Annotated in this window: 93 protein-coding genes and 1 pseudogene (2 of these 94 only partly in view); 55 read left to right on the top strand and 39 right to left on the bottom strand. The window is 61.3% G+C overall.

Going from position 1 to position 115,343, the window contains the following annotated elements; all coding sequences use genetic code 11:
- On the top strand, positions 1 to 953 hold the 3' portion of the coding sequence (locus I7X13_RS11585; protein ID WP_213019064.1) for a toxin-antitoxin system YwqK family antitoxin. 103 nt of this gene lie to the left of the window's left edge; 953 of the gene's 1,056 nt are visible here — the last part of the coding sequence; its start codon lies beyond the left edge, outside the window; its stop codon occupies positions 951 to 953.
- A 5-nt stretch (positions 954 to 958) separates the two neighbouring features.
- On the opposite strand, the gene I7X13_RS11580 is transcribed toward I7X13_RS11585, so the two are convergent.
- Complete coding sequence (locus tag I7X13_RS11580) at positions 959 to 1,318, bottom strand: YraN family protein (RefSeq protein WP_198075611.1); 360 nt, start codon at positions 1,316 to 1,318, stop codon at positions 959 to 961.
- Positions 1,319 to 1,469: 151 nt separating this feature from the next.
- Here I7X13_RS11580 and lipB point away from each other — a divergent pair, with 151 nt between their 5' ends.
- From lipB to porN, 10 genes are all read left to right on the top strand, one after another.
- Positions 1,470 to 2,294 (top strand): lipoyl(octanoyl) transferase LipB, encoded by an 825-nt coding sequence (lipB, locus tag I7X13_RS11575; RefSeq protein WP_198075610.1) that lies wholly within the window; start codon positions 1,470 to 1,472, stop codon positions 2,292 to 2,294.
- Positions 2,295 to 2,344: 50 nt separating this feature from the next.
- The gene (locus I7X13_RS11570) at positions 2,345 to 2,764 is read left to right on the top strand and encodes a hypothetical protein (RefSeq protein ID WP_198075609.1); all 420 of its coding nucleotides are present in this window, start codon (positions 2,345 to 2,347) and stop codon (positions 2,762 to 2,764) included.
- 57 nt (positions 2,765 to 2,821) lie between these two features.
- Entirely contained in the window at positions 2,822 to 3,904 is a 1,083-nt protein-coding gene (locus I7X13_RS11565; protein ID WP_211532048.1) for an MraY family glycosyltransferase, read from the top strand.
- Positions 3,905 to 3,917: 13 nt separating this feature from the next.
- Positions 3,918 to 5,111, top strand: coding sequence for a DUF4271 domain-containing protein (locus tag I7X13_RS11560; RefSeq protein ID WP_198075608.1), 1,194 nt, complete (start codon positions 3,918 to 3,920; stop codon positions 5,109 to 5,111).
- A gap of 75 nt (positions 5,112 to 5,186) precedes the next feature.
- Positions 5,187 to 6,005 (top strand): uroporphyrinogen-III synthase, encoded by an 819-nt coding sequence (locus tag I7X13_RS11555; RefSeq protein ID WP_198069401.1) that lies wholly within the window; start codon positions 5,187 to 5,189, stop codon positions 6,003 to 6,005.
- Positions 6,006 to 6,192: 187 nt separating this feature from the next.
- Entirely contained in the window at positions 6,193 to 7,191 is a 999-nt protein-coding gene (locus I7X13_RS11550) for a PorP/SprF family type IX secretion system membrane protein (protein WP_198075607.1), read from the top strand.
- A gap of 249 nt (positions 7,192 to 7,440) precedes the next feature.
- Positions 7,441 to 8,460 carry a T9SS ring complex lipoprotein PorK/GldK gene (porK, locus tag I7X13_RS11545; protein ID WP_198069399.1) on the top strand — a complete coding sequence of 340 codons (1,020 nt, stop codon included), beginning with the start codon at positions 7,441 to 7,443 and terminating at the stop codon, positions 8,458 to 8,460.
- Between the two features lie 71 nt (positions 8,461 to 8,531).
- Positions 8,532 to 9,338: a type IX secretion system motor protein PorL/GldL gene (gene porL, locus I7X13_RS11540; RefSeq protein WP_211532046.1), complete on the top strand. Its 807-nt coding sequence runs from the start codon at positions 8,532 to 8,534 to the stop codon at positions 9,336 to 9,338.
- A 54-nt stretch (positions 9,339 to 9,392) separates the two neighbouring features.
- Complete coding sequence (porM, locus tag I7X13_RS11535) at positions 9,393 to 10,994, top strand: type IX secretion system motor protein PorM/GldM (RefSeq protein WP_198069398.1); 1,602 nt, start codon at positions 9,393 to 9,395, stop codon at positions 10,992 to 10,994.
- A 58-nt stretch (positions 10,995 to 11,052) separates the two neighbouring features.
- Positions 11,053 to 12,024, top strand: coding sequence for a type IX secretion system ring subunit PorN/GldN (porN, locus tag I7X13_RS11530; RefSeq protein ID WP_198069397.1), 972 nt, complete (start codon positions 11,053 to 11,055; stop codon positions 12,022 to 12,024).
- Between the two features lie 67 nt (positions 12,025 to 12,091).
- On the opposite strand, the gene uvrC is transcribed toward porN, so the two are convergent.
- From uvrC to porW, 3 genes are all read right to left on the bottom strand, one after another.
- Entirely contained in the window at positions 12,092 to 13,927 is a 1,836-nt protein-coding gene (gene uvrC, locus I7X13_RS11525) for an excinuclease ABC subunit UvrC (protein ID WP_198075606.1), read from the bottom strand.
- Positions 13,928 to 14,068: 141 nt separating this feature from the next.
- Positions 14,069 to 16,408 (bottom strand): penicillin-binding protein 1A, encoded by a 2,340-nt coding sequence (locus tag I7X13_RS11520; RefSeq protein WP_317191564.1) that lies wholly within the window; start codon positions 16,406 to 16,408, stop codon positions 14,069 to 14,071.
- 85 nt (positions 16,409 to 16,493) lie between these two features.
- The gene (gene porW / locus I7X13_RS11515) at positions 16,494 to 19,943 is read right to left on the bottom strand and encodes a type IX secretion system periplasmic lipoprotein PorW/SprE (RefSeq protein WP_198075605.1); all 3,450 of its coding nucleotides are present in this window, start codon (positions 19,941 to 19,943) and stop codon (positions 16,494 to 16,496) included.
- Between the two features lie 172 nt (positions 19,944 to 20,115).
- Here porW and I7X13_RS11510 point away from each other — a divergent pair, with 172 nt between their 5' ends.
- The 11 genes from I7X13_RS11510 (at position 20,116) to I7X13_RS11460 (ending at position 31,551) form a co-directional block, all read left to right on the top strand.
- The gene (locus I7X13_RS11510) at positions 20,116 to 20,349 is read left to right on the top strand and encodes an AtpZ/AtpI family protein (protein WP_198075604.1); all 234 of its coding nucleotides are present in this window, start codon (positions 20,116 to 20,118) and stop codon (positions 20,347 to 20,349) included.
- Between the two features lie 27 nt (positions 20,350 to 20,376).
- The gene (locus tag I7X13_RS11505; RefSeq protein WP_198075603.1) at positions 20,377 to 20,781 is read left to right on the top strand and encodes a hypothetical protein; all 405 of its coding nucleotides are present in this window, start codon (positions 20,377 to 20,379) and stop codon (positions 20,779 to 20,781) included.
- A 144-nt stretch (positions 20,782 to 20,925) separates the two neighbouring features.
- Complete coding sequence (gene atpB, locus I7X13_RS11500; RefSeq protein WP_317191563.1) at positions 20,926 to 21,885, top strand: F0F1 ATP synthase subunit A; 960 nt, start codon at positions 20,926 to 20,928, stop codon at positions 21,883 to 21,885.
- A gap of 122 nt (positions 21,886 to 22,007) precedes the next feature.
- Positions 22,008 to 22,283 carry an ATP synthase F0 subunit C gene (gene atpE, locus I7X13_RS11495; protein ID WP_196287135.1) on the top strand — a complete coding sequence of 92 codons (276 nt, stop codon included), beginning with the start codon at positions 22,008 to 22,010 and terminating at the stop codon, positions 22,281 to 22,283.
- A 154-nt stretch (positions 22,284 to 22,437) separates the two neighbouring features.
- Positions 22,438 to 22,935, top strand: coding sequence for a F0F1 ATP synthase subunit B (atpF, locus tag I7X13_RS11490; protein WP_198075601.1), 498 nt, complete (start codon positions 22,438 to 22,440; stop codon positions 22,933 to 22,935).
- An 88-nt stretch (positions 22,936 to 23,023) separates the two neighbouring features.
- On the top strand, positions 23,024 to 23,584 hold the full coding sequence (atpH, locus tag I7X13_RS11485; protein ID WP_198075600.1) for an ATP synthase F1 subunit delta: 561 nt from the start codon (positions 23,024 to 23,026) through the stop codon (positions 23,582 to 23,584).
- Positions 23,585 to 23,700: 116 nt separating this feature from the next.
- The gene (atpA, locus tag I7X13_RS11480; protein WP_198069389.1) at positions 23,701 to 25,284 is read left to right on the top strand and encodes a F0F1 ATP synthase subunit alpha; all 1,584 of its coding nucleotides are present in this window, start codon (positions 23,701 to 23,703) and stop codon (positions 25,282 to 25,284) included.
- Between the two features lie 90 nt (positions 25,285 to 25,374).
- A complete protein-coding gene (gene atpG, locus I7X13_RS11475) occupies positions 25,375 to 26,259 on the top strand; it encodes an ATP synthase F1 subunit gamma (RefSeq protein WP_198075599.1) in 885 nt (294 codons plus the stop codon).
- A gap of 325 nt (positions 26,260 to 26,584) precedes the next feature.
- Positions 26,585 to 28,987, top strand: coding sequence for a hypothetical protein (locus I7X13_RS11470; protein WP_198075598.1), 2,403 nt, complete (start codon positions 26,585 to 26,587; stop codon positions 28,985 to 28,987).
- A gap of 336 nt (positions 28,988 to 29,323) precedes the next feature.
- Positions 29,324 to 29,677 carry a T9SS type A sorting domain-containing protein gene (locus I7X13_RS11465; RefSeq protein WP_198075597.1) on the top strand — a complete coding sequence of 118 codons (354 nt, stop codon included), beginning with the start codon at positions 29,324 to 29,326 and terminating at the stop codon, positions 29,675 to 29,677.
- Between the two features lie 158 nt (positions 29,678 to 29,835).
- On the top strand, positions 29,836 to 31,551 hold the full coding sequence (locus I7X13_RS11460) for an FG-GAP-like repeat-containing protein (protein WP_198075596.1): 1,716 nt from the start codon (positions 29,836 to 29,838) through the stop codon (positions 31,549 to 31,551).
- A 38-nt stretch (positions 31,552 to 31,589) separates the two neighbouring features.
- Here the strand turns inward: I7X13_RS11460 and I7X13_RS11455 are convergent, their stop codons facing one another.
- Positions 31,590 to 32,282 (bottom strand): HAD family hydrolase, encoded by a 693-nt coding sequence (locus tag I7X13_RS11455; protein WP_198075595.1) that lies wholly within the window; start codon positions 32,280 to 32,282, stop codon positions 31,590 to 31,592.
- Positions 32,283 to 32,393: 111 nt separating this feature from the next.
- On the opposite strand from I7X13_RS11455, the gene pafA reads away from it, so the two are divergent.
- From pafA to I7X13_RS11435, 4 genes are all read left to right on the top strand, one after another.
- Entirely contained in the window at positions 32,394 to 34,121 is a 1,728-nt protein-coding gene (gene pafA, locus I7X13_RS11450) for an alkaline phosphatase PafA (protein ID WP_211532044.1), read from the top strand.
- A gap of 81 nt (positions 34,122 to 34,202) precedes the next feature.
- On the top strand, positions 34,203 to 34,754 hold the full coding sequence (locus tag I7X13_RS11445; RefSeq protein ID WP_198069383.1) for an inorganic diphosphatase: 552 nt from the start codon (positions 34,203 to 34,205) through the stop codon (positions 34,752 to 34,754).
- 49 nt (positions 34,755 to 34,803) lie between these two features.
- Positions 34,804 to 35,487: a DUF6766 family protein gene (locus I7X13_RS11440; RefSeq protein ID WP_198075594.1), complete on the top strand. Its 684-nt coding sequence runs from the start codon at positions 34,804 to 34,806 to the stop codon at positions 35,485 to 35,487.
- A 92-nt stretch (positions 35,488 to 35,579) separates the two neighbouring features.
- The gene (locus I7X13_RS11435) at positions 35,580 to 36,461 is read left to right on the top strand and encodes a UbiA prenyltransferase family protein (RefSeq protein WP_198069381.1); all 882 of its coding nucleotides are present in this window, start codon (positions 35,580 to 35,582) and stop codon (positions 36,459 to 36,461) included.
- A 102-nt stretch (positions 36,462 to 36,563) separates the two neighbouring features.
- On the opposite strand, the gene I7X13_RS11430 is transcribed toward I7X13_RS11435, so the two are convergent.
- On the bottom strand, positions 36,564 to 38,090 hold the full coding sequence (locus I7X13_RS11430; RefSeq protein ID WP_198075593.1) for an NAD(P)H-hydrate dehydratase: 1,527 nt from the start codon (positions 38,088 to 38,090) through the stop codon (positions 36,564 to 36,566).
- A 38-nt stretch (positions 38,091 to 38,128) separates the two neighbouring features.
- On the opposite strand from I7X13_RS11430, the gene I7X13_RS11425 reads away from it, so the two are divergent.
- Positions 38,129 to 38,668, top strand: coding sequence for an RBBP9/YdeN family alpha/beta hydrolase (locus tag I7X13_RS11425; RefSeq protein WP_198075592.1), 540 nt, complete (start codon positions 38,129 to 38,131; stop codon positions 38,666 to 38,668).
- A 116-nt stretch (positions 38,669 to 38,784) separates the two neighbouring features.
- Here I7X13_RS11425 and I7X13_RS11420 read toward each other — a convergent pair whose 3' ends face one another.
- Together I7X13_RS11420 and I7X13_RS11415 are read right to left on the bottom strand one after the other, a co-directional pair.
- A complete protein-coding gene (locus tag I7X13_RS11420; protein WP_198075591.1) occupies positions 38,785 to 39,270 on the bottom strand; it encodes a hypothetical protein in 486 nt (161 codons plus the stop codon).
- On the bottom strand, positions 39,264 to 40,160 hold the full coding sequence (locus I7X13_RS11415; protein WP_198075590.1) for a hypothetical protein: 897 nt from the start codon (positions 40,158 to 40,160) through the stop codon (positions 39,264 to 39,266). Before I7X13_RS11415 ends, I7X13_RS11420 begins: the two co-directional genes overlap by 7 nt.
- A gap of 222 nt (positions 40,161 to 40,382) precedes the next feature.
- Here I7X13_RS11415 and I7X13_RS11410 point away from each other — a divergent pair, with 222 nt between their 5' ends.
- From I7X13_RS11410 to sdaAA, 6 genes are all read left to right on the top strand, one after another.
- Positions 40,383 to 41,609, top strand: a complete 1,227-nt coding sequence (locus I7X13_RS11410; protein WP_198075589.1) for a glycosyl hydrolase family 18 protein — start codon at positions 40,383 to 40,385, stop codon at positions 41,607 to 41,609.
- A 12-nt stretch (positions 41,610 to 41,621) separates the two neighbouring features.
- Positions 41,622 to 42,122 (top strand): polysaccharide deacetylase family protein, encoded by a 501-nt coding sequence (locus tag I7X13_RS11405; RefSeq protein ID WP_198075588.1) that lies wholly within the window; start codon positions 41,622 to 41,624, stop codon positions 42,120 to 42,122.
- The gene (locus I7X13_RS11400) at positions 42,119 to 43,852 is read left to right on the top strand and encodes a glycosyltransferase (protein ID WP_198075587.1); all 1,734 of its coding nucleotides are present in this window, start codon (positions 42,119 to 42,121) and stop codon (positions 43,850 to 43,852) included. The genes I7X13_RS11405 and I7X13_RS11400 overlap by 4 nt, the downstream gene beginning before the upstream one ends.
- A gap of 111 nt (positions 43,853 to 43,963) precedes the next feature.
- The gene (gene msrB, locus I7X13_RS11395; RefSeq protein ID WP_198069375.1) at positions 43,964 to 44,431 is read left to right on the top strand and encodes a peptide-methionine (R)-S-oxide reductase MsrB; all 468 of its coding nucleotides are present in this window, start codon (positions 43,964 to 43,966) and stop codon (positions 44,429 to 44,431) included.
- A gap of 107 nt (positions 44,432 to 44,538) precedes the next feature.
- A complete protein-coding gene (locus I7X13_RS11390; RefSeq protein WP_198075586.1) occupies positions 44,539 to 45,792 on the top strand; it encodes a T9SS type A sorting domain-containing protein in 1,254 nt (417 codons plus the stop codon).
- 246 nt (positions 45,793 to 46,038) lie between these two features.
- The gene (gene sdaAA, locus I7X13_RS11385; protein WP_198069373.1) at positions 46,039 to 46,944 is read left to right on the top strand and encodes an L-serine ammonia-lyase, iron-sulfur-dependent, subunit alpha; all 906 of its coding nucleotides are present in this window, start codon (positions 46,039 to 46,041) and stop codon (positions 46,942 to 46,944) included.
- A gap of 81 nt (positions 46,945 to 47,025) precedes the next feature.
- Here the strand turns inward: sdaAA and I7X13_RS11380 are convergent, their stop codons facing one another.
- The 6 genes from I7X13_RS11380 to ispF all read right to left on the bottom strand — a co-directional run bounded on the left by I7X13_RS11380 (position 47,026) and on the right by ispF (position 62,352).
- Positions 47,026 to 55,383 carry an Ig-like domain-containing protein gene (locus I7X13_RS11380; RefSeq protein ID WP_198075585.1) on the bottom strand — a complete coding sequence of 2,786 codons (8,358 nt, stop codon included), beginning with the start codon at positions 55,381 to 55,383 and terminating at the stop codon, positions 47,026 to 47,028.
- A gap of 309 nt (positions 55,384 to 55,692) precedes the next feature.
- Positions 55,693 to 56,751, bottom strand: coding sequence for a hypothetical protein (locus I7X13_RS11375; protein WP_198075584.1), 1,059 nt, complete (start codon positions 56,749 to 56,751; stop codon positions 55,693 to 55,695).
- Positions 56,752 to 56,817: 66 nt separating this feature from the next.
- Entirely contained in the window at positions 56,818 to 58,209 is a 1,392-nt protein-coding gene (locus I7X13_RS11370) for a LutB/LldF family L-lactate oxidation iron-sulfur protein (RefSeq protein WP_198075583.1), read from the bottom strand.
- Positions 58,210 to 58,215: 6 nt separating this feature from the next.
- Entirely contained in the window at positions 58,216 to 59,892 is a 1,677-nt protein-coding gene (locus I7X13_RS11365) for a M28 family peptidase (protein WP_198075582.1), read from the bottom strand.
- Between the two features lie 175 nt (positions 59,893 to 60,067).
- Positions 60,068 to 61,735, bottom strand: coding sequence for a M28 family peptidase (locus I7X13_RS11360; protein WP_198075581.1), 1,668 nt, complete (start codon positions 61,733 to 61,735; stop codon positions 60,068 to 60,070).
- Between the two features lie 134 nt (positions 61,736 to 61,869).
- Complete coding sequence (ispF, locus tag I7X13_RS11355) at positions 61,870 to 62,352, bottom strand: 2-C-methyl-D-erythritol 2,4-cyclodiphosphate synthase (protein WP_198069367.1); 483 nt, start codon at positions 62,350 to 62,352, stop codon at positions 61,870 to 61,872.
- 328 nt (positions 62,353 to 62,680) lie between these two features.
- On the opposite strand from ispF, the gene I7X13_RS11350 reads away from it, so the two are divergent.
- The 5 genes from I7X13_RS11350 to I7X13_RS11330 all read left to right on the top strand — a co-directional run bounded on the left by I7X13_RS11350 (position 62,681) and on the right by I7X13_RS11330 (position 70,252).
- Positions 62,681 to 63,295, top strand: coding sequence for a TetR/AcrR family transcriptional regulator (locus I7X13_RS11350; protein WP_198069366.1), 615 nt, complete (start codon positions 62,681 to 62,683; stop codon positions 63,293 to 63,295).
- A gap of 36 nt (positions 63,296 to 63,331) precedes the next feature.
- Positions 63,332 to 64,996, top strand: coding sequence for a TolC family protein (locus tag I7X13_RS11345; RefSeq protein ID WP_198069365.1), 1,665 nt, complete (start codon positions 63,332 to 63,334; stop codon positions 64,994 to 64,996).
- Between the two features lie 158 nt (positions 64,997 to 65,154).
- Positions 65,155 to 66,294: an efflux RND transporter periplasmic adaptor subunit gene (locus I7X13_RS11340; protein ID WP_198069364.1), complete on the top strand. Its 1,140-nt coding sequence runs from the start codon at positions 65,155 to 65,157 to the stop codon at positions 66,292 to 66,294.
- Positions 66,295 to 66,407: 113 nt separating this feature from the next.
- A complete protein-coding gene (locus tag I7X13_RS11335; protein ID WP_198069363.1) occupies positions 66,408 to 69,845 on the top strand; it encodes an efflux RND transporter permease subunit in 3,438 nt (1,145 codons plus the stop codon).
- A 137-nt stretch (positions 69,846 to 69,982) separates the two neighbouring features.
- Positions 69,983 to 70,252 (top strand): acyl carrier protein, encoded by a 270-nt coding sequence (locus I7X13_RS11330; RefSeq protein WP_198069362.1) that lies wholly within the window; start codon positions 69,983 to 69,985, stop codon positions 70,250 to 70,252.
- Between the two features lie 510 nt (positions 70,253 to 70,762).
- On the opposite strand, the pseudogene I7X13_RS22040 reads toward I7X13_RS11330, so the two are convergent.
- The 3 genes and pseudogenes from I7X13_RS22040 to I7X13_RS11315 all read right to left on the bottom strand — a co-directional run.
- Positions 70,763 to 70,924, bottom strand: a pseudogene (locus I7X13_RS22040) (YkvA family protein); the annotation flags it as partial.
- Positions 70,925 to 71,368: 444 nt separating this feature from the next.
- Positions 71,369 to 72,538 (bottom strand): S1 family peptidase, encoded by a 1,170-nt coding sequence (locus I7X13_RS11320; protein WP_198069361.1) that lies wholly within the window; start codon positions 72,536 to 72,538, stop codon positions 71,369 to 71,371.
- A 78-nt stretch (positions 72,539 to 72,616) separates the two neighbouring features.
- On the bottom strand, positions 72,617 to 73,225 hold the full coding sequence (locus tag I7X13_RS11315) for an RNA polymerase sigma factor (RefSeq protein WP_198069360.1): 609 nt from the start codon (positions 73,223 to 73,225) through the stop codon (positions 72,617 to 72,619).
- Between the two features lie 136 nt (positions 73,226 to 73,361).
- Here I7X13_RS11315 and I7X13_RS11310 point away from each other — a divergent pair, with 136 nt between their 5' ends.
- Positions 73,362 to 73,595, top strand: a complete 234-nt coding sequence (locus I7X13_RS11310; RefSeq protein WP_198069359.1) for a hypothetical protein — start codon at positions 73,362 to 73,364, stop codon at positions 73,593 to 73,595.
- Positions 73,596 to 73,700: 105 nt separating this feature from the next.
- Here the strand turns inward: I7X13_RS11310 and I7X13_RS11305 are convergent, their stop codons facing one another.
- The 4 genes from I7X13_RS11305 to I7X13_RS11290 form a co-directional block, all read right to left on the bottom strand.
- Positions 73,701 to 74,741 (bottom strand): 5-methylcytosine restriction system specificity protein McrC, encoded by a 1,041-nt coding sequence (locus I7X13_RS11305; RefSeq protein ID WP_198075580.1) that lies wholly within the window; start codon positions 74,739 to 74,741, stop codon positions 73,701 to 73,703.
- A gap of 78 nt (positions 74,742 to 74,819) precedes the next feature.
- On the bottom strand, positions 74,820 to 75,329 hold the full coding sequence (locus tag I7X13_RS11300) for an SMI1/KNR4 family protein (protein WP_198075579.1): 510 nt from the start codon (positions 75,327 to 75,329) through the stop codon (positions 74,820 to 74,822).
- 25 nt (positions 75,330 to 75,354) lie between these two features.
- Positions 75,355 to 76,635, bottom strand: coding sequence for an AAA family ATPase (locus tag I7X13_RS11295; RefSeq protein ID WP_198075578.1), 1,281 nt, complete (start codon positions 76,633 to 76,635; stop codon positions 75,355 to 75,357).
- A gap of 115 nt (positions 76,636 to 76,750) precedes the next feature.
- Entirely contained in the window at positions 76,751 to 77,599 is an 849-nt protein-coding gene (locus tag I7X13_RS11290; protein ID WP_198069355.1) for a hypothetical protein, read from the bottom strand.
- A 152-nt stretch (positions 77,600 to 77,751) separates the two neighbouring features.
- Between I7X13_RS11290 and I7X13_RS11285 the strand changes: the two genes are divergently transcribed.
- Together I7X13_RS11285 and chrA are read left to right on the top strand one after the other, a co-directional pair.
- Positions 77,752 to 78,726: an isopenicillin N synthase family dioxygenase gene (locus I7X13_RS11285; RefSeq protein ID WP_198075577.1), complete on the top strand. Its 975-nt coding sequence runs from the start codon at positions 77,752 to 77,754 to the stop codon at positions 78,724 to 78,726.
- Positions 78,727 to 78,851: 125 nt separating this feature from the next.
- Complete coding sequence (gene chrA / locus I7X13_RS11280; protein ID WP_198069353.1) at positions 78,852 to 80,150, top strand: chromate efflux transporter; 1,299 nt, start codon at positions 78,852 to 78,854, stop codon at positions 80,148 to 80,150.
- 7 nt (positions 80,151 to 80,157) lie between these two features.
- Here the strand turns inward: chrA and I7X13_RS11275 are convergent, their stop codons facing one another.
- Together I7X13_RS11275 and I7X13_RS11270 are read right to left on the bottom strand one after the other, a co-directional pair.
- Entirely contained in the window at positions 80,158 to 81,516 is a 1,359-nt protein-coding gene (locus I7X13_RS11275) for a lysophospholipid acyltransferase family protein (protein WP_198075576.1), read from the bottom strand.
- Positions 81,517 to 81,633: 117 nt separating this feature from the next.
- A complete protein-coding gene (locus tag I7X13_RS11270; protein WP_198069351.1) occupies positions 81,634 to 82,134 on the bottom strand; it encodes a DUF6799 domain-containing protein in 501 nt (166 codons plus the stop codon).
- Between the two features lie 390 nt (positions 82,135 to 82,524).
- Between I7X13_RS11270 and I7X13_RS11265 the strand changes: the two genes are divergently transcribed.
- Both I7X13_RS11265 and I7X13_RS11260 read left to right on the top strand, forming a co-directional pair.
- The gene (locus tag I7X13_RS11265; RefSeq protein ID WP_198069350.1) at positions 82,525 to 83,460 is read left to right on the top strand and encodes a DnaJ C-terminal domain-containing protein; all 936 of its coding nucleotides are present in this window, start codon (positions 82,525 to 82,527) and stop codon (positions 83,458 to 83,460) included.
- 18 nt (positions 83,461 to 83,478) lie between these two features.
- On the top strand, positions 83,479 to 83,805 hold the full coding sequence (locus I7X13_RS11260) for a hypothetical protein (protein WP_198075575.1): 327 nt from the start codon (positions 83,479 to 83,481) through the stop codon (positions 83,803 to 83,805).
- A 143-nt stretch (positions 83,806 to 83,948) separates the two neighbouring features.
- Here I7X13_RS11260 and I7X13_RS11255 read toward each other — a convergent pair whose 3' ends face one another.
- The 5 genes from I7X13_RS11255 to I7X13_RS11235 all read right to left on the bottom strand — a co-directional run bounded on the left by I7X13_RS11255 (position 83,949) and on the right by I7X13_RS11235 (position 87,393).
- Positions 83,949 to 84,704, bottom strand: coding sequence for a ZIP family metal transporter (locus I7X13_RS11255; protein ID WP_198069348.1), 756 nt, complete (start codon positions 84,702 to 84,704; stop codon positions 83,949 to 83,951).
- A 186-nt stretch (positions 84,705 to 84,890) separates the two neighbouring features.
- Positions 84,891 to 85,256 (bottom strand): hypothetical protein, encoded by a 366-nt coding sequence (locus I7X13_RS11250; protein WP_198069347.1) that lies wholly within the window; start codon positions 85,254 to 85,256, stop codon positions 84,891 to 84,893.
- Positions 85,257 to 85,284: 28 nt separating this feature from the next.
- Entirely contained in the window at positions 85,285 to 85,917 is a 633-nt protein-coding gene (locus tag I7X13_RS11245) for a hypothetical protein (RefSeq protein WP_198075574.1), read from the bottom strand.
- A 116-nt stretch (positions 85,918 to 86,033) separates the two neighbouring features.
- The gene (gene nadC, locus I7X13_RS11240) at positions 86,034 to 86,906 is read right to left on the bottom strand and encodes a carboxylating nicotinate-nucleotide diphosphorylase (protein ID WP_198075573.1); all 873 of its coding nucleotides are present in this window, start codon (positions 86,904 to 86,906) and stop codon (positions 86,034 to 86,036) included.
- 85 nt (positions 86,907 to 86,991) lie between these two features.
- On the bottom strand, positions 86,992 to 87,393 hold the full coding sequence (locus I7X13_RS11235; protein ID WP_198069344.1) for a DUF4783 domain-containing protein: 402 nt from the start codon (positions 87,391 to 87,393) through the stop codon (positions 86,992 to 86,994).
- Between the two features lie 171 nt (positions 87,394 to 87,564).
- On the opposite strand from I7X13_RS11235, the gene gpmI reads away from it, so the two are divergent.
- Both gpmI and I7X13_RS11225 read left to right on the top strand, forming a co-directional pair.
- Positions 87,565 to 89,109 (top strand): 2,3-bisphosphoglycerate-independent phosphoglycerate mutase, encoded by a 1,545-nt coding sequence (gpmI, locus tag I7X13_RS11230; protein ID WP_198069343.1) that lies wholly within the window; start codon positions 87,565 to 87,567, stop codon positions 89,107 to 89,109.
- Entirely contained in the window at positions 89,102 to 89,683 is a 582-nt protein-coding gene (locus I7X13_RS11225; protein WP_198075572.1) for a hypothetical protein, read from the top strand. Before gpmI ends, I7X13_RS11225 begins: the two co-directional genes overlap by 8 nt.
- Before the next feature lie 15 nt (positions 89,684 to 89,698).
- Here I7X13_RS11225 and I7X13_RS11220 read toward each other — a convergent pair whose 3' ends face one another.
- Together I7X13_RS11220 and prfA are read right to left on the bottom strand one after the other, a co-directional pair.
- The gene (locus I7X13_RS11220; protein ID WP_198075571.1) at positions 89,699 to 91,258 is read right to left on the bottom strand and encodes a hypothetical protein; all 1,560 of its coding nucleotides are present in this window, start codon (positions 91,256 to 91,258) and stop codon (positions 89,699 to 89,701) included.
- Positions 91,259 to 91,359: 101 nt separating this feature from the next.
- The gene (gene prfA / locus I7X13_RS11215) at positions 91,360 to 92,433 is read right to left on the bottom strand and encodes a peptide chain release factor 1 (RefSeq protein WP_198069340.1); all 1,074 of its coding nucleotides are present in this window, start codon (positions 92,431 to 92,433) and stop codon (positions 91,360 to 91,362) included.
- Between the two features lie 351 nt (positions 92,434 to 92,784).
- Between prfA and thrA the strand changes: the two genes are divergently transcribed.
- The 5 genes from thrA to I7X13_RS11190 all read left to right on the top strand — a co-directional run bounded on the left by thrA (position 92,785) and on the right by I7X13_RS11190 (position 99,940).
- Complete coding sequence (gene thrA / locus I7X13_RS11210) at positions 92,785 to 95,232, top strand: bifunctional aspartate kinase/homoserine dehydrogenase I (protein WP_198075570.1); 2,448 nt, start codon at positions 92,785 to 92,787, stop codon at positions 95,230 to 95,232.
- Between the two features lie 85 nt (positions 95,233 to 95,317).
- Positions 95,318 to 96,250, top strand: a complete 933-nt coding sequence (locus tag I7X13_RS11205) for a homoserine kinase (protein WP_198075569.1) — start codon at positions 95,318 to 95,320, stop codon at positions 96,248 to 96,250.
- 82 nt (positions 96,251 to 96,332) lie between these two features.
- Positions 96,333 to 97,628: a threonine synthase gene (thrC, locus tag I7X13_RS11200; protein WP_198069337.1), complete on the top strand. Its 1,296-nt coding sequence runs from the start codon at positions 96,333 to 96,335 to the stop codon at positions 97,626 to 97,628.
- A gap of 59 nt (positions 97,629 to 97,687) precedes the next feature.
- Positions 97,688 to 98,389, top strand: a complete 702-nt coding sequence (locus I7X13_RS11195; protein WP_198075568.1) for a c-type heme family protein — start codon at positions 97,688 to 97,690, stop codon at positions 98,387 to 98,389.
- A gap of 246 nt (positions 98,390 to 98,635) precedes the next feature.
- Positions 98,636 to 99,940, top strand: coding sequence for a protoporphyrinogen/coproporphyrinogen oxidase (locus tag I7X13_RS11190; RefSeq protein ID WP_198075567.1), 1,305 nt, complete (start codon positions 98,636 to 98,638; stop codon positions 99,938 to 99,940).
- A 76-nt stretch (positions 99,941 to 100,016) separates the two neighbouring features.
- On the opposite strand, the gene I7X13_RS11185 is transcribed toward I7X13_RS11190, so the two are convergent.
- The 5 genes from I7X13_RS11185 to I7X13_RS11165 form a co-directional block, all read right to left on the bottom strand.
- Positions 100,017 to 101,435: an MFS transporter gene (locus I7X13_RS11185; RefSeq protein WP_198075566.1), complete on the bottom strand. Its 1,419-nt coding sequence runs from the start codon at positions 101,433 to 101,435 to the stop codon at positions 100,017 to 100,019.
- A gap of 91 nt (positions 101,436 to 101,526) precedes the next feature.
- Positions 101,527 to 103,350 (bottom strand): alpha-amylase family protein, encoded by a 1,824-nt coding sequence (locus I7X13_RS11180; protein ID WP_198069333.1) that lies wholly within the window; start codon positions 103,348 to 103,350, stop codon positions 101,527 to 101,529.
- A 99-nt stretch (positions 103,351 to 103,449) separates the two neighbouring features.
- Complete coding sequence (locus tag I7X13_RS11175; RefSeq protein WP_198075565.1) at positions 103,450 to 104,157, bottom strand: SDR family oxidoreductase; 708 nt, start codon at positions 104,155 to 104,157, stop codon at positions 103,450 to 103,452.
- A gap of 75 nt (positions 104,158 to 104,232) precedes the next feature.
- Positions 104,233 to 106,125 (bottom strand): alpha-amylase family glycosyl hydrolase, encoded by a 1,893-nt coding sequence (locus tag I7X13_RS11170; protein ID WP_233454762.1) that lies wholly within the window; start codon positions 106,123 to 106,125, stop codon positions 104,233 to 104,235.
- A 173-nt stretch (positions 106,126 to 106,298) separates the two neighbouring features.
- Complete coding sequence (locus I7X13_RS11165) at positions 106,299 to 107,741, bottom strand: hydrolase (protein ID WP_233454761.1); 1,443 nt, start codon at positions 107,739 to 107,741, stop codon at positions 106,299 to 106,301.
- 521 nt (positions 107,742 to 108,262) lie between these two features.
- On the opposite strand from I7X13_RS11165, the gene glgP reads away from it, so the two are divergent.
- The 3 genes from glgP (at position 108,263) to I7X13_RS11150 (ending at position 111,224) form a co-directional block, all read left to right on the top strand.
- Positions 108,263 to 109,912: an alpha-glucan family phosphorylase gene (gene glgP, locus I7X13_RS11160; RefSeq protein WP_198075563.1), complete on the top strand. Its 1,650-nt coding sequence runs from the start codon at positions 108,263 to 108,265 to the stop codon at positions 109,910 to 109,912.
- A 138-nt stretch (positions 109,913 to 110,050) separates the two neighbouring features.
- On the top strand, positions 110,051 to 110,713 hold the full coding sequence (locus tag I7X13_RS11155) for an SOS response-associated peptidase (RefSeq protein WP_198075562.1): 663 nt from the start codon (positions 110,051 to 110,053) through the stop codon (positions 110,711 to 110,713).
- 133 nt (positions 110,714 to 110,846) lie between these two features.
- Positions 110,847 to 111,224, top strand: a complete 378-nt coding sequence (locus tag I7X13_RS11150; protein WP_198075561.1) for a hypothetical protein — start codon at positions 110,847 to 110,849, stop codon at positions 111,222 to 111,224.
- Between the two features lie 13 nt (positions 111,225 to 111,237).
- Here I7X13_RS11150 and I7X13_RS11145 read toward each other — a convergent pair whose 3' ends face one another.
- The 3 genes from I7X13_RS11145 to I7X13_RS11135 all read right to left on the bottom strand — a co-directional run bounded on the left by I7X13_RS11145 (position 111,238) and on the right by I7X13_RS11135 (position 113,805).
- The gene (locus I7X13_RS11145; protein ID WP_198075560.1) at positions 111,238 to 112,773 is read right to left on the bottom strand and encodes a serine aminopeptidase domain-containing protein; all 1,536 of its coding nucleotides are present in this window, start codon (positions 112,771 to 112,773) and stop codon (positions 111,238 to 111,240) included.
- 341 nt (positions 112,774 to 113,114) lie between these two features.
- Positions 113,115 to 113,312, bottom strand: a complete 198-nt coding sequence (locus I7X13_RS11140; RefSeq protein WP_198075559.1) for a hypothetical protein — start codon at positions 113,310 to 113,312, stop codon at positions 113,115 to 113,117.
- A gap of 55 nt (positions 113,313 to 113,367) precedes the next feature.
- The gene (locus I7X13_RS11135) at positions 113,368 to 113,805 is read right to left on the bottom strand and encodes a septal ring lytic transglycosylase RlpA family protein (RefSeq protein ID WP_198075558.1); all 438 of its coding nucleotides are present in this window, start codon (positions 113,803 to 113,805) and stop codon (positions 113,368 to 113,370) included.
- 73 nt (positions 113,806 to 113,878) lie between these two features.
- Here I7X13_RS11135 and I7X13_RS11130 point away from each other — a divergent pair, with 73 nt between their 5' ends.
- Positions 113,879 to 114,097, top strand: coding sequence for a hypothetical protein (locus I7X13_RS11130; RefSeq protein ID WP_198075557.1), 219 nt, complete (start codon positions 113,879 to 113,881; stop codon positions 114,095 to 114,097).
- Positions 114,098 to 114,183: 86 nt separating this feature from the next.
- Here the strand turns inward: I7X13_RS11130 and I7X13_RS11125 are convergent, their stop codons facing one another.
- Positions 114,184 to 115,032: a glycoside hydrolase family 25 protein gene (locus tag I7X13_RS11125; RefSeq protein ID WP_198075556.1), complete on the bottom strand. Its 849-nt coding sequence runs from the start codon at positions 115,030 to 115,032 to the stop codon at positions 114,184 to 114,186.
- 97 nt (positions 115,033 to 115,129) lie between these two features.
- Between I7X13_RS11125 and I7X13_RS11120 the strand changes: the two genes are divergently transcribed.
- A protein-coding gene (locus tag I7X13_RS11120) for a VF530 family protein (protein ID WP_198069322.1) crosses the window boundary here: on the top strand, positions 115,130 to 115,343 show its 5' portion. Its footprint extends 62 nt past the window's final position; the window shows 214 of its 276 coding nt (coding positions 1–214); it begins with the start codon at positions 115,130 to 115,132; the stop codon falls past the right edge of the window.

Raw genomic sequence — 115,343 nt, 5'->3', positions numbered from 1 at the left:
TCAACAGCAACCCCGAGCAGCCCGCGCTGGCCGCGCTTGTTTCCGACACGCTCACCCACACCAGCGACTCGCTCAAGGGCAAGCCCTCGCTCAGCACGGCCCGCAAGGTGGTGCTCACCAAGGAGCAGGAAAAAGCTGCCAAGGATGCCGAAAAGGACACCCAGCGCAAGTCGAAAAAGAAGAAGAAAAACGTCTTTCTGGGCGAGAAGATAAAGCGGGCTTTCGTGAAGCGGGGCCCTAAAGGACGAAATCAGGAAATTGCCATTTTCTACTTCCTGAAGTACCCCCGGCCGCTGAGCGCCTACGCCCCGGCCTATTATTACTACGACACCAAGAAGCACAAAATCCTGAAGCTGGCCGAGATTCCGGAGGATGCCTCGAACCTGAAAATCCTGCACGGCCCCTACAAGGTGATGCAGAACAACAAGGTGCTCGAAACCGGTTACTACGCCCTTGGTACCCGCCACTTGCGCTGGGAAAAGTTTGACAAAAACGGCGTGTTGCTGAGCAAAACCCACTACGAAATGGGCTTCCCGCGCGATGCCAACGTGAGCTACTACGGCGAAGACCGCAGCCTCATCAACGAAGTAGTGCCTTACGTAAACGGCAAGTTGGAAGGCGATTACGCTAAGTTCCTCATCAACGGCCAGCCCGACTGGCGCGGCCAGTTCGAAAACGGCAAGCGCATCGGTACCTGGACCAAGTACTGGGGCTTCCGGGGCCGACGTCGCTACGAGTACCAGTACGCCGAAACCGGCTACGACCCCGAAGTAACCGAGCCCGAGCTGGTGCGCGAGTACAACCGCAACGCCGTCCTCATCTACGACAAGGAAAAGAACATCGACAAGCGCGGCCAGCCCGACGTGGAAGACCGCCCCGGCCAGCACCGGCCTACCGTAGCCCCGCGCACTGTGCCCCGCGCGCCGGCCAAGGTGCAGCCCAAGCGCCGGTAAGGGCGTTAGTAGAACGCGTCCTCGAAATGCTCGATGCGGAAGCCTTGGCTGAGCAGGGTTAGCGCCAGAATATCGAAGCGGATATCGCCGCGCCAATCCAGTTCTTCCTGCAAGTGCGTGGCCGCGAGGCGGAACAACTCCTTTTTGCGGGCCGACACAAACGTCTCGGGCGGACCGAACTGGCCGGACGAACGAGTTTTTACTTCCGCAAATACCAACAGCTCTGTGCCACGCCGCAGCACCAAATCCACCTCGGCCCGGCCGTGGCGGTAGCCACGCGCCAGCACTTCGTAGCCCTGAGCCAGGAAGTAATCAGCGGCGGCCGTTTCGCCGGCTTGGCCTAGTTCGTGAGGGGCGTGGGCCATGAGTTGAACGGTGGTAATAGCAAGAGCAGGGGAGGGGCAAGCGCTGTGCAAGCTAGCGGTTTGGTCGGTGCCCGCCAACAACTATGCAGCAGGTCAGGCTAAAGCTTACCGCGCTTAGTACCTTTGTGTCCCGTTTCATCAACCCCAACCCATGGCCTCCTTCGTAGAACAGTTCCCCCCGCAACTGCTCGACGCCGCCGCTCCCGACGACGCCCGCCCCGCTCCCAACCGCTCGGTACAGGTGCAGCGCTTGGGCCTGGTCGACTATGTGCCCACCTGGCAACTCCAAGAGCAGCTCATGGACGCCACCTTGGCCATCAAGGTCCGGAACCGCGCCGCCGAAACCACCGGCGAAGCCCTACAGCCCACCCCCAATCACCTGCTGCTCTGCGAGCACCCGCACACCTACACCTTAGGTAAAAGCGGCAAGCCCGAGCACCTGCTCCTCGACGAAGCTGCCCTCACGGCGCACGAAGCTAGCTTCCACCGCATTAATCGCGGCGGCGATATCACCTACCACGGACCCGGCCAGCTGGTGGGCTACCCCATCCTCGACCTCGACAACTTCCGGCCCGATATCCACTGGTACCTGCGCGTGCTGGAAGAAGCCGTCATCCGCACCTTGGCGGAGTATGGCCTGAATGCCGGCCGCATTGCCGGCCTCACCGGCGTGTGGCTCGACTGGGAATCAGGCGCGCCCAACCCGCGCAAAATCTGCGCCCTCGGCGTGAAGTGCAGTCGCTGGGTCACGCTTCACGGCTTCGCCCTCAACGTCAACCCCGACCTCTCGTACTTCGGTCACATCGTGCCCTGCGGCATCACCGACAAAGCCGTGACTTCTTTGGCCCAGGAATTGGGAGGCGCTGCCTCCGTGTCCGTCGCCGAAGTGCAGGAGCGCCTGCTGCCCCTTCTGCTGTCCCTGCTCGGTGCACCGCCCGCTGCGTTTTCCTCCACCGATTCCAATTCTGCCAAATAGCGAAGGCAAGGCTCAAGACCCCAGCCGCTCCTATATCTGCCTGACTCCTCATGAAGCAAGACATTTCTTTTGACCCCGTAGAAGGTGTTTCGGTGGCCATAGTGCCCGCCGAGGACAATGCCCTCACGCCCGAAGGTCTACCCATCTGGCAAGTCTACCTGCTCAATCACAATGCCTTTCCCCTGGAAAACGTCATTGTCAACGCCAACGGCTACAGCCAGCCCGAGGACGGTGAGAAAGTACGAACTTCCACACTGCGCTACCTCTTCGAAGTGGTGCCGCCTCACTCCGCCATGCCCGTTGAGCCGCTCGATTCGGCCCTGCTGCACCTCAACAATCAATACTGGGTGAGCTACTACCACGGCCCCAAAATCTTCGACAAGAAATTCATCTTCGTGCCCGATTCCATCGTGCCCGACAACTTCACCCACATTTCCCTGCTCGACCGCGTGGGTGTGTTACACAGCTAAACGCGTGGCCCTGGCCGCCAACCAGGGCTTCTCTCCGTTCTCTTACTGTATTATCATATGAGTCATTTCGATATTCCACTAGGGCTGTCCTGGATGTGGGCGCTGTTGGTGTCCCTGTTCGCGGTGCCGTCCATCATCTACATCGCCCACCTCAAAAACATGCTCGATACGCCCAATGGGCGCACCGTGCACCAGTCGCTCACACCACGCCTGGGCGGGGTGGCCGTGTTCGCAGGCTTTATGTCGGCCCTCACCATATTCGCGCCCCTCGAAAACGGCGTGAAGGAACTGCTGGCCGGCTGCATCATCCTGTTTTTCGTGGGTCTCAAAGATGACCTGGTGGGCATGTCCGTCTCCAAAAAATTCGTGGGCCAGCTCCTGGCCACCGGCATTGTGATGATAATGGCCGATGTGCGCCTCACCAGTTTCCAGGGCATCCTCGGCATCGGCACGCTGCCCGTGGGCATCAGCTATGCCTTCACCTTCTTCGTGATTGTGGGCGTCACCAACGCCATCAACCTCATCGACGGCCTCGATGGCTTGGCTGGCACTATCGTGCTGATTATCTGTAGCACATTCGGCTATTATTTCTACCAATACGGTGGCGCCAGCTACAGCAACTATGCCTACGTGGCCGTTTGCCTCATTGGCGGCCTGCTGGGTTTCCTACGCTACAATTTTCACCGCGCGCCCATTTTCATGGGCGACACCGGTTCACTCGTCTGCGGCTTCATTGTGTCGGTGTTGGCCATCCAATTCATCGAAATGGGCCTGCGAGTCGGCCAGCCGTTCGGCTCCTCTTCGCCGTCGGTGGCCGTGGGCATCCTGTTCGTGCCGCTGTTTGATACGCTGCGCGTGTTCTCGCTGCGCATGGCCGCCGGCAAGTCGCCCTTCTCACCCGACAAAAACCACATTCACCACCGCATCCTGGCCATGGGCTTCCAGCAAATCAGCACTGTGCTGCTACTCGGCTTGCTCAATATTCTGGTCACGCTCTCCGTTATCCAGTTTGCCTACCTCGGCAACACGGTGCTTATCAGTGCTCTGGCCATTTTCTCCGCCCTGCTGAGCATTTTCTTCGGAGTGTACCAAAGCCGCATTTCCCGCCGCCAGTTGCTGGCTGCCGAAAGTAATAATTAGCAATTCGCCATAAATGAACGCCCCGGGCTTGTGGCGCATGAGGTGGCTGCTGGCCATCGGTCTATGGCTGGCTTTTGCAGCCAGTCCGAGCTCCGTGCGCGCCAGCGAGTATCGCCAGCTACCCCCGGCTTCCCCCACGTCCCTTTCTAGCGACTGGCTCATCCACGATGCCGGCCGCAACCGCCTCATTTTCTATCTGCCCGGCTACCACCAGCCGGCTCATGCCTATTATCAGTGGGTGCGCGTCAGCCACACGCAGTCCTTCCCGCTGTCTTTTGCCGCTCAGCGCGGTCTTAGCCTATTTGTTGACAATCAGTTGATTTTTACGGCCCGCACAGCTGGCAACTATTCGCTCGACCTGGGCCGGCTGCTGCCTCCCAATCTCCCTTCTGGCAAACATCTGCTCGCCGTATGGCAGCCGGATGGCTATCCTGCTCTGGCCTCATTCTCGGGCATGAGCACTACCCCCATCGGGGCCAGCCAGTCCGCCAAAGCCAGCACCGGCCAGGCCCAGCCCCGCTTGCCCGGCCCCCAGGGCCAGAACGTTTATTTGGGTTTTCTTCTCGTGCTGGGCCTGTCTTACGGGGCCGTGCGCACCACCTACCAGCCCGGTATGGCGCGCATCTTTCAGCTCGATGAGTTATTCGGCCGCAACAGCGACCAGCAGGCCTTCCTGACCAAGCCCGCCTTTTCGTTGCTCAACCTGTTACTGGTCCTGCTCTTTGCCTTGTCGTTTGCGCTGCTCCTCACCGCCATCCACACCGACCTGCAAAACCTGCCCTTGCTCCGCCGCTTCTTCGACGTGCCCGAAACCGCCATCGTCGCCCGGGTGCTGCTATACACGGCCGTTATTACCTCCTTTGTTTTTGGCAAGTACCTCTATGTCAAAATAATGGGATACATTTTTGGCTTGGAGCCATTGGCCGACATTCAGTACCGCGAATTTCTGCGCACCACCTTGTTGGCCGGGCTATTTCTGCCGTTGGTGCTGTTACTCTACCTCAGCCTCAACGGCAACTGGCCCCACACTGTGGCTTGGGCGGCCAGCGCTGCTATTGGCGTTTTGCTGGTCGGCGCAGTACTGCGGGTAGCGCGCACTTTGCACCACTACGCCTCCCTCCTGAATCTACATTTGTTTGCTTATCTTTGTGCTACTGAAGTACTGCCTTTACTGGTTTTACTTAAACTTATTGTTTTTACGTATTGATTGTCTTCACTCGGCAGTTTCGTTCAGCTCCTTTCGTCTCTCTTATTGTCCTAAGCATTACCCTTTCCTACCTGTATGGCCGATAGTGCAGATAAGCCGGGCACAGGCCGGCATGCCAAGCGCATAAGCAGCATTCTGGTTACCCAGCCCAAGCCCACCACCGACGTTTCCCCCTACTTTTCCATTGCCGAGAAATACGGTATTAAAGTAGATTTTCGGGAGTTTATTGATGTGCAGCCCGTGTCCTACAAGGATTTTCGGAAGGACAAAATCAATATTCTGGAATACACAGCCGTAATCTTTACGAGCCGAAATGCTGTCGACCACTTCTTCCGGATTTGTCAGGAAGCCAAGCTGGAAATGCCGGCAGAAATGAAATATTTCTGTATTTCCGAGCAGACGGCTAATTACCTTCAGAAGTACATTGTTCTGCGCAAGCGCAAGCTGTTCGTGGGCGAGCGCACGGCCGCCGATTTGTTCGACGTCATCAAAAAGCATAAAGGCGAGAAATTCCTGTACCCCTGCTCCGACATCCGCAAGGATGACCTGCCGGTGTTCATGCGGGCCAACAACCTCAAGTTTTCCGAGGCCGTCATTTACCGTACTGTGGCCAGCGACCTATCCGACCTCTCGGACGTGAAATACGACTGCATTGCGTTCTTTAGCCCTTCTGGCATCAGTTCGCTCTTCATCAACTTCCCCGATTTTGTGCAGGATGGCACCCGCATTGCCGCCTTTGGCCCCACTACGGCCAAAGCTGTCATCGACGCCGGCCTTATCCTCGACATCGAAGCGCCCCACCCCAACGCGCCTTCCATGACCGGTGCCATCGAAGCCTACATTCGGCGGCACGCCCAAACCGATGTCGGAAAGCCGAATGCCAAAAACGCTTAGCCCAACGTAGCGTTTTCGTAAGCAACTGAGAACCGGCGCAACCCACCATTGCGCCGGTTTTTTTTGCCCGAGTTTTTTAGAGCCGGTTTTTCCCTTACATTTGGAAGCTGTTCTTCTACACTGTGCCCACCCCCGCACTTTTTCGCACACCCACCTCCCTCTTCTCTCACCATCACCACCCCGCCTTATGAAAGGAACGTTACTCGTTACTCTGCTGCTCACGGCTGCGGCTGGCTCGGCGCTTGCCCAACAGCAGCCCCAGTTCACGCATTACGGCTTGAATGGCATGTATCTAAACCCGGCTTATGCCGGTATTAAAGGTCAAGGAGAGGTAAACCTCATCGGCCGCTACCAGTACTACAACTACAACGGTACTTTCGACGGCAACAACGGTTCGCCGCGGACGGGCATGATTACCGTTTCGCTGCCCATCCTGGCGCTCAACGGCGGCGTTGGCCTGTCCGTGTACTACGACCAGGTCGGCCAGTCGAAAATGACTAATACCGCGCTTTCCTACTCGCAGCACGTCAAGCTGGGTTCAGGCAAGTTGGGCTTTGGCATTCAGGGTATCTATACCTACCTGAGCAAGGGTACCTATATCGCCATTGACGCGAACGACGTGAACGTACCCAGCGGTGCTTCCGACAGCAAGTTCGATGCCGGTGCGGGCGTTTGGTATGAGTCGCCAAAGTTCTACGCCGGTCTCAGTGTCAACAACCTGCTGCGTTCGGAGTACTCCTTCAAAAGCGCTGGCACTGCTGGCACCCCCAGCAAATACATCGCGGAAAATCACGCCTATTTCACGGCCGGATACAATATCGAAGCCTCGTCTTCCGTTGTAGTGACTCCGATGGTGCTCGCGAAAGCAGTATTGCCGGGCGATTTCTCCAGCTCAAGCAAATTCAACAACTCTAAGAACTACTCTTTCGAAGGTGGCGTTCGTGCCACCATTGATGACAAGTACTGGATTGGCGCTAACTATCGCACCGAGGAATCCGTTTCAGGACTTCTTGGCTTAAGCTTTGCAAAGGATAACGCGGTGCGTCTGGGCTATGCGTTCGACTTCATTGCCTTCAATCAGGATGCCCGCGCCTTCAGCTCGCACGAAATTATGCTCTCCTACCGCTTGCCCAAAGCGACGATTAATACCCGGCCAGCCATTCGCACGCCTCGTTATAGCTTCTAATTCTCCTATTTTCTTATCTTGTACTCAGGATGAGCATTGTCCTATTCAGTTAGGATAAAATTTAGTCGGCCTCGCAAGGAATAAAACGGATTAACCGAGTTATTTACGCTATTCAGCGTGTTTACCCTCAATTTGGTCGCCTTTTGCGAAAGGCAGGTATTGCACCGCGACCTAAAAAAGTGTAGATTTGCCAGCCCATCCAAATGTACTTTAGCGGTATCGGCAATTAAAACAGAATTTCTAACTCTCATGAACAAGCTTCTAGCACTATCCCTTTTCGCTATTTCCGGGGCATTATTAGGCGGGTGTGGATTTGGCAAAGGCCCTACGGGGGACCTCGTTGGTTCCGAAGACCGTCCGTTCTTTAATCCTCAGGAAGTGCCATTTGGAATGGTACCCTGCCCAGGAGGCACGTTTCACATGGGCCAGACCGACCAGGACATTTCCGCGTCGATGGTGAACATGAACAAGCAGGTAACCATCGCCGGCTTCTACATGGACGAAACGGAGATTACCAACAACGAATACCGCCAGTTTGTCGATGCTATCAAGCAGGACTCGCTGGATGTGCTGGGCGAAGAGTATGTGATGACCGAACTCTACCCCGACACTACGGTGTGGGTACGTGATTTCACTTACCACATGGGCGACCCGCTGCTGGAGTACTACTACACGCACCCCGCTTTCGATGACTACCCGGTGGTCGGCGTCGATTGGTTTGCTGCAAAGTATTTCTGCAACTGGCGCACCAAGTTCCGCAACGCCGCCCGCGAAGAAACGGGTTCGGCTGCTGACCCAAACTTCCGTTTGCCCTCCGAGGCTGAGTGGGAATATGCTGCTCGCGGTGGTCGTGACCTAGCTACGTATCCTTGGGGTGGTCCGTACCTGCGCAACAGCAAGGGCTGCATGCTGGCTAACTTCAAGCCCGGCCGTGGTGACTACGCTTCCGACGGTTTTGCTTACACTTCAGAAGTGGGTTCGTTCTTCCCCAACGATTTTGGCCTGTATGACATGGCCGGCAACGTCTCGGAGTGGTGTGACGATGCCTATATGGAGGCTTCGGTACCCGTTGTTTGGGACTTGAACCCGACCAACCCTGACGACAATGAGCCCCGCAAAGTAGTGCGTGGCGGTTCGTGGAAAGACATTGCGTACTTCCTCGAAACCGGTACCCGCAATTTCGAATACCAAGATTCGGCTCGTTCCTACATCGGCTTCCGTTGCTCGATGATTCAAATCGGCATGGGCACGAACAGCTCTCTCAACTAAGATTTCAAACGGCTGACGCCACCTTTTAACCACCCTCCCCACACCTTCTTCAACCTCTTTCGTTAATCCTCATGGCAGCTAAAAGTTTTCTCTATGATTCGCTGATGCCCAAAATCTATGGCATCGGTGCAGCCGTTGTAATTGTTGGTGCATTGTTCAAAATCGAACACTGGCAGGGTGCCGACATCATGCTGATTGTGGGTCTGGGAACGGAAGCCGTTATCTTCTTCCTCAGCGCATTCCAGCCCCAGGCGCATGAGCCCGATTGGGGTCTGGTGTACCCGGAGTTGAACGACGGCTATGACCCCTCGACCAGCAGCCGCCAGGTAGGTGGTGCCAATGATGCCAAAGGCCTGACGATGAAACTGGACGACATGCTGAAAAATGCTAACGTAACCCCTGAGGCTCTCAGCAGCCTGGGCCAGGGCCTGAACCGCCTCAGCACCACTACTTCGCAGATGTCGCAACTGGGCGAGGCTGCCAACGTGACCGACGAATACACTAAGAAAGTACGTTCGGCTGCCGATTCGCTTGACAAAATCAACGTGGCTTACGGTAACACGGTAGAAGCTATTTCGGCCATGTCGAATGCTACTTCGGATGCCAAAGAGTACCACATGCAGGTACAGAACGTGACCAAGAACCTGGGCGCGCTGAACGCAGTGTACGAAATGGAATTGCAGGATGCCAACACGCACCTGAAGTCCATGAACCAGTTCTACGGTACGCTGAGCAAGGCTATGGACAACATGACCCAGGCTGGCAAAGACACCGAGCAATTCCAGAAGCAAGTATCTGACCTGACGGGCAACCTGACTTCGTTGAACCGGGTGTACGGCAACATGCTGAACGCCATGCGTGCCCCGGCCCAGGCCTAAGCACCAACTCAGCGCATCAGTATAGTTCTCATCCAATTTTAGCGGAAACAGATAATGGCAGGCGGAAAAGAAACCCCGCGGCAGAAGATGATTGGCATGATGTACCTCGTGCTAACCGCTCTTCTGGCGCTCCAAGTGAACTCAGCGATTCTGCTGAAGTTCAAGTTCATCGACGACAGCTTGATTGACGTCAATGGCAAAACGAACATGGCGGCTGATAATACGGTAAAAAATATTCAGGCTGCTGTGGATAAAAACCACAACATGGCCAGTGATGTAGCTGTGTTGAAGCAAAGCGAAGAAATCCGGGCAAAAACGAAGGCAATGATTGCCTACCTGCAGGACGTTCGGGACAAACTCATCGCCGGCACGGGCAACGTGAAGGGCTCGCCCGACTTTAAAGACCCGGATGCCAACAACAAAGTGATGCCCATCATGCTGGGCGGCAAAAAGAATGGTCTGGCTTACCCGCTGAAGGCCGAGCTGAACAACTACTCGACCTTCATCAAAACCTACGTGCCGAATGCGACCCCGTTGGCACTGGACGGCCGCGAAGACGCTCGTATTATTAACTCCAAGGAGCACACGACCATGGAGCAGAAAAACAAAGACTTCGCTGAGCTGAACTTTGAGAACACGCCGCTGGTAGCTGCTTTGGCAGTGCTGTCGCAAAAGGAAACCGCCGTGCTGAAGCTGGAAGCTGATGCGCTGTCGGAGCAGTCTAAGAAAGTCGGTGCCAAAATCGTTTCGTTCGACAAAATTGGTGCTTTTGCTAGCGCAGAGTCGAACACGGTGGCTGCTGGCACGAAATACAAAGCCGAACTTTTCCTGACTGCCTCGGCCACCGGCCTGCAGCAGAAAATGACGCTGAACGGCAGCCCGCTGACGGTGGGTCCTGATGGCCATGGTAAAGTGGAGTTCACGGCTCGTCCGGGTAACTTCGATGCTTCCGGTAATGCCAAGGCATCTTGGGAAGGCCGGATTCGATTCAACCAGAATGGCCGTGATACTACGTTCGTAGTGAAGGTGCCTTACACCATTACCAAGCCGGTGATGCAAATTCAGTCGGCTTCGGTGCAGGCACTGTACTTCAAGTGCGGCAACAAGCTGAACGTTTCGGTACCCGCTTTGGGTGCTCAGTACAAGCCTAGCTTCTCGGCTTCGGGTGCTTCGGCTATCCAGGGTGCGAAGGTTGGCGATGTAACGCTGATTCCGAACTCGAAAGAAGTTACCCTGAACGTCAGCAGCGGCGGCAATGCCATTGGTTCGCAGACTTTCCAGGTTCGTCCCATCCCCAAGCCTACCATTGAGTGCTGGGTGGGTGGCCGTCAAGCCAACGAGAAGCAGGGTACCCCCGGTACGGCTGTACGCTCGTTGACCCTGCGTGCTATTCCGGATGCGGGCTTCGCGACCTTCCTGCCCGATGACGCGAAGTTCCGTGTGTCGCGCTACGAGGTAACGCTGGTACGCGGCCGTCGTCCGGCTATGCAAACGAAAACCATCAGCGGCCCGCAGGCTGACCTGAGCGATGTGGTGAATGCCTACCGCGACGGTGACCGTTTGTATATTGAAGTAAAAGACGTGCAGCGTCAGACCTTCCAGGGCAACGTGGAGCCGGTGAGCGTTTCGAAACAGTTCAACATCCCGCTGCTATAATATTTACGCTGTAGTCACGTTAGCGAACTATCTTAAAATCAATTTGCTTTTGCCCGTTATGAAATCCATTCACACCTTGGCCGCCATTGCGGCGGGCCTGTCGCTTTCCCTGTCGGTTTCGGCCCAGGAGCAAGCTACTACGGCGAGCAGCACCGGCTCGCACCGGCCGATTCCGCCGTCGGACCAAATGTTCCGTAAGAGCATCTGGCGGCAGGTAGACCTGCGCGAGAAGCAGAACAAGCCTATGTTCTCCGAAGGCAAGGAAATCAGCCGGGTGATTCTGGAGGCCGTGAAGCGTGGTGAATTGCAGGCATACAAGAATGATTCGCTGACATCCACGTTTAACCCTCAGGAAATCTCGTCCAACATGTCATATGCCGATGAAGCGGTGAAGTTGAGCGACGAGGAAAAGGCGGCTGGTTTCAGCCAGTCTGACCTGGGTGGCGGCGGTGATGATTGGGGTGCTCCTAAAAAGAAAACCACTGGTGCTAAAACGGTTCGTCAGCCCAAGATTGGTGCTAACGGCAAGCCGATGAAGGATAAGAAAGGCAAAACCATTTATGAAACCGTAGCTGTGGCTCCGGTGGCCCCGCCTCCTCCTCCCGCCAACCTGTACCGTTACAAGGACCTGTATGAGATGGAGTTGAAGGAAGATATGATTTTCGACAAGAAACGGTCGCGGATGTATCACGACATTAAGTCCATCGGTCTTTTTGTTCCTTCGACGTTGCCTGCCAACACTTCGGGTATTGAGAAGCCGATTGGCTACTTCAAGTACAGCGACCTGGTGAAGGTGTTCCGCAACAATCCGCAGAATGCCATCTGGTTCAACGCCGAGAACGATGCGCAGCACAAAAACCTCGCTGATGCATTTGAACTGTGGTTGTTCAACTCCTACATCACCAAAGTGTCGAACGCCGGCGACAGCCGTCTGGATGACATCTACGGTGGTGCTCAGCAAGGCATTCTGGCTGCTCAGCAGACCGCTGCTGACTTGGTAGAATATGAGTACAACCTGTGGAGCTTCTAATCTCACTCAGTTAATCAAACAAAAAGGCCACCGCAGCAATGCGGTGGCCTTTTTGTTTGATACTTGCCTAAGCCGGGAGCTGCCGAGGGGGCATGGGGTGGACGGGGGCCTCGTTCTCGGCGAAGTAGGTTTGGAGGATTTTGGCTTTGGCTTTGCCTACTTCGGCGATTAGCTCGGACTCGCTGAGTTCGCGGATTTTCTTGACAGACTTGAATTTATTGAGGAGCTTGTCGGCGGTGACGGGGCCGAGGCCTTTCACGTCGGTGAGCTCGGTTTTGAGGGTGCTGGCGTCGCGGCGGGAGCGGTGGAAGGTGATGCCGAAGCGGTGCACTTCGTCGCGCATGCGCTGGAAGAGGCGCAGGGACTCGCTACGTTTGTCGATGTAGATGGGGAGCGGGTCGTTGGGGACGTAGATTTCTTCGAGCCGCTTGGCGATGCCGATGACGGGAATCTGGCCCCAGAGGTTGAGGTCTTTCAGGGCCTTAACGGCCATGCCGAGCTGGCCTTTGCCGCCGTCGATGATGACAAGCTGGGGGAGGCTGGCGCCTTCATCGACGAGGCGGCGGTAGCGACGGGTAACAACTTCGTACATGGTATCGAAGTCGTTGGCGCCAACCACGGTTTTGACGTGGTAGTGGCGGTAGTCTTTCTTGCTGGGCTTGGCGTTGCGGAAGCAGACCATGGCCGAGACGGGGTTATCGCCCTGGAAGTTGGAATTGTCGAAGCATTCGATGTGCTTGGGTAGCTCGGTGAGGCGCAGGTCTTTTTTGATGGTTTCCATGATGCGCACCTCGTTCACGTCTTTGCTCTTCTCGTTCATGCTTTCCTTCTCCTTGCGGGCGTAGAGCACGTTTTTTATGGCTAGTTCGAGCAGCTTGCGCTTGTCGCCGATTTGGGGCACGGTGAGGGTGGTACCGGGCAGCGGGAGCGACACGGCCACGTTGGTGAGTATTTCCTTCGACTCGCTCTCAAATTCCTGGCGGAGCTGCATAATGAGCGGGGCGAGGATTTCGGCATCGTCCTCGTCGAGCTTTTTGGTGACTTCGAGGGACTGGGTGAGGATGATGCTACCGTTCATCACTTTTAAATAGGTGATAAAGCCCGATTTCTCGTTGCTGGCGATGGCGAATACGTCGATGTTGGTGAGCGTATCCGAAACGATGGTGGACTTAGCCTGGAAGGCTTCGAGCTTATCGAGCTTGACCTTGAAGGCGTGGGCCAGTTCGTATTGCATTTCCTGGGCAGCGGCACTCATGCGCTCGCGGAAATACTGTTTGGGGATGCGCAGGTCGCCGTTGAGGATGTTGCGGATTTGCTGGATGTAGGCGTTGTAGGTGGCTTCATCCTCCTTGGCGATGCAAGGAGCATTGCAGTTGCCGATTTGCAGTTCCAGACAGGGCTTGAACTTGCCGGCTTCAACGTTGGCAACGCTCAGATTGTAGTTGCAAGTGCGCAGGGGGTAGAGGGTGCGGATGAGCTCGAGCAGCACGTTGAGGGCGGTGCCGTTGGCGTAGGGGCCGTAGTAGCGGGAGCCGTCGTTAATCTTGTTGCGGGTGGGAATGAGGCGGGGGAACCGCTCGTTGGTGAGGCAGAGGAAGGGGTAGGTTTTGCCGTCCTTGAGCAGGATGTTGTACTTGGGCTGATGCTGCTTGATGAGGTTGTTTTCGAGTAGGAAGGCGTCGGATTCGCTATCGACAATGGTGAATTCCAGGCGCTTGATGTTGCGGACAAGCTGCTGGGTTTTCTTGTTGTGGTCCTGCTTGGTGAAGTAGCTGCTTACGCGTTTGCGCAGGTCGATGGCCTTGCCCACGTAGATGATGCCCTCGTCGTCGAAATACTTATACACGCCGGGCTTGTGGGGCAGGGCGTTGATTTGGGCTTGCAGTTCGGGTTTGGCGGCCATAGCGCAGAATAAAGCAGACAGATGTAACGAAGCCCCGACACAGAAAAGCCAGGAGTTTAGCGTACGGAAATAACAAAAAATGACCGGCAAAAGTCGCCGGTCATTTTTGAAAAAAGTAAGTTCAACAGGTCATGAGGACGTTTAAATGTCCTTGTCATCTAAATCCCCCGCGTCGGGTACCTGCATTTTCTGGTCGGCAGGGATGGTGTCGCGCTGGCCGCCGTAGTACTTCGAGCAGTCGATTTCGATGCTGAGCGGAGCGGCGGGGGCGGGGAAGGGGCCGGTATTAATGCCGATGCTTTTATCTTTATACACCTTCTGCATGAAGAGGCCGTAGAGTGGGAGTGCCTCGCGGGCGCCCTGGCCGTAGGTGCCGGTGCGGAAGTGGATGCTGCGGTCTTCGCCGCCCACCCACATGCCGCACACTAGGTCGGGGGTAATGCCCATAAACCAGGCGTCGGAGTAGTTGCTGGTGGTGCCGGTTTTGGCCCCGATTTCATAAGGAAACTTGAAGCCGGTGTGCAGGATGGTGCTGGTGCCGCCGGGCTCGGTGGTGCTGGCCTGCAGCATGTTGGTCATGATGAAGGCGGTTTCCTCGCTGAGCACTTCTTTGGTCTGGGGCACGAATTCGCGCAGCACGTTGCCGTTCTTGTCCTCGATGCGGGTGACCATGATGGGCTCGGTGTGCACGCCCTTGTTCACAAAGGTGGAATACACGCCGCACAGCTCATAAATGCTGCAATCAGAGGTGCCAAAGCCCATAGACGGCACGGCATCGACGGGGGACGTGATGCCGAGACGCTTGGCGTAGGTGGCAATGGTTTCGGGGCCGAGCTTCATCACCAGCCAAGCCGTGATGGAGTTCATGGAGCGGGCCAGGGCCTGCCGCAACGTGAAGGTGCGGCCCGAAAAGCCGCCCTCGAAGTTGTGGGGCGTGTAGGCCGCGCGGCCGGCCACGGCGGGGAAGGTGGTGGCCACGTCGGGGCGCGGGTAACAGGGCGAGTAGCCTTGGTCAATGGCGGCGGCGTACACGATGGGCTTGAACGTGGAGCCGGGCTGGCGCTTTCCCTGGCGCACGTGGTCGAACTTGAAGAACTTGTAGTTGGGGCCGCCCACCCAGGCCTTCACCTGACCGTTTAGCGGGTTCATGGCCATGAAGCCGGCCTGGAGGTAGCGCTTGTAGTACTCCAGCGAGTCGTAGGGCGACATGAGCATCTCCTTCTCGCCCTGCCAAGTAAATACCGGCATCTTGTATTTCTTGTGCAGGTAATAGTTCACCGAGTCACGGTTGCCGTCGTACTGAGCCATGAGCGACTTGTAGCGCTGGGTACGGCGCATGGAATTCACCAGGAAATTGGGGATGACCTTGCCGTTTTCATCGCGCCAGGGCAGCTGGCCCTTCCAGTGAGCCGAAAACCATTTCTGCTGCAAGGTCATGTGCTCAGCCATCGACTTCTCGGCGTAAGCCTGCATGCGTGAGTCGATGGTGGTGTAGATTTTCAGACCGTCGGCGTACAGGTCGTGGTCGGTTTCCTTAGCCCAGCTCAGCAAGGATTTCACCACCTCGGCTCGGAAATAGGGGGCCAGGCCCTTGCTGGGGTTCTCCACGGAGTAGTGCAGCACGATGCGCTTGGCGGTATCCTGGGCCAACTCGGCATCGGTGATGTAGTTGGATTTGGCCATCTGGCGCAGCACCCAGTTGCGGCGCTTGCGCGAGCGGTCGGGGTGCAGCACGGGGCTGAAGCGGCCCGGCGCGTTCACGATGCCTACTAAGGTGGCGGCTTCGGGCGTGCTCAGGTTTTTAGGGGCTTTGTTGAAGAATGTCTTGGCGGCCGTGTTGATGCCGAAGGCGTTGGAACCGTACTCCACGGTATTGAAGTACATGCGGATGATTTCGCGCTTTGTGTAGTTGCGCTCGAGCCGAATAGCCAGAATCCATTCCTTGGTCTTCGTGATGAGCAGGCCCAGCTTGCCGGTGCCGTTGAGGGTACCATCGTTCAGGTCGCCGCGGGTGCGGAACAGCACTTTGGCCACCTGCTGGGTGAGCGTGGAGCCGCCCCCGTTGTGCGAGAACGTAAGCACGCCCGTCACGGCCCGCATCACGCTCTTGGCGTCGATGCCCGAGTGCTGCTCGAAGCGCACGTCCTCGGTGGCGATAAGGGCGTCAATCAGGTTCTGGGGCAGGTCCTTGAAATCGACGGGCGTACGGTTTTCGCGAAAATATTTGCCTAGTAGTACCCCATCGGCCGAATAAATCTCCGAAGCCAGTTCCGAGCGCGGGTTTTCGAGGCTTTTGAGGTTGGGCATCCGCCCGAACAGGTTCAGGAAGTTGCCGCTCACGGCCAGCACAAATAGGCCCAGGCCCACCACGCCCACGCCGAACAGCAGCCACATGGTGCGCACAAACGCCGTGAATCGGCCGACCCGGGCCGGTTTAAGCGGTTGGGGCTTGGGACGACGGGCGGGGGAGGAGGTGGGCATAGGAATCAAAAACGGAATTATTCAGCAAAAATAAAGCCTCCGGCCGCGCCGGAGGCTTTGAAATACTATTCAGGTCAGCAACCGGTTACTTGTAAACACGCTGATAGAAGGTCAAATACCCCGCCAAATCGCCGCTGCTCTGGAGTAAGGCCAGGTTTTCGGGGGTTATGACGAGCGTTTGGTAACCGGCCCCGCGTAGCTTTGCCAGCGGCGACTGCGGCCCGCGCAGCTTGGTAGCGTAGCTCTGGGCCACTTTGGCCCACGGCAGCGTTTTCACCACAACCAGCTCCTGGTCAGTTCCCAGCGGTACCGATTCCACCGTCAGGTTATTCGCCTTGAAGAAACGGGTGTTATACGTAGTCAGCTGTGCTGCCAAGCCCGCGATAGCAGGCGAGTCTTTCGGAAACGCCAGCACTACAAGGTGCGGGCTGTTCAGCTGTGTGGTATAAGCAGTAGTCGGGGCCGAAGAGGCCGTGCTGGCGCCAGCCATGGGGGCAGGAGCCGGCGCAGAAGTTGTCGGGGTGGGGTTGGCTGGTGCAGGAGGCGTAGTGCCGGGGGCGGCACCCGTTGCTGCTGCAGTTTTGGCAGCGGCTGCTTTTGCTGCGGCCTCATCGGCCAACTGTTTGCGCGTGGGGCGGCCTTTGCGAACAGGAGCCGTCGTTGCGGGTATTGTTGCACCCGGTGCCCCGTTCGGTGCAGCGGCAGCAGTCGGTAGGGGCGCTGGTGCAGATACGGTAGTAGTCGGGCTGCTACCTGGAGTAGCTGTTGGCAAAGCGCCCGTAGCAGAAGTTGCTGCTGCGGAGGTTGCCGCTTTTTTCGCTGCCGCTTCGTCGGCCAATTGTTTGCGGGTAGGCCGACCTTTCCGAACCGGAGCGGCAGCTACTGGTACCGAGCCCGGCGTGAGCGCGGGGGACGCGTTTTTGCCTGGAGTAGTAGTTAAAGCTTCGCCTGCAGCAGTAGTGGACAAACCCACCGCGTTGGCCGAATTCTCCGTTTCCGGCTTGGCTTCAACAGGAGCCGAGGACTTGGAGCGAGGCCGCATCGCATCCGGCGTCGGCGCTGTAGACGCTGGCGTTACGAGAGGCGTTGCCGGCATGCTTGTCGGGCCCAAGGCTTTGGCCGGACTGTCGCCCTCCCGATACACAATGCGCATGCGGTTGTCAATTTCACCCGGGCGAAAAATGGAGACCACGGGCTTTTCGGTCGAAGCCAGCGCGCCGGCAATCTGGCCATCGTCCTTCTTCTGATAAGTCGCGGCCAGTGCCTGGGCCTGGGGCACTAGCGGGCTTTCCGGGTAGTCCTTGTAAAACTTTTCCACCGAGGAGCGAGCCGTGAGCGGTGGCTGCGTCCGAATTACGAGCAGCGTTTTCAGGTAGGCCACCCGGTCGCTGAGGTCGCTCTTGGGGTACTGCTGCTCGGTGCGCGTCAGTACTGCGGTGGCCTTACGGAATTCCTGGTTTTTGTAGTAGGTGAAAGCCGAATCGACGCGGCTGGCTACGGCGTTGTGCAGCGCCAGCTGGTGCTCGCGGTACAGTGGGTCGGCAATCAGCTTAGCGTAGAGCGACTGCGGAAATTCGCGTTGCAGCGCCGCCGCGTACTGCGCGGTTTTGGCCGCGTCGTTCAGGTCCTTGTAGTACAGGTACAGCAGATAGTAGGCATCGGGCGCGTGTTCGCCGCGCGCGTAGCGAGTCACCTGCTTTTCGTAAGTCTCGAAGCCCTTTTCGCGCTCCTTCAGCTGCTCTTTGTAGATGCCGCCCAACTCATACAGCGCGCCCTCCACCTGCTTGTCGGAAGCAGCCAATTGAGCCGGCGTTGTGGGAATATCTTTGCGGTACTGCGCTACCAAGGCATCTTTGGCTGCATTGGGGTTGGCAGCAGCGGCTGTGGCCGCCGAGTCGGGCCGGCCGCCATTCACCCGCGTATTGTCGTTGCCGGTCATCGACAACGGCACCCCCCCATTGGTCGTCGCATTGGGTGAGCTGCTGGTCTGCCGGCTGGTGCGCCAATTGTCCTGCAACTGCCGGTCGCCCCATTTCCGGATAAAGTCGGCGCGTGCTGTGCCCAGCGTCGCCGGGTTGTCAAAATACCACTGAGCCCCCACCGCCACCGCCGTAGGGTCAAAGGCCATCGGGTCGGGACTGTTGGCCCCCCCCGGCAGGTTGCTGCCCAGGCCGCTGCTGCTGGAGGTGGTACGGCTGGCAAACTCGGCTGCTGCTGCCTGCTTCTTTTGCTGCGCAGCCAGCCGGTCGGCAGCAGCTTTTTTGGCTGCTAATTCAGCTTCGGCGTAGGTGTTGAGTTGCTGGCTTAGCGCATCGGGTGCCAGTTTGGCCAGCGCCTGCAGGCTGTCCTGCGTTTCGATGATGGTGTATTGCTTGGCAAAGTCCTTCAGAATGCCGCTACGCTCCTTAATGGCAGCATAGGTTTTGGCCTCCTTGTTCAGGTTCTGCACCGTGCTGTCGTAGTAAGCCGCCGCGAGGCGGTACTTCTGCAGGTTCTCGTAGTAGATGCGGCCGGCCAGCAGGTAGGTATAGCTTTTCTGGAGGCGGTTGGTGGTCGTGGCTTTGACGGACTGCCGCAGCAGCTTCAGCGCCTCGGGGTAGTTCTTTTCGCGATAGTTCAGCCGCGCCATCTCGTAGTAGATTTTGTCGCGGTAGTCCTTGTTCTTCGGGTCTTTCAGCAGGTCGGCGAAGTTCTTATTGAGCTTCACGCGGTCGGCCGGGCTCAGGTCCGATACCTGCGGCAGCATTAGCTTGGCCTGAAAGTCCAGCTCATACGGCGGGTTGCGGGCAATAATCTGCTCCAGTTGCTCGTAGGCCTTCTTGTTCTCGCCTGCATCCTGGTACAGCTGCGCCAGAATGTAGCGCGTACGCGACCGCTCGTTCTTGAACTCTATTAACGGAATGGCCTTCTCCAGCTGCGGAATGGCCTTGGCCGGCTCCTCCGTGCGGATATAGTAGTCGGCCCGCGTCAGAAACAGCTGGCGCGCATCCTGCGGCAGACCTTCTTCTTTGTCCAGCAAATCAGATACGGCCTTCGCGCTTTCCATCTCGCCCTGCGCCACAAACGTGCGCATCAGCCCAATCAGCGCTTCGTGCTTGGCATTGGCATCCTTGCTGGTCGAATTTACATACTTAAAGGTTTGTCCCGCGTCGTCAAACTGCATCTGATAAAACCGCGCCCAGCCCACCAGGATATAGGCATCATCCGTCCAGTCCGAGCCCGGCCGGTTCTGAATCGGCATCGACGCCTTCTTGATAATGTCGTTCAAATCGGCCCGGTTGGCCTTCACACTGGCGCTGTCCAGCGTGGGGAACAGCGGCAGCGTCTGGTTGTAATCGTTCACGCGGGCCGCGTACATCTTGTCCTCGGCCGCGTGCAATTTCTCGCGGGCCAGGAAATAGGCGTTGTCGCGGGCGGCCACGTTGTTGAAGGCGTGCGCCACCAGGTTTTTGTCCGATGCGCAGCCCGCCGCTCCCACTCCGAGCAGGAAGGTGAGCAGCGCAGCCCAGCGATATGTCAGCGAATAATGTGTCAAAATCAAAGCAAGGGAAAGGACGGTCCGGAGCAGCCGGAACGCCCAAAGCAGCCGGAAATGTTCGACGGCTCTGTCAGATAACGAAGCCGCACGGGTAAAATTACGTTTTTCCCCGGGCAAACGTAGCCCGGCCCGCGCCGTAACTTTGTCAACCGTCTTTTCCATCCCGCCCATGCCCACTCCCGCCGACCCCCAGCCCACGGGCAACAACCGCCTGCAGGCCGTCATGAAGTATTCCGGCCTGGCCTTTCAGATGCTGGCCATCATTGGGGGCTGCGCCTGGCTGGGCACCTGGCTCGACGGCCGTTTCCATACCCAACCCTGGCTTACCATTGGGTTGCTGCTGCTGGGCGTGTTCGCCGCCGTGTTCCAGGTTATTCGCAGCCTTACAAAAGAGTCGCTGTAAGGGCCGCAGGTTCTTTCCCGAGAGTTTATGCCCAAATTCCTGCGCCAGTTCCTTGTCTTCACCGCCGCGCTGGCCTTGCCCATCTACACGTTGCACCGCGTGTATGGAACGGCCGTGGTGCACCCGCGCACGGGGCTCATTTTTGTGGTGATGGCGGCGCTCACCTACTTCGCCTATAGCCTCACGGCGCGCCTCGTGGCGCGCGACCCGAACAGCCTCGCCATGGGTTATTTGATAGGAATGACGGCCCGTTTGCTGGTCTCATTGGGCCTCGTGACGTGGCTACTGGCGGGCGGAATTGCCAGGGAACCGCGGGGTGTTTGGACCTTCCTCGGTGCCTTCTTCATCCTGTACTTTTCGTGGGCTGGGTTTGAAATCTGGGCTACTTTGAGTAACTTGCGGCCGATTTCAGAAAAGCAAGTCACGCAATGATAATGCGTTAGCCTGAAATTTGCCATTAATTAACTTTGGATGAAGCGTTTACTGTCGATTCTTCTTTGTTTCGTTTCCCTCTCCGTTTTCGCTAATGAGCCCGCGGGTGAGGGCGCCAAGGCCGAAGGCTTCAATCCCGGCGAAATGATTTTGCACCACATCGGCGATTCGCACGAGTGGCATTGGCTGGCTACCGACAACGGCAACTTTACCACCTACCTGCCCATCATCGCCTACCGTCCCGGCAAAGGTTTGTCGGTGTTCTCTTCGAAGCATATTTCGAACGGTGAATCGGAAGGTCCCGCTAAAGAATACGACGGTCTGAAGCTCGACCACGAGAAGCTCGTGAGCACCGATGGCAGCAAAGTCTACGACTTCTCCATCACCAAAAACATTGCCGCCCTCATCGGCAGCGCCGTGTTGATGCTGGTCATCTTCACTGCTGTGGCTAGCGGCTACCGCAAGAACCACGGCCGCGCTCCCAAAGGCATTCAGTCGTTCTTTGAGCCCATCATCGTTTTCATCCGCGACGAAGTAGCCAAGAAAAACATCGGTCCTAAGTACGAGCGTTACATGCCGTACCTGCTCACGGTGTTCTTTTTCATCTGGTTCAACAACCTGCTGGGTCTCACGCCCGGTGCGGCCAACCTCAGCGGCAACATCGCCGTGACCATGGTGCTGGCTGTGCTGACACTCATTATCACGCTGGCTTCGAGCAACAAGTATTACTGGGCTCACATCTTCGCCACTCCCGGCGTGCCCAAGCCCCTGTTGCCCATCATGATTATCGTAGAGGTAATTGGCATCTTCACCAAGCCCTTCTCGCTCATGATTCGTCTGTTCGCCAACATCACGGCGGGCCACATCGTGGTGCTGAGCTTCATCAGCCTGGTGTTCATCTTTAAATCGTGGGCCGTAGCGCCGGTGACTTTGGCTTTCGGCTTGTTCATCAACGTGCTCGAATTGCTGGTGGCCCTGCTGCAGGCCTTCATCTTCACCCTGCTCACCTCGATGTACATCGGTGGCGCGGTGGAAGAACACCACGACGCCGACCTGCAAATCGGCTACAACGAGGACGGCACCGCTCCCCACGCCGCCCACTAATCTAACTTAACCGGACGGGCGCCCGCCGCCTGCCAACTGGCTGTTTCGGCCAGACCGTGGCAATCCCCCCCCCCCGCTGCGGGACTGACGAACTTTTTCTTTTTCCCCTTTTTCCAATTTTTATGTTGCTCTCTTTGTTGTTGCAAGTGGCTGCTATGGCCGCTAACTACGGTCCTGGTTTGGCTGTAATGGGTGCCGGTATCGGTGCAGGTCTGGTGGCTCTGGGCGTAGGCCTGGGCATTGGCCGCATCGGTGGCAGCGCCATGGATGCTATCGGCCGTCAGCCGGAAGCTTCGGGCAAAATCCAGACGGCTATGATTATCGCCGCCGCTCTGATTGAAGGTCTGGGCCTGTTCGCAGTCGTAGTCTGCGTACTCATCTGGACCAAGCTCGTTTAAGGCAGTCGGCCGGGCCTGTGAGGGCTCGGAAGTAGTAAGGAAGCCCGCCGCCCGCTGCTGCACATGCAGGTGGCGCGGCGGGCTTACCTGCTCCTACTATCAGTAATTGTTGAGGCCGGTTTTCACAGGCCAGCTTCCCATTCCAATACTCATTATGCCAGCTTTCTTATCCCCCGAACTCGGCCTGATTTTCTGGCAACTGGTTATCTTCCTGCTGGTACTGTTCCTGCTGGCGAAGTTTGCCTGGAAGCCGATTCTGCTCGCCCTCAAAGAGCGCGAAGACAGCATCGAAGGCGCCCTGCGCATGGCCGACCAGGCCAAGCTTGAAATGCAGCAGCTGAAAGCCGGCAACGAAAAGTTGCTGACCGATGCCCGCCTCGAGCGCGACCGCATGATGCAGGAAGCCACCCAAATGGCCAACCAGCACCGCGAAGCCGAAAAGGCCCGCGCTACCGCCGAAGCCAACACCATCATCCAGCAAGCCCGCGAAGCCATCCAGCAGGAGAAAAACGCAGCCCTGGCCGAAGTAAAAAATACCGCCGCCAAGCTGTCACTCGACATCGCCGAGCGCATCCTGCGCCGCGAACTCGCCGACCCCGCCGCCCAAACGCAGCTGGTCGATTCTTACCTGAAAGACGTTAAACTTAATTAAGGGTAGAAGGGAAAAGGAATAGGGTATAGGGCTGCAATAGGCCTGATTCGCTTATTCCCTATCCCATATTCCTTATACCCCCAATAATATGGCTGACCAACGAGTAGCGGCCCGCTACGCCAAGTCGCTCCTCGACTTGGGCAAGGAGATAGGCACCCTGAGCGCAGTGAAAGAGGACATGGACCTGCTGAGCAAGACCATGGCCGAAAGCCGCGAGCTGCGTCTGCTGCTGCGCAACCCGATTGTGAAGCACGACAAGAAGCTGGCCATCCTGAAGGCCATCTTCGGCGGCAAGGTGTCGGACATGACGCTGCGCTTCTTCACCATCCTGACCGAGAAAAACCGTGAGTCGGCCATCGAAGGCATCGGGCCCGAGTTTCTGGCGCAGTACAACGCCATGCAGGGCATTCAGTCGGCCGAAGTAACGTCGGCTACGCCGCTCACGGCCGTTGCCCGTCTCGAAATCCGCAAGCTGGTAACCCAGCAAACCGGTCTTACCGAGGTGCAGCTCACCGAGAAGGTGGACCCCGAACTCATCGGCGGCTTCGTGCTGCGGGTGGGCGACAATCAGATTGACGATTCTGTGCGCACCAGCCTCCGCCGGATGCGCACTTCGCTGCAAGAAAATTCATATCAAAGCAAACTGTAGGGTTTTAAGTATTAAGTATCAGGTAATAAGTAGTTAGCTAACGCTACGCTTTCCTCTGGATACCAACTACTTGCTACTAGCTACTTACTACTAACTACTACTTAATTCCCCATACAATGGCAGAAGTACGTCCGGATGAAGTCTCCGCAATCCTGCGGCAGCAACTGTCCAATTTCAAGTCGGAAGCCGAGCTGGAAGAAGTCGGCACCGTGTTGCAGGTCGGCGACGGCGTGGCCCGCATCTACGGTCTGAGCAAAGCCCAGGCCGGCGAACTGATTGAATTCGAGAACGGCCTGCAAGGCCTCGTGCTCAACCTGGAAGAAGACAACGTGGGTGCCGTAATGCTCGGCGACTACTCGGAAATCCGGGAAGGCGCTACGGTGAAGCGCACCAACAAAATCGCCTCCATCAAAGTGGGCGAGGGCATCGTTGGCCGCGTGGTGAACACGCTGGGCCAGCCCATCGACGGCCGCGGCCCCATCTCGGGCGAGCTGTACGACATGCCGCTGGAGCGCAAAGCCCCCGGCGTAATCTTCCGTCAGCCCGTGACGGAACCCATGCAAACCGGCATCAAGTCGATTGACGCGATGATTCCGATTGGCCGGGGCCAGCGCGAGCTGATTATCGGTGACCGCCAAACCGGCAAATCGGCCGTGGCCATCGATACCATCATCAACCAGCGCGAGTTCTTCGAGCGCGGCGAGCCCGTGTTCTGCATCTACGTAGCCGTGGGCCAGAAGGCCTCGACCGTGGCCCAGGTGGTAAACGCTCTGACCAAGGGTGGTGCTATGGACTACACGGTGGTGGTGTCGGCTTCGGCTTCGGACCCCGCTCCGCTGCAGTTCTACGCTCCCTTCACCGGTGCCGCTATCGGCGAGTACTTCCGCGACACGGGCCGTCCAGCCCTCGTGGTGTACGATGACTTGTCGAAGCAAGCTGTGGCTTACCGCGAGGTGTCGCTGCTGCTCCGTCGTCCTCCGGGCCGCGAGGCTTACCCCGGCGACGTATTCTACCTGCACAGCCGCCTGTTGGAGCGCGCCGCTAAAATCAATGCCTCGGACGAAATCGCCCGCGACATGAACGACCTGCCCGACAGCATCAAGCACCTCGTGAAAGGTGGTGGCTCGCTGACGGCTCTTCCTTTGATTGAGACGCAGGCTGGTGACGTATCGGCTTACATTCCGACCAACGTGATTTCGATTACGGACGGCCAGATTTTCCTCGAGACCAACCTGTTCAATTCGGGTGTTCGCCCGGCTATCAACGTGGGTATCTCGGTATCGCGTGTGGGTGGTAACGCTCAGATTAAGTCGATGAAGAAAGTGGCCGGTACGCTGAAGCTCGACCAGGCCCAGTTCCGCGAGCTGGAAGCCTTCGCCAAGTTCGGCTCCGACCTCGACGCCTCGACCAAGCTCACCATCGAGCGCGGCCGTCGCAACCTCGAAATCCTGAAGCAGCCCCAGTACTCGCCCGTGAAGGTGGAGGACCAGGTGGCCATCATCTACGCCGCCACCAACGGCCTCCTCGACAACGTGCCCGTGAACCGCGTGCGTGAGTTCGAAAAGGAGTTCGGTCAGACGATGAACTCGCGTTATCCCGACGTGCTGAAGGCCCTGAAAGCCGGCAAGCTGGAGGACGCTGGCACCAAGGCCATCCGCGAGGTAGCCAAGGACGTTTCGGCGAACTACGCCGGCAAGTAAGTTGTCCATTAAGGGTTGTCAGCTGTTAGCCCTGGCTAATGGCTGACAACCCTCTGACAACTGACAACCAACAACCGATATCAAGTTTAAATGGCAAGCTTAAAAGAAGTCCGCAACCGCATTCAGTCGGTGACCAGCACGCAGCAGATTACCAAAGCCATGAAAATGGTGGCGGCGGCCAAGCTGCGCCGGGCCCAGGACAACATCGTGCGGATGCGGCCCTACGCCCAGCGTCTGAATGCCATCCTGAGCAACCTGACCCGCAACGCCGACTCCGACATCGTGAGCGACTACGGCGTGGCCCGCGAGGTGCGCCGGGTGTTGGTCATTGCCATCACTTCGGACCGTGGTCTGGCGGGTGCCTTCAACACCAACGTGTTTAAGGGCGTGAACGCAGCCATTGCTTCGCGCTACAGCAACCTGCCGGCGGCCAACATCTCGGTGATGGCCATTGGCAAGAAAGCGCACGACTACTACGGCCGCCGCGGCCAGACCGTGGGCGACTACACCCACGTCTTCGCCAAGCTGTCGTTCGAGACGGTGCGGGCCGCTGCCGAGGTAGCCATGCAAGGCTTCCGCGACGGGCAGTACGACGAGGTGGTGATGGTGTACAACGAGTTCCGTAACGTGGCCACGCAGATTATCCGCACTCAGCAGTTGTTGCCGCTGGTGCAGGAAGAAGCGCCCGCTACGGCTACGCCGGAGTCGAACGTAGACTACCTGTTCGAGCCCTCGAAGGAGGACATCGTGCAGACGCTGATTCCGCAGTCCATCAAGATTCAGCTCTACAAGGCAGTGTTGGAAAGCAACGCCTCGGAGCACGGCGCCCGCATGACGGCCATGGACAAAGCCACCGACAACGCCGGTGAGCTCCTGAAGTCGCTCAAACTGACCTACAACCGGACGCGTCAGGCGGCCATCACGACCGAGATTCTCGAAATCGTGGGTGGTGCCGAGGCACTGGCGGCGGGGTAACCTAACGCTGATTTTCTGTAAAGGCCCGTCTTCTCTCGAAGACGGGCCTTTTTTGTTCGTCGTGGGATATAATTTCATATAGAAAAACGACAAATAACATTTACTTCATTGCCTCATCTTCCACATTTCTTCTTGTATGAAAAACGTGTTACACAACTGGCAGGGACTACTACTTTGGGCTATCCTGTTGCTGATGGTGCAGACTGCGCCAGCGTGGGGCTCCAGCCTCGGGGCATCGCCAAATTTGAGCACGGTACTGAATTCCGACGGTACAGTGCGTGCCGGAACGCATGGCTCCTTTAATGCCCAAGGGTACAGATTGGACATGAACTCAGAGGGCCACCCGGTTTTCCGGTCGGCAGCTACTAGCCGGGCCCTGGGCATTCAGGGTAGCGGTGATGCAAACTGGTCGAATGCGTTCGGCATTAGCAGCGGTATCGACGACTTTGTGCTGGCCCTGGCAATCGATGGCAACACGATATACGCGGGCGGGCAGTTTACGACCGCGGGCGGGATAGCCGCCAGTAACGTAGCCAAATGGAACGGTACAGCTTGGAGTGCACTGGCCGCCGGAACAAACGGCATTGTCCGGGCACTGGCGGTGGATGCCAGTGGCAATGTGTATGCTGGAGGACAATTTTCTCAAGCTGGCAGCATAGCGGCCAGCAACATTGCCAAGTGGAACGGTACTACTTGGGCTCCTCTAGCCACAGGAATCAACAGCTTGGTATCGGCCTTGGCGGTGGATGTTAGCGGTAACGTGTATGCCGGGGGGCAATTTTCCCAGGCTGGCAGCACAGCGGCTAGCAACATCGCCAAGTGGAACGGCTCGGCGTGGTCGGCACTAGGGGCTGGAACGAATAGCGGTGTATTGCAACTGGTACTTACCAGCAGTGGAATCCTTTATGCCAGTGGTGACTTCAGCATGGCTGGCAGCGCTGCCGCCAGCCATATAGCCCGCTGGAATGGCACTACTTGGAGCGCGCTGGGCCAAGGCGTGGGTGCTGCCGCGTATGCGCTGGCCGTCGATGCTAGCGGCAGTGTGTATGCCGGCGGCCAGTTCACTATGGCTGGCGGACAGCCGGTCAGCAGCATTGCTAAGTGGAACGGTGCATTCTGGAGCAGCATGGGCACAAGTCCTGCCGCCGATATCGTGCGTGCTATTGCGGTAGATGGCAGCGGCAATGTGTATGCGGGAGGATATTTCAGCACAATTGGCGGTGTAGCGGCCAGCCACATCGCCAAATGGAACGGCTCGGCTTGGGCTCCTATGGGTCAGGGCATCATCAGCAATCAACTTAGTGTCTCTGCTTTAGCCGTGGATACCAATGGGAATGTATGTGTAGGAGGAAGCTTTGGCACTGCGGGCGGGACCGTGGTTAACAACATTGCCAAATGGACTCCGGGCACCGCTACATGGTCGCGGTTTGGGCCGGTAGCGGCGGCAGCGGCGGGGGTTAATGCCAGCGTTTACGCGGTGGCCGTGGATAGGACCGGCGCTATGTACGCAGCCGGTGCATTTGGGGCTGCTGGCACCACGGCGGCCAACAGCGTGGCCAAATGGAATGGCACGAGTTGGACGACGCTGGGCACTGGGCCCGATGGCAACCTGGGGTGCCTGGCAGTAGACGGTAGTGGCAACGTGTACGCGGGTGGAGCCTTCACCACAATAGGCGGAATAGCCGCTAATAGCGTGGCCAAATGGAATGGCACGAGTTGGACGACGCTGGGCGCTGGAGCCAATGCTACCGTGAGTGCCCTAGCCGTCGATGGTGTCGGTAATGTGTACGCGAGTGGTAATTTCACTTCGGCCGGTGGCGTGGCGGCGAACCGCGTTGCCAAGTGGGACGGCACCAGCTGGAGTGCTTTGGGTACTGGGATGAACAGCTCGGTAACGGAGCTGGCGGTAGACCGGGTCGGCAATTTATACGCAGCGGGCGCTTTCACCTCGGCCGGGGGGATAGCAGCTAATTATGTGGCCAAGTGGGACGGCACGGCTTGGATGGCCCTGGGACCCGGCGTGGGCAATGCCGTGAGCGCGCTGGCCCTGGACGGCAACGGCAACGTATACGTGAGCGGCTACTTCACCACGGCCGGAGGCAGTGCGGCTAATGGCATCGCTAAGTGGGACGGAACGGCCTGGACCGCGCTAGGCGCAGGCCTGGGCCAGCTGCCGGGCCGGGGGCTGACCAGCGCGGCCTTAGCCTTGGTCACCGATGGCAACGGCAATGTGTACGCTGGCGGCAATTTTACCACGGCCGGAGGCGTAGCGGCCAGTTACGCGGCCCAGTGGAACGGCACAGCTTGGCTACCCATGGGCTCCGGTGTAAATGGCTATGCTTACGCCATGGCGGCGACGGGTGGGGGCATCTACGTGGGCGGCGCCTTTACGGCGGTAGGCGACGGCAGTAAGTTCATGGCCCATATTGGCTACTACTCGCTCACGCCGCTGGCCACAGCAGCGGCCTGGCCCGGCCTGCACATCGGCCTATTTCCCAACCCAGCACACGCACTGGCCTTGGTGCAGGTGCCGGGCGTGGCGGGGGCTACGTCGGCCACGCTCCGGCTGGTGGACGCCTTGGGCCGCACTGTGCAGACCCAGCGGCTGGCTCTGCCGGCTACCGGAGCCACGGCCCAGGTATCGTTGGTGGGCGTGGCCCCCGGTCTCTATCGCCTGCAGGTGGAAGCTGGGAGCCAGCAGGCCAGCCGCCCGTTGACCGTAGAGTAGTGGCCCATCGGTAGGCTGCTCGGGCTGAATCATGGCCGGCAGCCTGTGGCCCAATTGCCCACCCATTGAGCTGTAGTCAGGACCGGGGCAGAGAACAAATTGCCCAGGCTCGACAAAATAAACGAGGCCCGCTACCGTTAGGAGCGGGCCTCGTTTATTTTGTCGAGCCTGGGCAAATTACGGAGGCTGCTTTGGAGTAGGGGAGTGGGCAACAATGATTGACAGAGGAGGGAAGCCGATGACCCAACTCACAACCCCGGAACGGAACGTATGATGGGTGCCGACCACGGCACGCCGGGCCATCTCAGGCAACTTTTTACTTATTCTATTTCCGCTATGAGAAGCATCGTGTTATCGCCACGCATGGGGCTGCTAGCCATCCCGGTATTGCTAGAACTGTTGGGGCCGGCAGCCTGTGCGCAGGACCTGGTGCCGCTGGGCGAGGTGGATGTGTATCCCAACCCCGCCCACATCCGGGCCACGGTGCAAGTGCCGGCGGTGCGGGGGGCCGACACGGCCACCGTCACGCTCACCGATGCCCAGGGCGCCGTGGTATTTGAGCAGCCCGTGAGCCTTACCGGAGCCGGCGGCGCGGCGGAAGTGCCGCTGCTGGGCCGTGCCCCCGGCCTCTACCGGGTGCAGGTGCAGGCCGGTACCCAGCGCGTGGCCCGCACCCTGAAGGTGGAGTAGGGGAGAGGAACTGTTGTCCCTGCGGTGCTGCTGGTTGGGTGCCCGGGCCCGGCGGAAGGTGGCGGCACGGTTCCGGGCCCGGCGTAGCTTTGTAGCCCGGCGGCGCAACCTGGGGTTGTGGGCCGGCTTTCTGCGTCTTCTTGCTACCTGTTATTGTGTTGAATAACTCTTCTCTGCCCGCCAGTGCCGGGGCGGCCTTGATGCTGCTGACATCACTGGCCTCTGCCCAGGCCCAAGCGCCAGTCATTGTTAATGTTACGCCCGTTGCCAACGCCAGCGCGGCGCCTCGCAACGGGGGCGTAGTAGCCAGCTTCAGCCAGCCGCTCACGGCCGCCTCAGCCACGGCGCTTAAGGTGTTCAGCAGCCAGCGGGGCGGGTTGCGGGGCGGCGGGGCGGCCACCGTAATAGGTGCCAACCTGGGCTTCTTCCCCACAGCCTACGACTTCCGGCCGGGCGAAACCGTGCAGTACACCGTGACCCGCACCGCCGCCACTGCGGTTGGGGCACTGGCCACACCCCGGGTGCAGCAGTTCACCACGGCGGTGGGCGGCACGGGCACGGGCAGTTTTGCGCCGGGCACGGAAGTGCCCGTTGGAGTGCGGCCCACAAGTGTGGCAGTGGGCGACGTGGACAACGACGGCGACCTCGACCTGCTGACCGGCAACTCGGGCGAACCCACCGTGAGCGTGCGCCTGAACAACGGCCACGGCACCTACGGCGGCAACCAGAACGTACCCGTAGCGAGCTATTCGCTGGGCCTAACCCTGGGTGACGTGGACGGCGACGGCGACCTGGACTTGCTCTCGGCCAACTTTACGGGCAATACCGTGAGCGTGCGCTTCAACAACGGCAGCGGCCTGTTTGGTCCCGGCGCGGACGTGCCCGCTGGCTACGGCCCCCAGGGGCTGGCCCTGGGCGACGTGGACGGCGACGGCGACCTGGATTTTGTGGCCACCAACCGCGACGTGGATTCGGTAAGCGTGCGCTTTAACAACGGCAGCGGCACCTTTGGCGGCAGCTGGGGTGTGCATGTAGGCGATGGCCCCGAGGGTTTGACACTGAGTGATGTAGATAACGACGGCGACCTCGACCTATTGGCCACTAACCTTCTGGCCAGTACCGTGAGCGTGCGCCTAAATAACGGCAGCGGCACCTTTGGCAGCGGGCAGGAGGTGCCCACCGGTGGGCAGCCGTTCGGCATCGTGACGGGCGACGTAGATAACGACGGCGACGCCGACCTGCTGGCTGTGAGTTACCTCTACAACGGCATCGTGAGCGTGCGCCTCAACAATGGCAGCGGCACGTTCAGCGGCGCCCAAAACGTGGCCGTGCGCAGCTACCCGCCCACGGTGGTGCTGGGCGATGTGGACCACGACGGCGACCTGGACCTGCTCACGGCCAACTCGGGCAACAGCACGGCCAGCGTGCGCCTCAACGATGGCAGCGGCACCTTTGGCGGCGGGGCCGATGTGTCGGTGGGCGATGTCAGCATTGCCCCAAGCACCCCCAATGCCGTGGCCCTGGGCGACGTGGACGGCGACGGCGACCTCGACCTGCTCTCGGCGAATACCACCACGGCCGGTACCGTGAGCGTGCGCCTGAACAGCGGCACCGGCCCCCTGGCCACGGCCGTGGCGTCCCCTGCCGCCCTGGCGGCCTACCCTAACCCTGCCGGGCATGGCCCCGCCACCGGCCGGGTACAGCTTAGCCTGCCGCCCGCCGCCACCCACGCTGAGCTATTCGACCCGCTGGGCCGGGCCATGCGCACGGTTCCCGCTCAGGCCGGAACCGCCACGCTGGACGTGGCCGGCTTGCCCCCCGGCCTCTACCTGATGCGCGCCGCCGGGCAGGTAGCCCGCCTGGTGGTGGAGTAGCAAAAGGGCCGCTGCGCCCCAAGAATATAAACCTTACGTCAGCCGCGCCGCTTCTGTGGCTTGGGCGCTTTGGGCTGCTGCGCCAGCAGCTCCAGCAGCCGGGTTGGGGTGAGGCCGACGAAGTCCTTGATGACCGTGAGCGGAGCCTGGAAGTTGGCTGCTTTGAGGGTGGTGGCTACAGCCACGCAGCGCATGCCGGCGCGGTAGGCAGCCTGCTCGCCCAGCAGGGCATCTTCGAACACGATGCAGTCCAGCGGCTGCACGCCCAGCTTAGCGGCGGTGAGAGAGTAAGTATCGGGATGAGGCTTGCCCTTGGGCACGTCGTCCTTGCCGATGACGACATCGAAGTAGCGGCGCAGGTCGAGGTGGTCGAGGATGTAGCTGAGTGTGGGGCCGCCCGAGCCGGTGCCCAGGCCGATGGGGAAGCCCTCGGCCCGGGCGGCCTCTAGGAAAGCCGTGAGACCCGGCAGCGGCCGCCGCTTGCTCCAGTACAGCGTGCGGTAGAGGAACTCGCGCTGCTCGGCGTAGATGTCGAGCTGCTTTTGGGGGATGGGATGGCGGAAAACGCTTTGGATAATCTCTCCGGCGGGCATGCCGTTGAGGCGCTTGAGGAGCTGGCGGGCATTGGTGGTCAGGCCGAGGTCGCGAAAGAGGAGTTGGAAGGCGCGTGCCTGCACGGGTGTGTTGTCGACGAGGACGCCGTCCATGTCGAAGATGAGGGCGGGCTTCAATGGGCGAATGGGTGAATGGACGAATGGACGAATGCTTGACCGCAACGGCGGCATAACCAACGAAGGTGGAAGGCGCGGGTATCTTTGCGTTTGTTCTCCTACTGAAACTTCATGAAAAAGATGCTTTGGGCCGCATTGGTCGCCGCAGCCGCCGTGCATTCACCCATTCACTCATTCGCTCATTCACCGGAGCCGCCCGTGCCGCGTCCCAAGCTGGTGGTGGGCATCGTGGTGGACCAGATGCGCTACGACTACATCTACCGCTACTGGAGCAAATATCCGTCCGGCGGCTTCCGGCGGCTACTGGGCGAGGGCTTCAGCTACGAAAGCTGCCACTACAACTACGTGCCCACCTACACCGGCCCCGGCCACGCCAGCGTGTACACCGGCACCACGCCGGCCGTGCACGGCATCATCGGCAACAACTGGTGGGTGCGCGAGGAAGGCCGCGAAACTTACGTGACCGAGGACAAGACCGTGAAAGCGGTGGGCGGCACCGAAGCCGCCGGCCAGATGTCGCCGCGCCACATGCTCAGCACCACCATCACCGACGAGCTGCGCCTGGCCACCAACTTCCAGGCCAAGACCATTGGGGTGAGCATGAAGGACCGGGGCAGCATCCTGCCGGCCGGCCACTCGGCCACCGCCGCCTACTGGTACGACGGTACCAACGGGGCCTTCATCAGCAGCACCTTCTACCAGCCGGCCCTGCCCGCGTGGGTGGCCGGCTTCAACGCCGCCCACCACGCCGCCGACTACCTAGCCAAGCCCTGGAACACGCTGCTGCCCATTGCCGACTACACCGAAAGCTCGCCCGATGACGTGCCGTGGGAAGGGGCCTTCAAGGGCGAGAGCAAGCCCGTGTTTCCGCACGACCTGCCCGTACTCTCGGCCGGTGCGCCCGCCTCGGTGCAGCCCGCGCTCAAAAACTCGGGCGAGAGCAAGGCCGTGCCGGCCCCTACTCAAAACCTGGACCTCATCCGCAGCACGCCCTTCGGCAACAGCCTGACCACGGACTTCGCCCTCGAAACCCTGCGCCAGGAGCAGATGGGCCAGCGCGGCATCACCGATTTCCTGGCCATCAGCTACAGCAGCACCGACTACGTGGGCCACCAGTTCGGCCCCAACTCCATCGAAGCCGAAGACACCTACCTCCGCTTGGACCGCGAGCTGGCCCGCCTGTTTGAGGCGCTGGATAAGCAGGTGGGCAAGGGCCAGACCCTCGTCTTCCTCACCGCCGACCACGCCGCGGCCCACGCCGTGGGCTTCTCGCAGGCCCACCGCCTGCCCGGTGGCGGCGTAGGCCCGGCCGTGATGCGCGACTCGGTGCAGCGCGCCCTCACCCGCCAGTACGGCCCCGGCCAGTGGGTGCTCAGTTACGAAAACCAGCAGGTGTACCTCAACCGCCCCCTGCTTCAGAAAAAGAACATTGACCTCGGCAAGGCCCAGCAGGCCGTGGCCGCGGCCCTGCTCACACTGCCCGGCGTCACGCAAGCCCTCACCGCCCTCGACCTGCAGCGCGCCCACTGGAGCGAGGGCCTGGGCATGTACCAGGAAAACGGCTTCTACGCCCCGCGCTCGGGCGATGTGCTCACCGTGCTGGCCCCGGGCTGGCTCGAAGCCTACGCCTTTCCCGTAGTGAAGGGCACCACCCACGGCTCGGCCGGCGCGTATGACACGCACGTGCCGCTGCTGTTCTGGGGCTGGGGCGTGAAGCATGGCGAGTCGTCGGCTTCGGTGCACACCGTGGACATTGCGCCCACCGTGGCGCAGTTTCTGCACATCCAAGAGCCCAGCGGCTGCTCGGGGGTGCCGCTGCGCGAGGTGCTGGGCCGGTAGCAACACTTTTATTAAGAAACTCCCTCATCCGCTTGTAATTTTGTCCCTGGCCGTCAAGATAGGCGGCTGCTTTCCCTGAATATGACCCACTTCAACCCCTGGCACGACGTGTCGCGCGGCGACGAAACCCCTACCGTCGTCCAGTCCATCATCGAAATCCCCAAAGGCAGCAAAGGCAAATACGAGCTTGACAAAGAGAGCGGCCTGCTGAAACTCGACCGCGTGCTGTTCTCGGCCGTGCACTACCCGGCCGCCTACGGCTTCATCCCCCAAACCTACTGCGACGACAAGGACCCGCTGGACATCCTGGTGCTTTGCTCGGTCGACATCGTGCCCATGTGCTTGGTAGAGGCCAAGGTCATCGGCGTGATGCAGATGGTAGACCAAGACGAGGAGGACGACAAAATCATCGCCGTGGCTGCCCACGATATCTCGGTGAACCACTACAACGACATCTCGGACCTGCCCCCGCACACGCTGCTCGAAATGCAGCGCTTCTTCGAGGACTACAAAGCCCTGGAACACAACAAGCACGTCACCGTAGAGCGCTTCATGGGCAAGGAAGATGCCTACCGCATCATCAACGACAGCATCAAGCTCTACGAAGAAACCTTCGGCGGCCGCAAGGCTTAATAAGCTACGGTCGAGCTACGTTTTTCTGGAATGCCCGTAAAGGCGAAGCATGGCAATAACGCGTCCTGCTTCGCCTTTTTGGCGTTTCCTGTATGAGAACAGTCTTATCATCGTCATCCTGCTGCTCACGCTGGGCACCCTGGGCGGCCAGTTCCTGACGGGCTGGCACGACTACAACGACGAGCTCCAGGACATGGGCCTGGCCCAACTCACGGCCGGGCAATATTTCCACTCCGGCCATTTCCTCGAAGCCACGTTCGAGAACTGGGAAAGCGAGTTTTTGCAAATGGCGCTCTACGTGCTGCTGACGGTGTGGCTGCGGCAGCGAGGTTCCTCCGAGTCGAAAAAGCTCTATGAGGAAGAAGAGGTAGACGCCGAGCCAGACCAATCGAAAAAGGACGCCCCCTGGCCCGTTCGGCAGGGCGGCCTTATGCTGGCACTGTATAAAAACTCGCTCAGCCTGGCGTTTTTCGCGCTGTTTGTCATGTCGTTTTTCCTGCACGCCCGCGGTGGAGCCGAGGTCTACAGCATCGAGCAGGTGCACGACGGCAAAGCGGCCGTGAGCACCTGGGAATACATGAGCACCTCACGGTTCTGGTTCGAGTCGCTGCAGAATTGGCAGAGCGAATTTCTCAGCATTCTGAGCATCGTGGGCCTCAGCATCTTCCTACGCCAGCACGGCTCGCCCGAAAGCAAGCCGGTAGACGCCGCCCACGGCGAAACGGGGAAGTAGGAGCCACCTAATTTGGCTGTCATCCTGAGCGCAGCGAAGGATGACAGTAGATTTTGGGTTGCCCGGCGCGGACCCCGTTTTACCTTCGCTCCGTGGATTCTCCTGCTTCCGTTGCTACTCCCCGGTCCGCCCGCAGCCTCGTGCGGCGGGCGCTTGATGCCGTGCTGTTTAGCAGCGTGTGGCTGTCGGGCGCGGCGGCAGTGCAAACGGCGGCCTCGTTTCACCGTTGGCCCGCGGCGGGCGGTGTCAACGGCCGGGTGGTAGCGCTGGTGTTCGCCGCCACGCTGCTGGTTTACAATCTGGATGCCGCGCTGCCCTTTAAGCACCGGCAGCCCGCCGCGGGCTCGGGGCGCAAGGCCTGGCAACAACGGCATCGACGCAGCTTAGCGGCGCTGGCGGCGGGTGCGGCGCTGGCGGCCGGTTATTTCTTTCTGGCCGATGGCTGGTGGCACTACTTGCCGGCCCTGTTGCCGCTGGCGGGGCTGGCGCTGCTGTACTCGTGGCCGCTGGTGCGCTGGCAGGGACAGCGCCGGGCCGTGCGCGAAGTGCCGCTGCTCAAAGGCTTTCTGATTGCGGGCGTGTGGTCGGCCATTACGGTGGGCCTGCCCGCGCTGGCCCTGCACCGCCCACTGGCCGAAGCGCTGGGCCTGCTGGCGCAACGCTTTTGCCTGGTGCTTGCCCTCACCATCGTATTCGATATTCGGGACCTGACCCGCGACCGGGCCGCCGGCACCCGCACCTTCCCGCTGGTGCTGGGCGTGGCCGGGGCCAAAGCCGCCGCCCTGGCCTTCCTGGCCGCCGCCATGACCTTGGGGTACGAGCGCGGCGTGCCGCCGCTGGGCCTGGGCCTTACGGCGCTGGCGGCGGCGGCCGTTATCCTGCTGGCCGAGGAGCGGCGGAGCGACTACTTCTTTGCTCTACTGGCCGATGGCGTGCTGCTGGTGCCGGCCGTGCTATACCTGGTAGGAAAGTAGGGCAGAATCACCTGGCACTCTGAAATTTTATTTCGGCCCGCGTAAACATCACCAGGCAACTTGTCCTTGCGGCCCGCAATAACATTTCAGGGTATCCGAACCTTATAGCTCGGCCAGCGCCGGACCAATGTGCCGCACAATATCCCCGGCCACCAGCCCAGCCTGACCGGTGAGCGCGGCGGCCATATCGCCGGCCCGGCCGTGGGCGTACACGCCCAGCCGCACGGCCTCTACGGGCGGTAGCTGCGCGTGGGCGCGCAAGGCCAGCAGCAGGCCCGTGAGCACGTCGCCGCTGCCGCCAGTGGCCATGCCGGCGTTGCCGGTGCTGTTGAAGTGCAGCTCGCCGGTAGGCGTGGCCAGGCAGGTATAGGCCCCTTTTAGCACCATCAGGCACTTGTGCTGCTGGGCGAAGTCGCGCAACAATTCCAGGCGGTGGTAGTCGTCGCGGGCGGGTTCGGTAAGGCGCTCAAACTCCTTGGGATGCGGCGTCAGGACGGCGTTTTCGGGTAGCTGCTTCAGCAGCGCGCGATGGCTGCCCAGCAGGTTCAGCGCGTCAGCATCGATGACGAGGGGCAGGGGCTGGCCGGTTTTTTCGAGGGGCTGGGCGGCGGCTTGCAGCAGCTTCCGCAGCACAGCGAGGCTGGCGGCTTCCTGCCCCAGTCCGGGGCCGATGCCCACGGCCTGGTAGGGTTTCAGGTCCGGCAATTCGCTGATGAAATCGGCCTGCTTATCGGTCAGGCACATGGCCTCGGGCTGGCTGATTTGGAAGATGTCGTAGCCGCAGCCGGGAATGTGGGCCGTGAGCAGCCCCACGCCGCCGCGCAGGCAGGCCCCCGCCGATAGCACGGCCGCACCCATCTTGCCCCGGCTGCCGGCCAGCAGCAGCGTGTGCCCAAACGTGCCCTTGTGGCTGAATTTGGGGCGCGGCGGCAGCTGGCCAGCCACAGCGGCGGCATCGGTGTAGTGCCAGGGCGTGGCCGCTTCGGCAATGAAACCGGTGCTCAGCCCGATGTTCTCCACGTGCCATTCGCCCACAAATTCGGCATTCTGCGGCAGCAGGAAAGCCAGCTTGGGCAGGCCAAAACCGACGGTGTGCTGCGCCCGCACCACGGGGCTATCATCCGGTTGGGGCGCATCGGCAAAGAGGCCGCTGGGAATATCCACCGCCACGACGTGGGCCCCGGCATCGTTCAGGTGCTGCACCACGGCGGCGGCCAGCCCATCCAACGGGCGCGAAAGGCCGGTGCCAAACAAGGCATCAATAACGAGGGCGCCTTCGGCAATGGCGGGCAGGTGCTGCGGTGATAAGTTGGCCACGGGCACAGCAGCGGGCAGGTGCTTGCGGTTGTGCTGCCAATCGGACGACTGCTTTTCGGCTGGCAGCAGGGACACGCGCACGGCGTAGCCGCGCTGAAGCAGCAGCCGGGCGATGGCCAGGCCGTCGCCGCCGTTGTTGCCAGGGCCGCAGATAATCAGGGTTTCACCCGCTTCGGCCGGTGTGAAGTAGCTGCTAAACCACTGGATGAAAGCAGCGGCAGCCCGCTCCATCAGCTCCACCGAAAGCAGGTGCTGCTCCCGGATAGTGGCTTGGTCGAGCTGGCGGGTTTGGGCGGCGGTCAGGATTTTCATAGTAGTTGGGAGAGGAGGTGGGGCGACTACTTTTGAGCATGCAAGAAACCACCCGCGTCTTCATCGTGCCCGGCCTCGGCAGCTCGGGACCCGACCATTGGCAAACGTATTTTGAGCGCACGCAGTCGGATTTTATCCGCGTTGAGCAGCGCGAGTGGGACGTGCCCGACCGCGCCGAGTGGGTTGCCCGCCTCGAAGATGCCCTCGACGGCTACGACCTGAGCCAGGTAGTGCTGGTGGCCCACAGCCTGGGCTGTGCCACCATTGCGCACTGGGCCGGGCAGTACGGCCACCGCATCAAAGGCGCGCTGCTGGTGGCGCCCAGCGACGTGGAAACTGCGCATTACGCGGCCTTCCCCACCACCGGCTTCGCGCCCATGCCGCTGGCCCGGCTGCCGTTTCCCAGCAAAGTCGTGTTCAGCCAGGACGATGCGTGGGTGACGCCCGCCCGCGCCCGGCAGTTCGCCGAGGCTTGGGGCAGCGAATTAGTCGATATTGGTGAGGCCGGCCACATCAACGCGGCTAGCGGCTACGGGCCTTGGCCGGCCGGGCTGGCGTTGCTGGCCGGAATGATGTAGAAACGCAATATTTTGCGTCTCGTCGTTGAACGAAAACGCCTGAACGAAATCCCAACGGCCCCCAACGGTGCAGACGACGAGACGCAAAATATTGCGTTTCTACTGCGGCAGACCAATTACCGCGGCAGGCCAATCAAACAGGCATGAGCTGCGGCTTCGTCGGCGCAGTGGTGGTAGCGGGTGCCATCGGGGGCCAGCGCTTGCATCTGCGATGCGGCCAGCCGGGCGAATACCTCGGCCGGCTGTAGCACCACCGTGTGCAACTGCTGGGGGCGCAGGCGGCTGGTGCCCATCCAGTTCTCGGTAATCCAGGCTTTGGCTTCGGGCGAGAGCGAGGGCAGGAGGCGGGCATCGGCCAGCAGACGCTGCCAGCGGTTGCCGAGCAGCAGCGCGCCCGTGCTGGTGAGCAGCCGTGCCAGCTCGGCCACGCCCCATTTGCCGGCCCGGTAGCGCAGCACCGCATAGCCGGCCGGGTGCGTGAATAGCTCGCCGGCGGCGTTGGTGAACACAAGCGTGAGCGAAGCAGTGCGCATCGAACCAAAGGAATGAGTGGTGACGCCGGGCGGCATGGCCGGCAAAGCCGCATTGGGGCGCGTTACCATAACCTTCGGGTGAATTCGACCGACACGTAAAAAAACTTCTCGTCATTGCCCCACTCCGGCACGTGCAGCGGTACCAGGTAGGCCGGAATGAGGGCCAGGCTGCTGCGCCGCATGTCGAGCGAGAGGGGCAATGACAGCGTGTAGCCGGTGGTGGCAAAGCCCGGCGTATCGGGCGTTTCGAGCACGTTGGCGGTTTTGGTTTTGGTCTGGCCGTTCTTTTTGGTGCTCACGACCTGCTGCCGCACGTTGCGGGCCAGGCCGGCTGCGTAGAAGCGCTGGGTGCCCGTGCCCAGCTCGACGGTAGGCGTGAAGTTGAGCGTGTCGTGGGCGAAAACCGGCAGCGGGAAGGCGTGCGACACATTCCAAGTAAGCACGAGGTCGCGGGAGCTGCCAAAGAAGGCGTCGGCGGTAAGGCTGGCGTACACAAAGTCGAAGTCGTGGGCCAGGCTGCCTTCTACGTTGTCGGTGATGGTGGCGCGGAGGAGCTTGCTGCTGCCGGGCACGAAAAGGTGGGTGTATTGCAGGCTCCACTCGGTGGGGCCGTGGCCGGTGCGGGCATAGCCCAGGGTGGCCTCATAGTCGTCGAAAAGGGGATTATCGGGACCGTAGGAGCTGTTGAGGTAGGTGCCGACGTAGAGGCCCCAGCGGGTTTGGTAGGTGAGCTGGGTGCCGAGGTAGCCGTGGTCGTCGGCTGCTTCGGGGGCGCGCATCAGGTAGGCGTTGCGGTTGCTGGTGGTCAGGTCCACGGTGAGGCGCGGCGGGGCGGCGGGCTGGCCGGCAGCCGGGCGCGGGTCCGTCAGGACTTCGGCGGCAGGGGAGTGGGTTTGCGCGACGGCGGGCCGCCACCCCGGCAGCCCCAGCAATAACAGCAACACGAGCAGCACACGCATAAGAAGCAGCAGCAATAAACCAGGAAAAATCGTGGCCCGGCGGCTGGCTGTCGGCCAGTTTTGGGCGCCTTTGGTATGGCATTGACCGATAAAGTCGGTTCAAGATTAACGGGCGCATAATGAATGTTTTATGAGGAAAATGCGGCGCTTTTTTATTCATTTTTCCTACATCTGAAGCGTGGAATTTTACTTCTTTCAACGCTCACACTTTCTGCCCTGGCCATGTCCGCCGCCGATGCTTCCCCGCAGGTTTTTCAGAGTTTTTCGCCCCAACGCTGGCAGCGCTTCAAGTGGGGCGCGCGCCTGGCCGTGGCGCTGCTGCTGGTAGCCGGCGCAGGGGTGGCCTGGGCCTTGTTTCAGCAGTCGGCCACGCTGCTGCCCCGCGCCTTCGGGCCGAATGAAACCTACAAGCGCATCCTTAACCCCAGCCACCTCGGCACGCTGGCCAACCGCCACAACCGCGCCTACCAGGCCCTGCGGAAGCAGCTGCCCCGCCACGCCCACGGCTACCGCGACCCGCGCGACTTGCCCGCGAAAGCCACGTCGCCGGCCCCGCTGCAGCGCCGGCCGGCCCCGGCCTTCCGCGACGGGCTGCCCATTCGGGCGGGCTTCTACGTGAACTGGGACGCGCAGTCGCTGAGCACCTTGCGGCGGCAGGTGGACAAGATGAACATGGTGCTGCCCGAGTGGCTGTTCGTGCCCGACCAAGCCGGGCAACTCAGCACCGACATCGACACGGCGGCCCTGGCGTTGCTGCGCCGCCACCCCGGCGTGGCCGTGGTGCCCATGATTTCGAACTACTACCACGAGCAGTGGAACGGCGCCAACGTGCGCCGCATGCTGGCCACCGAACGCACCCGCCAGCTGTTCATCGCCAACGTGTTGCAGGTGCTGCGTCGCTATGGCTTTCAGGGTGTGAACATCGACTTCGAGAACCTGAACCTCGACGACCGCGCCCCGCTCGAAGCCTTCCAGCGCGAGCTATACGCCGCCCTGCACGCCGGCCACTACCTCGTGACGCAGGACATCGCGCCCCTCAACGACGACTACGACCCCGCCGCCCTGGCCCGCTCGAACGACTATCTCATCCTGATGGCCTACGACCAGCACGAAACCGGTAGCGCCCCCGGCCCCGTGGCCGCCCACAAGTGGGTGGAGGACATTCTGACCAAGATGGAAGCGCAAGTCGACCCGCAAAAGCTTGTGCTCGGTCTGGCCGCCTACGGCTACGACTGGCAGACCGACGGCGGCCCGAAGCACATCGAAGGCACCGACCTCACCTACCAAGAAGCCCTGACCACGGCCAAGGAATCGGAGGGCCAGATTCACTTCGACAACGATACCTACAACCTCGATTTCAGCTACGCCGACGAGCACGACCACCCGCACCAGGTGTTTTTCACCGACGCGGCCACCAACTTCAACGCCATGCGCGCCGCCGACGACTAGGGCTTGGCGGGCGTGGCTGTGTGGCGCCTGGGCTCCGAAGACCCACGTTTGTGGGGCTTCTTCAACCGCAACCTGCGGGCCGATAGCCTGGACCGCAGCGGCCCCGGGCTGCTGCAGCGCCTGCGCCGCCCGGTGGGCGCTACCGATGTAGACTACATCGGCGAGGGTGAGGTGCTGGACATTCTCAGCGGCCCGCAGAGCGGGCGCATCGACCTGACGCTGGACCACCCCGACCAGCTCATCAGCGAGGAAAATTACGCCGTGCTGCCCACCAGCTATGTGGTGCGCAAGCTGGGCGTGGCCCCCAAAACCGTGGTGCTCACCTTCGACGACGGGCCCGATGAAACTTACACGCCTCAGGTTATTAATATCCTGAAGCGTGAAAACGTGCCGGCCGCCTTCTTTGTGGTGGGCGAGAACGCCGAGAACAACGTGCCCCTGCTGCGCCAGCTCTACGACGACGGCTATGAAATTGGTAACCACACGTTTTCGCACTCAACATTGCCGGTGTGAGCCCGGCCCGCGCCGAACTGGAGCTCAACGCCACGCGCCGCCTCATCGAGTGCGTGACCGGACACAGCACCATTCTGTTTCGGGCGCCTTATAATGCCGACTCCGAACCGCAGAGCTTGCAGGAAATCGAGCCCATCATGCTGGCCAAGCACGAAAACTACCTGACCGTGGGCGAGAGCATCGACCCGCAGGACTGGCGCAAGGGCGTCACGGCCGACGAGATTTTCAATCAGGTGGTGAAGGAGCAGGCCAACGGCAGCGTGATTCTGCTGCACGACGCTGGCGGCGACCGCAGCGCCACGGTGGCCGCGCTGCCGCGCATCATCCACTATTTCAGGCAGAAGGGCTACCGCTTCATCAGCGTATCGGAGCTCATGCACAAGCCCAAAGCCGAGCTGATGCCCGCCCTGCCCGCCGGCCCCGACCGCGACCTGGCCCAGGCCAATTGGCTGACCGTGCAGGGCTTGTATTTCCTGGAGCACGGCCTCTACACGCTCATGCTACTTGGCATCATCCTCACGCTGGGGCGGCAACTGGCGGTGGCCGCGCTGGCCTGGGTGCCGCACCGCCGCACCCGCGCCCGCGAGGCTGCCGCGCCCGCCCCGCCGGCCGAAACCGGCGGCGCTTGGCCGCGACTGAGCATCATCGTACCGGCTTATAATGAGGAAGTAAACGCCGTGCGCAGCCTCGAAAGCCTGCTGCGGCTCGACTACCCCGATTTTGAAGTGGTGTTCGTGGATGACGGCTCGAAGGATGCCACCCACGCGCTGGTGGCCGCCGCCTTCGCTGATAACCCGCAGGTGCGCGTACTCACCAAGCCCAACGGCGGCAAAGCCTCGGCCCTGAACTATGGCATCGCCCGCGCCGCCAGCGACTTCGTGGTGTGCATCGACGCCGATACGCAGCTCGACCCGGCCGCCCTGCGCCAGCTCATCAGCCACTTCGACTCGCCGCAGGTGGGCGCCGTGGCCGGCAACGTGAAGGTGGGCAACGAGCGCAACTTGCTCACCCGCTGGCAGGCCATCGAGTACATCACCAGTCAGAATTTCGACCGCCGCGCCTTCGAGCTGCTGGGCTGCATCACGGTGGTGCCGGGGGCCATCGGGGCGTTTCGAACGGCGGCGTTGCGGGCCGTAGGCGCCTTCACCACCGACACGCTGGCCGAGGACTGCGACCTCACTATTAGGCTGCAACGGGCTGGCTACGCCGTGACTTACGCCCCCCGCGCCCTGGCCGTGACCGAGGCGCCCGAAACCGTGAGCATGTTCCTCAAGCAGCGCTTCCGCTGGTCGTTCGGCATCATGCAGTCGTTCTGGAAGCACCGCGCCGTGTGCCTCAACCCGCGCTACGGGGCGCTGGGGCTGGTGGCCTTCCCCAATCTGCTGGTGTTTCAGCTTATCCTGCCCTTCCTCAACCCGCTGGCCGACTTACTGATGCTCTACTCGCTCTGCACCGGGCAGGCCGGGCCGGTACTGGGCTACTACCTGGCGTTTCTGTTGGTGGATGCGGCGGCGGCAGCACTAGCCTTTGGCTTCGAGGGCGAGCGCCGGAGCCGGCTTTGGGGCCTGCTGCCCCAGCGCTTCGCCTACCGCCAGCTGATGTATGTGGTACTGGTGCGCTCGGTGCTGCGCGCCATCAAGGGCGAGCTGCAAAGCTGGGGCGTGCTGCAGCGGACGGGCAATGTGGTGGCGCCGGTGGGGGCCGAACTGACGGCGGGCCGGAGCGTGTAAGGAATCGGGCAGCGGGGCGTCTACCTACCGCGGCCGGAAACCTCCCGGGGCCGGCCGCGTTCTAGCCACTGACTTTCACTAAATCCGGCGGGCTGAAGCCCGCGCCACTTTATGCAAACCTGGAACGACGTTATTCGCCTCGCTAACCACCCCATTCCCTCGCCCCGCCGCGTGGAGAAAACGCCCGCCGAGTGGCGCGCCCAGCTCACGCCCGAGCAATACCACGTCACCCGCGAGCACGGCACCGAGCGCGCCTTCACCGGCGAATACTGCGAGGCCCACGAGGCCGGCCTCTACGCCTGCGTGTGCTGCGGCACCCCGCTCTACGACTCGCGCACCAAGTTCGAGAGCGGCACCGGCTGGCCGTCGTTCACGCAGCCCGTCGATGAAAGCGCCATCCGCTACAAGAAAGACACCAGCTACGGCATGGTGCGCGTGGAGGTGCTTTGCAACGTGTGCGACGCCCACCAGGGGCACGTTTTCCCCGACGGCCCGGCGCCCAGCGGCCTGCGTCTGTGCATCAACTCGGCCAGTATCAAGCTGGTGACGGAGGGCCAGGACGCGGCCGTAGCGAAGTAGCAGTTGGCTGAGTTATAATTTGGTATAGTGTAATTTTGAGCCGAGCTTCCGCTGCGTGTGCAGTGGGGGCTCGGCTTTCTTATTCCCACCCATTTTCACTCTTTTAAATGAAGAAAGAATTACTCACCGCGTTGTTGTTCGTGAGCGTGTTGGCCCAGCCGGCAGTTGCGCAGCTGCGTTTGCACCGCGAGCCACAGGCCGCCACTCAGCCGGCCACGGCCCAGCGCCTCGCGTCCAATACGGGCTTCCGCCAGCTCACGGCCCTCAAGCAGCAATACCGCGGCGGCGCCTGGCTCGATACCCTGCGCTACACTTACTCCCGCTTCACGGCCCTGAACAAGCCCCTGCGTGAGCTGCGCGAAAATGCGCCCACCCGCGGGGCCGCCCTGCGCGCCCTGCGCCAGGAAAACTACCAGTACAACGCCGCTGGCAAGCTTACGTCCGACTCGACTTTCGTTTACACCAACGGCACCCTCAACACCACGGCCACCCTGGCCATGACCTACACTTACGACACCCAGGGCAACCTGCTGCAGGAGCTGCAAAGCGTACGCGTGAGCGGCAGCTGGCGCCCCTACGGCCGCACCACCTACACCTACAACGCCCAAGGCCAGAACACGCGCATCCTCGACGAATCGTACTTCGGCTCGTCGTACCTGGCCGACGACCAGGAGCTGTTTACCTACAACGCTCAGGGGCAGGTGACGGTAGACGATTTTCAACTGGCGGATGTTTCGGGCACCACGTTCAGCCCCTTCCAGCGTGACTTGTTCACCTACAATGCGGCCGGCCAGCGCCTCACCGACACGCAGCAGGGCTACTCCAATGGGGCGTACGTCAACGCCTACCGCGTTACCAACACCTACACGGCCACGCCCATTGGTGTGCCCGCCACCCCGCAGCTAGCCAGCTATGTGGTAGAGCGCGCTAGCGGAGCCACGGCCTGGGTGCCCTACTCGCAGGGTATCGAGACCTACGACACCGACGGCAACCTGACCACCGACCTGTACCAAGTGTACACCAACGGCGCTTACGCAAACGACTACCGCTACGTGTACACTTACCAGCGCTTGCTGGCCACCACCCCGGCCAAGGCGCTGCAAGTCGGTCTCGCGCTGGTGCCCAACCCCAGCCGCTCCGGCCAGGCCACGGAAATGCACTACACGCTGCCGGCTGCGGCATCCGTCGCGGTGACCGTATTTGATGGCCTGGGCCGCGTAGTGTTTAGCCGGCCGGCTGCCGCGCAGGCCGCGGGCGAGCACATGTTGCCGCTGGCGCAGCTGCCCCCGGCCCCCGGCCTTTACACCGTGCGCCTCATGGCCGGAACTCAAAGCCAGGCTGTGAAGCTGGTAGTAGAATAGCAAACGACTCCCGTTAGAAAGCCGCCCCTGCTTTTCAGGGGCGGCTTTTTGGTGCCCAAACAGTAAAAAAAGAGCTAGCCAAACCCAGCCAATGCCGCGCCCTGCCGTTTTAGCGGCCAGAAACGTACACCTTTGCACCCCGCCGGCTGGCAGCGGGTCGTAATCTCCGAAACGAACCCGCGTCCACTTGTTGTTGCAGGTGTTCAGCCGGGGCCAATTCATTCGCCTCCCTCAATCCCACCCACTATGTCTTTGCTCTTCACCGATTTTGCTTCCTGGCAAGCCCACTGCGCCGAAACCGGCGAACCGCTTTATCAACCCGTCCTCGCCTACGAAATCGAGCAGAAGGGCCGCACCGAAGACGAAATCTGGGCCGGCCTGCAGCGGGCCTACGACGTGATGCGCGACGCCGTGCACGAGGGCCTCACCGGCAACATGACTTCCCGCTCAGGCATGATAAACAACGGGGCCAAGAAAATTGCCGCCTCGCCCGTTACCGTCCTGTCGCCCGAGTTCAAGCAGCTTGTTACCCGCGCTTTAGGCGCTAAGGAAGTGAATTCCTGCATGGGCCGGGTGGTGGCCGCGCCCACGGCCGGGGCCTCGGGCATTTTGCCCGGCGTGCTCGTCACGTTGCAGGATTTACACAAGCTCGACGACCGGAAAATTCTGGAAGGCCTGCTGGTGGCGGCCGGCATTGCCCTCATCATTGAGCAAAATGCTTCGCTGGCTGGGGCCGTGGGCGGCTGCCAGGCCGAAACCGGTTCGGCCGCCGCCATGGGCAGCGGGGCCATTGTGTACTGCCTGGGCGGGCCCGTGGAGCAGGTATTTGCGGCAGTGGCCGTCACCATCCAGTGCATGCTCGGGCTGGTGTGCGACCCCGTGGCCGGCCTCGTGGAAGTGCCCTGCGTGGTGCGCAACGCCTCGGCCTCGGCTATTGCCTTCTCCTCGGCCCAGATTGCCATTGCCGGCATCGACCCGGTGATTCCCGTTGACCAGTGCGTGGCAGCCCTAGGCGAGGTGGGCCAGGCCATGGAAACCCGCTACAAGGAAACCGCCCTCGGCGGCCTGGCCGCCACCAAGCGTGGCAAGGAAATCGAGAAAATGGTGTTGGTGCAGGACGTGAATATTCTGCCCGACGAAGCCGACGAATAAGCCGGTAAAGCTTTCCAATAACGCACAAAAAAGCCCCGCCGGCAATGCCAGCGGGGCTTTTCAATGGGGGCCTAACGGCGACTACTCGCGCACCAGGCGGCGGGTTTCCACGCCGTCAGCATTGCGCAGACGCAGCAGGTACACGCCCGTGGCCACATCCTTCAGGTTGAGGGTGTGGGTGGCGGTACCGGCGTTGGCCGGCAGTAGCTCGCTGATGATAACCCGGCCCAATGCGTCAAGCACAGTGAGCTGGGTGGCGAGGCGGTAACCGGTCAGCTCCAGGGTCATCTGGCCCGTGGGCGTGGGGTTGGGGTACACCTGCAGGCTGGCGCCGGCAATGCCGCTCTTCGCCGACGTGATAACCAGCGGAGCCGACGGCAGCGAAGTGCAGCCGTTGGCATTGGTCACCACCACCGTGTAGGAGCCGTACTGCGCGGGCAAGCCGTTCACCACGTAGGTCTGGCCCGTGGCGCCGGTGATGAGGTTGCCGTTGAGGTACCACTGGTTGCCGGTCGTGGCGCTGGAAGTCAGCGTCGTCGTGGTGCCGTTGTACACCACGCTGATGGTTGGCGTGGCCGGACGCGGGTTCACCGTGAAGGTGGCCGTGGCCGTGGCGGCGGCGCAACCGCCGGCAGCGGCTACCGTGTTGGTCACGGTGTAGGTACCAGCCGTGGAGGTAGCCAGGTTAATAGCACCCGTGGTGGCGTTAATCACCAGGCCCGTGGTCGAGGAGAACGTGCCGGCCGTAGCGCCAGTGCCCAGCGTGGGCGTCACAGCGGTGGTCGAACCTGCGCAGCCCGCCGTGGTGGCGTAGCTGAACGAAGCCGTCGGAGCCGCCGTGATGGTCACCGTGGTGGTAGCCGTGGCAGCGGCGCACCCGCCGCTGGCGGCGATGGTATTGGTCACGGTGTAGGTGCCGGGCGTTGAGGAGCTGAGCGTAATCACGCCCGTGGTGGCGTTAATGGTCAGGCCCGTAGTCGAGCTGAACACGCCACCGCTGGCACCCGTGCCAAAGCTGGGCGTAGGATTGGTCGTGCCGCTCACGCAGTAGGTAGCAGGGGTACCGTAGCTGAACGTTGCCAACGAAGCGGTGGTAATCGTCACCGACTGGGTGCTGCTGCTGCCGCAGGCGCCGGCCACCGTGTAGGTCACGGTGTAGGTGCCGGGCGTCGAGGCGCTCAGGTTAATGGCACCGGTCGTGGCGTTGAGGCTCAGGCCCGTGGTCGAACTGAACGTGCCGCCAGCCGTGCCCGTCACCGTGGGCGTGGGGTTGGTACCGCTGGCGCAGAACGTGCCCGTGCTGTAAGCAAACGTGGCCGAAGTAGCCGGCGTGATGGTTACCGTGGTCGTCGCCGAAACAGCGGCGCAGGCACCACTGGCGGCCACCGTGTTGGTCACGGTGTAGGTGCCGGCCGTAGACGAAGCCAGGGTGATAACGCCGGTGGTGGCGTTAATGGTCAGGCCCGAAGTCGAAGAGAACGTACCGGCCGTGGCGCCGCTGCCCAGCGTGGGCGAAACGGTGCTGGTCGAACCAGCGCAGTACGTGGTAGCTGCCGGGTAGCTGAAGCTGGCCACCGGAGCCCGGCTGATGCTCAGTGCGAAGGTAGCCGTAGCAGCGGGGCAGGGCGTCGAGCCGGCCGAAGTCAGCGTGATGGTTACCGAACCAGCCGTTACATCAGCGGCCGAAGGCGTGTAAGTGGCAGTCAGCGTAGTGGCATTGGGCGAGAACGTGCCCGTGCCGCTGCTGGTGTAGGTGCCGCCCGTGGCCGAGCCGCCCACCGAGCCCGCCAGTGCCACCGCCGAGGTGCCGCAGCTGCTGCCTGTAGCCGCCGCGAAGCTGGCCGTAGCCGGCTGCGTCACGTTCACCTGAATGGCCGTGCGGGTTGCACCGGCGCACTCGCTGGTAAAGGTCAGGTTGAAGAAGCTGTTGTAGGTCGTGTTCGAGAAGCTGGTCGAAGTAGCCGCAGTGTAAGAGCCCCGCACCGTGAGCGGCCCCGATGTGAGCGGGTAGGTGCCGGTGTAGGTGCTGAAGCGGCCCAGCGTGCCCGAAGAATTCGAAATGCGGTATTCACCGGCGGCCAGGGCGTAGTTCAGCGGCACCGTAACGCGGGTGCCCACCTGGGCGGCCGTTACGTTAATGGTCACATCCGAACCGGCCACGGCCGTTGTCGTACCGGCCGGCTGGCTACCGGTGGTGCGATAGAGGGTAATGGTCAGAGAGCCGGCGGCGCTTGGGTACACATCAACCGAAGCCAGCGTGCCGGCCTGCGATACCGCGAAGCCCAGCGGATAATCCGTGAGCGTGGACTGCACGAACGTGCCGTTGCTGGCCGAGTTGTCGGCCAGGCCCGCTACGCTGCTGCTGCTGATGTAGGCTTCTGCGTAGTACGTGGTGCTGGCGGTGAGGGCCGGCGTGGTGTAGCTGCCGGGCGTAGTGGTGGTCAGAGCCGTGCCGCCGGTGGCCACGTCGAAGAAACGCACCTGGTTGCCGGCCGTAGCCGTAGCCGTGAGCGTGGCCGTGCTGCCCGAGCAGATAGCTACGGGCGTATTGGTCGAAGCCACCAGCGGGTTGGTTACCGTGATGGTGCTCACGTTGGAAGTGGCTACGGCCGTGCCGCAACGCACCTGGGCGCGGTAGTAGGTGGTGCTGGTAAGCACCGGCGTGGTATAGGCCGCGCTGGTGGCACCGGTCACGTCGGTGAAGGTCACGTTATCCGAGCTGCTCTGGTACTGGATGTTACCGTTGGCAGCACCGGTCAGGCTCAGGGCGGCCGTGCCGCTCACGCAGAGGCTGCTGCTGGCCGGGCTCAGCGTACCGGCCACCGGGGCCACTACCGTGCGGGTCGGGGCCGGGGCCAGGGCGTCGTTGGCGGTGTTGCCGTCGCCCGTCACCGTGGCCGAAATGGCGAAGGTGTAGGTGCCTACGGCTGCCATGTTCAGCGTCGGGGTCAGGGTCACGTTCTGGGTAGCGCCGACGGCCAAGGTGCCCGTCGTGATGCTGCCGTTCAGGGTTTGCGGGCCCGTGGGCGTGGTTACGGTAGCCGTTACGGTGGCCGGGTTCACGCTGAAGTCAAGGGCTTGGGCGCCCAGGTTGCTCACTGCTACCGTCACGGTTTCGGTGCTGCTGTAGCAGCCCTGCGTGGCGGTTGGGGCAACCAGGGCCGTGGCGGCCAGGTCGACGTTGGGCAGCACGCGCACCTGCACGTTGTCGAGCCCGATGTCGTAGCTGCCGAAGTCGCCAGTGGCCCGGAAACGGATAACACTGGTGGCCGAGGTGGCCGTCAGGTCCACGGTTTTCGTGCTGAAGGTACTCGAAGTTGCCACGCTTAGCAGCGGAGTGCTGGTGAAGGTGGTGCCGCCATCGGTCGAGAGCAGCACTTCCAGCTTGCTGCCGGCGGTCGACACGTTCACGTAGTCGAACGTCAGGCGCTTGGTGCCGGTGGCGCTCAGGTCCACGTAGTAGTCAAGCGTACCCATCACGCCCGATGCGGTGTAGTAGCTATGGAAGCGGGCCGCGTGGGCGCTGCCCTGGCTGCCGGCGGGGCTGAAGCTCCCCGAAGTGGCCGAGGTCCAGTTAGCGCTGGCGCCGTCGTCGTCGCGCCGCCACGAGTTGTTGCCCGTGGTAGGCGTGTTCAGCCAGCTCGCGGAGGGCACCTCGCGGGTGTCGCAGCGGCTCAGCCAGGTGTTCTCGAAGCCCTCGGTGGCGGGCAGCGTAGCGTAAGTAGGCGGCGCGCATGCCGTGCGGAAGGTGCCCGTAGCGCTGGGCGAAGTAGCGCCCGTGCAGTTGGTCGTCACCGTTACGGTATAGGTCGTGCTGGCCGTGAGGCCGGTCAGTGCCACCGGCGAGCCGGTGGGGTTGGGCGTCACGGTGGTGGCGGTGCCGCCAGCCGGCGTGTAGGTTACCGTGTAGCTGTTGGCACCCGTGGGGGCAGTGAAGGTGATGCTGGCCGTGGTGGGCGTGATGCCAGTAAAGGCCAGATTGCTTACAGCCTGACAGGCCGGGGGCGTAAATTCATAGGCTCCGATGTCGGGCGTGGTGCCGCGCGTAGCGCCCGTGTAGTCCACGGTCACGCCCGTAATCGGGGTAGCCGCCCCATTCAGGAAGGCAGAGGTAGGCGTCAGGTTGTAGGGCACGGTGGCCGTTTGCGTAAACTGCGGGTCTGCGCTCACCGAGTTGGCTTCCTGGCCGGTGGCGGTTTGCCAGGCGGCCAGGGTGGCGTAGTCCGTCGAGTTCAGGCGGCCAATCTGCGCCGAGCCGGTAGCGCCCACGGTTACGTACAGGTCGTTGTAGTTCAGGGTGCTGCCCGTCACGCTGCTGCCGTATTCGTAGTGCGCGTACAGCGGCGTGGTGCTGGTGCCGCCCGTGCCGCCGATGATGGCGAAGATGTTGTTGCGCACATCGATGTTGGTCGATACCGACGTCACGCTGGGGTTGCCGTTGGCAAACGCGGCCGAACCGGCCGTGCCGCTGGCAGCGCTCAGGGCCCCGCTCAGGTACACGGTGTTGTACACAATCTGGTCGCTGTAGCCGCCGCTCAGGTTGATGCCCACCGTGTTCCAGGTAGCACTGGTCGTCGTCGAGGTGATGGCGTACACCAGGTTGTTGACGATACGAACGGCGCTGGGGTTAGCCGCCGTCGACAGGTTGGTATTCTGCGAATTGATGGCCCACACCTTATAGGTGCTCGTGCCGGTGTAGGAGATGTTGTGCACCGCGTTGCGGCTCAACACGGCATTCTTGCTGTCGACCAGGTAGATGCCGTAGATGTTGTTGGCGTTGGCACTGCTTACGTTCTGTACCTCGTTGCCGGTGATGGACGGGGCTATGGCGTTCGAAATCAGCATGCCCCAGGTGCCGATGTTGGCCGTGGCCGAAGCCGTGGCTGGCCCCACCACGTTGTTGCTCACTACCAAATTGTCCATGCCGCCCGCCGAAGTTGTAGCCGAGCCGAAGGCATAGATGCCGTAGTAGCTGCCCTGCACCGTGTTATTGGTCACGGTGATGTTGTCGTTGTCGGGGCCGTTACCTACGTAAATGCCGAAGGTGGCCGCCGTATTGCTGCCGCCCACCACGTTGGTATTGCGCAGCGTGATAAACTGGTTGCCCGGCCCAGTGGTGGCCGTGCTGATGAGGCCAATGCCATAAGCGCCCGCCGTGGTGCTGGTGCTGGTCACGGTGAGGTTGCGGGTGGTGCCGCCGGCCACGTTCGAGCCATCTACGGTGATGTAGCGGGCGTTGAGGAAAGCCAGGACCGAACTGGCGGCGGTAATGGCCGACGTTACGCCGGTGCCAGGCCGGATGGTGAGCGTGTTGGTGGCGCTGGCCTCGAGGTTGTTGCCGAACACAATGGGGAACGTTTCACCTGTCGAGTACGTGGCATCGAGCAGCACAAAATTGACCGCGCCGCTCAAGCCGCTGTTGTTGTAAGCCGTGGCAGCCGCCGTCAGGGTGGCAAACTCTTTGGCCGGATTTAGCGACGAGCCCACCGTGGCCGTCACGTAGTACGTGCCGCTCAGGATGCTCAGAATCTGGTACGAAGCGGGCGTGGCCGGAGCCGCGGTGAAGGTGCCGCCCGCCGGGTTCGACGACACGTTGCCCGGTACGTCCTGCGCCACCACGTAGTACTGCACTACGTCGCCGGCGGCTAGGCCGCCCAACGCCGTCGCGCTGATGGTGAAGGTGTAGCTGCTGCCGCTGCTGCTCGTGGCCAGCGCCGAGGTGAAGGCTCCGCTCGTGCCCTTGCGGTAAAAAATGCGCGGCGGCGCGCTGGTCGAAATCCCGCTGGGGTCGGTGATGGTGGCCGTCAGCGTGCGGTCGCCGGTGCTGCTGGTGTTGCCCAGCGCCGTAAAGGTGATGCTCGGGCCCGTCAGGTCCTGCGGAGTGAATGCGCCTTCGTCGGCCCCAATGTCGGGCGTGCTGGCGTTGCGTGTGTCGCCGTCGAAGTCGGTCGTGATGCCGCTGACGGGGGTGCCCCCGCCCTCTACTTGCGTTGCCACGGCCGGGTTGACGTGTAGGAACGTAGCAGCCGTGCCCGTCGTGCTCAGGAAGGGCACGTCCTCGGTCACGGCCTGCTGGTCGCGATTGCCCATAAACGCTTTGTAGGCGGCCAGGGTCTGCTGGGCATTGGTGGCCGTGGTGGTGCCCTCCACGTAAATCAGGTTCGTAGCCGAAGGCGTGCCGGCATATAAGGCGTTGTTGTTCGAGGTGGTGGCGTAGTTAGCCGGTGCCGTGCCCGCCGTGCCGCTCACCCGGCGCAGGGCCGCGGTGTAGCCGCCCGTGCCCACCGCCGTGCTCTTGTTCACCACAATGTTGTTGCGGGCATCCAGCGTGGTCGAGGTTGAGCCCAGGTAAATGCCCGAGGTGCCGAACGTGGCCCCTGTGCTGCTGGCCGCCAGGTAGAAGGTGTTGTAATAGGTATTGGCCGTGGTGCCGCTGTTGATGAACAGGCCCACCACCGCGTTCAGGTTGGTCGAAGCAGTGGCACGCAGGTCGCCCACTAGGTTATTGTACAGCGTAGTGGTCGTGCCGCCCGTTTCGTACACGCCGTACACCACGCCGGCCGCGTCGCTGTTGGCCAGGTTGTAGATTTTGTTGGTGTAGATGTTGGGGCTCACCGCCGCCGTATACAGGCCGTACACGGTGCTGCTCGCGCCCGAGGCCGTGAGGGCACTGATGGTGTTGCCGTAGGTGTTGCCGCCCTGCAGCGAGCTGCCCAGGTACAGGCCATATACCGAAGCCGCCGCGCTCAGGCCCGTCACCACGTTGGTGTTGACGGTGGAAGTGGCGGTGCCGTAGGCGATATACAGGCCGTACACGGCGCTGGTGCCGCCGGTGATGTTGCTCACCGTGTTGCCGGTCAGGATGCTGGTTTGTGACGACGACGTGTTCACGAACGTGCCGTAGAAGTTGGTGGCTCCGCTCAGCGTAATGTTCGACATCGTATTGCCCGAAATCGTCTGCGTGGCCGTGGGCGAGCTGTTGTTGTAGTAGCCGTACACGGTACCGCCCGCGCCCGATTTCGTGAAGCTGCCGAACGTGTTGTTCTGCATGGCTACGGTGCCCGTGTTGCTGATGCTGTTTTGCAGGAAATACACCGAACCCGTGGTGGCCAGCGCCGCCGTGCTGCTGAACTGATTGCCGTTCACGGCCATCGCCGTGCTGGTGGTGCCGCTGTTATACACCGCGTCATACTCGCCCGAGCCAGTCAGGGTGTTGTTGGTGATGACGTTGTTGTTGATGTTCAGCGTGGGAGCCGAAGCCGTGTTGCGCAGCGCCATGAACGTGCCCGACGTAGAGGTCGATGCGTTGCCGCTGATGGTGTTGCCGTTCAGGTTCACTACGGCCGCCGTGGCCGTGTTCTGAATGCCGTAGAACGCGCCAGTGGTGGAAGTGGCATAAGTGCTGTTCTGAATGGTGTTGCCGGTGATATTCACCGTATTGCTGGCCGCCGTGCTGCCAATACTGTTGTCGATGCCAATAACACTGCTGGTGGTAGCGCCCCCGGCCAGGGTCACGGTGTTGTTGGTGATGTCGATGTTCGACGACGTGCCCGTGTTGCCGTAAATGCCCCGCAGGGTAGACGTACCGGCCGTGCCGCCGTTGCTATTCACCGTGTTGTTGGCGATTTTGGCGCCGTTCTGGATATTGACGCCAATGCCCCAGCCCGAAGTAGCCACCCCGCCGAAATTGGTCACGGTGTTGCCCGCCGTCACCCCAATCTCGTTGCCGAGGTCGTAGTTGGCGGCGGCGGTCGAGGTGCTGCCCGTCAGGTACATGCCGCTCACGGCATTGCTCACGGTGTTGCCGTTAATCTTGTTGTAGGAGTTGGCCCCGCTGGGAGCCGTGGCCGCTACCGAAGTCGCCAAAGCCGCTGTGGAAGCCGCACCGTAGATGCCGAAGGTGCCAGTGTTGGCCTTGTTCAGCGTGATTACGCAGTTGCGAATGACGTTGTACTGGCAGCCATCAGTGGCCGAAGGCCGGAACAGCGCAATGCCAAACTCCATCTGCGTAGTGGCTGTGGTGTTGGCGGCGCTCTCGGCCAGGCTGATGCCGTCAAACGTCACGTAGTCGGAGCCCGACAGGCTGATGATGGCATCGAGGTTGGTGGTGGTGCCCACGCCGGCCGTGATGAGCGGGTTGGCCCCGCTGCCCGACTTCAGGAAGGCAATGGGGTTGGCCGCCGTGCCCGTGGCCGTGATGGCGCCGGCCGTGGGGCTGGCAAACGTTTCGGTGTAGCCCGCCGCGATGTTGAACGTGACGCCGCCCGCGCCCACGCCGCCGGCGTTCAGGGCCGAGATGGCGGCCGCCACCGTGGCGTAGTCGCCCGGAATGGCCTTAGTGCCGGTGAGCTGGGCGCGCGCCGAGGTAGCGCTTAGCAGCGCCAATACCGCCACCGTCAGCCACCGGCTCAGCCGGTTAGCGAGAAAAGGTTTGTGCATAAAAGTTGGGAAATAGATGGGGGAAAAAGAGGTTGGAGATGGTAAAAAAGGGGGAGTAATAGCAGAAAATGAAACTTGTTATATTTCATTTTCGAACAAGTGCGTAAATTAAGAACAATTTTGGGATGCTTCAATAAGCGGCTTGTGGTATTCGACGGACGAGCTTCGTTAAATACCAAAAAAGCCTTGCAGCATGTGCTGCAAGGCTTTTGGCAAAGGTGAAAAATCGGTGAACGGCGTTTGCGGTTTCCGCCCGCTACGCCCGGCCGGCAACGTCGGCACACCGCGCCACGAGCCGCCGAAACGCATTTAGCCAGCGCTTTTTACCCCCGGGGCCATGGTGAGCCGGGCCAGGAAATTAAGGGCTGTGGTGTAGCGGCTGCGCAGCTCGCAGTAGCGCCGCCAAGCATCGGCCCGGTCTTCGCAAACCTTCAGGCCGTGTTCGGCCAGCTCCTGGCAGGCCTGGTCAAAACCGACCCGGCCGGGAGCCGATTCCCCCTCGTCGGCCAGCAGGGTGGTTGGCTCGGCTCCGGCTTTGGTGTCAAAAAACCGGTACACCCGGTTCAAAGCCAGGCAGCCGGCCTTGAAGGTAATCTGGGCCTGGCGCGGCTGAGGGCCGTCTACGGCGGCAAAGAGCAGCGCGGCCGTGTCCAGAATCAGCCCGCCCGCCGTCACCCAGGAGCGCCCCGGCTGCGGCGAGCGGAAGAACGAGAGGATAGGCAGCGAGGTGTGGCTTTCCTCAATCTCAACAAACCATTGCTCCCAGGCGGCCCATTGCTGGTCGTCGTTCTGCACCGAGCCGTCGTGGTTGAGCCACCGGAGCAGGCAGGCGGCGGTGGGCGGCGTGCCGGCCCGCAGCTCCAGCAGCGCCACCGTGGCCTCGCGCCGCGAAAACGCTTGGTAGATGGTGGGCAGGTAGGAGAGCAGCAGCGTGAGCAGCAGCAGCCCCAGCGTGGCTTCGGAGTAGGTCAGGATGCCTCCCACCACGCTAAAGTCGTCGATGGTGCCCAGGGTGAGCAACGAGCTGCCGCTCAGCTGGTAGCAGTGTAGCCAGCTGCCTTCGCTCACGGCCCAGTACATGGCTGTGTAGCCCACACTCACCAGCGCCTCCCAGCACACGGGCAGGGCCACCAGCGCCACCGGCGCGTAGTGCGCCATGATTTTGTCGCGCCGCTCGTAGGAATTGGCCAGCTTGGCGGCCAGGTCAAAAAGGACCCGGATGCCCATGAACACCCATACATTCAGGCGCACTACTTCGTTGCGGGGCAGTACAAACGACCGAATTGCTGCCGACAAAGTGCTAATAACTAACACCATGCCGCCCAGGCCGGTGATGATGCGTAAGGCCAGCAGCAGGTACGGGTGCATAGTCAGCGAAAAGCCCTGATACGGGCAATCGCGCCGAAAAGCTGAACGGCCAGCGTTTTGCTTGGTCTAATGTTGAGCCGCCCGCTCCCGCCACAACTCCCGGAACGACGGCCCGGCGATGTGCAGGCTCTCGCGGCGCTTGCTCCAGCCCACCTGGCCCAGCAGGCGGCCCAGGCTCCAGTCCTTCAGCTTCACGGGCAGCAAATCGAGCGCCCAGCGGTGCTGCATGCTCCACTTCCACAGGCCAATGGCGGCGCGCTCCTCGGTGGGTGTGTAGCCTTCCCGCACGCTTTGCTGGCGGTTGAGCAGCAGCAGGTTGTGCAACGGAATGCGTACCGGGCACACCGAGGTGCAGGCGCCGCACAGGCTGCTGGCGTAGCTCAGGTGCTTGTGCTCGGGCAGGCCGCTCAGGTGCGGGCTGATGACCGAGCCAATGGGGCCGGAATAAGTGGTTTCGTAGGTGTGACCGCCGATGTTCTTGTACACCGGGCACACGTTCAGGCAGGCCCCGCAGCGGATGCAGCGCAGGGCCGCGCGCTTGTCGGGCTGGGCCAGCAGGTTGGTGCGGCCGTTGTCGAGCAGAATCACCACCATTTCTTCCGGCCCATCTGCCTCGCCAGGCTGGCGCGGGCCGAAATACACCGTGTTGTACACCGTGACCTGCTGCCCGGTGCCGCTGGTGCTGAGCAAAGGCCAGAACAGGTCCAAATCCGTGAGCTGCGGAATGACTTTCTCGATGCCGACCACCGCAATGTGCAGCTTGGGGAAGGTGGCCGAGAGGCGGGCGTTGCCCTCGTTCTCGGTCACAGCTACAGCGCCTTCTTTGGCAATGAGGAAGTTGCCACCGGTCACGCCCACTTCAGCGGCGGTGTACTTGTTGCGCAGCAGGCGGCGGGCCGTAAGCACCAGCTCCTGCGCGTCGTCGGTGGGTTCAATGCCGAGGTGCTTCACGAAAATACTGGCGATGTCGGCCTTGCTCAGGTGCATGGCCGGCGTCACAATGTGGTAGGGCCGCTCGCCGTTCAGCTGCACGATGTACTCGCCCAGGTCCGTCTCCACCGATTCGATGCCCTGCGTGGCGAGGTACTTGTTGAGGTGAATTTCCTCGGTGGTCATGCTCTTGGCCTTCACCACGGTTTTGGTCTGGCGGGCCTTGGTCAGCTTCCCGATTTCGGCCAGCGCCTCGGCTGCGTCGCGCGCCCAAATCACGCGCCCGCCCCGCGCCGTGAAGGCGGCCTCGAATTGCAGCAGGTACTCGTCCAGCTTTTCCAGCACAGTGGCTTTCAGGTAGGCGCCGCGGTCGCGGGCCAACTCGTGCTGCTCGTAAAGCTTCATGCCGTTGCTCACGGCCGCGTCGTACTTGCCGATGTTGAAGCGAATTTTGCGGCGGTGTTCGCGGTCGAAGGCTTTGCGCTCGGCGTCGAGCTGAAACTGGCTGGCTTTGGTGGCGGTGGTCATGGCAAATCAGGGCTTGTTGGAGTCAACCACGATGCGCAGCTCGCGGTTGGCCAGCGCCCAGGCGGTGTGAAACACCAGCTGCGCGCGCTCCGCCAATTTATCGAATTCTATCTTTTCCACATCGTCTGTGGCCTTGTGGTAGTCGGCGTGCTCGCCGGTGGTGTAGAAGATTACCGGGATTTTGCGGCGCGCAAAGTTGTAGTGGTCCGAGCGGTAGTAAATGTGTTCCGGCTCGCCGGGAATGTTGAAATGGTAGTCCAACTCTAGGTGCGTATAGTCGCGGTTGGCCGCCTCGTTAATGGCGTGCAGCTCCGACGACAGCTTATCCGAACCCACGATGCACACAAAATGCCGCTTGGGGCTGTGCTTGCGGTCGGTGCGGCCCACCATGTCAATGTTGAGGTCGGCAATGGTGCTGGCCAGCGGGAAAACGGGGTGCGCCGTGTAGTATTCGGAACCGAAAAGCCCTTCTTCCTCCGCCGTCATCAGCACAAACAGAATGCTGCGGCGTGGGCCGTGCCCATCCTTCTTGGCCTGGGCAAATGCCTTCGCCAGCGCCAGTACTGCTACTGTGCCCGAGCCATCGTCATCGGCTCCGTTATAAATCGTGTCGTGCTTCACGCCCAAATGGTCGTAGTGGGCCGAAACCACCAGCACCTCGTCCTTCTTGTCCGAGCCTTCCAGAAAGCCTAACACATTCTCGGTGGTGAGCGGCTGCTGGTTTTGGGGCAAATAAATGGTAGCCATTGGTGGCTGAAACCCTGCCGGCACCGGCCGCCCGGCCCGGCCCAGCGCCCGCACATAGTCAATCAGCCCGTTCATGGAAGTGCCGGCCAGGGCCAGCCCCAGGTCCTGCGAGGTGAAATACACGCCGATGCCCGGCGGGATGTTCTCGGCCACCGTATCAATGATTTCCGGGCCGGGGTCGGGCAGCGAAAACGCTGGCTCGCGCAGCGATTCACCTAATTCAGAAGTCTGCTTCTGAAAAACCGTCGCCGGGGCAAACGTCATCAGGAAAATGCTGCGGGCGCCGTGGGCTTTGGCCAGCGCGGCCTTGCGCAGGCCAGAATCCCAGTAGTCGGCCTTGCGGCCCAGCGGCTTCAGCAGCTTGCGGCCGCGCTCGTCCTGCGGCTCGCCCATGAGGACTACCACGTCCTTGCCCTTCACATCGAGCCCCGCGTAGTCCGAATACGCGCCCTGCTCCACCCCAAACCCCGCAAACACCGGCTGCGACACCGTTTCGGTTGGAAACGGCGTCGGCATCGGCCCGTAGCTGAACCACTCGCTCAGGTAGTCGTAGCGTTGCGCACCGATTTTCAGAAAGCCGCCCGGCGCATACAGGCTGTGCGTCAGCTGGAAGTGCTGCAAATACGGGTTGTCGCTGCCCGCCACCGGCCCCTGCAGGCCCAGTTCCGCAAACTGTTTTTGCAAATATTCCGCCGCCAGCTTCTGGCCTGGCTGGCCCGCTTCGCGTCCCTGCATTGCATCTGATGCCACCACCATGAGGTGGGCCCGCAGGTCGGCGGGCTGAATGAGGGCGGCATAGGTCTGCGACAGGTCCGGTGCGGCCGGGGTAGCGGGTGCGCCCTTTGTTTTTACCTTGATTTTGGTGGGCGCGGTCTGGGCGGCAGCGGGTAGGGCGCCGGCCAGTAGCAGGGCTGCCAGCGCGTAAGTTTTCAGCATGAAGGAAGGGAGGACTGAGGAGGGGATGCAATAAAAAACGTCTGTCATCCCGAGCAAAGCGAAGGACCTTATCACGGCTGAACGACTAGCAGCAATTGACGCTTGCAAATTGCTCAAACGTAATAAGGTCCTTCGCTTTGCTCGGGATGACAGACGGATTGAACGACGACTAAGATTACGGCTTGTTCGAGTCAACGACAATGCGGCCGTCGCGGTTGGCCAGCTCCCACGCGGTGTGGAACACCAGCCGCGCACGCTTCTCCATTTTATCGAACTGAATTTTGTCGATTTCGTCGCTCTGCTGGTGGTAGTCGGCGTGCACGCCGTTGAAGAAAAACGCCACCGGCACCTTGTTCACCGCGAAGTTGTAGTGGTCGGAGCGGTAGTAGAAGCGGTTCGGGTCGTTGGGGTCGTCGAAGCGGTAGTCCAGGTCAATGGGGCCGTACTGCTTGTTTTCGGCTTCCAGAATCACGCGCAGCTCCGAGGCCAGCTTGTCCGAGCCGATGACGTACACGTAGTCGGGCTTGCCCTCGTGCTCCACATCGGTCCGGCCAATCATGTCCACGTTCAAATCGGCCTCGGTGCTGGCCAGCGGGAAGATGGGGTGCTTGGAATAATACTCCGAGCCAAACAGGCCCTTTTCCTCGCCCGTCACGCTCAGAAACAGCAGGCTGCGGCGCGGGCCGTGCCCTTCCTTTTTGGCCTTGGCAAACGCCTCCGCCATCGTAATAATGGCCGTGGTGCCCGAGCCATCATCATCGGCCCCGTTGAACACCTGGCCCTCGTGCTTGCCGAGGTGGTCGTGGTGGGCCGAAATCACAATAACATCTTCCTTCTTGTCGCTGCCCTCAATGAAGCCCAGCACGTTCTGCGTATCCAGCTTTTCGCGCTTGCGCTCGGCCTTAATCTGCATCGGCACCACCTTGAAGGTGGCCGCCACCGGCTGCTTGGTGCTATTGATTTTAGCCAGATATGTCTGCATTGCCGCATCCGTCGTGCCCAGCACGGCAAGCCCCACAGCCGGCGAGATGAAGAACGACGGCACGCGGCTCGGCTTGTCGTTGCCCACCATCACCATTGACGGACGGGAGATGAACGGGGCCATGCGCGCCGTTTGCTTGGCAAAGTTGCTGGTGGGGTTGAAGCTCACGAAAAACACCGTGCGGGCACCCTTCTGGGCGGCCAATTGGGCTTTGCCGCGGTAGTCGGTGCCCCACTTGGTGGGCGAGCCGTCGGCGCTGAGCAGGGCTTTGCCGCCGTCGCCGGTGGGCTCGCCCATCAGCACCAGAATGTCCTTGCCCTTCACGTCCACGTTGGCGTAGTCGGAGTAGCCGGGCTGCTCGATGCCGTAGCCCACAAAAACCGGCTTCACGCTAGTTTCCTGGCCGAAAGGCGAGTCGCCGATGCCATAGAAATCCGTCAGCCAGGCGTAGCTGGTGCTGCCTACTTTCAGGGTGTTGCCCTCGGCCCAAGTCACTTGCTCCACGTCGAAGTGCTGTTGGTAAGGGTCGGTGCCGGTGGTGACGGGGCCCGTCAGGCCGGCGTCTTTGAACTGCTTTTCGATGTAGTCGGCGGCCATGTGCTGGCCCTTCTGGCCGGTTTCGCGGCCCTCGTACTCGTCCGACGCCAGCACGGCCAGGTGGGTGCGCAGGCGCTCGGCGGTTACCTGGTCGGCGTATTTCACGCTCCAGTCTTTTCCGTCGGTTTTGCCATCGGTGGTTTTTATTTTGGTCGCAGCTGCACCCGAGGCGGGCTTGGTTTTCACTTTAACCTTGCCCTGGGCATGGGCCGGGACAGTGCTGGCCAGCGCAAGAAAGGCCAGCAGGAGAGGGGTTTGCTTCATATGTATTGTCTGGTGGGAAATTTTTGAAAACAATCTAAACGGTGTAGAGACGCAATATTTTGCGTCTCGTCGTTCGCGCCGCGTGGGTGTCGTTCAAACATCACCGTTCAACGACGAGACGCAATTATGCGTCTCTAAAGCCCTTTCTGAATCAGCACGCTGGCGTAGGCGGCCACGCCTTCCTGCCGGCCCACAAAACCCAGTTTTTCGGTGGTGGTTGCTTTGATGGAAATGTCTTCTTCGGCAATGCCCATCACGGCGGCCAGCACGCGCTGCATTTCCGGAATGTGCGGATTCACCTTGGGGCGCTCCAGGCAAATGGTCGAGTCGATATTGCTCACCTCGTAGCCGCGCTCGCGCAGCAGGCGCATCACGCCGGAGAGCAGCTTTTTCGAGTCGATGCCCTTGTACTGCGGGTCGGTGTCGGGGAAGTGGAAGCCGATATCGCGCAGGTTGGCCGCGCCCAGCAGCGCGTCGCAGATGACGTGGATGAGCACGTCGGCATCGGAGTGGCCGAGGGCGCCGTGCGTGTGCGGCACCTCAATGCCGCCGAGCCAGAAGGGCAGCCCGGGCTGCAATTGGTGAACGTCGTAGCCGAAGCCGGTCCGGATTTTCATAAGCGCAAATGCAAGCGGGCCACCGCGGCCCGGCGCAAAAGTACCCGCGTCCGGCACTTCTGCCGCGCAGAGGCTTGGAGCGAGGTTCACAAATAAATAATCTGATTTCGGAATACTATCAAACTAAATTTATTAGCTTTGTATTACCAATTAAATTAGTTAGTCATGCGGCAAGCTGAATACTTTTTTTTGCATTGGGATAAAGTAAACGGGAGCCGTGCACGTCTGACTACGCGCAAAAAGGCCTTGCACTGGTTGCAGACCGTAAAAATGCGTTGGAAACTTTGGGCACGTTAAAAGTTTCCGTTGTATCTTTGCGGCGTTACTTATGGAAATCAAAGACCGAATCCTGAACCGCGCCCAGCAGCTTTTTATGCGCAACGGCATCAAAAGCGTGAGCATGGATGACATTGCCGCCGACATGGGCATGTCGAAAAAAACCCTGTACAAGTGGTTTGAGAACAAAGACCAGATTGTGCTGGCTGGCATCACCCGGCACTTGGATGGCGTGCAGGGCGACTGTGCCTGCGTGGCCAGCAAAGCAGCCAACGCCGTGGAGGAAATGCTGCTGCTGTCAAAATGGGCCGATGAGCAGTTTGCCGACGTGCACCCCAGCATTTTCAACGACATGAAGAAGTACCACCCCACGGCCTGGGACTTGTTTAAATCGCACAAAAATACCTTCATCCTGGCGCAAATCACCCAGAACCTGCGCCGGGGCATGGCCGAGGGTCTGTTCCGGGCCGACCTCGACGTGGAGGTGCTGGCCCGCCTCAACCTGGCCCAGATTGAGCTGGCCTTCGACTCCGAGCTATACCCCACCGCGCAGTTTGGCCCGATGCGCGTGAACCGCGTGTTCGACGAGCATTTTCTGCTGGGCGTGGCCACCCTCAAGGGCCACAAGCTCATCAACCAGTACCGGCACATCACCGAGGCCGAATAAGTTTTTCCCGCTTACCCGTTTCTTTTTTAGCTGTTTATGAACACGCTGTTTCGAACCAGATTCCTGCTGGCGGCTGCCCTGAGCGCGGCCGTGCCCCAGGCGCTGCTCGCCCAAAGCCAGCCGGCTGCCCTGCCGCAGGCGCCGCCCACCACGGGCACCATGCCCCTGAGCCTGCAACAGGCCATCAGCTACGCCGTGCAGAACAAATCGACGCTGCTGGCCACCCGCCTGGGCGAGGCCACGGCCACGGCCAAAGTGGGCGAAATCAAGAGCGCCGGCCTGCCGCAGGTGAACGTAGCCGCCACGGTGTCTGACAACTTTAAGCTGCAAAAGAGCTTGGTGAGCTTCCCGCTCTCGCAAACGGTGCTCACGCAGAGCGACTTGGCGGCCGCCCAAGGCGGGCAGCAGCAGGTGCTGGGCACCCAGCAGCTGGCGCTGCCGCCGCAGCCGTTCGCCTTCGGCCTGCAATACGCCGGCAACGCCAGTGCCTCGGTGTCGCAGTTGTTATTTGATGGCTCGTATCTGATTGGTTTGAAGGCGGCTAAGGTGTACACCGAGCTGGCCAAGAAGCAAACCCAACAGGCCGAAATCGACGTGGTGGAACAGGTGAGCAAGGCCTACTACAGCACGCTGGTGGCCCGCTCGCGCCTCGCCCTGCTGGCCCGCAACGTGCAGCGCCTCGACACGGTGCTCTCGCAAACGAATAAGACCTTCAAGGCCGGCTTCGCCGAAAAGCTCGACGTGGACCGCCTGCGCGTGCAGCGCAACAACCTGGTGGTGGAGCAGCAGAAAGCCCAGCGCCTCACCGAGCTGAGCGTGGGCCTGCTCAAGTTTCAGATGGGCCTGCCGCAGGCGCAGAATGTGCAGCTCACCGACTCGCTCGGTGCGGCCGTGGTGGATGCCGGCGCGTTGCGCCAGCGCCTCGGCACAGCCAGCCTGACCAACGGTGGCGGTGTGGATGGCCTCGGGGCTGTACCGACCGCCCCGACCACGCCCGGCACCGACAACACCGCCGCCCAGAACCGCCTCGACCAGCAAAATGCGCTGTCCGGTGGACTGGGCTCGCAGGCCCGCGGGGCTATCAACTACAACAACCGCATCGAATTCTCGACCCTGGAAACCCAGCAGGCTCTGGCCGGCCTCGACCTGCGCAACCGCCAGGCCGGTGCTTACCCGCGCCTCGTGCTCACGGGCGCTTACGGTTTCACGGGCTCGGCCCCCACGGCGGGCGACCTGTTCGCTTTTCGCGGGCCGAGCTCGCGCAACTCGGCTGGCTTTGTTAACCAGAACTGGTTTGGTTTCGGCAACGTGGGCCTGAGCCTGCAGGTGCCGGTGTTCGACGGTTTCCGGCGCAAGTACCTGGTGCAGCAGAGCCGCATTCAGCAACAGACGATTGAAAAGGGCTTCGAAACGCTGAAGCAGAGCATTGACTTGCAGGATGCCCAGAGCCGCACCACGCTCATCAACGCGCTGGATGTGTTGGACAACCAGAAGGCCAACCTCGACCTGGCCACCGATGTGGCCCGCGTGACGCGCATCAAGTTCAACGCCGGCGTGGGCTCCAACCTGGAGGTGATTACGGCCGAAACCGACCTGCGCTCGGCCCAGACCAACTACTACGGCGCCGTTTACGACGTGCTGGTGGCCAAGGTGGACCGCGATAAGGCGACTGGCGAATTGTATAACCAGGTTAAAAAATAACCCGCAACCGTCTGTCATCCTGAGCAGAGCGAAGAACCTTACCGCCGCTGCACGATTGGCAGTAAGTCTGAGAATGAGGACGTGATAAGGTCCTTCGCTGCGCTCAGGATGACAGACGGATTCCTCCCTACAAAACTTCGAAAATACCCCGCTTACCCATGCGCTTTTCCTCAACCCAACCCGCCGCGCTGTTTCTCGCCGGTACGCTGCTGCTCGCTTCCTGTGGCGGCTCTTCCAACAAAGACCCCAAGGCCGAACTGGCCAAGCTGAAAGGCGAGCAGGCCGCCACGCAGGCCAAAATTGCCGAGCTGGAAGCCAAAACCGGCGGCCCTGCCACGGTGGCGCCCACGCCGGTTTCGGTGATGAACGCCAAACCCGAGAGCTTCAAGAGCTACCTCGAAGTGCAGGGCCGCGTCGATTTCGACCAGAACGCCACCGTGGGCGCCCGCGCCGCTGGCTCGCTCACCAGCATCCGCGTGGAGCGCGGCGACCGCGTAAGCAAGGGCCAGGTGCTGGCCACCATCGATGCCAGCATTCTGGATGCCAACGCGGCCGAGCTGCGCACCCGCATGGAACTCGCCAAAACGGTGTATGAGAAGCAGAAGAGCTTGTGGGACCAGCAGATTGGTACCGAAATCCAGTTTCTGCAGGCCAAGAACAACTATCAGGCTTTGCAGCGCAACCTGGCCACGCTCAACCAGCAGCGTGCGCTTTATAACGTGGTGGCTCCGTTCGCGGGCACGGTGGATGAGGTGCTGCCTAAGCTGGGCGAAATCACGGCGCCCGGCGCGCCGGTGGTGCGCCTGACCAGCGGCACGGGCGGCAAAATCCTGGCCGACGTGTCGGAAGCCTACGGCAATAGCATCAAGGCCGGCGACGACGCCGTGGTAACCATTCCGGATTTGGGCGATGCGGAGTTGCCCGCCACGGTGCGCGTGGTGAGCCGTAGCATCAACGCCACCAGCCGCACCTTCACGGTGGAGTTGCGCCTGAAAGGTGCCAAAGCCGCCGACCTGCGCCCCAACATGGTGGCAACCGTGCGCATCCAGAACTACAATGCGACCAACGCCACGGTTATCCCGGTTGACATTGTGCAGCACGACGAAGAGAACAGCTACGTGTACGTGGTGGCCCAGGAGGCCGGCAAAGCCGTGGCCAAAAAGCGCGTCATCAAAACCGGCAACACCTACAACGGCAAAGTGGAAGTAACCAGCGGCCTGACAGCCGAAGACCAGGTCATCTCCGGCGGCTACCAAAACCTGAACGAAGGCCAGAAAGTGGCCGTGCAGGGCGCATAGAGACGCATAATTGCGTCTCGTCGTTGAACGGTCATCGTTAGAACGGCGCAGACGACGAGACGCAATTATGCGTCTCTACCCCTAAATAGTTCTCAAGCTTTTAGTTAAAAGTCATGCAGGATATAGAAAAAGAATTTGGCCCAACCAGTTGGTCCATTAATAACAAAACCAGCATTTACATCATCACGGTGCTGCTGTGCGTGGCGGGCATTTTTGCCTACATCAAGCTCGGCAAGGAGAAATTCCCCGACATCGTGATTCCGCGCATCATCGTGGCCACGGTGTACCCCGGCACTTCGCCCACGGACATTGAAAACCTGGTGACGCGCCAACTCGAAAAGGAGATTAAGAGCGTGAACGGAGTGAAGCACATCAACTCCACCTCGAACCAGGACTACTGCATCGTGGACGTAGAGTTCACCTCCGGCGTGGACGTGCAGGCCGCCAAGCAGCTCATCAAGGACGCCGTGGACAAGGCCAGCACCGAGCTGCCCAACGACCTGCCGAGCGCCCCACTGGTAAAGGAAATCAACATTTCCGAGCAGCCCATCATGTTCGTGAACCTGGCCGGCAACCTGCCCGCCGCCCAGCTCAAAAAGTTCGCCGACGACTTCCAGGACAAGATTGAGGCCCTGCCCGAAATCACCCGCGTGGATATTGTGGGCGCCCTCGACCAGCAGGTGAACGTGGACGTGGACCTGAACAAGCTGCGCGCCTCGCGCCTCGGCTTCTCGGACATTTCGCGAGCCATCAGCGGCGAAAACCTCACCATCTCGGGCGGCTCCATCGACGTGGGCGGGCAGAAGCGCGCCGTGCGCGTGGCCGGCCAATACGTGCGCGCCGCCGACATTGCCGACATTCAAATCAAGAACCTGAACGGCGCGCCCGTGCGCCTCGGCGACATCGCCACCGTGACCGACGGCTTCAAGGACCGCGAAAGCTACGCCCGCCTCGATGGCAAGCCTGCTATCACGCTGAACGTGGTGAAGCGCCAGGGCGAAAACCTGATTGACGCCTCCGACAAAATCAAGCAGATTATTGCCGACTCCAAAGCCAGCCTGCCCAAGGAGCTGACCATTACCGTGACCGGCGACACCTCGAACGATACCCGCGTCACGCTGCACGACCTCATCAACACCATCATCATTGGCTTCCTGCTCGTGACGCTGATTCTGATGTTCTTCATGGGCACCACCAACGCGCTGTTTGTGGGCCTCTCGGTTCCGATTTCGATGTTCCTGGCCTTCCTGGTCATCCCCGTGTTTGGCTTCACGCTGAATATGATTGTGCTCTTCGCCTTCCTGCTGGCGCTGGGTATTGTGGTGGATGACGCTATTGTGGTTATTGAAAACACCCACCGCCTGCTGCACGAGCACCCCAACCTCGATACCCCCAAAGCAGCCAAATTCGCCGCCGGCGAGGTGTTCGTGCCGGTACTGGCCGGTACGCTGACCACGGTGGCGCCGTTCGTGCCGCTGCTGTTCTGGCCCGGCATCGTGGGCTCGTTCATGTACTACCTGCCCGTAACGCTGATTATCACGCTGATGGCTTCACTCGTGGTGGCCTTTATCATGAACCCGGTGTTTGCCGTGAGCTTTATGGAGCGCGAGGAGCATTTCGAGGAAGACCTGCACAGCAAGCCCAAGCTGACCCGCAACTTCCTGCTGGCCATGGGCGCGCTGCTCGTGGTGGCCATCCTCGGCTACGTGGCGCATTCCACGTTTGTGGGCAACCTGTCCATCACGGTTATCCTGCTCTGCTTCCTCGATAAGTTCGTGTTTGTGAAGATGATTGCCTGGTTCCAGACGCGCGCCCTGCCGCGCTTCCAGAACGGCTACGCTGGCCTCGTGCGCTGGTCCATCAGCCACCCCGTGCTGGTGATGATTGGGGTAGTGGTGCTGTTTTTCGGCTCCTTCGTGGCCGTGGGCATTCGCAAGCCGGCCGTGGCCTTCTTCCCCAAAGGCGACCCCAAATTCATCTACACCTACCTGAAAATGCCCGTCGGCACCCGCGTCGCCGTCACCGACTCCATCACCAAAGTGCTGGAAAAACGCATCTACGGCGTCATCGGCGAGCATAATCCCGACGTGGAATCGGTGATTACCAACGTAGCCATCGGTGCCGGCGACCCCGGCGAAGCCACCGCTGCCGGCGTGTCGCAGTCGCACATGGGCAAAGTGGGCGTGGCCTTCAAGGAACTCAGCGAGCGCACCGGCCCGGCCACCCACACCTACATGGATAAAATCCGCGAGGTGGTGAAAGGCATTCCCGGCGCCGAAGTATCGGTGGACCAGGAGGCCAGTGGCCCGCCCACCGGCAAGGAAATTGCCATCGAAGTAGCCGGCGACGACTACCCCAAACTGGCGGCCCTTTCGAAAAAAGTCATTCGCTACGTCGATTCGCTGAAAATCGGTGGTGTCGAGCAGCTGCGCTCCAACCTCGAAGACCGCAACCCTGAAATTGCTGTTAACATCAACCGCACCCGCGCCAACCGCGAAGGCATCAGCACCGGTCAGATTGGCCTGGAAGTGCGCACTGCCATCTACGGCACCGAGGCCAGCAAATTCAAGACCCCGGACGACGAATACCCCATTCAGGTGCGCTACGCCAAGCCCTACCGCGACGACGTGGACGCCGTGATTAACGCCCCGCTCACCTTCCGCGACGCCACCGGCGCCGTGCGCCAGGTGCCCATCTCATCAGTGGCCGATGTCACCTACGGCAGCACCTACGGCGGCATCAAGCGCAAAGACACCAAGCGCATCATCACCATCAGCTCGAACGTGCTGGGCGGCTACACCGGCCCCGACGTGGTGCGCAACATCCAGACGGCCCTCAAGGCCTTCCCGCTGCCCCCCGGCTACACCATCAACATGGGCGGCGCCCAGGAAAACCAGAAGGAAACCAGCGACTTCCTGCCGCTGGCCGGCATCGGTGCATTGGGCCTCATCTTCCTGATTCTCGTCACGCAGTTCAACTCGTTCAGCAAGCCGGTTATCATCCTGTCCGAAGTGCTGTTTTCGATTGCGGGCGTGTTCTGGGGCCTGGCCCTCACGGGCCAGAGCGTCAGCATCGTGATGACGGGCGTGGGCATCATCGCCCTGGCCGGTATCGTGGTGAAAAATGGTATTCTGCTAGTCGAATTCATGGACATGCTGCGGGCGCAGGGCATGCCGCTGCGCGAGGCCATCGTGCTGGCCGGCCGCACCCGCCTGAACCCAGTAATCCTCACGGCCACGGCCGCCACGCTGGGCCTCATCCCGCTGGCCATCGGCCTGAACATCGACTTCTACGAGCTGTTCAACTCCGGCAACCCCAACTTCTTCATCGGCGGCGAGTCGGTGACGTTCTGGGGCCCGCTGGCCTGGACCATCATTTTCGGCCTAGTGTTCGCCACCGGAATCACGCTGCTGGTGGTGCCGGTGATGTATCTGCTGAGTGAATCGCTGAAGGGAAAAATTTCCGGAAAAAATCCCGACGACGTTGCAACCATTTCTGAGGAGGTGGACTCTGAGGAAGTACAGGCGGCAACGCCGCCTGTACTAGCCTAACGTTTCAGGCGTTGGGTGCCCGCTGGCCGGCTGTTGTTGCAGCAGCGGCCGCCGGTGGGCACTTTCCCCGCCCCCGCGGGGCGCCAACGAAACCAAGCGCCAGCCCTTGCCTCACCATCTTTTTTCGCAACTCTATTATGTACGTATCCACCATTAGCTCCACGCACCACACACCAACTATCGAGCAGCAGGTATTTCGCATTATCAGCAAGCGCAAAGCCATTCGGGCCAGCCGCGTGCGCAAAACCGCCAGCCTCGCCCGCGACCTGCGCTTCGAAACGCTCGATGTGGTTGACATCATTCTGGAACTGGAGCGCAACTTCAGCATCACCATCCCCGACGAAGTGCCGCTCTATACCGTAGGCGACTTCGTGCGTTACGTGCGCGACCACGCCGCCGCTGCATAAGCCGCTGCATAATCACAGCAAGCAACAGCCCAACAAAAAGCCCCGGCAACCTAGGTTGCCGGGGCTTTTTGCTTATCAGTTTCGGGGGCTGGTCTAGCGCACGTTGCCGCCGGTATCCAGCGTGCCGGGGTCGGAGGCGTTGCGACTGCCTTCCCAGGTCCGAACGGTGGGGCCGTTGGTTGCGCTGGTGGGCTGGGCATCGGGGCCGGCTTCGTGTACCGGGCGCGGGTTGCTGCTGTTGGGCGAACCCAGGCCGGAATCGGTGTTAGAAGCAGAGGCTTGGTGGGTGGTAGTGCCCGCGTGCTTCGCCGACTCTTCGGCCACTTGCGCAGTGGGGGCCGCCACGTCGTTGGAGTGCGAGGGCTGGGCAGCATGAGTGGCGGCTTTGGGTGTCAGGCCGCTGGCAGTATTGGTTACGTCCGTGGCGCTGGTTTTGGACTCGGTGGGGCGGGTCAGCTCCCATTCGTGGAACTTGTCCATCTCGTGCTTCAGCGTGGTCGAGAACCAGGCCACCAGGGCCACGTCGTCGAGCAAGCCCAGCACCGGAATAAAGTCCGGAATTAGGTCAATTGGGCTCAGGAAGTAAATAAGCACGGCCACGGCCGCTGCCACCGTGGTGCCGGGCACCCCCGTGTACTCGCCCGACATCGAGGCCTTGATGAGCCGGAACATGGTCTGCAGGGTTTCCCACGCTTCGTGGGCCAGCGTGCCCACGTCGTTTTTCTCGCTGGCCTTTTTGTAGGCATCGGTCAGCAGCTTTTTCATGCGCGTGGGCTGCTTAATGTAGCCCTCGGCGGTGTTCAGAAACTTCTTGAAAATAGCGGAACCAGCAACGTCGTTGCTACTTGGCGGGGTTTGTTGGTTTTGAGCCACGGAATGCGGAGTTTTAGAGAAGACAAAAGGAAAGACAAGCGCTGCTTATCTAGGCCTGAATACTAGATTACGAAGGCTAAGGTTATAAAAAAGGGCGGCATCGGCTCCGTCAGGCAGTAGAATAACCGGCTTGTTCTAACCTGCGGCGGACGATAATCGCGCCGCCTGGAAAGTCATTACAAAACAAAGGCCTGTTTCAATGAAGAAACAGGCCTTTGTTTTGCGCAAGGGTCGAATGCTGTTCTATTCAAATACCTTAACTACAAATACATAGTCCTGCAGCTTCTTGAGCTGCTGCGGGCGGGCCGCCCCAGCCAGCTGGCTCGTTTTGGGCAGGCGGTAAGGCGTGGTGGACTGCGTATTGCGCAGCGAATCCACGAGGCGCACCAGGTACGACGACTTGGTGGCGAAGGAAGTGCCCTCCAAATCGTTCTGCCTGGCGTTGATGACGCCAATCAGGTTGCCCTGCGCGTCGAGCAGCGGGCCGCCCGAGTTGCCGGGGTTCACCGGGATGCTGATTTGGTAGGCCGACGTGTCGCCTTCGAAGCCCGAGCGGGCGCTCAGCGAGCCTTCGCCATACACCACGTCTTCGCGCGGGTAGCCCAGCGTGAACACCCGCTCGCCCAGGTCGGCCTGGCCGGCTTTGAAGGTGTAGGGCAGGCGGCCGAAGCCGGTGAAACGCTTGTCGGTGATGCGCAGAATGGCCAAGTCGTGGGCTTTGTCGGAATACACCGCCTCGGCGCGGTAGCGTTGCCGGTCGCGGCCTTCCACCAGCAGCGAGTCGGCTTCCTTAATCACGTGGTAGCTCGTCACGAGGTAGCCCTCCGACGTCAAGGCGAAGCCCGTGCCGCCAAACTTGCCATTGTTGACGGGCGGCAGCTGAGGCACCGCTGTGCCATCCATACGCCGGATGGTGCGGTTAATTGCCCGCTGGTTTTGCTTGAGGTTGTTGATTTCGCGGCGCATCCACTGAACGGAAGCCGGGGCCTGCGCTTTCGAGCTCCGCCAGATATCCAGCCCGAGCAGGGTGGCAAACACGGCCATCACGGCCACCGAGGCGGCCACGCCCACGGTGGCGCGGTGGCCGCTCCAGAACTCGCGCAGCTTGCGCTCGGTGCGCGAAATGCGCAGCATGGGGTTCACGGTGTGGGTGAGGCCGGTGGCGGGCTGGGCCATTTCCTCGGGGGCGTCGGCGGCCAGCATGGCGGCGTGGATGCCGCGCAGCTGCTGGCGAGCCTGCTGGCGCTGCCCGTAGGCGCGCAGCGTGCCGGTCATCTCGGCAAAGTCGGCGTAGCGCAGGGCCAGGGCCGGGTCGGCCGCCAGGCGCGCTTCGAGGTTGGCGCGGGCAGGCCCGGCCAGCTCGCCGTTCGAGTAGGCTTCAAATAAGGCGTAATAGTCTGCTTCAGTCATCATGGGTAAATGCCGGAGGCCGGGGCCGGCGGCGGTAAGCGAATGGGAGGTTCCGCCAGCTAATGCCGACGGCTAACGGTATCAGATAGGCTCTTCTTTATAATGGGCAAAAAATAACTTTTTCAGGCGCACAAGGCACTTGTATTTCTGGTTTTTAGCATTGTCGGCGTTGGTATAGCCAAATTCTGCCGTGAGGTCCTGCATCGACTTGTCGAGCAGGTAAAAGCCTTCCAAAAGCGAGCGGCACGGTTCGCCGAGATGGTTCAGGGCCTCGCTCATGGTGGCGAAACGACGGTCCTGCTCCTCGGCGGCCAACAGGTCTTCTTCGGCTCCCGTGTTCAGGTACGGGCCGTGCTCCTCGTCGTCGAGCAAGCGCACGCCGAAGCGGCTTTTGCTGGTCAGGCGCTTGAGCCACAGGCGGCGGCACACGGCGTAGAGGTAAGTTTTAATCTGGCAGCTGAGCTCGAGGGAGCCGTCGCGTACTTTTTCATAAAACACCATCACGCCTTCCTGGTACACGTCCTGAGCATCGTCTTCGGTGCCGCTGTTTTGCAGCACGAAGTGCGACACCATGGGCCAGTGCAGCCGGTAGAGGTGGGCCAAGGCCCGCTCATCGCCGCCGCGAATAGCGGCAATCAGCGCGTCGTCGGTAGGAGTCAAAGAAGAGGAAGTTGGATTGCCCCTGCTCATTCACTTTGGGAGTTAATACAGGCGAAGGCTACAAGTAACCCGCCGAAATAATTTTTTTCCGGGGCGGGTTACCTTTCCAGAAAGCGGGAATAAAGGGCGTTTTTAAGTTAACCCGTTTTCAAAATTACCCCCAAAGATGAAAAATCTGTTTAAAGCTGCTGCCCTGGGCCTGGCCCTCACCGCTGGTCTGACTTCGTGCGGCGAAAAGAAGACCGAAGAAACCACCACGGTTGAGACTCCTGCTACCGGCACGGAGACCACCACTACCAGCACCACCGACACCACGGCTATGGCTGCTCCTGCTGCTGACACCACGGCTGCTGCTGCTCCTGCTGCTACCACCACGACTACGACCGAAGAGAAGAAGTAGTTTGCTGCTGGCCCCTGCGGCCAGCACAAATCTTCGTCATTCGACGCCGGCAGCCCGGATTTTCCTGTTGGAAAGTCCGGGCTGCTTTTTTGTGCCCGTTAGCTACTACTCCACCAGCCGCAGCAAATCGGCGGCGATGCCGGGCCAGGGCTGGTGCAGGTTGAGGGTGACGACGCGCACCGGGTGGCCGCCCAGCGTGTAGCGCACGTCCACATCCTGCGTGGCGGCCGGATAAAGCAAAATGCCTTCCAGGGCCTGGCCGGGGGCGGGGCGCTGGTTTTGGAGGTAGGCGTAGAGCTGGTAGAGGTGCGGAGCAATGAGGCGCTGCCGGTCATAGCGCGGGCGCAGGGCGGCGGTGTAATACTTGGTGTCGAGAATGATTTTGCGGTCGGGCGCTTCCAGCGTAGTGTCGGTGAGCATGGTGGGCAGCAGGGCCAGGTCGGTGGGCTGCGGGGCTTCGGCCTGCCAGGCAATGGTTTCGGCGAACACGCGGTAGCGGCGCTGCTCACGGCGGAAAAAATTGCGCGTGAACTGCTCGAAGATGCGTGCCATCAGTACCTCGTCACGTCGGAAATCGGTGAAGCGCCGGCGGCCATCGGCGGCAGGCTCGGGCAAGGCCGTGAGCCACACCAGCTCGCAGATGTGCAGCAGAAAAGCCGCCTGGCTATCCGGTCGCTGCCGCCGCAGCTCCCGAAACGTGGCGGCTGTGGGCGGCGGCAGCGTGGCATCGTGCAGCCCCGCCGGAAACTGCTGGCCTACTTGATGCAACTCCCGGCGCAAGGCAGGGGGCAAAGCCGCTGCCCGCCTCAACACACCCAGCGTTTGGGCAATGAGGCGGTGCAGGGGTGAGGCTGCACTCAGCTCATCGAAGGTGCAGATGGCGCGGCCCTGGCCCAGCAGGCCCCGACCCAGCGTGGGAGCCAGCTCCACGCGGCCACGCAGGCTGGTGAGCTCGGCATGTCGGGTTTCGAAGGTGCGCGGCAGACCAGCACGTAGCAGGCGGCGGGTGGCGTGCAGCAGCACCTGCGCCAGCAGCCCCAGCGGCCGCTCGAAAGCCGTGGCTTCGCTGGCCAGTAGCACAGCGGGTTCAGGCAGCCGGTTCCAGGCGTAGCAGAGAAAGTAGTAGAGGGTGGGAAGTGGTATCACAAATCGATAGAGGATGCAATGAGCCCTTTGTTGTGCAAGCTCCAGATAAGCAATACGTAGAGTTCGCAGGACGTCGCACTAGCGGGGCCAAGGTCGGCTGTAATCATAGAGAACTTGAGCATTCTCCATATACAGGCTGAGGAAAGTGGCTAACGATGACGTAATTACTTTGAAGCTGGTGTCAGTACTCATAATGCCAATCTGATAGCCGTCGCCCGTTGGATTGGGAATGAATGCGTACTGCCAACTCCAATGCATGTAGTCGAAAAAGGGCGTTACACTGGTTATGATTGTTTCGGTGCCGCTCATCGAGTCGACTACTAATTCGCGCTGTTCGGTTCGCAATTCTTCGACAGATAAAGAGTAGAAACCTGCCTTGTCAGTGCTCTGCGAGCGTTCGAGGCTAAGATTCATGCCGTTCGAACAGGTGTAGAGGGCTACAAAATCATCTGGAAGCGTCACCCCGTTTGCTTGCGCAACAGCTTGCGGATTCCATGATTTATCGGGAACGGCGAGAATTGCTTGGTCGCGCCAAAAATCCGCCAGCACTTCGAGCGTTGCGGAAAGAATTTTGATGGAATTCGGCATGGCTTAACTGACAGACTTGGTTGTGCTACGCCAGCAGCTTGCGGAGCTGCGCAGCGGCCGTGGCGGGCTGCTCGCGCCAATAATCGGCCAGTAGCGGGCCGATTTCCTGCTCGAAAATCAAGCGCAGCCACTCCGATGCCTGTTCCGGCCGGGCCGGTGGTTGGCAGAAGTAGCTGTGGCCGATTTCAAAGTCCGGCCCCAGCTCGGGGTCGTCGGCAATGGCTTGGTTGAGGGCGGCCATGTGGGTGCAGAGTCGTTCGATAATCTCGGCGGGCACCTGGCGGGCTGCCAACTGCTGCCGGAGCGGCGCACCGAACTGCGGCCCCAGCGCCACGAAGGCAAAGCGGCGGCGCAATGCATAATCAAGCGGGCTGAGCGAGCGGTCGGCCAAGTTGAGCGTGCCGATGACGTAGAGGTTGTCTGGCACGAAAAATTTGGGGGCATCGGGTGGGGCGTAGGGCAGGCGCAGGGCGTGCGCGGGGCCGCGCTTGTCGGCTTCGAGCAACAGCAGCAGCTCGCCGAAGATGCGCGGCACGTTGCCCCGGTTCACCTCGTCAATCAGCAGGAAATACGGCCGGCCGGTGTCGGCAGCGGCGCGCTGGCACAACAGCGGCAGCACGCCGGGCACCAAGTGGAAACGGCCCTTGGCATCGGGCCGGAAGCCCAGCATAAAATCCTCGTAGCCGTAGCTGGGGTGGAACTGCACCAGCTCGATGCGGCTTTCGTCCTGCGCGCCCAGCAGGAGCCACGCCAGGCGGCGTGCTAGGAAGGTCTTGCCCGTGCCGGGCGGCCCTTGCAGCAGCAGGTTGCGGCGGCGGGCCAAGCCGGCTAAAGCGGCATCCAACGCACTTTCTGTGATAAACAGCTCGGCCAGCGCCTCGGCGCGGGTATAGGCCGGGGCGGTGTAGGCAGTGGCCGGCTCCGCCGCGTGGGCAAGCAGGGCGTCGGCGTTTTTGGCCAGGCCGGTGTATAAATCTTCGGCTTGCTGGTGAGCCACTTCCTCGCCATCGGCGCCGGAGCCGGAGGTGAGCACCGGCCGCTTAGTGCTGATGGTGAAGTCCAGGCTTTCGAGCAGGGCGTTGGTGGGGGCGCCGGCGTGGCGGGGCCAGCGGGCAGCCGGGTTGCCGGTGGCCAGGCGGTAGGCCAGCTCGGCCACGGCACGGGGCGGGTAGCGCCGGCCCCGATACACCAGCTCGTACACCGTGCTGGGCGGCAGCGGGCGGCCTTCGCGCGCTATATGGCGCAGGGCGCGCAGTACCTGCTCGCGGGTGAGCAGCGGGACGGATTCGGCAGAGGCAACGGACATAGCGGACAAGCAAGGTAGAGCCGGAACAGCAAACGGCTTTAACCAAAAAAGTCTCCCGGCCGGGCCGGGAGACTTTTGACGTTGAAATCGTAACGAAGAAATAACCGCTGCGCTACTAGGGCGCTACCGTAAACTTGCGCGTTACCGAGTTGTACGGGCCGGGAATCATGTTGCCGCTGGCATCTACCAGCTCCAGTTTCACGGTGTTTTCGCCAGCGGGCAAGCCTTCCATCATGTAGGGCATCCAGCGGTCGAGCATAAACTCGGTGCCGTTGATTGTGGCGCGGACGCGGTTTCCCCCGGGCTCCAGCGTAGTGTTGACCAGGTAGAAATCGAGCATAATGCGCTTGGCATCGGCTCCCGAATACGTGTCTTTGGGGCGGCTGTAGAACAAGTTCGGAGCCTTGGTGTCGATGATGGGCGTGGCAGGCGCCGGGGCGTTGCCCACGTTGATGATGCGCAGGTCGTAGGCACCGCGGTGCTTCAGGCTCTCGTGGTAAGAGCGCGACAGGAACGACAGCACCACGTGCTGGCCATCGGGAATCGGCTTGCTGAATTTGGTTTCGTAGTGGGCCGTGTATGGCTCGTTGTCCACGATGTTGTGGATATGCTGGCCTTTCATTGAGTTGGCCATTTCGGCCATGTGGGGGCCGCCGCTCATTTTGGTGAGCAGGAAGTTGCTGATTTGGTAATCAAACGCCACCTCGCCGCTGGGCACCGTGGAGCCGGCAATTGGCGCGCGCAACTGCATCTGGGCCTCGGGGAACTTAGGCGAATCGCCGAAGGGCGTCAAGCGAATGCCGTTCGATTCCATGCTCTCGCCGCTGCCGCCGGCACGGGTGGCGCTTGGGTTAGTGCCGCCGGCATTGGCGCTTACGTCGGTGGCGGGCTTGCTCGTTTCGCAGCTAGCCAGCAATGCCAGCGTAACGGTGGTGCTGCACAGCAGCCAAAGGGGGCGTTTCATAGAATCGAACTTTAAAAAAAGAGGTAGTGGGTTATTTGATAGTAACCATAAACGAAGTCGCTTACGGAGAAGGACCGGTGCCGGGTTTTGCTTAACTTGCGCCGTTGCCCACCAAGGAGCCTACGCGGCCTCAAAGTAAACTCAATTTTATTATGCAAGACCAACTTCTTGACCATATTCCCTCGCTTGACCTCGCCGATTTCCGTTCCGGCGACCCCGAGCGCAAAGCCCGTTTCGTGCAGCAGCTCGGCGAGGCTTACCAAAACATTGGCTTTGTAGCCCTGAAAAACCACGGCCTCAACGACGAACAAACCAAGCAGCTGTACACCGACGTGCAGGCCTTTTTCGGGCTGCCCGACGAAGCCAAGCAGCGCTACGAGAAGCCCGAGCTGGCCGGTCAGCGCGGCTACATCAGCAAGGGTAAGGAGCACGCCAAGGGCCGCAACACCGGCGACCTGAAGGAGTTTTACCACGTGGGCCAGGAAGTGCAGGACGAAGACCCCATCAAGAGCGAGTACCCCGACAACATCTGGCCTGAGGAACTGAGCACGTTTAAAGACACCGCCCTGACTACCTACCGCACCCTGGAGTCGGCCGGTAAGGACGTGCTGCGCGCCATCGCGCTGTACCTGCACCTGCCCGAGAATTATTTCGATGACAAGGTGAAAAATGGCAACAGCATCCTGCGCCCCATCCACTATTTCCCCATCGAAGACCCGGACGCGGTGCCCGCCGACGCCGTGCGCGCCGCCGAACACGGCGACATCAACCTCATCACCCTGCTGATGGGCGCCAGCGCCGACGGCCTGCAGGTGAAGCGCCGCGACGGCAAGTGGATTCCCATCACGGCCCTGCCCGACCAGATTGTGGTGAACGTGGGCGACATGCTCCAGCGCCTCACCAACGGCGTGCTGAAAAGCACCATCCACCGCGTGGTGAACCCGGCCCGCGAGAAAATGAATACCTCGCGCTACAGCATCCCGTTCTTCATGCACCCGCGCTCGGAAATGAGCCTGGCCGCCCTGGAGCACTGCGTGACGCCCGACAATCCCAAGAAGGAGGCCGACATCACTGCCGGTGAGTTCTTGAACGAGCGCCTGATTGAGCTGGGTTTGAAGAAGAAGTAAGGTTTGTCTGTCATCCTGAGCGCAGCGAAGGACCCTATCACGCCATACGCCGTTGGATTACTGCCAATAGTTCTAGCGTGATAAGGTCCTTCGCTGCGCTCAGGATGACAGTTTCTTTGCTCAGCATGACAACGAATCCTGCCCCGCACCCCGCTGCCCCCGTTTCCCTCACGCCGCCGGCGCGGCGCTCGGGGAAGCGCACGCGGCGGGTGCGGGGCATTATTTTTTTGAAGGACGTGGCCGTGCTGGCCTGCACAGCCTTTGGCGGGCCGCAGGCGCACGTGGCCATGATGTTCCGGCTGCTGGTGGATAAGCGCCGCTACATCAGCACGGCCGAGCTGCTGGAATTGCAGGCGCTGTGCGCGCTGCTGCCGGGGCCGACTTCGACGCAAACCATTACGGTTATCGGCTTTCGGCTGGGCGGGCCTAATCTGGCTTACCTCACGCTGCTGGTCTGGATGCTGCCGGCTGTGACGCTAATGACGCTGGCTGGCCTTACCCTCAGCCACCTCGACCCAGCTCGCGTCACGGCGCTGGTGCAGTTTGTGCAGCCGGTGGCGGTAGGGTTCGTGGCGTTCTCAGCCTACAAGATTGCGGAGAAGGTTATCCATACCAAAACGGCCGTGGGGCTGATGGTGGCCGCGGCCATGCTGGCCTACTTCTTCCAGCTGCCCTGGATGCTGCCGCTGCTGCTGCTGGCCGGCGGAGCCGTGACCACGGTACGCTACCGAAAGCACGCCATTGTGCAGGAAAAAAAGCCCCTGCGCGTGGAGTGGGCCAACTTTGTGCTTTGGTTTGGCATATTGGTAGGGGCGGCGGTGCTGGGGCACTACACGCGCTGGTTGCCGGTGCGGCTGTTCGAAAATTTCTACCGCAACGGCTCGCTGGTGTTTGGGGGCGGGCAGGTGCTGGCCCCGCTGCTGTACGCCGAGTTCGTGGAGTTCAAGAAGTACCTCACGGGGCCGGAGTTTCTGTCGGGGCTGGGGCTGGTGCAGGCCATGCCGGGACCCAATTTTTCCTTTGCGGCCTACATTGGGGCGCTGGCCATGCGGCCGGCGGGCGGTACCGGCATGCAGGTGCTGGGCGCGGCGGTGGGCACGGCGGGCATCTTCCTGCCGGGCACGTTTCTGATATTCTTCGTAATTCGCTTCTGGGACCGGCTGCGGCAGTACCGCGTGGTGCAGGCTTCGCTGGAGGGCATCAACGCCGTGAGCGCGGGGCTGGTGTGCGCGGCTACGTTCCTGCTCTACCACCCGCTGCCCTACCGCCTGTTGGAGCTGCCGTTTCACCTCGGCCCCATCGATTCGCTGCCCCTGAACCCGCTGCTGGTGGGCCTCACCTTTCTGCTGCTGCTCTGGGAAAAGGTGCCAAGTGTGGTCATCATCGCCGTGGCGCTGCTAGCCGGGGCACTGATGAGGGCTTAAATTACCCCTACGACTTCGCGGTTAAATACGCCGTGCGGGCTTCTTCCAGTTCGGCCACCAACTCGGCCCGCTGGCGCAGCAGCTCGGTTCCCACGGCTGGTGCACGGCGGAACAGTCGCGCTGCCCGCAGCCGCCGCAGCCGCGCCGAAAGGGTACTCCAATAGCTCAGGGCGTAGAATCCGGTAAGGGGCAGGCTGAGCACGTAAAGGGCAGTAAGCCGCCAGTCGTGCGTGAGCCAGTGTTGCACGGCTGCCGCTTGCAAAGCGTAAGCCAAAGGGAAGGTTATCATGCCCATTACCAGCATAATGGGCGCCACAAACTCTACGTCCTTAGTTGCACGCTTGGCCACAGCCGAAGGCAAAATGTATGGTAAGTAGTTATTGATAACTCCATAAAACCATACAGGTGCGCCAAACACCAGGTTGAGCAGGCCCACCACGGAGCCGCGCCGCTGGCTGTCGAGCGCCTCGTCGGTGAGGCCGTGGCGGCGGAGGTCGGCGAGGTAGGCTTCAAACTGGGCACGGGCAGCGGCGAGGCGCTCCGGGAAGTGCTGCTCGGCCCAGGGCAGGGCTTGCAACAGGGTGCGGCTCAGTTGGAAGTTGTCGTAGAGCGTGTCGGGGTCGTCGTCGGGGTTGAGGTGGCTGCCGAATACGCGCTCAATCTGTTGCACGAAGGTGTCCTCGGCCGCGTCGCGGGTGATGACCAGCCGGCGTTCCAGCGCCACCCGAATGGCCTCGGTGAGCTGGTCGGCGGCCAGGTCGGGGTCCTGGGCATAGGCGGCGGCGTAATCGGCCACGACGATGGGCGGGGCCACGTTCAGCAGCACATCCGACCGAAATTTGCTGGGGTCGAAGTAATTGGTGGCTACTGGTATCACTTTCAGACCCAGCTTGAAATGGTGGCGGGCCTCGGCGCCCAGTGCAATGCGGGCCGCACCGGTTTTAAGGGGCCGCAGGCGGCGTTCGCTCACGCTGGTGCCCTCCGGGAAAATCATAATGGTGCCGCCCCGGCCCAGGTAGTCGTAGCAACGGCCAAACGTGGCTTCGTTCTGGGCCGCCCGCTGCTCGGGCGTGACGGGGCCGCCCTGGCCGGCATCCTGCGCCCGGTAGATGGGAATGGAATTGCCCGATTCCATGATGGCCCGCAGGATGGGGTTGACAAAAAACGTGCTTTTGGCCAAGAAGGCGATGGGCTGGCGGCGGTTCACGGCCGCCAGCAGCGGGTCCATAAGGGTGTTGGGGTGGTTGCCGGCCAGCAGCAGCGGGCCAGGCAGGTGCAGGCGTTCGGGGTGCCGTACCTCGATGCGGCGGAAAAAGACCCGTAGTGCAATCTGCACCAGCGGTTTCATTACAGTATAAAAAAGCATGGGCGGGAATACGGCGTGTAGCCCCGAAAGATAGGCCCGCGCCGCCCCCAAACGCCAAGCGCCGCCAAACCCGGAGGCTTGGCGGCGCTTGTTGCAGCTGCGATGAGCGGCGAGTGACTACTTCTTTTTCTTTTCGGCTTTGGCCTTCGCCTTGGCTTTTTCTTCGTCGCGCTTGGCCTTCTCTTTGGCTTTTTTGGCTGCGGCTTCTTCCATTTTCTTCCGCTTGCCGGGGTATTTGGCATCGAATACCATCACTTTGGCGATGCTGTCGGCGTCGGCAATGGCCTTGCGGCTGGTCACGCGGCCGGTGAGCGACACGTAGTCGCCTTCGGCAATTTGGGTGGTGGTGCCATCGGGCGTTGTCACTGCGCCGGCCGGGGTGATGACGGTGCCGTTAATCAGCTTTTTATCAGCCGTGAGCGGGTTGCTGATGCCAAGCTCGGTGAGCACCACTCGGCCCTTCTGCATCGAGATGCCGTCCTTGATTCCCTCGGTGGCCGATGCTACTGCGCGCGGCTTCGGCTGCACGCGGCCCGGGCGGGCCGTCTGCGCCTGCACCCCGGCAATATTCAGCAAAGCCAACGCGAAAGCATAGAAGAGGGAATTCTTGATATTCATGGGAAAGTTAAAAATAGAGTAGGAAAAAACGCAACGATAATTACTTTCAATGCACAAATATAAGCCTTTTTAGGAACATAAGAGTTGCATTATGTTTAGGTCAAGTGCAAAAACCACCTCATAGCCAGTGTCGGTGAAAAGCCAACATTCTATTGCCTGTTGCGTTCATTTAGTGTATCCAATTTTGATGCCGAAAACCAAGTGCCCCCTTTTCTGCATCGTCACAAACTACTATACGAGAACGAACAGGCAGAAGCGTAATGCCCCCCGCAAAATTGTTAGCGGCAGAAATTGGTTGGTAATGCTGAATTTGCGGAGCGGCCAGCCGCTGGGCACTCCAGCACGGCCTCCCATAACCCACGTATAACTCCATCGAATTTTCCTCATCCCGTGGATTACAAAGACTACTACAAGGCGCTGGGAGTGGACAAAAACGCCACTTCCGAGCAAATCAAGAAGGCATACCGCAAACTGGCGCGCCAGCACCACCCCGACGTGAACCCCAACGACAAGGGCGCGGAGCAGAAATTCAAGGAAATCAACGAGGCCAACGAAGTCCTCAGCGACCCCGACAAGCGGAAGAAATACGACCAGTTTGGGGCCGACTGGCAGCGCTACCAGCAGCAGCCCGGTGGCGGCGCGGGCCGGGGCGGCCAGCCCGGCGGTGGCTTCGACTGGAGCCAGTACACCCAAGGCGGTGGCGGCGGCAACCCGTTTGGCGAAGGCGAGGACTTCTCGGATTTCTTCGGCTCGCTCTTTGGCAACATGGGCGGCGGCAGTCGGCGCGCCGGCGGCACCCGCCCCGGTGCCGGCCCCGACTACCAGGCCGAGCTGGAATTGAGCCTGGAGGAGGCCTACCACGGCGGCCCGCGCACCATCACCGTCAACGGCAAAAACCTGCGCCTGACCATCGCGCCGGGCGTGGCCGACGGCCAGACCATTCGCCTGCGCGACCAGGGCGGTCCCGGCCGCCACGGCGGCCCCAACGGGGCGCTGCTCATCACCTTCCGCATCCGGCCCGATGCCCGCTACGCCCGCACCGGCGACGACCTCACGCAGGACGTGCCCGTGAGCATCTACAAGGCCCTGTTGGGTGGTGAGCAAACCGTGGAAACCCTCAGCGGCTCCGTCAAAATCAAGCTAAAGCCCGAAACAGCCAACGGCACCCGCCTGCGCCTGCGGGGCAAGGGTTTCCCGGTATATAAAAAAGAAGGCCAGTTCGGCGACCTCTACCTGCGCCTGAACCTGACCTTGCCGCAGCACCTCACCGACCAGGAAAAAGAACTGATTCAGCAGCTGGCAGCCCTGCGCCCTGCTGAAGCCTAACCCATCTTCTTACTCAGCATGGAAACGACCTTCATCACCCTTACTTTTCAGGAATGCTCGGTGCGCTACGGGCTGGCGCCGGCCGACCTGCACGAGTTTCTGCAGGCGGGCCTGCTCCGCGCAGCGACCGCCCCCGAAACCGTCATCGTGGACGAGCCCGACGACCTGCCGCGCCTCGCCCGCCTGCACCACGAGCTAGGCCTGGCCCCGGAGGCGTTGGACATCATCCTGGCCATGCGCCAGCGGCTGGTGCGCCTGCAAGCCACGCTGGCCCGCGAAACGGCGCGGGCGCGGCAGTTGGAAGACTTCCTGCTGCGAAATAGCGTGTTGGAGGATTTTGGGTAAAGCCAGAAGAATAATTGCCTGTCATCCTGAGCGCAGCGAAGGACCTTCTCACTTTTTGAGCAGTTTGAAATTACCGCAAGTCGTACATCGGTGATAAGGTCCTTCGCTGCGCTCAGAATGGCAGAAGGTTTTCTATTCCCCGCTTACGCCACGGCCAGCGCCAGCAGCAGCCCGGCCAGCGTGGCCGCCAGCTTGGGCCAGTTGAGGCGGTGCTCGGGACTGGTTTCAAACAGAATGGTGGTCGAAACGTGCAGGAAATTGCCGGCCACCAGGCCCAGCAGCGCCGCGTACCAGCCGCTGCTCAGCAGCTGCGACAGTACTACGTAGTTGCTGATAACAATGCCCACCGGCGAGGCCAGCGCGAAAATCAGCAACCCCGGCCACACCCGCCGGAAGCTGCCCAGCCGCAGCCGCAACAGCGTGGCCAGCGCAAAGGCCGCCGGCATGTGGTGCAGCGCCACGCCCACCACAATGGCGTAGAAATTCTGGCTCACCTGCCCTACTTCCGGGCTGTGCACCAGAATGCTGCCCTCCAAAAACGAGTGCACCACTAGCGCCGCCAGCAGCAAGAACGGCACCCGGCTCACGCCTTCGTGCGGGCTGTGTGCCGCTTCGTGGTGCACATGCACGTGCCCATGCTCCACGCCCTGCGACAGCACCTCCAGCAGCAGCTGGCCAAAGAAGCCGCCCAGCACCCAATAGCCCACCCGCGTGGGATGCTCGGGTAGCAATTGCAGCGCCTCGGGCAGAATGTGCGTCACGGTGAGCGTGAACAAATACGCCCCGCTAAAGGCTAGCAGCGGCTTTAGCCACTGCCCGCCCCGCGCCACCGGCACCCAAGCCGCCGCCGCGCCCGCACCCAGCACCGTGAGCAGCAGCAGAAAAATTGCAAACCCCATATGTAAAGAATGAGGAACGAGGAGCGAGGAATGAAGAACGGGAAATTGCCAGCGCACACGCTAACAGTTTCCCGTTCTTCATTCCTCATTCTTCATTCTAAAATGACGCAAAGCGGCAGCTCTGCTACCGCCGGCCGGCGGGCAAAGCTGCCACCCAATCGAGAGAAACCTAAAAAGCCGCGCGCCTTAGCGCTGTATTTGGTGGCCGTTTTCGGCCGTGTCCGCCTGGCCCGATTTGCCGGCGTCGTGCAGTTGGCCACGCTTGCGCATGCCTTCTTCGGCGTTTGCCGAGATGGCCGACTCAGCGGCCGGATGCTTGGCTTCGGTTTCCGGAGCTTGACCGGCCGCAGCCTTCATCAGCGGCGAGTTCACGTTTTCGATTGAGCCGTTGGGCACCGAGTGGTCGAAGTTTTCGTCGTCGCGGGTGCCGGGGGCTACCTGGTCGAGCGATACTTTCTCATCGGGGCGCCAGTCGGAGGGCTCGCTGCTGCAAGAAGTCAGGGCCAAAGTAGCGGCGGAAACAGCCAGCAACAGGGTGGAGGTCAATTTCATCGAAGTAAAATTAGCAGGGGGTTGAAATTTAGACGGTGGCCGCGCCGGCTTCGGCGGGCAGCAGGTTTTTGCGGCGCAACATGGCCTCAAACAAGCGGCGGTCGTTATCGGCGTTGAAAATTTTGAAAGGCAAATGTAAAAACACCGGCACATCGAACGTGCGGGCCAGCCACAGGCGCCACGCGGCCATACCGGCCGGCGGCGTGCCAGGCTTGAGGTACAGTACGTAAGCATCCACATCGCGGCGCACCCGGCCAATCATGTCCCAGGTCAGCTGCATGGCTTTGCCTTCCTTCTCCGGGCCCACGCGCAGCAACAGCTGCTTGTTGTCCATCTCAAACGCCATGCGCTCAAACAGCGGCTTGCTCTGCTCCATCTGGGTTACGCCCGTCACCTGTGCCGAGCGGAACAGCACAAACAGAATGGTGAGCACTACGGCCAGCACAATCCACCACCAGGAGTGCACAAAAATGGCCGGGAGCAGCCCCAGCGCGAAGGGAATAAGCGCATACACCCAGTCTTTTTTCCATACTTCGCCCATCACCATCTTGGTGTAGGTGTCGGTGGTAAGCTGGGTTTTCTTGGTGCGAATGGCCAGCGACGGGGCCTGCTGGGCCTGGCGGAAGCCGCCACCGCCGCCGCGTTGGTTGGGTTGGTTCACGGGAGTAATGTGATAATGTAATGATGTGTTGAAATGTGAAAATGTCTTAGCTGCAAAGAGGTGGAATGGTCTACAGTGCAACACATTTCCACATCAGCACATTCTCCACATTCGTTTTAATACGCTTTTAGGCTTAAATCCAGGCTCTTGACAGAGTGCGTGAGCGCGCCCACCGAAATGTAGTCAACACCCGTGCGGGCCACTTCGGCAATGGTTTTCTCGGTGATGCCGCCGCTGGCCTCCGTCGGGAAGCGGCCGGCGATGAGGGCCACGGCCTCGCGCAGCTGGTCGGGGCTCATGTTGTCGAGCATGATGCGGTCGATGCCGCCTGCGTCGAGCGCCTGCTGCACTTCATCGAGCGAGCGGGTTTCGATTTCGATGGGCAGCCGCCGGCCGGTTTTTTCCAGGTAGTCGTGGGTGGCCGCGATGGCCTGCGCAATGCCGCCGGAGTAGTCAACGTGGTTATCCTTGAGAATAATCATGTCAAACAGCCCGTAGCGGTGGTTCACGCCGCCGCCGATGAGCACAGCCCACTTCTCGCAGATGCGGAAATTGGGCGTAGTCTTGCGGGTGTCGAGCAGCTTGGCCGAGGTACCAGCGATGAGCGTGTTCAGGTGCGCCGTGTAGGTGGCGATGCCGCTCATGCGCTGCATGCAGTTGAGTACCAGGCGCTCGGCCGTGAGGATGCTGCGGGCCGGGCCTTCCACGGTGAAGGCAATGTCGCCGTGCTTCACGAGGTCGCCATCGGCGAGCAGGGGCGTAAATACCAGCGAGGCATCCACTTCCTTGAAGATGAGCGGGGCCAGGGCCATGCCGGCCAGCAGGCCTTCGCCTTTTACCAGCAGCTGGGCGCGGTTGCGGGCGTCGGCCGGAATGGAAGCCAGCGCCGAATGGTCGCCGTCGCCCACGTCCTCGGCCAGAGCCGTGCGGATGAAGGTGGTCAGCGCCTCGGGCGTGAGATAAGAATAGGCAGCGGAGGGAGTTTGCACGGCGCAAAGGTACGGCCCTTGCGTCGGCCAGTAAAGCAGAAGATTCCCACGAAAAAGCCCCGGCCTGTGCGGGCCGGGGCTAAGGTTATTCTTTCGTGAACTCCAGCGTGTCAATTACCGGCGCGCCGCGTGAGGGCTTGAGCTTAACATACACGCGGTAGGTGCCGTTACGGCCGGTGTAGCGGCCAATGGCGTACTGAATGTGCTCCTGGCTTTCGCCCTGATGAATAAACTCAAAGGTGCTGGGGGCATTTTTGCCGAAAAAATCCTTGATGACTATTTCGGCCTGGGTAGCGTTGTAGCCCTGCCTATCGCCTTCGAAACCAATTTCTACGGTAGCGGCAAAATATTGCGACAATTCGCGGGAAGAGCCGTTGCGCAATGCCGACCGAACGGCTCCGAGGTTATCGGCCTGCGCGTGAGCCGCGACAGAACCGAGCAGGAACAGCCATCCGATGAATAGAGTCCTAATTAAATAGCGTTTCATTATACGGGTAATAAGTGCGTCATACGCGGAAAGTAACAAGCGAAAATGGTGCCAGGAAGTAATCAACGACTTTGAGCAGGCCTGCGCAAAGCTGAAAATTGCCCCAACTTAAAGCGGGTGCGAAGGTAGAAAATTTCAACCAGAGGCGCAGCCCCGCCGTATCTTTGCGCCATGAATAAGCAGGTATTATTGGTAATTCTGGATGGGTGGGGCATTGCTCCGAACACGGCAGTTTCGGCAGTAGACGCGGCTAGTACGCCGTTCTACCACGAGCTGTTGCAGCGGTTTCCGCACAGCACCTTGCAGGCGTCGGGCGAGGCCGTGGGCCTGCCCGAAGGCCAGATGGGCAACTCCGAAGTGGGGCACATGAACATCGGGGCCGGCCGCGTGGTCGACCAGGAGCTGGTGCGCATCGGCAAGTCCATTCGGGAGCGCAAGCTGGGCCAGATGCCCGCGCTGGTGAAAGCCTTCGACTACGCCATTGCCAATGACAAACCGCTGCACCTCATCGGCCTGCTTTCCGATGGTGGCGTGCACTCACACATCGACCACGTGAAGGCGCTTTGCACCATTGCCCACGAGGCGGGCGTGCGGCGCGTGTTCGTGCACGCCTTCACCGACGGGCGCGACACCGACCCCAAGAGCGGCGTGCGCTTCGTGAACGAGCTGGAAGAATCGATGGTGCGCAGCGGGGCCAAAATCGCCTCGGTGGTGGGCCGCTACTATGCCATGGACCGCGACCGCCGCTGGGAGCGGGTGAAAGTGGCCTACGACCTGCTGGTGAATGGCATCGGCACGCCTTCGCAGAACCTGATTCAGACCATTCAGGAGCAGTACAAAGAAGGCGTGACGGATGAGTTCCTGAAGCCGATTGTGAAGACTGGGGCCGACGGCCAGCCGCTGGCCACCATTCAGGAGGGCGACGTGGTGCTGTGCTTCAACTTCCGCACTGACCGGGGCCGCGAAATCACGGAAGTGCTGACGCAGCAGGACATGAACGCCTTCCAGATGCAGCGCCTTAACCTGCATTACCTCACGCTGACCAACTACGACGACACCTTCGTGGGCGTGACGCCCATTTTTGAGAAGGACAACCTGAACAACACGCTGGGCGAGGTGCTGGCGGCTTACGGCAAAACCCAGATTCGTATTGCCGAAACCGAGAAGTACCCGCACGTCACGTTCTTCTTCTCGGGTGGCCGGGAAAATGAGTTTGCGGGCGAAACGCGCATCCTGCGGGCCTCGCCCAAAGTGGCGACTTACGACCTGCAGCCCGAAATGAGCGCCGCCGAACTGCGCGATGCGCTGGTGCCGGAACTGCAAGCTAAATCGGCCGATTTTGTGGTGCTGAACTTTGCCAACCCTGACATGGTGGGCCACACCGGCGTGTTCGAGGCCGTGGTGAAGGCCGTGGAAACCACCGACGCCTGCGCCCGTGCCGTGGTAGAAGCCGCGCTAGCCGCCGGCTACGCCAGCATCATCATCGCCGACCATGGCAACGCCGAGTTCATGCGCAACGCCGACGGCTCGCCCAACACCGCCCACACCACCAACCTGGTGCCCTGCATTCTGGTCGACAACGACTACCGCGGTGCCCTGGCCGATGGCAAGCTGGGCGACCTGGCCCCCACCATTCTGGAGCTAATGGGCGTGCCTAAGCCGGCCGAGATGACGGGCCAGAGCATCCTGCGGCCTAGCCTTGCCCCGAATGCGTAAGCATCGCCTGGCAATAGGCGCGCTGGCGGCGGGCTTAGTGCTGCTGGGGGGCTGCGGCGAGGCCGGCCCGGCCGCGCCCGCTGCCCGCCGCCCGCTGTATTTCGATGTGAAAGGCCTGCTCACGCAGCAGGTGGCACAGCTAGAGCAACGGCACGCCGCCGTGACCAAGCACGTGAGCCTGCGCGGCAACGCGCCCGAAACCGTGCGCGTGCCCGCCGTGAAATGGAACGACGAGCTTCAGATTTTCTTTCAGGCTGACATCAACAAGGCTGCCCTGCGCGGGGCCTACGCCGTGGATTCGGTGGCGCTGGCCGGTGGGGCAATGCGCCGCACCTACACGCGCCGGCCGGGCCAGCCCAATGCGCCCGTAACCAGCCTGACGGTGGTGCAGCGGGGCACGGTGCCGCAGGAAATTGCGGCCACCATCGTGCAGGATAATCCGCTGTTCTCGGCCCAAAAGCAACTGCGCATGCAACTGGAGAATGGCCAGCTGCGCGCCTACGAAGTGGTGGGAACCCAGAAGCTGGTGCTGTTCGACTCGTTGCGCTATTCGGCGGCCGGGCGGGTGGAGTAGGCAGGTTTGGCCTGATTATTTGTGCTCGTAAGCGCCCAGACTGGGCATACTCGGGTTGTTGCGCGGCAGGTTGATGAGGTCGCGGAGCGGCACCGGCGAGCCAACGGCTTTGGGCCGGCGGGGCGAGGTAGCGGGCGAAGCGGCCTGCAGGCTGTAATCGGGCTGGCTGCTGGTGAGCGATGTGCGAACAAACAGCGGGTCTGCGTTGACGATGTTGGCGCGGGCGGCCAGCGCCAGGCCGGGCTTGCCGACAGCATCTGTGGTGGCTTGGTATTCCTTGGTGCGAAGCAGCGAGTTTTGCACCGTGATGTTGGACAGATAGTCGGCGTTGTTCTGCAAATACAGCTCGTCCTCAAAAGAGCCCCACACGATGGAGTTGCGGATGGTGACGCTGGTGGGCAGCTTCGGCGGGTTTTTCAGGGCGTCGTCCACGTTGGTGAACGTGAGGGACGAAGTTTCTCGCCGGAAAGCGGGCGTGTAGTTGGCAACGGTGCAGAAGTTCAGGTCGTAGGTACCGCCGATGCCCACCATGGCATATTCGCCGCAGTTGGTGAAGAGGCAGTTGGTAGCCGTAACATCGCCGGAATAGCTGATGACGCCGCCGCCGGTGCCGGGGTTGGCATTGGCGAAGGAGACATTCGACCCGGAGATATTTCGAAAAACGGTGTTGCTCAGCGCCAGCGTGGGATGGGTGGGCAATGCGTCGCGATTGTAGAGCAAGGCGCCGAACGTGGCATTCTTGATTTCGGCGTAGCGAATACTGTTGTTGCGGCTGGTACCGGTGAAAATGATGCCGCCCCACTGGCTGGGAATGTCGGCGTAGAACGGCTCCAATCGGTCACCCTGAAAACGCACGATGTTGAGGTTTTTAGCCTTCACCGTATCAGTAGCACCGGTGCCGGGCACGAAATCGTCGTTGACCCGCAACGTACCATTCACCTGAATGTAGGAGCCGGCGTGAGAGTAGATGCGCGCGCCTTTGGGAATGGTCAGCGTGACGCCTTCGCCCACAAGCACCCCAAATGAAACGGCCGGCTGTTGCGGGTTCAGTACCCGGTTAGCATTAATGATGACGTGGGGCTTGTCGGTACGCCAGGTCGTGTTGGCGGTGATATAGTCGGCGCGGTGGAAGTAGGCATTCTGGCCGTAAGCCACCACTTTCACGTTTTGCTCGTTGCCGTTGGTGCGGAAATTCACCTGGTCTTCCAGCAGGAAAGGCTTGTCCTTGCCGTTGTCGCCCAGCACGGCGCGCACCAGCACCAGCAGGCTGTCCTTGCCCCGAATGGTGATGCCGCTGATGCTCGGGCCGGCATCGCCGTTGATGAGCAGCGAGTAGGTGGTGCCCAGCTTGCCGGCCAGGCTCACATCGGTTTTCACCGCGCCGCTGTTGCGGTTGTACACCCACAGGCGTTTCGTCACCGTTTGGATAGTGGTAAACGCCGTGTCAAACTTAACCGTGTCGGTGGCAAACGCCAGGCTGCCGGAGGTTTGCACCAAATCTTCTTTCGGCTCGCAGCCGGGCAGGAAGGAGAGCAAACAACTCAAAACCAGAAGCAACGAGAAGAGGTGGCGCATAAGCAGTGGCGAGGGCATGGATTGCCCAGGAGAAACGATAAAGCCGGAAGAGTATTGCAACCGAGGCGGCGGGGCCGGCACGTGCCAGCCCCGCGCCGGGCTTACTTCGTCACGCCTTCCTGCAGGCGCTCGGCGCTGTCGGCCAGGCGGAGCTGCTCCACGAAGTCGTCCACGTTGCCCTCCACCACGCTGGCCAGGTTGTACACCGTGTAGCCGATGCGGTGGTCCGTCACGCGGCCCTGTGGGTAGTTATAGGTGCGGATTTTATCGGAACGGTCGCCGCCGCCAATCATGTTTTTGCGCACGGCACCGTCGGCTTCGTTCTTTTTGGCCAGCTCCATCTCGTACACACGGGAGCGGAGCACGGCCAGGGCTTTGTCGAAGTTTTTGAGCTGCGACTTCTGGTCCTGGCACTGGGCCACGAGGCCGGTGGGCAGGTGGGTGAGGCGCACGGCCGAGTACGTGGTGTTTACGGACTGGCCGCCGGGGCCGCTGGAGCAGAAATAGTCCTTGCGGATGTCGCTCATGTTCAGCTCCACGTCGAATTCTTCGGCTTCCGGAATCACCACCACCGAGGCCACGCTGGTGTGGATGCGGCCCTGCGTTTCGGTGGCCGGCACGCGCTGCACGCGGTGCACACCGCTCTCAAACTTGAGCTTGCCGTACACGTCTTCGCCGCGCACGGCCACGATGATTTCCTTGTAGCCGCCGGCAGTGCCTTCCATGGCATCGATGAGCTCCATTTTCCAGCCCTGCTTTTCGGCGAAGCGCATATACATGCGCTGCAGGTCGCCGGCGAAAATGGCGGCTTCGTCGCCGCCCGCGCCGGCCCGGATTTCCATGATGACGTCTTTCGAGTCGTTGGGGTCCTTGGGCAGCAGCAGGTCTTTGATGACTTCTTCGAGGCGCTCCTGCTCGGGCATCAGCTCGTCGAGCTCGGCCTTGGCCATCTCGCGGAAGTCCTGGTCCTTTTCGGTGGCAATGACCTCGCGGGCATTTTCGATGTTGCTGAGCACCTGTTGGTAGTTGCGGTACTCGGCCACAATCTTGCCCAGCTCTTTGTATTCCTTGTTCAGGGACTTATAGCGCTTCAGGTCCGACATCACGTCGGGCTGCATCAGCTCTTCGTTGACGTTTTCGTAGCGCTGGTTGATGGCTTCTAGTTTATCGAGCATCGGGTGTTCGGGAAATAATCAGATAGTGGGCAAAGATACGGATTCTAAACACCGCTATTCAGCACGTTGGTTCGCGGACTTCGCCCGGCCAATGCCACCAACGGCCCGGCACGCCCAACAAACCGCCGAACGGATGCGGGAAATGGCCCCGGCGCGCCCTACATTGCGCCCGTCTGCCTGGGCGTGGCCGGGATTGGAAGTTGGCGTAGCACAGCTACTCCGGCCCGGTGCCGGCTCCGCCAAACAACTCTTCCTGACGCTCGCTGGCGTCTCCGCTTCTTCTCCTAAGCTCTTCTGGTTTCGCACTTCCCACCCAAGCGGTACCCCACTTTCACCAACCAGAAAACTGCAATGCAAGTGTTGAAATTCGGAGGCACGTCGGTGGCCTCTGCTGCGAATATTGATAAAAGCTGCGTCATCGCCATGAAGGCTCTCGAAAAGGGACCGGTGGTAATGGTCGTGTCGGCACTGGGCGGCACCACCGATGCGCTGATTAAGGCAGGCCGCACGGCGGAAACGGGCGACCTGGCGTATCAGGAGATTCTGCAGCAGCTAGAGCAGCGCCACCTCACTGCAGCCGAAGAACTGCAGCTGCCACCCGCGCCGCTGGATACCGCTGCCGCCCTGATTACGGACGCCTTTCTGGAGCTGCACCGGCTGTGCGACGGCATCGCGTCGCTTCAGGAGCTGTCGAGCCGCACCCTGGACCGGCTGGTGAGCTACGGTGAGCTGCTGTCGTCGCAACTGGTAGAGCTGCATTTCCATAGCTTCTGGCCCGATACCGTGTGGGCCGACACGCGCCAACTCATTCGTACCAACTCGCGCTTTGGCAATGCGGAAGTAGACATCGCCGCCACCGGCCGATTGGTGAAGGACTTTCAGGCCCGGTACCCCGGCGACTCGTGGATAGTGCCCGGCTTCATTGCCGCCGATGCCCACGGCACCACCACCACGCTGGGCCGCGGCGGCTCCGACTATACGGCCGCCCTACTGGCCGCCGCCCTCGATGCCGAAGTGCTGGAAATCTGGACCGACGTGAGCGGGATGATGACGGCTGACCCGCGCCTTGTGCGCAGCGCCCGGCCCATTGCCCGCATTTCGTATCAGGAGGCCATGGAGCTGTCGCACTTCGGCGCGAAGGTGCTGTATCCGCCTACCATTCAGCCCGTCATGCAGCGCGGCATTCCGCTCTGGATTAAAAACACCTTCGCCCCCGACGACTACGGCACGCTGGTCGAGGTGAGCCCGCCCCGGCCCGCCGCTGTCGTGCAAGGCATTTCCAGCATTGGCAACCTGACGCTGCTAAACCTGGAGGGCAGCGGCATGGTGGGCGTGCCGGGCTTTTCGCAGCGGCTGTTTGCCGCGCTGGCCCGCGAGCGAATCAACGTGGTGCTCATCACCCAAAGCTCGTCGGAGCATTCGATTTGCGTGGGCGTCAACAGCCAGGACACCGCCGCTGCCCAGGCCGTGGTGGATGAGGAGTTTGCGACGGAAATCGCGGCCGGCCGCATCGAGCCGCTATGGCCTGAAACCGACCTCGCCATCGTGGCGCTGGTGGGTGATAACATGAAAAACCACCCCGGCATCAGCGGCAAGCTGTTTGGTGCGCTGGGGCAGAACGGGGTGAACATCCGGGCCATCGCACAGGGCGCGTCGGAGAAGAATATTTCGACCGTGATTCGGGCTGCCGATGTGCGCAAGGCCATTAACGTGCTGCACGAGGCCTTTTTCGAAGCCACCAAGAAGCAGGTCAACCTGTTCATCCTCGGTCCCGGCAACGTGGGCAGCAAACTGCTGGAGCAGCTGGCACGGCAGCAGTCGCACCTGCTGGAGAAGCTGGGCCTGCAGGTGCGCGTGGTGGCCATTGCCAACAGCCGCCACTGCCTGGTGGATGAAAATGGCCTCGACCTCACCGCCTGGCCCGAAGAGCTGGCCCAAGCTCCGGCCCAGACGCTGGAGGAATTCACGCAACTCGTCATCGCCCGCAACCTGCGCAATTCCATCTTCGTGGACGTGACGGCCAACCCGGTCGCCGCCGGCATCTACGCCGACTTGCTGGCCAAGAGCGTGGCCATTGTGGCGTGTAATAAGGTGGCCGCCTCGTCGGACTACGCGCATTACGCCCGTCTCAAAAGCCTGTCGAAGGAATTCAACGCCAGCTATTTGTTTGAAACCAACGTGGGCGCGGCCCTGCCCATCATTGGCACACTCAACGACCTCACGCGCAGCGGCGATGTGGTACGGCGCATGGAAGCCGTGCTCTCGGGCACGCTCAACTTCGTGTTCAACAACTACGATGGCAGCCGCCCTTTTGCCGAGGTGGTGCGCCAGGCCCAGGCCGAAGGCTATACCGAGCCCGACCCGCGCCTCGACCTGAGCGGCTCCGACGTGGCCCGCAAAATCCTCATCCTCGCCCGCGAAGCCGGCCAGATAATGGAAATGGCGGACATCGAAATCGAAACCTTCCTGCCGCCCGCCTGCCTCGATGGTGATGTGGAAGCCTTCTACACGCAGATGGCGGCGCACGAAGCGCACTTCCGCGCCCTCTACGATGCCGCTGCTGCCGCTGGCAAGCGCCTGAAATTCGTGGCCCGCTACGCCGATGGGCGCGCCGCCGTGGGCCTGCAGCAGGTAGCGTCCGGCCACGACCTGTACGACCTGCGCGGCAAGGACAACGTGGTGCTCTTCCACACCGACCGCTACGTGGACCAGCCGCTGGTGGTGAAAGGTGCCGGGGCTGGCGCGGAGGTCACCGCCTCGGGCGTGTTTGCCGATATTATCCGCGCCGCGAGGTTGTAAAAATTCAGTGAGCAGTTATCAGTGAGCAGTCATCAATAAAACCGCTCGCTGATAACTGCTCACTGATAACTGTTCACTGAGCTCTATGCCTGATTCCGTTCTCGTTCATTCCCCCGCCACGCTCTCTAATCTGGGCTGCGGCTTCGATGTTTTCGGCCTGTCGCTGGCCGCGCCTTACGACACCATTCGCCTCACGCGCAGCGCCGAGCCGGGCATTCGCATCCGTCACCACGACCCGTATAACCTGCCCACCGACCCGCTGCACAACGTGGCTGGCGTGGCCCTGCTGGCGCTGTTGAAGCAGGTGCCGGAGGCCGTGGGATTCGACATGGAAATAACCAAAGGCATCAAGCCGGGCAGCGGGGTGGGCAGCAGTGCCGCCAGTGCGGCCGGCGCGGTGGTGGCGGCTAATGCGCTGCTGGGCAACCGCTTCAGCAAAATGCAGCTGGTGGATTTTGCGATGGAAGGGGAGGCCGTGGCCTCCGGCGCGCGCCACGCCGACAACATCGCGCCGGCCATTTTTGGCGGGTTTACGGTGGTGCGGGCTCTGGAACCGGCCATTGACATCATTGCCCTGCCCGCGCCGCCGCTGTGGGTAGCCGTGGTGCACCCGCAGATTGAGTTGAAAACCAGCGACTCGCGCAAAGTGCTGCCGGCCACCGTGCCGCTGGGCCTCGCCGTGCGGCAGTGGGCCAACGTGGCGGGCCTGACCGCCGGCTTCATGATGGCCGATTACGACCTCATCGGCCGCTCGCTCGACGACTACATTGTGGAGCCGGCGCGCCTGCCGCTCATCCCCGGCCTGGCCGAGGCGCGGACGCGGGCGCTGGCCGCCGGCGCCATTGGGGGGGGCATTTCGGGTTCGGGACCGTCGATTTTTATGCTGAACCGGACGGAGGCCACGGCGCAGGACGTGGGCGCAGCTCTGGGCAGCGTGTTCGCGGAGCTGCAGATTGAATGCAATGTGTACGTGGGGCCGGTGGGCACCACGGGGGCGCGGGTGGTGGCGGAGGAGTAAATAAATTCATCTGTCATCCTGGGCGCAGCGAAGGACCTTCGCTGCGCCCAGGATGACAGATGATTACCAGAATTAACAACCAATGAAATACTACAGCCTCCGCCACCAGTCGCCCCCGGTTGATTTTCGCACCGCCACCGTTACCGGGCAGGCACCAGATGGCGGCCTGTATTTTCCCGAAACCATCCCGAAGTTTCCGGCCGGGTTCCTGCGCGAGCTGCGGGGGTTGAGCAAGGCCACGGTGGCCTTCAACGTGATGCGACCCTACGTGGGCAGCACCATTGCCGAGGCCGATTTGCAGCGCATCTGCGCCGAGGCGGTGGATTTCGAGTTTCCGCTGGTGCCGGTGACGGCGGAGGTGTCGGCGCTGGAGTTGTTTCACGGGCCGACGCTGGCGTTTAAGGACGTTGGGGCGCGGTTTATGAGCCGTTGCCTGGGCTACTTCGCGCAGCGCGGCGACACGCCGCCCGTGACCGTGCTGGTGGCCACCAGCGGCGATACCGGCGGGGCCGTGGCCAGCGGTTTTCTGGGCGTGCCGGGCGTGGAAGTAGTGATATTGTACCCCGCCGGGAAGGTGAGTCCGGTGCAGGAGCAGCAACTCACCACGCTGGGCCAGAACATTACGGCGCTGGAAGTGGCCGGCACCTTCGACGACTGCCAGGCGCTGGTGAAACAGGCCTTTCTGGACGAGGAACTAGCTAAAAAGCGCTTCCTGACTTCGGCCAACAGCATCAACGTGGCGCGGTGGCTGCCGCAGCAGCTTTACTATTGCTTTGCCATGCAGCAGTGGCCGGTGGGGGCCGCCGCGCCGGTAGTTTCGGTGCCGAGCGGCAACTTCGGCAACCTGTGCGCGGGGCTGCTGGCGCAGGCATCGGGGCTACCGCTGGGGCGTTTCATCGCGGCTTGCAATGCCAACGAGCCGGTGCCGGTGTACCTGCGCACAGGCACCTTCACCCCCCGCCCGGCCGTGCCCACCTTCTCCAACGCCATGGACGTGGGCAACCCCAGTAACTTTGTGCGCATTCTGGAGCTGTTCGACAACGACCTGACCAGGCTGCGCGCCGCCCTCAGCGCCGATACCGTGACCGATGCCGAAACCGTGGCCGCCATCCGGCAGGTATGGGAGCGCGACGACTATCTGCTCGACCCGCACGGCGCGGTGGCCTACGCGGCGCTGCGCCGCTACCAGGCCCAACACGGCGGCGCGGCGGGCCTGATTCTGGCCACGGCTCATCCCGTGAAGTTTCCCGACGTGGTAGAGCCCATCCTCGGCCGGGCCATTGAGCTGCCGGCCGTGGTGCAGGCCTTGCAGGGCCGCACCAAACGAAGCGTGCCGCTGGCGGTTAACTACGAGGAGTTGAAAGCCTACCTGATGTAGCTGGGCTGCGGCTTGGGCCATTGGGGCAGCGGTTCGGACCTTTGTATAAAATCAGCCCAATGCCCGCATTCGTGAACAACCTGCTCTGTAAAATTGCGCTGCCCACGCTGGCCCTGGCCTTTGCGGCCTGCCGTCCCGACCAAGTGGAGCACCTCAAGGACAGCAAGCGCATCGGCATCGAGGCCGAAAACTGGGAGGTGAAGCGCATCATGCCCCGCGACCTGCTACACGCCACCCGCTGGGCCGGCGACTCCCTCACCGCCACTGCCGACTCGCTGCTGCGCCGTACCCTGGCCCGCGAGCTGGCCCGCGGCGGTGTGGCCCGCGCTCTGGCGTTCTGCCAGCCCGAAACCTACGGCGCCGTTGATTCCTTGGCCGGCGTGCTCAAGGCCACGGCCCACCGCGTGAGCGAACGGCCGCGCAACCCCGCCCATCAGGTGCCGCTATTGGCCGAGGAAATGCACCCCGACACGGTGCGCACCATCAAGCGGCTGTCGCAGGAAGTGTTTTTCTACCAGCGGCCCATTGTGCTGAACAATCAGTTGTGCCTGCGCTGCCACGGCGAAGTGGGCAAGGATATTTCGGCCGCGGACTACGCCCTCATCAAGCAGAAATATCCGCAAGACCAGGCTACCGGTTACCGGCTGGGGCAGGCCATGGGCGCGTGGCAGCTCAGCCTGCAGCGCCCCGGGGTGGCCGAATTCTGGACAATGAAAACCCGCAAGAAGTGGAAGGAGCACAAGATGCCGAAGCTGTTTTAAAAGGGGCTTCAAGGTCGTTGGCATCGGTCATAAAAGGTTGTGTCATCCTGAGCGCAGCGAAGGACCTTATCACGTTCGTATTAGTTGGATTGCTGCAAGCTTAGCAGGCGTGAGAGGGTCCTTCGCTGCGCTCAGGATGACAGCGGCTAAAAAACTCCCCTCTGCAACCATAATAAGCCCAACCTTTCGCGCCCCGCGCCGTGAAACGGAAGGACAGCCGTGCAAAACCCCCGCGGCTATTCTTTTATGACTGCCTCTGATTCCAAACCCGTCATCATTATTGGTGCGGGCATGGCCGGGCTGGCCTGCGCCACCTGGCTGCACCGCGCCGGCCACGCCGTGCTGGTGCTCGAAGCCGCCGACGCCGTGGGCGGCCGCGTGCGTACCGACATCACCCCCGACGGCTTCCGGCTCGACCGGGGCTTTCAGGTGCTGCAAACCAACTACCCCGAGGCCCGGCGCATCTTCGACTACGGCGCGCTGAACCTGAAGTGCTTCCGCTCCGGAGCCGTTATCCGGCTGGCCGACGGACAGGAGACCACCCTGCAAAACCCGCTGCAAGCCCCACTGGCAGCATTTTCAGCGCTCAAATCGCCCATCGGCACCCTGCCGGATAAGCTGCGCATCCTCAGCCTGGTGCGGCACGTGCTCAAGTACACGCCTGAGGAGCTGCTGGCCCGCCCGGCCACCGACACGCTCAGCTTCCTGCAGCGCTATGGCTGGAGTGAGCAGATGATAAACGCGTTTTTCAAGCCGTTTTTCGGCGGCGTTTTTCTCGATAGGGAGCTGACCACGGCCAGCAACTTCTTCGAGTTCGTGTTCCAGCAGTTCGTGACCGGCGAGGCGGCTGTGCCCGCCCTGGGCATACAGCAGCTGCCCGAGCAGTTGGCCGCCCGCCTGCCCGCCGGCACCGTGCGCCTCAACGCCCCGGTGGCCGGCGTGATGGATGGCTCGCGCGTGCGCCTCACCACCGGCCAGGTGCTGGACGGCGCGGCCGTGGTGCTGGCTACCGATGGCCTGAGCGCCCTGCGCCTGTTGGCCGGCCGCAGCGGCAACCCTGACGACGGCCGCCCGGCCCAGCCCGCCGGCATTCCCACGGCGGCCCGCATCACTACGTGCACCTACTTCGCCACGCCCGGCGGCCATTCGCCGGGCCGCAACGACAAGCTGCTGCGCCTGAACGCGGCCCCCACCGGCCTAGCCCACAACGTGGCCTTCCCCGCCGATGTGAGCGGCGCTTACGCCCCGGCCGGCCGCGCCCTGGTGTCGGTGAGCACCCACAACGAGCGCAGCCTCGGCGAGGCCGAGCTCACCGCCCGCCTGCGCGAGGAGCTGGCCGCCTGGTTTGGCCCGGCCGCCCGGCAGTGGGAGCACCTGCGCACTTACCGCATCCCCACGGCGCTGCCCGTGTACCTGCCCGGCCAGCCCGTGGAGCAGCCCCTAAAACTGGCCGACACCCTCTACCGCTGCGGCGACTGGGCCGCCTACCCCTCCCTGAATGCCGCGCTGGCTACCGGCCGCGAGGTGGCCGAGATGATTATCAAAAGCTGATTCATTCCGAATAATCTACGCAAAGAGGCCCGTTCCTTATTGAAGAAACGGGCCTCTTTGCATTTGATTCGAAACGCTACACTTGCGGGTTGGCGGGAGCCAGGGCGTCGTAGCCGAGGGTTTCGGCGGGCTCCGGCTCGGCGGGCAGGCGGATGTCGTCGGCGTCGTGCACGCGCAGGGTGAGCAGGCCCGCGATTATCATAGAGGCGCCGCCGAGCACCAGCGTGAAGATGGGCTGGTCGTGGAACACGTGCTTCGTGAGCGGCCCCAGGACCAGGCCGGCCACGCCCTGCGGAATCACGATGAAGAAGTTGAACACGCCCATGTAGTAGCCCATTTTGTTGGACGGCAGCGCGCCGGCCAGCATGGCGTAGGGCACGCTCAGGATGCTGGCCCAGGCCACGCCTACGCCCACCATCGAGAGCAGGATGTAGTGGTAGTCCTGAATGAAATAAATCGAAATCAGCCCCAAACCGCCCATCACAAGGGCCAGCATGTGGGTGAAGCGGCGGCTGGTGGCACGGGCCACCACCGGCAGCAGCAGCGCCACCACCGCCGACAGGCCGTTGTAGACCGAGAAGCACACGCCCACCCAGTCGCCGCCCTTGTTGTAAAGCGCCGACGCGGTGTCGGTGGTGTGGAAAATGTGGCTGGTGACGGCCTGCGTGGTATAAATCCACATCGAGAACAGCGCAAACCACGAGAAGAACTGCACCACGGCCAATTGACGCATTGTTTTGGGCATGTGGAAAATGCCCTCGAACGACTCCTTGAGGCCATTGGCAAAGCCGGCAGTGCGGGCCTTTTCGGCCTCGAACTCGGCCAGGTTTTCGGGCGGGTATTCCTTGGTGCGCAGGATAGTCCAGAGCACGGCCAGGAAGAATACGAGGCCACCCACGTAGAAGGCATACTTCAGCGAAAGCGAGATGTGGCCGGGCTCGGGTGTGTTGGAAATGCCGAACCAGTTGGCAAACATCCACGGCAGCGACGAACCCACGATTGCCCCCACGCCGATGAAAAACGTCTGAGCTCCGAAGCCGGTGGTGCGCTGCTGCGAGGGCAGCAGGTCGCCGACCAGCGCCCGGAACGGCTCCATCGAAATGTTGATGCTCGAATCGAGAATCCAGAGCATGCCGGCGGCCATCCACAGGGCCGTCACGTTGGGCATTACCACCAGCGCCAGCGAGGCCAGCAGCGCCCCCACGAAGAAGAACGGCCGGCGGCGGCCCCAGCGCGGGCTCCAGGTACGGTCCGACAGGTAGCCGATGACGGGCTGCACCAGCAGGCCCGTGATGGGCGCGGCCAGCCACAGGAAGGCAATTTCGTCGGTCTTGGCCCCCATGGTCTCAAAAATCCGGCTCATGTTGCTGTTTTGCAGCGCAAAGCCGAACTGAATGCCGAGGAAGCCGAAGCTCATGTTCCAGATTTGCCAGAAGCTAAGCCGGGGTTTTTCGCGGGTGCTGGCGGAAGTGGCGACGGCGGTGGGAGCAGCCATGGGAATAAAGGAGAAGAGTGGAATGCCAGCGCCGCAAATGAGCGCAGAACGGATATTGAATTTAACAACTTGCCGGCAAAGCCGGGCATTACTAGCGGGACTTTATCTCGAAAATCTGGGCCGAGAGCGGGGGCAGGGTCAGGTTGAGGGCGTTGCGCGGCTCGGCCTCGGCCAGCAGGTCGGTGTAGGTGTAGAATTTCTTGGTGCTCAACCCCATGGCCGTCAGGGCCTCGGCAGGAATGGTGAGGGTGGGCTTGTAGGTTTTGTCGGCGCTGAAATTGACCACGATGAGCAGCTGCTGCTTATCGGTGTAGCGCAGGTAGGTGTAGAGGTGGCGCTGGTTGTACTCTTTGCCCAGGTTGTTGGCGTCCTGCAGCTCGTAGAAACGGCCCTTGCGGATGGCCTCGCTGGTGCTGGTGAGGGTGAGCAGGCGGCGGTAGTAGTCGCGCAGGCTTTTCTGCTCGGGGCTGAGCTTGCCGCCGTCGAACTTGCCTTGATTCAGCCACTTCTGGTGCTCGGGCACGCCCCAATAGTCAAAAATACTGGTGCGGCCGTCCTCGCTGCTGAAGCCTTCGGCCCCGCGGCCGGGCTCGCCCACTTCCTGCCCGAAGTAGAGCATTACCGGGCCGCTGGCCAGCGTGGCCGTCACGGCCATGGCCGGAATGGCGCGGCGTGGGTCGGTGGCGAAGTCCGGCGAGGCAATGCGCTGCTCGTCGTGGTTTTCCAGAAAGCGTAGCATGTGAGAGGAGAAGCCATTGCTTTCCTCTTTCCACACTTTGGTGATGTCCTCGGTGGTGCCTTCCTGGCGCATCAGCTTGCGCAGGTCGTCATACAGGCCCACTTTGTCATATAGAAAGTCGAAGTGGCCCTTCTCCAGGTAGGTGCGGTATTCCTTCGGGTTGTAGGCTTCGCCGATGAACACGAGGCCGGGCTTCACTTTTTTCAGCTCCGGAATCACCCAGGCCCAGAACTCTACGGGCACCATTTCCACCATGTCGCAGCGGAAGCCGTCCACGTTCTTGCCAGCCCAGAACACGAGGATGTCGCGCATCTTCTTCCAGGTATCGGGCACGGGCTCGAAGTAGGTTTTGCGGCCGTTCACGTAGTCCACGCCATAGTTCAGCTTCACGGTTTCGAACCAGTCGTTCACACTGGGTGCTTCCGAGAAAACGTCGTTGCCGGTGGCCTTGGCGGGGTTTTCGGCGTACTTGCCGTCCTCGCGCGGGCCTTTCAGCGGGCCGAGCGGGTTATAGTTAGCGGGCACCACGAAGGCCTTGCCGGGCAGGTAGTAGAAGTTGTTGTTGGGCGCGAAAGCCTTGGTTTTGTCGTCCTGCGCGCCCAAATCGGCCACGCCCTGGGGCTTGGCGTCCGACTTGTACGACCGCGCCACGTGGTTCGGAATAAAGTCCATGAGAACTTTCAGGCCGTGGTCGTGGGTGCGCTTGATGAGGGCTTCGTACTCCGACATGCGGTTTTTCACCGTCACGGCCAGGTCGGGAGCCACGTCGTAGTAGTCCTTGATGGCGTAGGGCGAGCCGGCGCGGCCTTTCACCACGTCGGCGTCATCGGCCGGAATGCCGGCGCTGGTGTAGTCCGTCATGGTGGCGTGCTCAATCACGCCAGTGTACCACACGTGGCTCACGCCCATGCCCTTGATTTCATCAAGCGCCTTATCAGTAATGTCATTGAATTTGCCGCAGCCGTTCTCCGTGATGGTGCCGTAGGGCTTATTCAGGGCCACTTTGTTGCCGAACAGGCGCGTCATCAATTGGTAAATGACGAGCTTATTATCCTTCGGAACCTCAGCAGTGGTGTTCGGGTCGGTGGCTTTGGGGTGTTTTTTGTCCACGGGCGGGTTGGGCAACGAGAAAGCAGCCAAAGAGAGAAGGCCGCCGGCCAGCAACAGTTTTTTCATGATGCGGCAAGATAGTTAACGAGTGACTGAGTGGCTGAATGACTGAGTGAAGGGCACGGTAATGGGCATAAATAATTCACTTGGTCATTCAGGCACGTTCTACCACTCCTGCGTGAGGGGGTGCAGCATGAGTTCATCCACCACCACATGCGTGGGGGCCTCCAGCACATACCGCACGGCTTGGGCGATATCGGCAGGGCGGAGGTGAGTTTTCTCATTCTCCGCGCTGCCGGGCGTGGTATCGTTGAAGTAGGTATCGACCAGACCCGGATAAATGGTGCTGACTTTGATGCCGTGCGGGCGCACTTCCTTGCGCAGGCTGGCCAGCACGGCATCCTGGGCAAATTTGCTGGCCCCGTAGGCCGTGCCGTGGGCGAAGGTGCGCTTGGCTACATCGGAGGTAATGCCCACGATGTGCCCGCGCTTCTGGGCCTTGAAATGCGGCACGGAAGCCTTGCAGAGCAGGAAAGTGCCCTTCACGTTGGTATCGAAAATCCGGTCCCATTCGGCGGCATCGAACTGCTCCAGCTCATTGAATGAGCCCACGCCGGCGTTGCACACCAGAATGTCGAGGCGGCCGTAGCGGCGCAGCGTTTCGTTGATGATGTCCTGCGAATCCTGCTCGTCCGAAACGTCGGCCACGATGCACAGGCCCTGGGTCTTCTGGCCCAGGTCCAGGAGTTCGTCTTCGCTGCGGGCCACTGCCACTACTTTGGCTCCTTGCAGCGCCAGCAGCAGGGCAATGGCTTTTCCAATGCCACGGCTCGCACCCGTGACGATGGCAACTTGGTCGGTAAGGTCGGTCATGGGCGCACGGGGTTAGCAACAATGAAAGAAAATCTGCCGGGGCAGCAAGCGGAACAGTTTAACCGAACCGCCGGATTATTTGCGCAGTTCCACTACCCAGGCCGTGTGGGCGGGCACGGTCAGCGTTTTCAGGTCGCTGATGGTGGCGCCGCTCACCACTTCCACGCCCGACGAAAAACCGTCGGTACGCTCGGCGAAGCGGGTGCCGTCCACTTTCTTTTCGTCCTTCGTGTTGTTGGCGATAATCATCACGCACTCGCCCGCGTCGTTGTAGCGGAAGTACGTGTACACGCCATCCTGCGGGATAAACTGCATCAATTTACCCGAACTCAAAACCGGATGCGTCTTGCGATAATTCGCCAGCTTGCTCACGTAGTCGAAGGCCTCGCCGGCTTGGCCGCTCGGGCGCGTGGTGAAGTAGTTGGTTTTGTCGCCGGCCCAGCCGCCGGGGAAATCCTCGCGCACCTTGCCGTCGGGGTTCGAGAAGTTCTTCATCAGCACCTCGGTGCCATAGTAGAGCTGGGGCGTGCCGCGCAAGGTGAGCAGCCAGGCAATGCCGGTTTTGAACTTGTTGAAATCCTCGCCAATTACCGAGTAGAAGCGGCTCATGTCGTGGTTGTCGAGGAAGGGCACGTTGCGGGTGGCGTCCACGTACAGCCAGTCGGCCTGCAGGGCGTGGTAGAGCTTGCTCAGGTCGCCGTTTTCGGTTTTCAATGCGTCCGAAATCGCGAAGCAAATCTGGAAGTCCAGCAGACCCGGCATGTTCGATTTAAAGCCGTTCACCGGCGGCAGAATGTTCTGGGCGAAGAAGGCCTGCTCGGCCTCGGTGCCCTCCCAGGCTTCGGCAAACTGCGCCAGTTTGGGGTATTCTTCCATCGTTGCCTGACCAAACTGCATCAGGAACTTCGGCTCCGAATAAGGGTACGTATCAATGCGGTAGCCGTCAATGCCCGTGGCTTCTACCCACCACAGAAAGTTCTGAATAATGTACGTGGCCACCAGCGGGTTGCCCTGGTTCACGTCGGGCATCGAAGTATCAAACCAGCCGTCGTTGAACAGCGTGTAGTCGCGCTTCGAGCCGTAGGGGTCGTTCAGCGCAAAAGCGTTGTAATTGCTGCGCGTGAACTTGGGGAAGGCGTGGAACCAGTCGGCCGCGGGCTTGTCGAGGAACAAATGGTGGTAGCTGCCCCAGTGGTTGAGCACGATGTCCTGCACCACTTTCAGGCCGTCGGCGTGTGCGGCTTTCACGAACTGCTGGTACTCGGCGTTGGTGCCGTAGCGCGGGTCGATTTTGTAGCAGTCCGTCACCGCGTAGCCGTGGTAGCTGGCCTTCGGCATGTCGTTTTCGATGATGGGCGTGGGCCAGATGGCCGTGGCGCCCAGCTTCTTGAAGTAATCGAAATGGTTCTGAATGCCCTTGAGGTCGCCGCCGTGACGCGCGTACATCGAGTCGCGGGCAATGTGATTCACGCGGGTGCCCTTCACCACGTCGTTCTTCGAGTCGCCGTTCGAGAAACGGTCCGGCATCAGCATGTAGATGAAATCAGCCTGCGTGAGGCCTTGCGTGCGCTGCGGGTCGGTGTTGCGGGTGCGCAGCTCGTAGCTGTACGTCAGGTTCTTGCCGCCTTTAAAATTGAGTTTCAGCTGGCCCGGCTTGGCCTCGGGGCCAATGGAGAGGTTGACGACGAGGTAATTAGGACTTTCCAGCTTCTGCTGGCTGTCTAGCGTCACGCCGGGGTAAGCGACTAGGCTGGCCGTACTGCTCGCAATGCCGGGCGCATTCACCAGCAGCTGCAGCTTGGGATTTTTCATGCCCACCCACCAGTAAGTCGGGTCGATGCGCACGCCGGGGGCGGCCTTCGCGGTGGCGCGGGGAGTGGCAGCGGGGCCGGCAGCACCGGTTGCGGCCGGCGAGAGCAGCGGCATTAGCAGCCCGGTGGCAAGCAGCAAATATTGTGGGAATTTCATGGCAAAAAGGGCGTAAGAATAACGTTAAGGCCAAAAGTACAGCTTTCCCGGAAGGCGCTTCGTGCGCAACCGTTTCCACTTTTAGAATATATTTTTCGTTCATATCAAGCCTACAAAAAAGCCCGCCCCCAAACCTGGGAGCGGGCCTTCACTATTCGCTTCAGCGAAAGAGCTTACTGCTGCTTAGCGAGCCAGAGCGAGGCGTTCATGTGCAGCTTGGCGTGGCTTGCCAGCTCCGTCCAGCCGGGGTACACGGTGTTGCCGGCGCTGCCGGTGCCGTCGTCGGCCGGCGACGAGTCGGTAATGCACACCACGCGGCCCGTGCCGTAGGTACTGCTCAGGCACATGATGTTGGTATTGCCCTGCGAAGCGCTGCCCTGCCAAATCAGCGGCGTGGCGGCCGAGCCCGAGGTCTTGGTCATCGTCGCACCGTTCGAGAACTTCAGTTGCGTCACGGCGCCCTGCGAGCCGTTCAGGATGGTGTTGGTGCTGCTGGCCAGCACGTTGCTGGTGGTTTCCGAGATGTTGGTGAGGTTGATGCTGTAGCCGAAGGGGTTGGCCTGCACCGAGTTATTGGTCATCAAGTCATTCCAGATGGCGGGCGAATCGTAGCCGTCGTTGTTGCGGTCAGAGATGTTGTGGTCCGATATCATGAACAAACCGCCGCCGTTTTTCACGAAGTTGACAATGGCCGTTTTTTCCGAAGTCGTGAACAGCGTGTTCGGCTCATCAACCACGAACACGTTGTAATTCGCCAAATCCTGAGGGTTCGAGGTGTTGCCGTAGGTGATGGCCGTACCCGAGGGCAGGTTTTCCACCGAGTTGCCCAGCTTCACCAGCGCCACGCCCCATGAGGAGAGGGCGGCCGTCCAATATGTTTCTGAAGTGCTGGCCGTGATGCCCGACGCGGCCGGGGTGGGGTAGCGTGGCGTTATGCCGCTGTCCACGTCCAGGGCCCAGTCGGCGTTGCCGGCCAACTCGGCGTGGCTGGCATCGAAGAGGAATTTCTTGCCGCCGGTGCCCGTGCCGCCACCGCCACCCCCGGTGCCGTAGCTTTCCACCGTGATGTTATCAAAGTTCAGGCGGTTGGTGCTGCCGTCGGTTTTGCGCACCTGCAGGCGCACGTTGCCGGCGATGTTCACCGTGAAGGAAGCCGTGCTCAGCGTGGTGCTGCTCGTGGTGATAGTGCTGCCCATTTTGGCGTAGCTGCTACCGCTGTTGGCGCTGGCCCATAGCTCCCAAGTGCCGCTGGCATCGGTGCCGTACAGGGCGTGCGCCACCGTGACCACGCCGGCCCCGCCGGTCAGGTCGAAGTTCATGCTCAGCGAGCCGCTGTTGCGCACCCGGGTCGACCAGCTGCCGGTTTTGGCGTCGGCCGTGGTGTTGCCGATGAGGGCATCGTTCAGCGTCCAAGAGCCCGAGCTCAGCGTGACACTGCCCGTGGTGTAAGCCGTTTTGGTGCCCGTTTCAAACCCTTCGGGAAAGCCCGGCGCCGATACATTTTGCAACGCCGTAGCTGCGACCGGGGCCTCCGGCGTTAGCTCCGATTTCGAACAACTGGCGAACAGGAGAGCACCCAGCAAGGGCGCTACCAGGTAGCGAACAGAAAGTGTCATGCGCATGGTGTGAAATGGGTTAAAGATTTGGGAGTGAAGCGCCAAAGCTAGAGCAATCAATTGGGCGGATTGCAATAGAACATGTTAAAAGATTGTGGCTTTTTTTGAATTATCATCAATTAAATGCTTTTGCAATGACTGAATTTTATTAAAATCAGAAAATTTGTTATTATAATTAAAAAATTAATTATTCCTTCATAATTGCTGCTTCTCCAGCAAAGCCAATTCTGCAGCGCCAGGCCGGCAACGAGGACGATAGATTGAGCAGCGCTGCCTTTGCGTGAGCCGCGAAGAAATTTTGGCAGTAAAACACTGGCTGATATTGCCTTGACACTGTTGGCGTTGGGCCGAATGCTAACGTTTGCTTAAATCGTGCCTCAATATCAAGCGGTTGCGATTTTTCCGGAATGCTTCGGACCTTGCGCCCTCATAGGAAAGCCATGCTCCCGGCATGCCTTCTTTTTCCCAACCCGAAACCTCTATTCCGGCGTGCGCTCCGGCCCGCGCCCTAGCCCTCAATAATGGCTTTTACCTTTAAACCCTACACACCGGCCGCGAAATTCAAGACCGCCGCCGCATACTTTTCGATGGAGTTTGCCGTCGACCAGGCCCTGAAAACCTACTCCGGCGGCCTCGGCTTCCTAGCCGGCTCGCACATGCGCTCGGGCTTTGAGCTGAAGCAAAACCTGGTGGGTATTAGCATCCTGTGGAGCTTCGGCTATTATGACCAGGACCGCAACGCCGACCAGAGCATGCGCCCTGAGTTCCGCCAGAAACATTATTCGTTTCTGCAGGACACGGGCATCATCTTCCCCATCACCATTCACGGGGCCGATGTGCAGGTGAAGGCCCTGTACCTGGCCCCGGAAGTATTCGGCACCGTGCCGATGTTCTTCCTGACCACGGACATTGCCGAAAACGACTTCCTCTCGCGCACCATCTCGCACCACCTCTACGACCCGGACTCGGCGGCCCGCGTGGCCCAGAGCATCCTGCTGGGCGTGGGCGGCGGCAAGCTGCTCGACGTGCTTGGCCGCAAAACCGACGTGTACCACCTCAACGAGGGCCACGGGCTACCGCTGGCCTTCTACCTCTACGAAAAGCACGGCCGCGACCTGGCCGAGGTGCAGAAGCGCCTCGTCTTCACCACGCACACCCCCGAACTGGCCGGCAACGAGGAGCGCCCCATGAAGCTGCTGACGGACATGACCTTCTTCGGCACCATGACGGAGGAAGAAGTGCGCCGCACCGCCCAAATCGGCACCGGCGATGCGCTCAACTACACGCTCACCGCGCTGCGCTTCTCGCGCAAGGCCAACGCCGTAAGCAAGGTGCACGGCACGGTGGCCAACGAAATGTGGGGCCACTACGAGGGCATCTGCCCCATCATCCCCATCACCAACAGCCAGAACGGCACCTACTGGCGCGACCCGCAGCTGGCGGCCGCCCTCAAAGGCAAGGACGATGCCGCCCTGCTGGCGCGCAAGCAGGAGCTGAAAAAGGACCTGTTCAAAATTGTGGCCGACCAGACCGGCAACATTTTTGACCCCAACGTCATCACCATCGTGTGGGCCCGCCGTTTCGCCGGCTACAAGCGCGCCGATTTGATTCTGCGCCACTTCGAGCGCTTCGTGGAGCTGGCCAACAATGCCAAGCACCCGATTCAGATGATTTGGGCCGGCAAGCCGTATCCGAAGGACTTCGGCGCGGTGGCCTTGTTCAATGACATCATCAAGCGCACGGCCCATCTGAAGAACTGCGCCGTGCTCACTGGCTACGAGCTGGGCCTGTCGGCCGCCCTCAAGAAGGGTTCCGATATCTGGCTGAACACGCCCCGCTTCCCGCGCGAAGCCAGCGGCACCAGCGGCATGACTGCCGCCATGAACGCCAGCGTGAACCTGAGCATCGCCGACGGTTGGATTCCTGAATTCTGCCGCGATGGCGAAAACGGCTTCATCATCGCCCACGCCGACGAGAACCTGCCCGAAAACGTGAAGGACGACCAAGAAGCCACCACCCTGCTCGACGTGCTGGAAAACACCGTGCTGCCGCTCTACTACGACCAGCCCAAAAACTTCCTGAAAGTGGTGAAAACCGCCATGAAGGATGTGGAGCCGGAGTTTGAGTCGGGCCGCATGGCCAAAGAATACTACGAGCAACTGTACAAGTAGAACAGCAACTTTGTGAATCGTCGGATTCGCAAAACGGCCCTTTATCATTCAGGCACAAACCTGAATGATAAAGGGCCGTTTAGTGTTAAAATAGTGCATAAACACTGGTTTTAACCGTTCCATTCCCTGCCTTTCCGCATGTGTGGCCGTTACACTTTCATCGCCCCCGCGCCCGTCATTGAGCAGCGTTTCGACGCCAAGTTCACGGAGTCCGCGCCGACTACTTATAACGCTGCGCCCTCGCAGCGCCTACCCATCATCACCAACACTGCCCCCGGCCAGATTCAGCTGCTGAACTGGGGCCTGGTGCCCGGCTGGAGCAAGGACCCGGCCAGTGGCCCCAAGCCCATCAACGCCCGGGCCGAGACGCTGGCTGAAAAGCCCAGCTTCCGGCAGCTGCTGGAGCGGCGGCGCTGCTTGGTATTGGCCGATAGTTTCTTCGAATGGCAGGCTACACCGGCCGGCAAGGTGCCGCACCGCATCCTGCTGCGCGACGAGCAGCCCTTCGCCTTCGCCGGCCTCTGGGACGAGTGGCTGGACCGCAGCACCGGCGAGCTGCATCCCACCTTCACCATCATCACCACCGAGCCCAACGCGCTGATGGCGAAAATTCACAACCGAATGCCCGTCATCCTGCCCACCCGCGCCGCCGAAAAGGCCTGGCTGGATGATGGCTTGAGCCTGACGGCGCACCAGCAACTGCTGCAGCCTTACGACGCGGCCGCCATGCAGGAATACATCATCAGCAAGCGAGTAAACTCGCCGGCTAATAATGACCCGGAAGTGCTAGCAGCGGCGTGAAGAAAGTTGTCTATCATCCTGAGCACAGCGAAGGACCTTATCACGTTGAAACGACTCGTGCGTGATAAGGTCCTTCGCTGTGCTCAGGATGATAGATGATTTACGATTATATCAAGCGTTTATATTTGCCCGCATGAACTGGCGCAACCCCTGGCTTTTACCGATTCTCATTCTCGTGCTGGCCTCGGCCGTGCAGCTGGACCTGCCGTGGTGGAGCTTGGCCGTGGTGGCGTTTGTGGTGGGACTGGCCATTGCGCCCACGGGCCGGGTGGCCTTCTGGGCCGGCTTTAGCGGAGGCGGGCTGAGCTGGATATTGCCCGCCGCCTGGCTGGCCTACCAGAATAACGGTTTGCTGGCGCATCGGGTGGCGCAGCTGCTGCCGCTGGGCGGCTCATCGGTGGCGCTGGTGCTGGTGGCTGGCGTGGTGGCTGGCCTGGTGGGTGGGCTGGCCGCTTTGGCCGGATGCTGGCTGCGCGAGGCCTTTCGCGCACCGTCGGCTGTTCAACAATAGTAAACGCAGCTTCCTATTTCACCTGCTGCATCACCCATTCGCCCACGGCTTCGAGGGCATCGGGAGCCGCCGTGGGGCGCACGGTGGTGCCAGCGGCCAGGGCTTGTTCACTGAGCGGGGCCTGAAACTCGTGGTTCAGCCCGTCAAGCTTCTGCACGTTCACCCGCTTATTTGCTTTGAGGCCCTTTTCCAACACCGGCAGGTTGGCGGCCAGTTGCACCTGCGTGTCGGCGGTGCCGTGCAGAAGCAGGGTGGGGCAGGCCACTTTGCCCAGCTCCGCCTGCGGATTGAACGTGAGGAAGGAGCGGTACCACGGGCTGGTGAGCTGGCTGGCGCGGGTTTGCGCTGCTGCCGAGGACAGGGCTGGGTAAATCTGCTTTAGCATATTGGCCACAATGGCTTGCGCCTGGGCATTATCGGCTGTCTGGCGGATGATTTCGAGCAGCGCATACTGGCGCTTGTATAGCGCGTCGTTGCGCTTGCGGGCTTCGGTGGTCAGGCGCAGCTGTTCCTGGGCAATGTGTAGCTGGGTTTGGGCGGGATTGGCACCGGCGGCCAGCTGTTTTTTAGCTTCACGCCGGGCTACGGCCATTGCTTGCGCGGCCTGGGTAGCCCACGCAAGCTGGGCCGTATCGGGCTCGCCGGGTTGGTTTACCAGCGAGGTTTGCCGTGCCAGCAGCTCCTGCCCGTTCACGCCGGCGGCACCCAGGGCCACCAGAAAAGCCGGTGCGGGGGCTTGCGCCCCGGCCAATAGGGCCACGTTGGCCCCCTCGCCGTGCCCCAGCAGGCCCACGCGCAACGGGTCGATGCCCGACTTGGCCCGCAGGTAAGCCATGGCCGATTGTGCATCGGCCACCAGTTGGGGGCCGGCCGTAGCCGCAGGTACCCCCACCGAACGGCCGGTGCCCCGGTCATCGAGGCGCAGCACGGCCACGCCCTGCCGGGTGAGGTAATCGGCCAGCGCATTCAGCAGGCCATAATCACCGGTGCTGGGCTCCGGAGTATTCACATCGGGCAGCAGCACAACGGCGGGGAACGGTCCGGTACCGGCGGGCAGGCGCAGCGTACCGCCTAAGCCGATTTCGGGGCTCGGACTGCTGGTGCTACTCACGTGCACTTCTTCGGTCCTGTAAGATGCCGGTGCTTCGCTGATTTCAGCGGTTTTATCGGCGGCTTTTTCGGCGGTCACGCGGTCGAGCACCAGCATGGCCCGGAAGCCTGGTTGCTGCCATTGCCCGCGTAGCCGTTGCCCGTCGGCCACAGGCCGGCCGGCAAAGCGGCAGCCTGCCTTATCGGCGAAAAAAACCACGCTGTCGGCGGTATTCACCACGCGCATGGGGCTGTTTTGTAGCCGGCCCGCATCCATGCGAAGCATGGCCGTGGGCGTGCCATCGGCCAAGGCACTCACGCTGATGAACACTTGGCGGCTACCGCCCGGTACGGGAAGGGTGCCAGCCCATTGGCCCAGCATCTGGCCCGTGCCAATGGGCGCTGCCTGAATGGTTGCCAAACTCAAAGCGCTGATAACCGATAAGTAAATGAATTTCAAGGGTAAATATTTGATATTCATAGTTAATATTGATTTGCATGGTTGCCAATGGGCGAGAGCAATACGCATTTGCGCAAAACTGCTTAATTCAAAAGTACAATTAAATCTTAATTAATAAATTAAAAAGAAAAGGATTTATGAATAAAAAATCCATGCAAAGTTTTATTTATAAAAAAGGCATCATTTTATAAATCATCTCAGAATGTTCGTTATAAGTGGCTCTCGAAAGGGAAGACAGCACAGTGCCGGACACAAAAAAGCCGCCCTCCCAACTGGCTGCGGACAGCAGCAAGGGGAGGGCGGCAGCGGCATACCCGGCATGGCCGGGAGCAGCGTGATTACTACATGGTTTTGCTGTACCAGGCCAGCACTTCGAGGCCGGCAGCGTCAGTTTCAGCTTCCACTACTTCGTTGATGACGTATTGGATTTCATCGTTAGACCAGTCTTCGTCCTCGGCGGCGGGCACCCACAGGTCGAGGGCGGCGTAGCGGTTGGTGCCGGGCGGGAGCGTCCAGGTTACTTTTTTGCGGATATTCATGGCAGCGGGCAGTTGGGATGGGGCGAAGATAGAAAGCGAAGACAAGGCCGGTAGATTAACGATTATCGGCGGCCTCGCGGATGACGGTGACCTGCACCGGCACCACCCCGGCCTCGATGATGCCGAGCTGCACGGCGGCGCGGCGCGATACATCCACGATGTAGCCTTTGGTGTGCGGGCCGCGGTCGGTCACGGTAACGTCCACGGAGCGGCCGTTGCGGGTATTGGTGACGCGGATTAGGGTGCCGAAGGGCAGCGTGTTGTGGGCGGCCGTCATTTGGCCCGGGCGGTAGGTGCTGCCGCTGGCGGTGGGTCGGCCGTTGAACTTATCGGCGTAGTAGGAGCCCAGGCCCGACTGGACGCTGCCCCGGACTCCCTTGGTGCCGTTGTTCACATTGTGGCTGCTGCCGCAGGAAGCCAGCAACAGTACCAGCAGTAACAGCAAGGGCACCAGCCCGGTGTGCAGAATTTTGGCTTGTTTACGCAACTTCATCCAACCTTTATTTTCGGTGATAACCTTTCGGTCGTAATTCTCTCACAACCCTATTTTCCCCCAACACACAACCATGAAAAATTTCCTGAAAGTAGCTTCGGCCCTCGCCCTGTCGTTCACGTTTATGGCTGCTCACGCGCAGCAAGGCGACGGCAAGATGATGAAAAAAGAAGAGAAGTCCGAAGGCAAGATGATGAAGCACGACGGCAAGATGCACGACAGCAAGATGGCCAAAAAAGAAGGCAAGGCGATGAAGAAAGACGCCAAAATGGAAACCAAGGGGAAAATGTAGGCCCTCGGCTCGTCCGATAAACTACAGCCGTCCGGGCTGGTTGCTTCTGCGGGAGCGGCCGGGCCGGACGGTTTTTTTGTGGAGCCTTAGCGGGCCGGTTTGGGCGGGGCGGCCGGAATGCGCAACGCCTGCAAAGACTCGAAATTGCCCTGGAAGACGTTGAAATCGACCACGCCGCGAATGCCCGGCACGTAAGCCTCGTCGGAATGCTGCCAGATTATCCACTTGCTGCGGGGCAGGGTGGGGCGCTCCACTTCGTAGTGGGCCAGCCAGAGCGGGTAGTTGTCGAAGTGCCCGGCCAGGTGGCGCTTATAGAAGCTGTGGTTGGAATAAAGAATGGGCCGCACGCCATAGTGGGCCTCGATGAGGCGCAGCCAGCGGGCCACCTCGCGGCGCAGCACGGCTACGTCGTGGAAATTGGCGGCTTCCACGTCGAGCACGGGCGGCAGGTCGCCGGGGGCGAGGGGGACGGTTTGAGCAAATAAATCGGCCTGCACCTTGCCGTCGCGATTGGGCTGGAAGTAGTGGTACGCCCCGCAGAGCACGCCGGCTTTGCGAGCCTCGCGCCAGTTGCGGGCAAAGCGCGGGTCGCGCAGCGTGGCGCCCTCGCTGGCCTTGATGAAGGCAAACCGTACCCGGTTGCGGGCCACCTCAGGCCAGTCGATGTGGCCCTGGTACGATGATACGTCGATGCCGTGCACGGAGTAGCCGGCCAGCAGCGGGGTTTTTTCGCGGCCCGTGAGGCCGTTTTTGGTGAAGGTGGCCCAGGCCCGGCGGGCGTAGCGGTTCAGCTGCACCTGGTGGCGTAGGTAGTAGGTACCGCCCAGCAGCAGCGCCAGCAGGGCCGCCGCCAGCAGGCCGCGCCGCCACGGCCGCCGGGGTGCGGTGGGCCGGGCAGGCCGGGCAACGGGAGCAGTGCTGGACAATGGAGGCATAGGCAGGGGCTCCAAAAATAACGCCGCGCCGGGCGCCATCGTGCGCCGGGCCCCGGCTTTTCGCCAACTTTGCGCTTTCAGCCCCTCAATTTCGCCTATGTCTTTCCTCCGCGCCGCCGATGCCCGCGACGAAACCGGCCACCTCATCAGCGAGCTGCACGGCGTGAAGCTGGTGCAGATTCTGGAGTACCTCGTGGCCGCTTACGGCTGGCCCGAGCTCGATGCACGCCTGCGCATGAACTGCTTCGCCGAAAACCCGAGCATCAAGTCCAGCCTCACGTTTTTGCGCCGCACGCCCTGGGCCCGCACCA

It is taken from the genome of Hymenobacter negativus (assembly GCF_016056375.1).
In the GTDB taxonomy this organism is placed as follows: domain Bacteria; phylum Bacteroidota; class Bacteroidia; order Cytophagales; family Hymenobacteraceae; genus Hymenobacter; species Hymenobacter negativus_A.
This window is presented reverse-complemented; position numbering and strand designations above follow the sequence as displayed.

Bases quoted from the DNA above. Each gene is read 5' to 3' on its own strand.
- I7X13_RS11365 (WP_198075582.1), bottom strand. From the start codon at position 59,892: ATGCTGAAAACTTACGCGCTGGCAGCCCTGCTACTGGCCGGCGCCCTA.
- I7X13_RS11150 (WP_198075561.1), top strand. From the start codon at position 110,847: ATGAACTGGCGCAACCCCTGGCTTTTACCGATTCTCATTCTCGTGCTG.
- thrA (WP_198075570.1), top strand. From the start codon at position 92,785: ATGCAAGTGTTGAAATTCGGAGGCACGTCGGTGGCCTCTGCTGCGAAT.
- I7X13_RS11470 (WP_198075598.1), top strand. From the start codon at position 26,585: ATGAACTCAGAGGGCCACCCGGTTTTCCGGTCGGCAGCTACTAGCCGG.
- I7X13_RS11360 (WP_198075581.1), bottom strand. From the start codon at position 61,735: ATGAAGCAAACCCCTCTCCTGCTGGCCTTTCTTGCGCTGGCCAGCACT.
- I7X13_RS11250 (WP_198069347.1), bottom strand. From the start codon at position 85,256: ATGAAATTGACCTCCACCCTGTTGCTGGCTGTTTCCGCCGCTACTTTG.
- I7X13_RS11375 (WP_198075584.1), bottom strand. From the start codon at position 56,751: ATGCACCCGTACCTGCTGCTGGCCTTACGCATCATCACCGGCCTGGGC.
- I7X13_RS11410 (WP_198075589.1), top strand. From the start codon at position 40,383: ATGTCCGCCGCCGATGCTTCCCCGCAGGTTTTTCAGAGTTTTTCGCCC.
- thrC (WP_198069337.1), top strand. From the start codon at position 96,333: ATGAAATACTACAGCCTCCGCCACCAGTCGCCCCCGGTTGATTTTCGC.
- I7X13_RS11285 (WP_198075577.1), top strand. From the start codon at position 77,752: ATGCAAGACCAACTTCTTGACCATATTCCCTCGCTTGACCTCGCCGAT.
- I7X13_RS11440 (WP_198075594.1), top strand. From the start codon at position 34,804: ATGGCAATAACGCGTCCTGCTTCGCCTTTTTGGCGTTTCCTGTATGAG.
- I7X13_RS11175 (WP_198075565.1), bottom strand. From the start codon at position 104,157: ATGACCGACCTTACCGACCAAGTTGCCATCGTCACGGGTGCGAGCCGT.
- I7X13_RS11220 (WP_198075571.1), bottom strand. From the start codon at position 91,258: ATGCGCCACCTCTTCTCGTTGCTTCTGGTTTTGAGTTGTTTGCTCTCC.
- atpH (WP_198075600.1), top strand. From the start codon at position 23,024: ATGGCTGACCAACGAGTAGCGGCCCGCTACGCCAAGTCGCTCCTCGAC.
- I7X13_RS11505 (WP_198075603.1), top strand. From the start codon at position 20,377: ATGCCCAAATTCCTGCGCCAGTTCCTTGTCTTCACCGCCGCGCTGGCC.
- I7X13_RS11420 (WP_198075591.1), bottom strand. From the start codon at position 39,270: ATGGTAACGCGCCCCAATGCGGCTTTGCCGGCCATGCCGCCCGGCGTC.
- I7X13_RS11290 (WP_198069355.1), bottom strand. From the start codon at position 77,599: ATGAAACGCCCCCTTTGGCTGCTGTGCAGCACCACCGTTACGCTGGCA.
- I7X13_RS11130 (WP_198075557.1), top strand. From the start codon at position 113,879: ATGAAAAATTTCCTGAAAGTAGCTTCGGCCCTCGCCCTGTCGTTCACG.
- I7X13_RS11135 (WP_198075558.1), bottom strand. From the start codon at position 113,805: ATGAAGTTGCGTAAACAAGCCAAAATTCTGCACACCGGGCTGGTGCCC.
- I7X13_RS11225 (WP_198075572.1), top strand. From the start codon at position 89,102: ATGCGTAAGCATCGCCTGGCAATAGGCGCGCTGGCGGCGGGCTTAGTG.
- I7X13_RS11170 (WP_233454762.1), bottom strand. From the start codon at position 106,125: ATGAAATTCCCACAATATTTGCTGCTTGCCACCGGGCTGCTAATGCCG.
- I7X13_RS11430 (WP_198075593.1), bottom strand. From the start codon at position 38,090: ATGAAAATCCTGACCGCCGCCCAAACCCGCCAGCTCGACCAAGCCACT.
- I7X13_RS11235 (WP_198069344.1), bottom strand. From the start codon at position 87,393: ATGAAACGCTATTTAATTAGGACTCTATTCATCGGATGGCTGTTCCTG.
- I7X13_RS11350 (WP_198069366.1), top strand. From the start codon at position 62,681: ATGGAAATCAAAGACCGAATCCTGAACCGCGCCCAGCAGCTTTTTATG.
- I7X13_RS11565 (WP_211532048.1), top strand. From the start codon at position 2,822: ATGAGTCATTTCGATATTCCACTAGGGCTGTCCTGGATGTGGGCGCTG.
- atpB (WP_317191563.1), top strand. From the start codon at position 20,926: ATGATTTTGCACCACATCGGCGATTCGCACGAGTGGCATTGGCTGGCT.
- pafA (WP_211532044.1), top strand. From the start codon at position 32,394: ATGAAAAAGATGCTTTGGGCCGCATTGGTCGCCGCAGCCGCCGTGCAT.
- porN (WP_198069397.1), top strand. From the start codon at position 11,053: ATGAAATCCATTCACACCTTGGCCGCCATTGCGGCGGGCCTGTCGCTT.
- I7X13_RS11190 (WP_198075567.1), top strand. From the start codon at position 98,636: ATGACTGCCTCTGATTCCAAACCCGTCATCATTATTGGTGCGGGCATG.
- atpA (WP_198069389.1), top strand. From the start codon at position 23,701: ATGGCAGAAGTACGTCCGGATGAAGTCTCCGCAATCCTGCGGCAGCAA.
- I7X13_RS11415 (WP_198075590.1), bottom strand. From the start codon at position 40,160: ATGCGTGTGCTGCTCGTGTTGCTGTTATTGCTGGGGCTGCCGGGGTGG.
- I7X13_RS11260 (WP_198075575.1), top strand. From the start codon at position 83,479: ATGGAAACGACCTTCATCACCCTTACTTTTCAGGAATGCTCGGTGCGC.
- ispF (WP_198069367.1), bottom strand. From the start codon at position 62,352: ATGAAAATCCGGACCGGCTTCGGCTACGACGTTCACCAATTGCAGCCC.
- I7X13_RS11580 (WP_198075611.1), bottom strand. From the start codon at position 1,318: ATGGCCCACGCCCCTCACGAACTAGGCCAAGCCGGCGAAACGGCCGCC.
- I7X13_RS11445 (WP_198069383.1), top strand. From the start codon at position 34,203: ATGACCCACTTCAACCCCTGGCACGACGTGTCGCGCGGCGACGAAACC.
- I7X13_RS11125 (WP_198075556.1), bottom strand. From the start codon at position 115,032: ATGCCTCCATTGTCCAGCACTGCTCCCGTTGCCCGGCCTGCCCGGCCC.
- I7X13_RS11180 (WP_198069333.1), bottom strand. From the start codon at position 103,350: ATGAAAAAACTGTTGCTGGCCGGCGGCCTTCTCTCTTTGGCTGCTTTC.
- atpG (WP_198075599.1), top strand. From the start codon at position 25,375: ATGGCAAGCTTAAAAGAAGTCCGCAACCGCATTCAGTCGGTGACCAGC.
- I7X13_RS11320 (WP_198069361.1), bottom strand. From the start codon at position 72,538: ATGATGACTGAAGCAGACTATTACGCCTTATTTGAAGCCTACTCGAAC.
- I7X13_RS11255 (WP_198069348.1), bottom strand. From the start codon at position 84,704: ATGGGGTTTGCAATTTTTCTGCTGCTGCTCACGGTGCTGGGTGCGGGC.
- I7X13_RS11345 (WP_198069365.1), top strand. From the start codon at position 63,332: ATGAACACGCTGTTTCGAACCAGATTCCTGCTGGCGGCTGCCCTGAGC.
- porM (WP_198069398.1), top strand. From the start codon at position 9,393: ATGGCAGGCGGAAAAGAAACCCCGCGGCAGAAGATGATTGGCATGATG.
- I7X13_RS11195 (WP_198075568.1), top strand. From the start codon at position 97,688: ATGCCCGCATTCGTGAACAACCTGCTCTGTAAAATTGCGCTGCCCACG.
- I7X13_RS11340 (WP_198069364.1), top strand. From the start codon at position 65,155: ATGCGCTTTTCCTCAACCCAACCCGCCGCGCTGTTTCTCGCCGGTACG.
- chrA (WP_198069353.1), top strand. From the start codon at position 78,852: ATGACAACGAATCCTGCCCCGCACCCCGCTGCCCCCGTTTCCCTCACG.
- I7X13_RS11335 (WP_198069363.1), top strand. From the start codon at position 66,408: ATGCAGGATATAGAAAAAGAATTTGGCCCAACCAGTTGGTCCATTAAT.
- I7X13_RS11185 (WP_198075566.1), bottom strand. From the start codon at position 101,435: ATGGCTGCTCCCACCGCCGTCGCCACTTCCGCCAGCACCCGCGAAAAA.
- atpF (WP_198075601.1), top strand. From the start codon at position 22,438: ATGCCAGCTTTCTTATCCCCCGAACTCGGCCTGATTTTCTGGCAACTG.
- sdaAA (WP_198069373.1), top strand. From the start codon at position 46,039: ATGTCTTTGCTCTTCACCGATTTTGCTTCCTGGCAAGCCCACTGCGCC.
- I7X13_RS11570 (WP_198075609.1), top strand. From the start codon at position 2,345: ATGAAGCAAGACATTTCTTTTGACCCCGTAGAAGGTGTTTCGGTGGCC.
- uvrC (WP_198075606.1), bottom strand. From the start codon at position 13,927: ATGGCCGCCAAACCCGAACTGCAAGCCCAAATCAACGCCCTGCCCCAC.
- atpE (WP_196287135.1), top strand. From the start codon at position 22,008: ATGTTGCTCTCTTTGTTGTTGCAAGTGGCTGCTATGGCCGCTAACTAC.
- I7X13_RS11315 (WP_198069360.1), bottom strand. From the start codon at position 73,225: ATGAGCAGGGGCAATCCAACTTCCTCTTCTTTGACTCCTACCGACGAC.
- porL (WP_211532046.1), top strand. From the start codon at position 8,532: ATGGCAGCTAAAAGTTTTCTCTATGATTCGCTGATGCCCAAAATCTAT.
- I7X13_RS11275 (WP_198075576.1), bottom strand. From the start codon at position 81,516: ATGCTTTTTTATACTGTAATGAAACCGCTGGTGCAGATTGCACTACGG.
- I7X13_RS11330 (WP_198069362.1), top strand. From the start codon at position 69,983: ATGTACGTATCCACCATTAGCTCCACGCACCACACACCAACTATCGAG.
- I7X13_RS11465 (WP_198075597.1), top strand. From the start codon at position 29,324: ATGAGAAGCATCGTGTTATCGCCACGCATGGGGCTGCTAGCCATCCCG.
- I7X13_RS11270 (WP_198069351.1), bottom strand. From the start codon at position 82,134: ATGAATATCAAGAATTCCCTCTTCTATGCTTTCGCGTTGGCTTTGCTG.
- I7X13_RS11205 (WP_198075569.1), top strand. From the start codon at position 95,318: ATGCCTGATTCCGTTCTCGTTCATTCCCCCGCCACGCTCTCTAATCTG.
- porK (WP_198069399.1), top strand. From the start codon at position 7,441: ATGAACAAGCTTCTAGCACTATCCCTTTTCGCTATTTCCGGGGCATTA.
- gpmI (WP_198069343.1), top strand. From the start codon at position 87,565: ATGAATAAGCAGGTATTATTGGTAATTCTGGATGGGTGGGGCATTGCT.
- I7X13_RS11520 (WP_317191564.1), bottom strand. From the start codon at position 16,408: ATGCCCACCTCCTCCCCCGCCCGTCGTCCCAAGCCCCAACCGCTTAAA.
- I7X13_RS11370 (WP_198075583.1), bottom strand. From the start codon at position 58,209: ATGACCACCGCCACCAAAGCCAGCCAGTTTCAGCTCGACGCCGAGCGC.
- I7X13_RS11550 (WP_198075607.1), top strand. From the start codon at position 6,193: ATGAAAGGAACGTTACTCGTTACTCTGCTGCTCACGGCTGCGGCTGGC.
- I7X13_RS11555 (WP_198069401.1), top strand. From the start codon at position 5,187: ATGGCCGATAGTGCAGATAAGCCGGGCACAGGCCGGCATGCCAAGCGC.
- prfA (WP_198069340.1), bottom strand. From the start codon at position 92,433: ATGCTCGATAAACTAGAAGCCATCAACCAGCGCTACGAAAACGTCAAC.
- I7X13_RS11560 (WP_198075608.1), top strand. From the start codon at position 3,918: ATGAACGCCCCGGGCTTGTGGCGCATGAGGTGGCTGCTGGCCATCGGT.
- I7X13_RS11390 (WP_198075586.1), top strand. From the start codon at position 44,539: ATGAAGAAAGAATTACTCACCGCGTTGTTGTTCGTGAGCGTGTTGGCC.
- I7X13_RS11295 (WP_198075578.1), bottom strand. From the start codon at position 76,635: ATGTCCGTTGCCTCTGCCGAATCCGTCCCGCTGCTCACCCGCGAGCAG.
- lipB (WP_198075610.1), top strand. From the start codon at position 1,470: ATGGCCTCCTTCGTAGAACAGTTCCCCCCGCAACTGCTCGACGCCGCC.
- I7X13_RS11140 (WP_198075559.1), bottom strand. From the start codon at position 113,312: ATGAATATCCGCAAAAAAGTAACCTGGACGCTCCCGCCCGGCACCAAC.
- glgP (WP_198075563.1), top strand. From the start codon at position 108,263: ATGGCTTTTACCTTTAAACCCTACACACCGGCCGCGAAATTCAAGACC.
- I7X13_RS11380 (WP_198075585.1), bottom strand. From the start codon at position 55,383: ATGCACAAACCTTTTCTCGCTAACCGGCTGAGCCGGTGGCTGACGGTG.
- I7X13_RS11155 (WP_198075562.1), top strand. From the start codon at position 110,051: ATGTGTGGCCGTTACACTTTCATCGCCCCCGCGCCCGTCATTGAGCAG.
- I7X13_RS11425 (WP_198075592.1), top strand. From the start codon at position 38,129: ATGCAAGAAACCACCCGCGTCTTCATCGTGCCCGGCCTCGGCAGCTCG.
- I7X13_RS11300 (WP_198075579.1), bottom strand. From the start codon at position 75,329: ATGCCGAATTCCATCAAAATTCTTTCCGCAACGCTCGAAGTGCTGGCG.
- I7X13_RS11310 (WP_198069359.1), top strand. From the start codon at position 73,362: ATGAAAAATCTGTTTAAAGCTGCTGCCCTGGGCCTGGCCCTCACCGCT.
- I7X13_RS11510 (WP_198075604.1), top strand. From the start codon at position 20,116: ATGCCCACTCCCGCCGACCCCCAGCCCACGGGCAACAACCGCCTGCAG.
- msrB (WP_198069375.1), top strand. From the start codon at position 43,964: ATGCAAACCTGGAACGACGTTATTCGCCTCGCTAACCACCCCATTCCC.
- I7X13_RS11165 (WP_233454761.1), bottom strand. From the start codon at position 107,741: ATGACACTTTCTGTTCGCTACCTGGTAGCGCCCTTGCTGGGTGCTCTC.